This window comes from Ensifer sp. NM-2, from assembly GCF_003024455.1.
In the GTDB taxonomy this organism is placed as follows: domain Bacteria; phylum Pseudomonadota; class Alphaproteobacteria; order Rhizobiales; family Rhizobiaceae; genus Ensifer; species Ensifer canadensis.
Genome location: NZ_PVZR01000006.1, coordinates 172,812 through 288,154 on the forward strand (window position 1 = coordinate 172,812; position 115,343 = coordinate 288,154).

Here is a 115,343-nt window from a genome sequence, read left to right on the forward strand (position 1 = left end):
ACCGGCGAGGCGCTGTTGGAGATCGAGACCCTGGTCAACAATGTCAGCGGCCACGTCAATACGATCGCGACCGCCGCACGCGAACAGGCAACCGCACTGCAGCAGATCAATACCTCGGTCAACCACATGGACCAGATGACCCAGCAGAATGCGGCAATGGTTGAAGAAACGACGGCTGCGAGCGGAACGCTCGCCGAAGAAAGCCGCCAGCTCCGCAAGATGCTGGCGAAGTTCAAGCTGGAAGGTGTTGCAACGCGCGAAAGCTGGAGCCGCGCCGCCTGACGAAACGGCCCCGAGCAAGAGAGAAGGGTCGGCGTCGCCGGCCCTTCTGTCATTTCATTCGCTCGACTGCCCTACGCCTCCGGGGCATAGCCGAAGACGACGGCAGGATTTTCCGCGGTTTCGACCCAGACGCTCTTTGTCTGGGTGTAGGCGAGCAGCGCGTCGCGGCCGCTGGAGCGGCCGTATCCGGAGCGGCCGAAGCCGCCGAAGGGCGACATCACGCTGATCGTCTTGTAGCCATTGATCCAGAACGTGCCGGCGCGCACGCGCGCGGCCATGCGGTGGGCTCGCCCGACGTCCCGTGTCCACACAGCGCCCGCGAGACCGTAAGGGTTGTTGTTGGCAAGCGCCACCGCTTCTTCCTCGTCGTCAAAGACCGTGACGCCGACGACCGGGCCGAAGACTTCCTCGCGCGCGATGGTCATGTCGGGCTTGACGTTGTCGAGGATGGTCGGGGCAAAGAAGAAGCCGCCGGAGGACGAAAGCGCTGCGGGCTTGGCGCCGCCGGTTGCAAGCGTTGCGCCTTCGGCAACACCCTGGCGCACCATCTCGTCGATCTTTGCCCATTGGCGGGCATTGTTGATCGGGCCAATCTGGGTGGCGTCGAGATAGGGATCGCCGACCGGGATGCGTTCGGCGGCGCGGGCATAACGCTCGACGAATTGCTGATGCACCGAGCGGTGGATCAACAGACGGGAACCGGCAACGCAGCTCTGGCCGGCGCCCGAGAAGATGGCCGACTGCGCGCCGACGATCGCCCGGCCGACATCCGCATCGGCAAAGACGATGTTGCCGGACTTGCCGCCGAGTTCGAGAATGCAGGGCACGACGTTCTTCGCAGCTGCTGCCGCAATCGCAGATCCGGCCTGGGCCGAGCCGACGAAGACGACGAGCGCTGTCTGCTGATGGGCAACCATCGCGGCGCCTGCGGTCACGCCCTGGCCGGCGATGACGTTGACGAGTCCGCGCGGTGCGCCGCCCGCCTCGCAAAGTGCTCCGAGGACAAGCGTGCTGAGCGGCGTCAGCTCCGACGGTTTGATCACGACGCCGTTGCCGGCGCAGATCGCCGGTGCGATCTGCCAGCCGCCGGTAAAGAGCGGCGCGTTCCAGGGCGTGATCTGGGCAACGACGCCGACCGGTTCGTGCCTGATGTAGTTCAGGTGTGAGGTCGGGACCGGAATGACCTCGCCGTGCAGCTTGTCGCACCAGCCGGCATAATATTCGAACATCTCGGCGACCCGCAGCGCTTCGCCGCGGATATCGCGGATCGGCCGGCCAGCGGAACGGCTTTCGAGCTCGGCCAGTTCCGGTGCGCGCTCACGGATCTTGCGGGCGATCTCGTTCATCACCCGGCCGCGGGCGGATGCCGTCATGGCCATCCACTCGCGCTGCGCCCGCGTCGCCGCTTCCATGCCCGCATCGATGACGTCGTTGCCGGCGTCCTTGAACGTGGCGAAAACCTCGCCGGTCGCCGGGTCGGTCAGGTTCTGCTCAGGCCCGGAGCCTGCCACCAGCACGCCGTCGACATAGCTTCCGATCTCGCTGCCGGGCAGGAAGCCATGAAACAGCGCGCGGATGCGCTCGGCCTTGGCGGCCGGCATGGTCATGTCGTTCATTGTCTTCCCCTTGTCGTCTCAGTTGTCGTTGGCCGTGGCGCGAAAGGCGCCCATGCGGGTGAAGTCGTCGGCATTGTCGAGCGGGCTTTCGGCCCAGAGCCGAGCGACTGCCGCCGAAAGCGGCAGTGCGGCGCCGGTGCGGGCGGCAAGCTCACTTGCAAGCCGCACGTCCTTGCGCATCAGGCCCATGGTGAAGCCGCTGTCGAAGCGGTCGTTCATCACCCAGGTCGGGAAATGCACTTCGCTGATCATCGATTTGCCCGAGGCGGCGTTCAGCACCTTGAGCGCCTGTTCGGGCTCTAGCCCTGCCGAAAGCGCCAGCTTCAGGCCCTCGCCCGTCGTCACCATATGGGCGGCTGCAAGCAAGTTGTTGACGAGCTTGGCGACATTGCCGGCACCGCTTGGGCCCACATGCAGGGCCTTGGCCGCCATCGCATCGATCACCATTTTCGCGCGGGTAACATCGGCGTCACTGCCGCCGATCATCATCGTCAGCATGCCGCTTGCAGCACCCGCCGGCCCGCCCGAGACGGGCGCATCGAGGAAACCGTGGCCAAGTGCGTTGAGACCGGCGGCGAGATCGCGCGAAACGTCGGGTTCCGACGTGGACGTGTCGATGATGACGACACGGTCGTCGGCAGCCTTCAGGGCGTCAAGATTGGCCTCGACGACGGCTGCGACGTCCTTGGCGGTCGGCAGCGAGAAAACGATGAAATCGGTATCGACGAAGACGTCGGCAAGCGTTTCGCAAGGCGCCACACCGCCTTCGTCCGCCAGCTTGCGTCTGCCGTCGGAAAGGTCGAAGCCCTTCACCGCAAAGCCGTTGCTGGCGAGCGTGGTCGCCATGCCGAGCCCCATGGCTCCAAGCCCGACCACGCCTATCGCTCTCTCTTTCGTCGTCATATCCGGTGTCACCCTCAGCGTTTGTTTTGGTGCTGAGAAGGTGGCACGGGGTATTCGGGGCGGGTAGACGGCGGGGCCGGTACACTGCGTTGCTGGCGCCGCAACGTCGGTGGTTCAGCGGATGCCGGCCCGAGGCATCGAGCGTTTCCGGTTTTGGCGGAGTGGCAGAAACGCCCGATCCGTTTGCTTTAGGCATTCCCGACGGAAAACCGCTTGGCTCTTTTCCTGGAAATGCTCCAATCGTCAGATTGTCACGACGATCTTGCCGAACTGTTCGTTCGTCTCGAGATAGCGATGCGCCTCGACGATCTGCTCGAACGGAAAGGTCCTGGCGATGACCGGTTGCAACGAACCTGAGGTCAGCCCGTCGAGGATGAAGGCCTTGGCCGCCTCCAGCCGCTGGGGATTACCGATGATCTCGTGGACGAGGTAACCACGCAACGTCAGCGTCTTGCTGAGGACGGCAAACAGCGGAAAAGGCGTGGGCTCAGGGCTGAGGCCGCCATATTCGATCAGGATGCCGCCATGTGACATCGCCGCCGTCAGCGGTTCGAATATCGGCCCGCCGATCGGGTCGAATACCACGTGGATGCCCTGCGGACCGGCAATCTCCTTCAGTCGGGCTTCCAGGTCTTCCTCCGCTAAGGCGATCACATGGGCTGCGCCGAAATCGAACAAGGCCTGCTTCTTGGCAGAGGTTCGCGTGACGGCAATTGCGGTTGCGCCGACCAGGTTGGCGATCTGGATGGCCGCCAATCCGACACTGCTCGAGGCGGCGGTGATCACGACCAAATCTTGCCTGCCGAGCTTGGCGATGTCGATCAGGGCGCCATAGGCCGTGAGATATTGCATCCAGACGGCTGCTGCCGCTTCCCAGTTGAGCGACGGCGGATGCTTGACCACCTGCGCGGCAGGGACGGTGACCAGCTCACCATAGGCGGGCCAGCGGACCATCGATATCGGCGGAATGATGCTGACGGCGTCGCCTGGCGCGAAACCGTCGACCCCGCCGCCAATCGTTTCGATCACCCCCGCAGCCTCGAGGCCAAGACCGGACGGCAATGTCGGCGTCTCGATGTACCGGCCCGAGCGCAGCAGCGCCTCGGCGCGATTGAGGCCAAGGGCCTTGACGCGAATCTGGACCTCGCCGGTACCGGGTCCGGCAACATCGTGATCCTCAATGCGCAGAACCTCCGGACCACCATGCTCATGAAAACGAACGACGCGTGCCATCAGCCATAAACTCCGTAATGATTGAACTGAATAAGCTATGCGCGTCGGCTGGAATTCGATAAATGTCGGATTTGGCAGAGCAGTAGAAACCAGGAGTTTCGAATATGGATCGCCTTACGAGCATGGCGGTGTTCGTCAAAGCCGTGGATCTCGGCTCGTTTGCGGCCGCCTCGGAAGCGCTCGACCTTTCCGGGCCGATGGTCGGCAAGCATGTTCGGTTTCTCGAAGAGCGGCTCGGCGTGCGTCTGATCAACCGCACGACGCGTCGACAGAGCCTGACCGAATTCGGTCGCGCCTATTATGACCGCTGCCGTGTCATCCTTGCGGAGGCCGAAGCGGCAGACGCACTTGCGGCCGATCAGCTTTCCGAGCCGCGCGGTCGGTTGCGCGTCACCATGCCGGCGCTGCTCGGCCGGCGGTGCGTCGCGCCCATTCTGATGGAGTTTGCCCGGAAATACCCAAGGCTCGAGCTTGAGCTCTCCTTCGGCGATCGCATCGTCGATCTCGCCGAGGATGGTTACGACCTTGCCATCCGCACCGGCACTCTGGAGGACAGGTCCGGGCTGATCGCCCGTCGGCTTGCCAGCCACAGCATGGTTGTGTGCGCATCGCCGTCCTATGTCGAGCGCCATGGCACCCCGAGACAGATCGACGATCTGGGCGGCCATCATGCGGTGACATATAATAGACCTGGATGGGTGCATCCCTGGCTTTTCCCGCGCGACGGGCGGCAGGTTTTGGAAGTGACGCCCGCCAATCGCTTGCGGCTGGACGATCTCGAGGCCATCGCCGATGCTGCGGCTGCCGGAATGGGCTGGCCTGGTTGCCGTCGTGGCTCGTTCGCCACCGCATCAAGTCCGGCGTCCTTGTCGAAGTGTTGCAAGGCGAGCCGGGATATGTGTTCGACAACTATGCCCTTTGGTTGCGCACGCCGCACTTGCCGCTGAAAGTCCGTCTTGCGGTCGATGCGCTGGTGGCCGCTTTGCCCACGGCGATGATCTAAGCCGTGAACCCATAAACCGGACGACTGAGATGGGCGTGGATTCCGGCCCGTCCGTTTGGTCAAAGACGGGAACCTGACGTCGGTGGCGGAACGCGCCATGACCATGAGCAGACGACGTATCGAAGGCAACCGCCCGCCGCCATCAGCTTTACGTCAGGTTCAGTCCTTCTTGAACTCGAATAGCTCGATGACGTTGCCCGACGGATCTTCGAGTAGGATGGCGCGGCCGGCACCGCCGTCGCTGATTTCACCACGGAATCTTGCATCAGCGCGGCGCAACCGCTCAATGAGGACATCGACCTCGTTTGTAATGATCATAAATCGGTTCCACCCGCCCGGCTTCGGATCACCGCCGGCCTGACCACCGCTCCCGGCACCTGGGGCGCTGAGATACAGCGTCAGGTCGTCGCGCAGCAGCGCGGCGAACTTGCCCGGGTTGTGCTTGTCGATCTTGAAATCGAGATTGTCTCGATAAAACGCGACCGCCTCGTCGACGTCCGCGACGATGTATCGGACGGATGCCATTCAACCTTCTCCTCTGTCCTGGAGCTACAACGGTCAACTCGCGTAAAGGTTTCCTGTCGGTGGAACTGAGTGCAGAACGGGCCGTCCGGATGCCGGTTCGGTAAGCCTCAGGCTTTGAAGGACTGCATTTCCTGCGCGAGATGCTGGCCGAGTTTTTCTACCGAGAGCGGCAGGCGGCGATGCGCACGCACCATCAGGTGAGCGCTCGCCTCGCGCAGCAGCGGATCTTCAAGGTCGACCGCCTGCATGACGCCGCGGTCGATTTCGCCGGAGACGGCGGTCCTCGGCAGGAAGGTGACGCCGAGACCGGAGGCGACGAAACGGCGCAACACTTCGATCGAATGAGTTTCGAGCAACGGCGCCAGTGCCATGCCGGCGTCGGCGGCGACGCGGGCAACGATCTGGGTGACGCCGTTGCCTTTGCCGAGCATGGCGCAGGGCGAGGTCAGACAGTCCGCCAGTTTCAGACCGGTGCGGCTGGCGAGGGCATGCCCGATCGGAGCAATGACGCAAAGCGGCTGGCGGGCGATTGCCAGCGCCCGGATGCGCGGGTCCGTCAGCGGTGTGTAGGCGATGCCGATATCCGCGTCGCTGTTGGCGATGGCATCGACCACGTCCTCGGTGCTGCCGAGTTCGACGATATAGCGGACATATGAATGCGCCCTCGAGAATGACGACAGCCCGTGTTCGACAAGGTCCGCCATGAAACCTTCGCCGCAACGAATGCGGATGCGCGTCTGCTGGACGCCGCGGATCTGGTCGAGCTGTTCGGCGAGCAGGCCGTTGTCTTCAAGAACACGCTTGCCGTGTTCGAGAACGAGTTCGCCGGCATCCGTCAGCACTGTGCCGCGTGCTGTTCGTTCGAACAGCGCAAGGCCGATCTCGCGTTCGGTGTCGGCGATCTGGCGGCTGACGACCGACGGCGCCAGCCCCATGTGTTCGGCCGCACCCCGGATCGATCCGATGCGGGCAACGGCCATAAAAATCTTGAGCGCTTTCGCGTCGAGCACGTCCATGGTGGTCATGTGCGACGGAAACGGTTTGAGGTCAACGACCAAGAGATGTGGCGATCAGCCTTGTCCAGAGGTCGACGCCCTGCGGAACGATCGCATCGTTGAAATCGTAGTGCGGTGAATGCAGGCCGGGGTTGGCGCCTTCGCGGCGTGCGCCGAGCCAGAGGTAACAGCCGGGGCGTTCCTCCAGCATGAAGGCGAAATCTTCCGCAGCCATGCTGGGGGCGGCATCGACGACCGAAAGGGCACTGTCCTTTGCTGCGACCGAGCGCACGAAGGCGGCCGATGCAGCATCGTTGATCGTGGCGGGATAGCGGTACTGATAGTCGAGATCGGCGCTGCAGCCGAGGCCCTCGGCGATGGCCGCCGTCAGCGTCCGCATGCGCTTTTCGAGGATTTCTCCGACTTCTTTCGCAAACCAGCGTGTCGTGCCGCGGATGACAGCTTCCTGCGGGATGACATTCCAGGCATCGCCGCCGTGGATCTGGGTCACGGAGACGACGGCTGCGTCGAGCGGCGAGACGTTGCGGCTGGCAATCGTCTGCAGCGCGGAGACGATCTGGGCTGCGGCAACCAGCGGGTCGGCGCCCTCATGCGGCATCGCCCCGTGGGCGCCTCTGCCGGTGATGCGGATTTCGAACACGCCGAAGGCGGCCATCATCGCGTCGTCGCGGGCAACGCAGGTGCCGACGTTAAGCGCCGGCCAATTGTGCAGGGCATAGACTGCGTCAGCCGGAAAATCACGGAAGAGGCCGTCGGCGACCATGGCGCGGGCGCCACCTTCCGCTTCTTCCGCCGGCTGGAAAATGAAGTGTACGGTACCGTCGAAATCCATCTCGGAGGCTTGTCGCGCCGCGGCGAGCAGCATCGAGACGTGACCGTCATGGCCGCAGGCATGCATCTTGCCGGATGTTTTCGACGCGTAGGCAACGCCGCTGGCCTCGACGATCGGCAGCGCGTCCATGTCGGCGCGGATGGCGATGGCGCGGGTCGAAGTACCGCGTGACAGCGTGCCGACAAGGCCGGTGCCGGCATAGCCGGTTTTGGTCGCGATGCCCCATTCGGCAAGCTTGCCGGCAATGAAGGCGGAGGTTTCCCGTTCCTCGAAGGCGAGTTCCGGGTGGGCGTGCAGGTGATGGCGCCAGGCGATCGTTTCCGCGATACGGTCGGGGCTGATGTCGTGGCGGCTCATCTCGTTCATCCTGTCTCTGCACATTGGAAACCGGCCGCAAACGCGGCCGGCCTGCTGTTCTATCCTACTGGCCCAATCTCAGGAACAGGTCGGCAACGACGACGGAGCCCATATAGGTTCCGATCATCACGCAGATCGCCACGATGACGATCTTCCAGCCCGAACGACGGGCGATGGCGAATTCGCTCGCTGTCAGCGCCAGGCCGCCATAGGCAAGCGCCGGCGTGGCGAGCGCCAGGAAGTTCAGGTGCTCGACCTGTTCGCTGACCCAGGCAGCCCCCGGGACGCCGGGAATGGTGATCAGGATCGCGATCAGCGATACCCAGGCGACACCAGGCAGGTAAAAGGGTACGAAGCGGGCAAAGCCGAGGCCGATGATGCAGGCGACATAGAGCACCGCCATGCCCGGCAGGGCGATGAGCGGCGACGTGCCCGTTCCGACCCAGTTGGCGATCAGGCCGATGGCGCAGGCGATCAGCAGCAGCCCGGAGTGTTTGACGACATCGATTTTGCGCTCATCTTCCGCATTCAGCGGCAGGTCATCAGCAAGATTGGTGGTGGTGTTGGTTTGATTGGCCATTGTTCCTGTCTCCCCGATCAGGCTGTTTTGCGGTCGGACGGGCGGGCTTTGTTGTAAAGCCATTCCGTCAGCGGCAGGGCGACGAACATGCCGACATAAAGGCCGGTCGCGTAGGTCAGGATGTTGCTGGCCGCTGCCAGCGCCAGGATGATGTCCTTCTGGTCCGGAACGACGGCGACGAGACCGCCGGTGCAGGCCGCAAGCATCGAGCCGGAGCCGACGCCGCAGGACATGGCAAGAGCGCGCACGTCGAAGATGCCGAGGCCGTGGACGAGCGGCGGCATGATCGCGAAGACGAATGTGCCGATGAGTGTGCCGGTGGCATAGACTCCCATGGCGCCGGCGCCTTCCGGCGAGTTGAGGCCGTATTTGTCGGCGATCAGCGCGATGTTGGGCTCGCGATCGATCGAATAGGTGGCGCCGACGGCTTCGCGGCCCATCTTCAATAGGAACACGGCGACCGGGAAGGCGATGAGGATCGTGCCGAGATTGCCGAGTTCCTGGAGCACGAGTGCCGGTCCGGCCTCGATGATCTTGGAGATCTGTGGTCCGACTGTTGTGCCGAACTTGGCAATGAAAGGCATGATCGCAACGGTGATCATGGCGCCGGACAGCTTGACCGCATCCTTGGAAATGAACTTGGCGCTCGCCTTGAAAATGGCGGGATTGAGCATGATGCCGAGTGCGAAGGCATAAAGGATCGGCAGGAAGATCACGGTGCCGAGGCTGATCGACAGGCGTTGAATGCCGATCAGCTCGGAGACGATGACGATCGCGAGCACAAGGATGTGCAGATAGAGCCCGCCTGCGGCGGCTCCGGGTTTTCCGGTCATGATGTTCTCCTCTGGTTGGGGACCAGTTGTTGTTCTTTGCCCAAACTTAACACTATTGGCTGAGGGCAAATGCCGGCTAGCCGGTCGGCGAGCAACGAAGTGTTGCAGTTCCAGCAACAGGTCGCTGGGTTGAAGGCGGCTTCTGCAAAACCGCTCATCGCTTCTGTCATTTCATGGTCGCGGTCCTGCTTTGGCCGAGTGCGGATGCGAATCGAGCTTTCGCCTTGCCTTGCTTTTGCATGTGCCGCCTCGATGGCCAAGGACACATACGGCCAAGTGGGGACGAGCGGCACGGAAAGCGCCAACTTTCCCCAGCAATCCGGGCGATTGGCCCGGCCAGATCACACCTTGCGCAGGTTCACGACAGAAATTCGAAAAACCCATCAAAAATCGCTGAAAACCCCCATTGAAATCGATTACATTTTCTGGCTTCATGGTTCTCGCAAGATTTTGGGAGGATCTTATGAAGAAGCTTATCGCCGTAGCACTCGGCACCGTCGCATCCATTGCCATCTCCGCCTCGCTCGCCAATGCCGAGACCTTCAAGATTGGTCTGTCCAATGGTTGGGTCGGCAGCGAGTGGCGCACGCAGATGATCGACGAGGCCAAGGCGGCCGCGGAAAAATGGAAGGAAAAGGGCGTCGACGTCGAAGTCAGCGTCCAGAGCGCCAATGTCGACGTGCCCGGGCAGATCGCCCATGTGCGCAATTTCATTGCCGAGGGCGTCAACGCCATCATCATCAACCCCAACAGCCCGACGGCCTTCGACCCGATCTTCGCGCAGGCGAAGGAAGCGGGCATTCTGGTGATCGCCACTGATGCCGAAGTCTCTTCGCCGGATGCCACCTATGTCGGCATCGACCAGACGGCATGGGGTGCGGCCGGTGCCAAGTGGCTTGCCGAAACGCTCGGTGGTAAGGGCAAGGTCGTGGCGATCAACGGCGTCGCAGGCCACCCGGCAAACGAGATGCGGGTCGCCGGCTATAAGAGCGTCTTCAAGGACTATCCGGATATCCAAGTCGTCAACGAGGTCAACGCCAACTGGGATCAGGCGCAGGGCCAACAGGCCATGCAGAACATCCTGGCGACCTATCCTGACGTCAACGGCGTCGTCGTGCAGGACGGCATGGCTGCCGGCGCCTGGAAGTCGATCATGGATGCCGGCAAGGCCAGCCAGATCGCAGCAACCGGCGAGATCCGCAAGGACTTCATCGATCTCTGGAGCAAGGATAAGCTGAACTCCGGCGCGACCGTCAATCCGCCCGGCGTCATGGCAAGCGCGCTCAATGTCGCCGTCCTCATGCTGCAGGGCAAGGAACTGAAGGAACCGGCAACGGCTGGCCAGTACAAGAACGCCATGTACCTGCCGATCCCGTTCATCGACTCCAAGAACCTGGCGGATGCCGCCAAGCAGGTCGACGGCAAGCCGGGCTACTACTCCTACACCAGCGCCCTTTCAATCGAAGACGCTGAAGCGCTCTTCAAGTAAGCGCTCAAGACCGGGCGGATCTCGTGGTCCGCCCGGCGCTTCTGACCCGATCATACGGACGATCCTCATGTCGAAACTTAAGATGAACGGCGTAAGCAAGGCTTACGGCGCCACCCTGGCTTTGCGCCGCGGCGACCTTGAGATCGCCGCCGGCGAAGTCCATGTGCTCATGGGCTCGAACGGCTCGGGCAAGAGCACATTGTGCAAGATCATTGCCGGCAGCGTGCGCCCCGATGGCGGAGAGATCCTCATCGACGGTCGGCCGGTCACGATATCAGGGCCGCAATCGGCCAGGGCGCAGGGCATCGGCATCTTCTACCAGGAGCTCAGCCTTGCCGGAAACCGCTCGGTCGAGGAGAATATCTGCCTTGCCATGCTGCCGGTCAAAGCCGGAATCTTTATCGACCGTGCCGCCCTGAAGGCGCGCGCGGCGCGCTACATCGATCTTTTCTCCGGCGTTTCCGGTGATGGTTTTGCGGCCGAGACGCTCGTCGGCAATCTGCGCGCCGATCAGCGACAGCTTGTCGAGATCATGAAGGCACTGGCAAGTGAAGCCCCGATCCTGATCTTCGACGAGCCAACCTCGGCACTCGACAGGGCACAGGTCGACCGCTTCTTCGATATCCTGCGCGGGCTAAAGCGCGACGGCCGCGGCATCATCTTCATTTCGCACCGCATGGACGAGATCACCGCGATCGGTGATCGGGTGACGATCATTCGCGACGGTGAGACGATCAAGACGCTCAATCTGAACGAGACCGATCCTGCCGCGGTCATCCGGCTGATGGTCGGCGGCGCCGGCGACATGCCGGCCTCGCAGTCCTCAGTGCCTGCCGTGGCAAGCTTTTCGGCCGGCGACGCCATGACCGTCGACAAGCTGTCGGGTGCCGGTTTCCGCAATGTCAGCTTCGAGGTCGCCAAGGGTGAGATCCTCGGTCTCGGCGGGCTTCACGGCCAGGGGCAATCGGCGGTGTTGCGGGCGATTTTCGGCGCCGGCTCCACAACTGCGGGCGAAATCCGCATCGGCGGCGATCGTCTCGATGCGAGAAGCCCGCGCGACGCCATCCGGCGCGGTTGCGCCTATGTCTCGGGTGACCGCGGTCGCGACGGCGTCATTGCCGGCAGACCGATCATCGAGAATGTGACGCCCATCCATTACCTGCGTGATCGGCTGATGATTGCACGTCCGTCAACGCTCAAGGAAAAGGCGATGCCGGCGCTTGAGGCGATGCATACGAAGTTCGCGAGTCTCCTGCATCCGATCAACTCGCTTTCCGGCGGCAACCAGCAAAAGGTGATCATCGCCCGCTGGCTGATCGATCGGCCGGATGTGCTGCTGCTGGACGACCCCACCAAGGGCATCGACCTCTCGGCCAAGGCCGATCTCTTTGCCCTCATTCGCCAACTGGCAGGCGAGGGGCTCGGCATCCTGCTCTATTCCTCGGAGGACGCCGAATTGCTCGGGAATGCCAACCGCATCCTCGTCTTCAACGGCGGGTCGGTCACTCGCGAGCTCACCGGCGAGGATCGCACCCGCTACAATCTTTACCAGGCTGCATACGAGGCCGCGTGATGACACCGACCACGACAGAAATTCGACCTTCCCGCGCCGGTGGGCTAAAACTCTGGCTCGAGCGCTATCCGTTCCTGCCGGCGCTGGTCATTGTCGTCGCGCTTCTGGCGTTGAACGGCGTGTTCTCGCCCAACAGCTTGAGCTACCGCTCGCTGACGGGGCTGCTCAGCACCTATATGGCGCTGATCATGCTGGCGATCGCCCAGACCTATGTCGTTTCCGCAGGGGATATTGACCTGTCGGCCGGTGCGACGCTGTCACTCGTCAATGTCGCCATTGTCGTTTTGATGGAAAAATGGGGTGGTGGCGCCGGCGCCGTCATCGGTGCCTTGATCTGTGGCATTCTGCTCGGGCTCGTCTGTGGGGTTATCAACGGCATCGTCGTTGCAGCGCTCAGGCTGCAGGCGATCGTCGCTACCTTTGCGACCAGTATCTTCTTCACCGGCGTTGCGCTCTATGTCATGCCAGTGGCCGGCACGCCGGCGCCGGCGCTGTTCTGGCGGACCTATGGCGGGCGGTTGCTCGGTCTTCCCTTCGTCTTCTATGTGCTTGCAGCACTCGCTGTTCTGCTCTTCCTTTTGTCGCGCACCCGCCTCGTCACCCAGCTTCTGGCCGTCGGTGACGACCAGCAGGCGGCCTACCAGACCGGTCTTCCCGTGGTCCTGGTCCGCATCAAGGGTTATGCGCTCTGCGGCCTGTTTTCGGCGCTCGCAGCGTTCTGCCTGACCGGCGACACCGCCAGCGGCGATCCGCTCGTCGGTGGCAAGATGACGCTCTATAGCGTCGCGGCCGTCGTGCTCGGGGGCAGCGCGCTTGCCGGCGGCTGGACGACCGTGGTCGGTTCTCTGCTCGGCGCGCTGACGATCGGTCTCGTCAACTCGCTCGTCTTCTTCATGGGCACGCCGTCGGAGTGGCAGAACTTCGTTCAAGGTCTCGCCATCCTCCTCGTCTTGATGGCAGGCGTGCTTGCCGGCCGGAGGGCACGCGCATGAACGCCGTTATTTCCTTCCTCAAGAAGCCGCTGGTCATCGCGCTGCTTTTGATCGTGGCACTTCTCTATCTTGGCGAAAGCCTGTCACCGGGCTTTGCCTCGGCCGACCAGATCCTGCGCTTGCTGATTGTCGCCTCGCTGCTCGGCATTGTTGCGGCCGGCCAGAACGTCGTCATTCTCGGCGGCCGCGAAGGCATCGATCTCTCGGTCGGCGGCGTCGTTTCGCTTTCGGCGATCATTGCCGGCAATGTCATGAACGGCGCCGACGGCGGCATCCTGCCGGCGATCCTTGCCTGCGTGGCGACCGGGGCTTTCTTCGGCCTCCTGAACGGGCTGGGTGTCACGCTGCTGCGTATCCCGCCGCTGGTCATGACGCTCGGCATGCTCGGCGTGCTCCAGGGCCTGCTGGTCGTCATCCGCAACGGCATTCCCTCCGGCCGCGCGGCACCCGGTCTTTCCGCCTTCGTCACCCAGCCGCTGGTGTTCGGCATTCCCGGCATCATCTGGCTCTGGATCGCCGTCGGCCTGTTTATGGCCTTCATGCTCAACCGCACCGTCTTCGGGCATCGCATTTATGCGATCGGTTCCAACGAACATGCGGCCTATATGGCCGGCGTGCCGGTCCGCCGCATGCGCATCGGCCTGTTCATGATCTCCGGCATGTTCGCGGCGATCGCAGGCCTCTGCCTGCTTGGCTATTCCGGCTCGTCCTTCGCCAATGTCGGCGAGCAATACATGCTGTCCTCGATCATCGCGGTCGTCTTTGGCGGTACGTCGCTTGCCGGCGGCAAGGGCGGATACACCGGCACCATGGCAGGCGCGCTGTTGCTGGTGATCCTCCAGGGCATCCTGACTACCGTCAACATCGATGAATCCGGCCGTCAGATGGTGTTCGGCGCGACATTGCTGCTCTTGATGCTGTTTTACGGCCGCGGAAAGGCGATGCGGACATGAGCGATCACAGGCCGAAGATCAAGGATATTGCCGAGCGTGCCGGCGTTTCCGTTGCCACCGTGTCGCGGGCGCTCAGCGATTCCGGCCTGGTGACGGCGGAAACGCGCCAGCGCATCCATGCGCTTGCCCGCGAACTCAACTACCGGCCGAACGTCAGCGCCCGCAACCTGCGCACCCGCAAGTCGATGTCGGTGCTCTTGGTCGTGCGCGACGTCGGCAACCCGTTCTATCTCGACATTCTGAAAGGCGTCGAGGCGACGGCGCGCGAGGCCGGCTACTCCGTGCTCATGGGCAACACCGAGAACGATCCGGATCGCGAGACGGAGTATTTCAACATGCTGCGCGATGGCCATGCCGACGGCATGATCCTGATGACCGGCAAGCTGCCGCCGGCAGGGCATGATGCTGGTCTCGACCTGGCGCATCTGCCCGTCGTCGTCGCGCTGGAAATGATCGACGACTCGGGGCTGCCGCATGTGCAGGTCGACAACCTTGCCGCCGCCAGGGCTGCGGTCGAGCATCTGATCTCGCTTGGTCACCGCAAGATCGCCCACATCGCCGGGCCGCTGCCCGAAGTGATGGCCATTCACCGCCGAGACGGTTATCGCGCCGCGATGCACGAGGCCGGCCTTGCGATCCCTGACGGCTACGAGGCTCGGGGCGATTACCTGCTTGAAACCGGCCAGCTCTGCTGCGGCCAATTGTTTGCCTTGGCCGAGCCGCCGACGGCGATATTCGCCGCCAACGACGAAATGGCCTATGGCGCCATTCACGAGTTGCGTCGCCTCGGCCGTGATGTGCCTGGTGATGTTTCCGTCGTCGGCTTCGACGACCTCTATCTGAGCAAGGCTTTCTATCCGCCGCTGACCACGGTCAACCAGCCGCGCGCCGACATCGGCAGAACGGCGATGTCGCTGCTGCTTCGTATGCTTTCCGGCGAGGAGGTGGCGCATGCGCCGCCCATAGTGCTGCCGACGACCCTGAGCATTCGGGCCAGCACCACCGCGCCACGTCACTCATAAGGCGAGCATGATGTCGACCGAAACCGCTTACACTTTCGGCATCATGCTCCGGCCGAAAAATCTGGGAGAAGAAAATGACACAGCTACCGAAGCACACGCTGCGCGTGGGTTTCGTCGGAACGGGCTTCATCGCCCATTTCCACCTGAAATCGATGATCGGCGTGCGCAATGTCGAAGTGACGGGCGTCTTCAGCCGCAAGGCGGAAAACCGCGAAAAATTTGCGAAGGAAGTCGAAACGCTCGGGCTCGGCTCCTGCCGCACGCATGAGAGCCTGGAAGCGCTGCTGTCAGCCGACGACGTCGACGCGATCTGGATCCTGTCGCCGAACTATACGCGCCTCGACGTGATGCGCGCCCTGCACGGGGCGATCAAGTCAGGCCGCAGCAAGGTCTTTGCGGTCGCCTGTGAGAAGCCCTTGGCGCGCACGGTGGCGGAAGCCCGCGAGATGCTGACGCTGGCCGAAGATGCCGGCCTCAATCATGGCTATCTCGAAAATCAGGTGTTCTGCACGCCGGTGTTGCGCGGCAAGGAAATCATCTGGCGTCGCGCCGCCTCCACCACCGGCAGACCCTATCTTGCGCGGGCGGCAGAGGAACATTCCGGTCCGCACGAGCCCTGGTTCTGGCAGGGCGACAAGCAGGGCGGCGGTGTTCTCTCCGACATGATGTGCCACAGCGTCGAGGTGGCGCGCTATCTCTTGACCGCGCCCGGTGCGCCGCGCAATTCACTGAAGATCAAGTCGGTCAACGGCACCGTCGCCAACCTGAAATGGACACGTCCCAACTATGCCGAACAGCTGCGCAAGCGCTTCGGCAACGATGTGGACTATCGCAACCGCCCTTCGGAGGATTTTGCGCGCGCGACGGTGACACTCGAGGATCAGGACGGCAACGAACTGATGATCGAAGCGACGACCTCCTGGGCCTATGTCGGCGCCGGCCTGCGCATCCAGCTCGAATTGCTCGGACCGGAATATGCGCTCGAATACAATTCGCTGAGCACGGGCTTGAAGATCTTCATGTCTCGCGAAGTCACGGGGTCGGAAGGCGAGGATCTGGTCGAAAAGCAGAATGCCGAGCAGGGGCTGATGCCGGTGCTCGAGGACGAGGCTGGCGTCTACGGGTATACCGACGAAAACCGCCACATGGTCGAATGCTTCCGCAAGGGCCAGAAGCCGCTCGAAACTTTCGAGGACGGTCTGGCCGTGGTCGAGATGCTGATGGGGCTTTATCGCTCCGCAGAGATCAACGCCACCTTGCAGTTCCCCGCGCCGGAACTCGAACATTACGTGCCCGTGGTCGCGCGCAAGGGCGCTTGATACGGATCGGCTGAGGCTGGCTGGCGGGGAGCACCCCCCGTCGTCTCGATGAGCCAGGCCTCCCAGCTTGGGCGTCTTCTCGTTAATGCGAGGAGATGTCCACCGGATCTTCGTCCATGGCGCGCCCGGTCATCTCGTCGATCTCGATGACAAAGAACAGATGTGGAGACGTTCCGACGACACCCTGCTCCGCCGGCTTCAAACCGCCCGGTTCCCACCAGTTGGTGCGCTTCTCCAGCAGCGACCATGCCTGCAGGCGCTCTTGATGCCCTTGCTCCGTATCCGGCAACTCCCGATACCTGCCGTAGATGACCGCGCTTTTCCAACTTCCCCTGTCAGAGAACTCGTCGATCTGGACACAGACACGAGGATTTGAGCGCATCCAGTCGACTTTCTGTCCGGGCATGGAGAAGCCGTATAGCCGGTTCGCGGCAGAGGCGTACTGGATGGGGACGATGTAGGGCTGGTCATCCCTGGCACAGGCCAGCCGACCGATATGGTGCGAGGAGATGAGGGCGATACATTCCTCACGCGACAATTCCCTGACGAACATAATTCGCTTCCTCCAACGGTGAACCGTAGCCCAAGACTGCCGGCATTTCGCGGTCCACTACATTGATATGGCGCACGGCGTGAACATTGACAGGCGCGCTGGCCGAAGTGCGCGCAACTACCTCGTCCGATCAACAAATTGAAACGGGCCGTGCTTCGGGCGGGAATAAACCGCGTGCAGCACCGTTAGGCCCTCATCGAGACATCATGACGGTCGGTTGTCGCGCGGGAGTTTTCACCGCGAGCCGGTCAGATGCCGCTGCGCCAAGTGCGGCTGTTGACCGGGTCGCTGCTGATCTTCGCGACGATCCTGATCTTTGTTGCCGCTGATGGGCTGACCATGCCGATGCGTCTGGCGCTGATGGTGTTTGCGACAACGCTTGTCTGCTGGACGATCTTCGACCTGCCTGAAACGCCGGTGGCGCTTGCCGGAGCGCTGGCTTTGGGCGCCACCGGTACCGTCAGCGAAGAGGCGATGTTTGCAGCGCTCGGCAACGATATCGTCTGGTTGATGATCGCCGCCTTCGTCATTGCCTCGGTGCTTCAGGCATCCGGGCTGGTGGAGCGTCTCACCTTCCGGCTGCTGGCACCGTTCCAGCGCGTCAGCAGCCTTTTCTGGGCTGTAACTCTGACGATCTTTGCGACCGCCTTCATCATCCCATCCACGTCAGCACGGGCGGTAATCTTCATGCCGGTCTTTCTGGGGCTGACGGCCGCCATTGGCCGGCCCGGCGTGACACGGGCGCTTGCCTTGCTTTTCCCGTCGGTGATCCTGCTTTCGGCCGCCGCCTCGCTGACCGGTGCCGGCGCCCATCTGGTGGCGGTCGATTTCATCCGTCGCAGCGGCGGCAAAGCGCCCGATTTCCTCGATTGGGCCTTGCTGGCTGCCCCGTTCGGATTGGTCACGAGCCTGATTGCCTGTGGCCTCATCCTGCGGTTCTTCCTCGGCGCCGAGGATCGTAACGCTGCTTTCGAGCCATGCACGCCGGCTGAAAGGCAGCCGCTCAATGCGCAGGAGCGGACGCTGCTGGCGGTGACGGCGCTCATCGTTCTGGCGCTTGCGACATCGGGCCTTCATGGCGTTGCCTTGCCCTTCGTTGCCTTGATCGGCGCCCTCGTCATGGCCTCGGAAAAGGTCTCGGGGTTGTCCTTTCGCAAGGCACTGAAAACAGTCGAGTGGAACCTGCTCCTGTTTCTCGCCGGCACGCTCGTCATCGGCGAGGCACTGATGAGCACCGGCACGGCGGCCTTGCGACGTTCCAGGTCGGCGGCGAGCAGATTTGCCGCGAATATGAGATGAAGCGGCCGGATCAGCCGGATTTCGTGTCGGTTGCCTGCCGAAACGCCGGACGCTGGCAGACGCAACTGGCGATCGTCACACCCGAAAGCGGTGAAGGATTTGCGCCGGCTTCGTCGCTCGAAACCGTCGATGCCTATCTGACCTCGATCGGTGCCGGCGCACCTCTGGAGGCGGAGGCGGAGAAGAAGGCGCTCGCCGGACGAAAGTAGCCTTCAGCGCGGCTTTTCCACCGGCACTGACAGACCGACCTTGACGCGGTCCATAGTCACGAAGGTTCGGAAGCGCCGGATGTTGGGATTGCCGAAGAACATGCGGCGGGTGAAGGCTTCGTAATCGCCCATCGTCGGCACGATCACGACAAGCATGAAATCCACGTCGCCCGTGACGTAATAGCATTGCTGGACTTCCGGAGCGGCCGAGAAGGCGGCCTTGGCCGCATCGAGCAGGTCGATCTGCTCGCTTTCCACCTCCACTTCGACAAGGATCGTCAGGGCCTGGTTGACCCGCGCCGGCTCGATCACCGCGACATTGCTGCGGATGACCCCAGTTTCTTCCATGCGCTTGATCCGCCGTTGCACGGCCGGCGCAGACAGGTTGACGGCCTCGCCGATCTGTCGCTGTGGCGTCGTGTTGTCCTTCTGCAGGATTGAGAGGATTGCCAGGTCGAAGCGGTCGAGCTCCGCCGATGTGCTCTTTGAAACGGCCATCATTTCCTCATTGTCATTTACAAACTTGCGTAAGGGCTCTCCATTTAGAGCGCATTTCTCTCGTTCGGTGAAATATAACTTCATCGAACGAGGAGATTGCCCACATGCTCATTCGCAACCACCATGCCGATTTCGGATCGCCGCTGCTGCCTGACGATGCCGAAATGCTCTCGATTGCTGCGGCTGCAGAGGTTGAGCGGCAGCTATCGCGCCGTGACGATCATCGGCCGACGCCGCTTCATTCCTTGCCGGCGCTTGCGGCCGAACTCGGGGTCGGAGCAATCTTCGTCAAGGACGAGGGCCATCGGCTCGGGCTCGGCAGTTTCAAGGCGCTTGGCGGATCCTACGCGGTGATCCGGCTGGTGCTTGACGAGGTCCGGAAGCAGACAGGCCTGGACGTCGACATAGACGATCTCACGCGCCCTGACGTTCGCGCGGTCGCGCGCCAAATGACGTTCGGCTGCGCCACGGATGGCAACCATGGTCGCTCAGTGGCGATGGGCGCTGAGCTTGTCGGTGCGAAATCGGTGATCTTCGTGCATTCCGGTGTCAGCCAGAAACGCATAGAGGCGATTGCGCATTACGGCGCCGAGATCGTCCGGGTCGAAGGAACCTATGACGACTCGGTGGAGTTTGCGGCGAAGGTCTGCAACGAGCGTGGCTGGACCGTCGTATCGGACACCTCCTGGCCGGGATACGAATATATTCCCGGTCTGGTCATGCAGGGATATACGGCGCTTTTGTGCGAAGCCTTGCGGACGATCGACGCACCACCGACGCATGTCTTCGTGCAAGCCGGCGTCGGCGGAATCGCTGCTGCAACGGCCGGGCAACTGGCGCTGCGTTACGGTCATGACCGGCCGCGCTTCGTCGTAGTCGAGCCGGCCCGAGCTGCCTGCCTGCTGGCAACGGCAAGGGCCGGCCATCCGGTGAAAGTGCCACATGGCGAGCCAACTGTCATGGCGATGCTCGAATGTTACGAGCCTTCTCTTGTCGCCTGGCGCATTCTTTCGCGTGTTGCCGACGCCTTCATGATGATCGACGAGGAGGATGCCGTTTCGATCATGAACCGCCTCGCTCGCCCGAAAGGGGGCGATCCGGCAATCGTTGCTGGTGAAAGCGGCGGTGTCGGGCTGGCTGGCCTCATCACGGTCGCCGGAGACCCGAACATGCGCGCCGCCCTCGGCCTTGATGCCAATTCGCGGATCCTGGTGATCAATACCGAAGGTGCCACGGATCCTGAACGCTACGAAGAGCTGGTTGGCCTCGCGCCGGCTGATGTCGCCGGGGCTGAGAAATTGGAAAGGGTATGACGCGGATGGCAAACACGGATATCGACAAGCTTGTGGCGGAGATGACGGCGTGGCGTCATGACCTGCACGCCCATCCGGAATTCGGTTTCGAGGAAAAGCGGACAGCGGCCTTCGTTGCCGCCAAGCTGCGGGAGTTCGGCCTGGACGAGGTCGCCGAAGGTATCGGTGGCACCGGGGTGATCGGCACGCTGCGGCATGGAACGGGAAATCGCGCCATAGCGCTGCGTGCCGATATGGATGCGCTGCGTATCGCGGAACAGGGGACAATTGCCTATTGCTCTACCCGGCCCGGCACGATGCACGCCTGCGGCCACGACGGCCATACGGCGATGCTGCTCGGCGCAGCGAAGCTGCTGACCGAGGAGGGCGGCTTTGACGGGACCGTGCGCTTCGTTTTCCAGCCAGCTGAAGAATGGGGGAAGGGTGCACTTGCCATGCTCGCCGATGGCATGCTGGAACGCTTTCCCTTCGACGAGATCTATGGGCTGCACAACATGCCGGGCCTGCCGGTCGGAAAGTTCGAGACCCGTGCCGGCGCCATCATGTCGGCCGAAGACAATTTCGAGGTCACGCTCAAGGGCGTCGGCGGCCATGCCGCGCGACCTCACGCGGGCAACGAGACGCTGGTCGCTGCCTGCGCGACAGTGGTCAATCTCCAGACCATCGTTTCGCGAAGGCTCTCTCCGGCCGATATCGCCGTCGTCTCCGTGACCGAATTGATCACCGACGGCACGCGCAATGCCTTGCCAGGCCTGGCCCGCATTCTCGGTGATGCGCGCAGCTTCCGACCTGAGGTGAGCGCCAGGATCGAACAGCAGATGCGCACGATCGCCAAGGGGACGGCGGATGCCTATGGCTGCGAGGTCGAGGTGACCTATACGCGTGAGTTCGTGCCGCTGCTCAACGATCCGGCTCTCGTCGATCATGCCTTCGCAGCGGCCGGTGCGGTGTTCGGGACGGACAATGTCGCCGTCGCCGCCGAGCCGATGACCGGATCGGAGGATTTTGCCCGGTTCCTCGCGCATGTGCCGGGTTGCTTCGTCTTTATCGGCAACGGCCAGGAATCCGCGCCGCTGCACAATCCGCATTACGACTTCAATGACGATGCCTTGATCTTCGGTGCCCGGTTCCACGCCGAAATCGTCCGGCAACGGCTGGCCGCACCGGATGTGGGGCAGTGACAGTCGCGATGCTCAATACAAACACGATTGAAGGCGGCGCCGTCATGTCTCATCAGTCCATTAATGCCGAACGTCTGCTTACCCGCATCCGCGAACTCGGCGCGATCGGGCGCAACGATCAGGGGCAACTGACACGGCTTGCTGCGTCTGACACCGACAAGCTCGGGCGGGACCGCCTAGTCGCTTGGCTGCGGGCCGCGGGGCTGGAGATCGCCGTCGACCGCATCGGCAATATCTTCGGCGTCTGGCAAAGCCAGGATAACGCCGGGCAATCGCCGTTAATGCTCGGCTCCCATATCGACACGGTCATCAATGCCGGCATCTACGATGGCAGCTACGGCGTGCTGGCCGCCCTCGAAGTCATCGAGACACTGAAGGAGCAGGGATTCGCGCCTGTCCGCCCGATCGTCGTCGCGGCCTTTACCAACGAGGAGGGGGTGCGCTACGCGCCCGATATGCTGGGGTCGCTTGTTCATGGGGGCGGCCTTGCGGTCGAAGCCGCGCTTGCGACGGTCGGAACCGATGGCACGACGCTCGGATCGGAACTCGCGTGCATAGGTTACGCCGGCACCGCGGAGCCCGGCTTTCTGAAACCTCATGCCTATGTTGAATTGCACATCGAGCAGGGGCCGGTGCTTGAGCGCGAAGCGACCACGATCGGCGCCGTCGAAAATCTGCAAGGGATTTCCTGGCAGCGCGTGACCATCGACGGCGTTGCCAATCATGCCGGCACGACGCCGATGGCGATGCGCTGCGATGCGGGCCTTGCTGCCGCGCGCGTCGGCCTGTTCCTGCGCGAGCACATCGCGCGATCAAACGCGCCGAGCGTTGCGACGATCGGAACCATGCGCTTCGAGCCGGACGCGATCAACGTGATCCCCTCGCGCGCGGTCTTTACCATCGACCTGCGCGACCCGGACGAGGATCGCCTGAGGGCACTTGAAAGCGCGCTTTCCGGCTTTCTCGACCGGCTTGAGCAGGAAGAGCATGTGATCGTCTCTGTCGAGCGTCTCGCCCGGTTCGAGCCCGTCAGTTTCGACGGTGCGATCGTCGCGGCGATTGAAGTTTCCGCGAAGGCCCGTGGGCTGAAGAGCCGGCGGATGACCTCCGGCGCCGGCCACGACGCCCAGATGATCGCGCGCATCGCGCCGGCGGCGATGATCTTCGTGCCGAGCCGCGACGGGATCAGCCACAATCCGCGCGAACACACGGATCCGGCAGATCTCGTCGCCGGTGCCAATGTCCTGCTCGACGTCGCCGTCCGGCTTGCAGGTAGCCCTTAGGGCGCCGGAAGGGGCCGGGTGCGACCTCCTTGGAGCGATCAAGATGCTGATGCGGCAGCAATTCCTCTCACACCGTCATGCTCGGGCTTGACCCGAGCATCCAGCCGGCACCTCTGTGTCAGCCTCGTATCGACAAGCCGGCTGCCTCCAATGTGGATGCTCGGGTCGAGCCCGAGCATGACGAAGAGATGGGCCATTGCGTAAAGAGTGCCGGAGCCCGCCGGGCGCCAGAAGGGGCGGGGTCGCCGCCCCTTCTGGCGTGGTCGTTATCCCCGAACGTCTGCCTCGCTGTCGACCGGCATATAGAGGTCGCCACCCTCACGATACTTGGCCGCCATCGCTTGAAAACCTTCCTTCTGCGCCTCGGCGCGGATGTCGTGCGAGATCCGCATCGAGCAGAATTTCGGCCCGCACATGGAGCAAAAATGCGCGACCTTGTGCGCCTCCTTCGGCAAGGTTTCGTCGTGGAAGGAGCGGGCGGTTTCCGGATCGAGCGACAGGTTGAACTGGTCCTCCCAGCGGAACTCGAAGCGGGCGCGCGACAGGGCGTCGTCGCGGGTGCGGGCCGCCGGGTGCCCCTTGGCGAGATCGGCGGCATGGGCCGCGATCTTGTAGGTGATGACGCCCACCTTGACGTCGTTGCGGTCGGGAAGCCCCAGATGTTCCTTCGGTGTCACATAGCAGAGCATGGCCGTGCCGAACCAGCCGATCATCGCGGCACCGATGCCCGAGGTGATGTGGTCGTAGCCCGGGGCGATGTCGGTCGTCAGGGGCCCAAGCGTATAGAACGGCGCCTCGCCACAGACAGCGAGCTGCTTGTCCATGTTTTCCTTGATCTTGTGCATCGGCACGTGGCCGGGGCCCTCGATCATCACCTGGCAGTCTTTCGCCCAGGCGATCTTCGTCAGCTCGCCCAGCGTTTCCAGTTCGGCAAATTGCGCCGCGTCATTGGCATCGGCGATCGAGCCCGGACGCAGGCCGTCGCCGAGCGAAAACGAGACGTCATAGGCGCGGCAGATGTCGCAGATCTCTTCGAAGTGCTCGTAGAGAAAGCTCTCCTTGTGGTGGTGCAGGCACCATTTCGCCATGATCGAGCCGCCGCGCGAGACGATGCCGGTGACGCGGTCGACGGTCAGCGGGATATAGTGCAGCCGGACACCGGCATGGATGGTGAAGTAATCGACCCCCTGTTCCGCCTGCTCGATCAGCGTATCGCGATAGACTTCCCATGTGAGATCCTCGGCGATGCCGTTGACCTTTTCCAGCGCCTGGTAGAGCGGCACGGTGCCGATCGGCACGGGCGAGTTGCGGATGATCCATTCGCGGATGTTGTGGATGTTGCGGCCGGTCGAAAGGTCCATCACCGTATCGGCGCCCCAGCGGGTGGCCCAGACCATCTTCTCCACTTCCTCGGCCATCGACGAAGTGACGGCGGAGTTGCCGATATTGGCATTGATCTTCACCAGGAAATTCCGGCCGATGATCATCGGTTCGGATTCTGGGTGGTTGATGTTGGCCGGCAGCACGGCGCGGCCGCTGGCAATCTCCTGGCGGACGAATTCGGGCGTGACGTGATCGGGGAGATGGGCGCCAAAGCTTTCGCCGTCGCGTAGCGCGGCGCGTGCAGCGTCGCGGCCAAGGTTCTCGCGGATGGCGACGAACTCCATCTCGGGCGTGATGATGCCGGCCCGCGCATAGGCAAGCTGCGTCACCGCGCGCCGGCCGGTTGCGCGCAGCGGCGCGTGACGGAGGGGAAAGGTCGGCGTCAGCCGGTCGCCGGAGGCAAAGCCGTTGTCTTCCGGCCGCACGTCGCGCCCGTCATAGGCTTCGACATCGCCGCGAGCGATGATCCAGTCGCGGCGCGGTCTTGGCAATCCATCCTCGATGCGGATGTTGGCATCTTCTACGGTGTAGGGACCGGAGGCGTCGTAGACGGTGACCGGCGGCTCGCCCGACGTCGGGTGCAGGGTGATTTCGCGCATGGGAACGCGGATGTCGGGATGGATCGTGCCTGGCTTGTAGACCTTTTTCGAGGCGGGAAGCGGGCCTTTTGTGACCGAGAGTTCTGCGGGTTTGGTGGCAATATTCATGATGAGGCTCCAAGTTTGCGGTTGGAGACCCAGTTCTGAAGCCGGAAGGAAAAGACATGTTTGCCTGAAATTCCGCGCGAATGACGGAATCGTGGCGTCAATGTCTGCACCGTCCCTACGCCAGTATGAACTGGATCAGGTTCAACGGGTCACTGCGCCTCGGTCGGCAAAGCCGATCCGCCCAGCAGTATCTCAGCCCCTTGACGGGACCCCCCTGGTGAATGCCTAGAGATAGCCATCGATCCGGATGCGCCGTCAAGCGTTAATCCGAAGGTTGCGTGTCAGGCCTGTTGATTGCCCGGTAGAGCGTTTCCGGATGAGACGAAGCCGCGGGCACGCTCGTTCTTTTCGTTTTTACGCATTTCCTGACGGAAAACCGCTCCGCACTTTTCCTGGAAATGCGCTAGCGGCCGGACTTCTCTGATCCCCGGCGATCGGCATAATCCGCACGGTTGATGCCGTGCCGCTGCAGCTTGTCATAGAAGGTCTTGCGCGGAATGCCGAGCGCTTCGATCGTCGCCTTGACGTCGCCGTGCTGCGCCCGCAGCGCTTCTTTCAGAATTTCCGCCTCGTAGCGCTCGATCCGCTCGGGCAGGCCGGCACTGGTCGGCGCCGCGGCAATCGGTTGGCCGAGCGAACCTTCGACGCCAAGGGCGACGCGCTCGGCGAAGTGCGAGAGCTCGCGCACATTGCCCGGCCAAGAATGAGACCTCAGATAGTGGCTGACGGCCGGCGAAAGCGTCGGCACGTCGCGCTTGAAACGCTCGGCTGCCCGCGTCAGGAAATGCGAGAAGAGAAGGGGGATATCGTCCCGGCGTTCGCGCAGCGGCGGGATCGACAGGGTGACGACGTTCAGCCGGAAATAGAGATCCTCGCGAAAATCGCCCCGCTGGGCCGGGTCGCCGAGGTCGATCTTGGCCGCGGCGATGACCCGAATATCGACGGGGCGCACGATATTGGTGCCAAGCGGCGTGATCTCACGGGCTTCAAGCACTCGCAGCATCTTGACCTGCGTTGCCGGCGGCATCGCCTCGATCTCATCGAGGAAAAGCGTGCCGCCGCTCGCATGCTCGATACGGCCGACGCGCTTCTTCAGGGCACCGGTGAAGGCGCCGGGCTCGTGGCCGAAAAGCTCGCTCTCGATTACCGTTTCCGGCAGTGCGCCGCAGTTCAGCGCCACGAAGTTGCCGTTGCGGCGCCGGCTCCAATTGTGCAGCAGCGTCGCCACCACCTCCTTGCCGCTGCCGGTTTCGCCGGCAACAAGCACATCCACGTCGGTGTCGGCGATATGCCGCAAGGTCTGGCGCAGCCGTTCCATGACCGGTGTCTGGCCAATCAGCGGCAGGCTCTCACCGGCGACTTCGGCTGCGCGTTTCAGCGCGCGGTTTTCCATCACCAGCCGGCGTTTTTCCAAGGCGCGGCGTGCGCTCTGCACCAGACGGTCGGCGGCAAAGGGTTTCGGGATGAAATCATAGACGCCGTCCTTAATGGCCTGAACGGCCATCGGGATATCGCCGTGGCCGGTGACCAGAATGACGGGCAGGTCGGGGTCGAAATCGGCGATCCGGCGAAACAGCGTGAGGCCGTCGATCCCGGGCATGCGGATATCGCTGATGACGATCCCGCTAAAATCCGGGTTGAGGATTGCGAGCGCTTCCGCCGCGCCGGGAAAGGCGGAGACCGCGAGGCCGGCAAGCTCCAGCGTCTGCTTCATCGCCCGCCTGAGTTCGCTGTCGTCGTCGACGAGGCATACGGATTGCTGCATCGCTCAGGCCCTCTTCAAACGCACGGTGAAGACGGTGCCCTCAGGGCTGGTCTTGACCTCGATGTCGCCGCCATAGTCGGCGACAATCTCCTTGGAGATGGCAAGGCCGAGACCGAGACCTTCATCCTTGGAGGTGTTGAACGGCGTGAAAAGGTCTTCGAGGATATCGGGCCGAATGCCCGGACCATTGTCGGCGACAACAAGCGAAACTGTTTCGGAGGGGCCTAACTCGCACCGCACACGGATCTCAGCGTCTGCCCGATCACCGAGGGCTTCCAGGGCATTCTGCAACAGGTTGATCAGCACCTGTTCCAAGCGGATGCGATTGCCGAGCACGCTGAGGCCGTTATCAGGCAGGTCGATGACGATCGCGTCCATGCGGCCGGCAAAGCGGCTGCGCAGCAGCATTCGAGCGCCTTCGATCACCTCCCGCATCGCCGTCGGTTCGGCGACGAAACGGCCCTTGCGCGCAAAGCTGCGCAGTTCGTCGGTGATGGTGCCGACCCGCTCGGTCAGCGCAGCGATGCTTTCGAGATTTTCGACGGCGGTTTCTTTTTGGCCGCGGTCGAGGAAGGTGCGCGCATTGTCGGCATAGGCGCGGATGGTTGCGACCGGCTGATTGATCTCGTGGGCAACGCCCGCCGCCACCTGTCCGAGGATTGCCAGGCGGTTGGCCTGGACCAGTTCCTGCTGCACCGCCTGCAGCCTCTCGCCCGTGCGCCTGTGGTCGGCGATCTCGGTTTCGAGGTGATCGCGGGCGAGGCTTAGGTCCTGTGTGCGCTCGGCCACTCGGCGTTCCAACTCATCGCGCGCGGCGCGTTCGTTGGCCGCGACCTGCGTCAAAGCCTGGCGCCGGCGAAGAAGGAATGCGGCAAGCGCCAGCAGCGGCACGATAACGGCAAGGGCCAGCAGCCTTGCCTCGCGGCTCGCGGCGCCAAGGGCTGCGTCTAGCGGTGCCAATTGCTCCAGCCGCCAGCTGGTCGAGGGCACCATGGTCTCGACCCTGAGGTATTGCCGCTCGCTGCTGCCGGGCAGAAGCGCTGTCAGCACGCTCGATCCATTGCTCGTTGGCTCGATCCGGCGGAACGGTAGCGGCAGCAGGGAGGCATCGCCGAACTGCAGGCTGTCGCGGATGGCGGCGAGGCGATCCCCGGGGATGGTACGGGTCGTCATGAAGCGCCAGGACGGGAAGCTGGTGATCAGCACGATGCCGCGCCGGTCGGTGACATAGACCGGCTTGCCGGAGGCGAGCCAATCGGCCTCGACCCCGCCGAATTCGAGCTTGGCGACCACGACGCCAATCGGGCCGTCAGGCCCGTCGACACGTCTTGATATGTAGAGGCCTGGCCGCTTGCTGACGGTGCCCATGGCGAAATGCTCGGCCTTGCCATCGCGCATCGCCAGCCGGAAATATTCGCGGAAAGCGTAGTCATTGCCGACGAAGCTGGTTGGCTCGCGCCAGTTGCTGGCAGCCACCGCCACGCCGTCGAGGCCAATCGCGTAGATCACCGCCGCATCCGTATTGGCGGCCAGCGCCTCGAGCTTTTGATTGAGCCGCTGCAACGGCTGGTCGCCACCCTTCTCAAGCGCCGTCTTCACCTCTACATCGTCTGCCAGTACCAGAGGCAGCGCGCGCTGCCGCTCCAGCACTGCCCTCAGCAGCGAGGCCTTGAGATTGGCATCGATGCGGCTCTGGATGTCGACGGTTTCAAGCGCCTTGTTTCGCCCATATTCGCCGGCGAAAAAAAGCCCCGCTGCCAGCAACACCAACGCTAGCGCGGCAAAAATCAGCCAGGCGCGGCGCATGTGCCGGTCGAGATCCTCTGGATTGATAGGGCTGGGCGCGGGCATGGACATGGCGGAATTGTGCATTATTCCGCGCAAGTTTCCAGATGATCTGTGCGGATATCCGCTCAAATATTCGTGTGCGTGATCCAAGATTCTCGAAAAAGTGGCGATATTTCAATGGCCTGATCAGCTGTGCTGCGATCTGGCACGCCCATTGCAGATGACATCCTCATGACAGCCCGAGCTGTCGCGCTTCGGAAATAGGGCCTGGGAGGCCCGGCATGACGCCGGACTGGGCCTAAGTGGAGGATATCATGATTATCGACCAATCCGCGGAACCGCGCGGCAAGACACCTTTCTATCGTCATCTCTATGTCCAGGTTCTGGCGGCCATCGCCGCAGGCATCCTGCTCGGCCATTTCTACCCGGAGGTCGGCACGCAGCTTAAGCCGCTAGGCGATGCCTTCATCCGCCTGGTGAAGATGATTATTGCCCCGGTCATCTTCCTGACCGTCGCCACCGGCATTGCCGGCATGACCGATCTCGCCAAGGTCGGGCGGGTCGCCGGCAAGGCGATGATCTACTTCCTGACCTTCTCGACGCTCGCGCTCATCATCGGCCTGATCGTGGCCAATGTGGTGCAGCCCGGCGCCGGCATGCACATCGACCCCGCGTCGCTCGACGTCAAGGCGGTCACCTCCTACGCCGAGAAGGCGCATGAGCAGTCGATCACCGGCTTCCTGATGAACATCATTCCGACCACGCTCGTCGGCGCATTTGCCGAGGGCGATATCCTGCAGGTGCTGTTCATCTCCGTTCTGTTCGGCCTGGCGCTCGCCATGGTCGGCAAGAAGGCGGAGCCTGTCGTCGATTTCCTGCACGCGCTGACGCTGCCGATCTTCAAGCTGGTCGCGATCCTGATGAAGGCGGCGCCGATCGGTGCGTTCGGCGCCATGGCCTTCACCATCGGCAAATATGGCGTCGGTTCGATCGCCAATCTCGCCATGCTGATCGGCACATTCTATTTGACCTCGCTGCTCTTCGTCTTCGTCGTGCTCGGCGCGGTTGCCCGCTACAACGGCTTCTCGATCGTCGCCCTCATCCGCTACATCAAGGAAGAACTGCTGCTCGTTCTCGGTACATCCTCTTCGGAAGCGGCGCTGCCGGGACTGATGAGCAAGATGGAAAAGGCCGGTTGCAAGCGCTCGGTTGTCGGGCTGGTCATTCCGACCGGCTATTCCTTCAACCTCGACGGCACCAACATCTACATGACGCTCGCCGCACTCTTTATTGCCCAGGCGACCGACATTCCGCTGTCGCTCGGCGACCAGGTGCTGCTGCTGCTCGTGGCGATGCTGAGCTCCAAGGGTGCAGCCGGCATTACCGGCGCCGGCTTCATCACGCTTGCCGCCACGCTTTCGGTCGTGCCGGCGGTGCCGGTTGCCGGCATGGCGCTGATCCTCGGCATCGACCGCTTCATGTCGGAGTGCCGGGCACTGACCAACTTTGTCGGCAACGCGGTTGCGACCATCGTGGTCGCCAAGTGGGAAGGCGAACTGGATGAGACCCAGCTTGCCGCAACCCTTGGCGGCCGGGCGCTGCCGGAAAGCCCGGTTCCGGGTCTTCAGCCAGCCGAATAAAGCTGCCTCCTAGGGCAAGACCGCATCTCGGTGCGGCAAGGCGTGGTCCACTTTCTGGTGGGCCACGCCTTTTTTCTTTTGCGGGATAGCCTCGTGGCGTTGCCGCCCTAGGTCATAGGCTGGCGGTTTGCTGCCGGGCCGCCAACGTTCCTGTGAAATTCTCGTTCTCCCCACTTTACTGTACCGTCTGGACGGTATAGTAATTTGTCATCACTGATCGAGGCAAAGCGTTTTCTGGGGAGGAGACGAGAATGCATTGGACGAAGTGTGTGAAAGCGGCCGCCTTGGCCACCGCGGCGTTTGCCGCATTTCCAGCGGCTGCGGCCGAAGTATCGATTTTCTGCAGCTCGGCCGGCGCGGAGCTCGAGCTCTGCCAGTCGGCCTCCGAGGCCTGGGCCAAGGAAACCGGCAATACTGTCAAGATCAACAAGATGCCGGCCAATTGGGGCGAGGCGCTGCCGCTCTACCAGCAGCTGCTCGCCGGAAAGTCCGGCGACGTTGATGTCTTGACCCTCGACAATATCTGGGTCGGCACGCTCGCGTCGCACCTCGTCGATCTCCGGCAGAAGGTGCCTGCCGACGAAGTTTCCAGCCATTTTGAATCGTCTCTTGCCGACGCGACCATCAATGGCCAGCTGCTGGCAATGCCGTGGTTCGTCGACGCCGGCCTGATGTTCTATCGCAAGGACCTTCTGGAGAAGTACGGCAAGGCCGAGCCGAAGACCTGGCGGGAGCTCACCGAGACGGCGAAGCTCATCCAGGACAAGGAGCGGGCATCAGGCAGTCCCGACATGTGGGGCTATGTCTGGCAGGGGCGAGCCTATGAAGGGCTGACCTGCGACGCGCTCGAATGGGTGGCATCCTACGGCGGCGGAACCTTCATTTCGCCCGAGGGCGAGATCACAGCCAACAATCCGAAGGCGGCCGAAGCGCTCGATATTGCCCGATCCTGGATCGGCGGGATCAGCCCGGAAGGCGTGTTGAACTACGACGAAGAAGGCTCGCGCGGCGTGTTCGAAGCCGGGAACTCGGTTTTCCATCGCAATTGGAGCTATGTCTGGGGCACGACGCAGGCCGACGGATCGTCGCTGCGCGGTAAGGTCGGCGTCATGGCGCTTCCGGTTGGGGCTGAAGGCGGCAAGTCGAGCGGATGTTACGGGGCGGGTCTTCTCGGTGTGTCGAAATACGCCGACGATGTAGACGCCGCCGTCAGCCTGGTGCGCTATCTCACCGGCGCCAAGGAACAGAAGCGCCGCGCGCTCCAGGCCTATAGCCCGACGCTGAAGGCGCTCTACGAAGACAAGGACGTTCTGGCGGCCAATCCTTCGCTGCAGTTTGCCGAGAAGGCATATGCCGAAAGCGCCTCGCGTCCGTCGCAGGTCACGGGCGCGTCCTACAACCGGGTGTCCCAGCGGATCTTCAATGGCGTGCACAATGTGCTGAGCGGCAAGGAAAGCGCGGACGATGCCCTGGCGAAGGTTGCGAGCGACCTGGAACGTCTAAAGGCGCGGGGCTGGTAAGCCCCCGCCTATTTCCCACCGATCGAGGACATCACCCGTGAACATTGCGATAGCACCGTGCTGCTGGGGCGTTTACTGGCCCGAAGGCAACGAAATCAACTGGACCGACTATCTCGACCGCATCAAGGCGGCCGGTTACCGGCACACCGAACTTGGACCCTACGGCTTCTTTGCCACGGATCCAGAGGTGCTTTCATCCGAGCTTGGCAGCCGCGGCCTTTCGGTCGTCGCGGCGGCCCATGTCCACACACTCGCCGATCCCGCCTCCTGGCCGGTCCTTAAGGAAAAGACGCAAGCGATCTGTCGGCTGCTGTCTGAGGTCGGCGCGACGCATTTCATCCTGATGGACGAGTCGGAGTTCTATCCGAAGGACAGGATGGGCGTGGTCGATGAAGCAGGCTGGCGCTCCGTCGTCGAGCAAACCACGGGCGCTGCACGCATCGCCCGCTCGCATGGGCTGGAGTTCAGCTTTCACCCGCATGTGGGCACCTGCGTCGAGCTTGAGCCGCAGATCGAGCGCCTGCTTGCCGAGACGGAGCCAGGCCTTGTCGGGCTCTGCCTCGATACCGGTCACCACGCCTATTGGAAGGCCGATCCGACTGATTTCCTTGTCCGTCACCGGGATCGGATCAACGCCATCCACCTGAAGAACGTCGATGGCGCCTATCGCGAACGGGTTCTGGCCGAAGGCATCCACAGCGACCGCGCCTTCGAAGAGGTCATCATGACCGACCTCGATCGCGGCGTCGTCGACATTGCCGCTTTCGTCGATGCGCTGCGGCAGACGGGCTACGATGGCCCGCTCGTGGTCGAGCAGGATCTTGCGCGCGGCCATCCCGACACGCCGGAAACCATCGCCGAACGGAATTTCCGCTTCGTTTCCGAGCTTTTGGCTGAGCGGGCAAAGGCATGAAGGTCGAGGTCCACGATACGCCGCTATCGATCGGAGAGCATCTGGCGGAGCGGATCGTCGATGGCATCCGGGCGCGAGGTTCCGAAGGCCGTGCTTATGTGCTCGGCTGTCCGGGTGGGCGCAGCCCCATGCCGGTCTACGAGGCGATCGGCCGGCGGCTGAAGGTTGAGCCGATCAATTGCTCGCGGCTGGTCATCGTCATGATGGACGAATACTTGCAGGCCAGCGGCGGCGACCGTCTGACGCCACCGCCTTCATCGGTGCATTTCTCCTGCCGCGGGTTCGGCGAGCGTGAGATCGTCGGGCGGATCAACGCGGCGCTACCTGCCGAGTTTCGCATTCCACGGGCAAACTTCTGGATGCCGGACCCAAGCAATCCCGACGACTATGATGCCCGCATCGCCGCTGTCGGCGGCATCGATCTTTTTCTGCTCGCTTCCGGCGCCGGCGACGGTCACATCGCGTTCAACCCGCCAGGCTCGGCGCGCGATAGCCGGACGCGGGTGGTCGCTCTAGCCGAGCAGACGCGGCGCGACAATCTCGCGACCTTCCCCGACTTTCGCGGCATCGACGAAGTACCGTCGCATGGCGTGACCATCGGTATCGCCTCGATTGCGGAGCTGTCGAAATCCGTAGCGATGATCGCCTGGGGCGAGGGCAAACGCCACGCCTGCGAACGCATGAGCGGCGCCACGGCCTATGACGCCACTTGGCCGGCGACGATTGCCGCCGAATGCCGGGCCGCCGAATTGCACATCGATGCCGCGGCGGCCGGTCGATTGGGAGCGCGCCCGTGAGCCAGCACGCGATCGGCATCGATGTCGGCGGGACGAAGACCAAGGCTTGCCTCGTGCGTCTGGCCGACGGTGCCGTTATCACTGAGCGCACGGCCGCGACGCCCTGCCAGCAAGGCGGCCGTGCAGTCCTCGAACTGGTCGGGGTGCTCGCCGAGGCCATGGAGGCCGAAAGCAGCGCACGCAAGCTCGATACCGCAGGCCTCGGCCTTTGCCTGCCGGAACTCGTGACCGGCGCCGGCGAACCGGCATCGGCCTGGAATTTCGATTGGCGCGATCTCGACTACCGCCAGCATCTCAGCCGCTTCGGTGTTGTTCATATCGACAGCGATGTACGGGCCGCGGCCTACGCCGAAGGCTGGATCGGAGCTGGCGTCGATGCGGATCCCTTCGTTTATGTGACGATTTCGACCGGCCTGTCGCATTCGCTGGTGATCGGCGGCACCCCCTATGCCGGCGCCCGCGGCTTTGCCATCCATTTTTCCGGTAGCGACCTCGTGGCGTTTGGCGGCGAAGATCAGGACCTTCAGGTACGCCACAATCTTGAGCTATTCGCCAGCGGCAAGGCGCTCGGCGAGCGCTACGGCAAACTCATCGACCGTCCGGGGACGACCGCGCTGCAGCTCTTCGAAGCGGAAGCACACGATCCGAGGGCGGCCACGATGGTCGGTGACGCGCTTTTGTCGCTTGCCTCCTATCTCGGGCAGCTCGTCAACACACTCGACCCTGAAATCCTGATCCTTGGCGGCGGTATCGGCGGCGACCCTTCGGTCAACGAGCGCCTTGCTAGCCTGACGCGCCCATTCATCTGGGCCGATGGCGCCCGGGATCTTCCCATTATCAGAAGCGTCCTTGGCGACACGGCCTGCGCGGTCGGCGTGGCGGCGCTTGCAAACAAAGCTCGCAAACAGGCGGTGCGCATATGAGTGGAATTGACCTAACCGATGTCGTCAAGCGCTTCGGCGCGCTGACCGTGATCGACAAAGTCAACCTGAAGGTTGGCGAAGGAGAGTTCGTGGTGTTCGTCGGCCCGTCGGGCTGCGGCAAGTCGACCTTGCTGCGGATGATTGCCGGGCTCGAGGAGATTTCCGACGGCGAACTGCAGATCGGCGGCAGGCGCATGAACGAAACGCCGCCGGCCGAGCGCGGCATCGCCATGGTGTTCCAGTCCTACGCGCTCTATCCGCACATGAGCGTCGAGCGCAACCTCGGCTTCGCGCTGGAGACAGCGCGACTGGGCGCCGGCGAAATCAAGGAGCGGGTCAGCAAGGTCGCGCGCTTTCTCAAGATCGAACATCTGCTGCACCGTCGACCCGCCCAGCTCTCCGGCGGGCAGCAGCAGCGGGTCGCCATCGGCCGTGCGCTGGTGCGTTCGCAAAAGCTCTTTCTCTTCGACGAGCCGCTCTCCAACCTAGATGCCGATCTGCGCATGGAAATGCGCGTCGAAATCGCGCGTATTCACCGCGAGCTCAAGGCCACCACCGTCTATGTCACCCACGACCAGCTCGAGGCAATGACGCTTGCCGATCGCATCGTCGTCCTGAAGGACGGCCGGATTGCCCAGGTCGGCACGCCGATGGAACTTTATGAGCGGCCGGCGAGCAAATTCGTCGCCAGCTTCATCGGCGCGCCGCGGATGAATTTTCTGCCGGGCACCCTGCGCCGCGAGACAAGCGCGAGCCGTCTGGAGGTCATGGGGGTCACCCATGCGCTCGGCCGTATCGACTATGACGGCGAGATCAGCATCGGCCTGCGGCCCGAGGATCTGATCCTTGGCGATGGCGAGGTGCAGATCCCGGCGCAGGTGCTGCTTGTCGAACCACTCGGTGGCGAGGCGTTGGTGCACGCGCGTGTCGGCGATGGCCAGATGCTGGTGATGAAGGTGCAGGGCAAGCCGGATCTCCGGCCGAATGCCGACATCACCATCGGCTGGATGCAGTCGAAGGCGCATCTGTTCGGGGTCGACGAAAGCGCGCTTCGTGCCGCGGAGGCTTGAGACGATGACGTCAGGGGCAGTAATAAGATCTCTCGGATTGCGGCAGGCCCGCGCCCGCACCGCCTGGTGGTTTCTGGCGCCGAGCCTGCTGGTGCTGACCGCCGTCGCCCTCTGGCCGCTCGGGCGCACCTTTGTCTTTTCCTTCACCGACGCGCTGCTGACGGAGCCGGACTTCTACAGTTACATCGGCTTCGACAACTATCGGGCGCTGTTCGAAGATCCGCTGTGGTGGCAATCCGTCCGCAATACGCTGTATTTCACCGTCATTTCGGTGTCGATCGAGACCGTTCTCGGGCTGACGATCGCGCTCCTTCTCAACTCCCACATCGCCGGGCGCGGCGCCATGCGGGCGATCATCCTGATCCCCTGGTCGATCCCGGTCGTGGTCAGCGCCCGCATGTGGCAGTGGATGCTGCACGACCAGTTCGGCATCGTGAACCACGTGCTGAAGATGGCCGGTTTCATCGAAAGCGGCATCGCCTGGACCGCCAATGCCTCGCTGGTCATGCCGGTGATCATCGCCGTCGATGTCTGGATCACCACGCCCTTCATGGTGCTTTTGATCCTGGCAGGCCTGCAGATGCTGCCGCGCGGCATCTACGAGGTGGCGGCGATCGACGGCGTGCCGGCATGGAAGCAGTTCACCTCGCTGACGCTGCCGCTGCTGGCGCCAAGCATTGCAGTTGCCGTGCTCTTTCGCCTGCTCGATGCGCTGCGCATGTTCGACCTGAGCTTCGTGCTTTCCTCCAACAGCGACGACACCAAGACGGTGTCGATCTATGCCCGCGAGGTCCTCGTCAATTTCCAGGACATGGGGGTGGGCTCGGCTGCTAGTACCGCCGTCTTCCTGATGATCGCCGTCGTGACAGCGATCTACGTCACCGTCTTCCGTCTCAACCGCCGTCTGCTGGGAGTTTGACATGGTCAGAAGCAACGCCCGCAAACGCCTGCACAGGATCGCGATATACAGCCTCTTCGGCGTCGTCGCGCTCTATACGCTGTTTCCGTTCTACTGGATGATCGCCTCATCGCTGAAATCAGGTCAGGCGATCTTCGACGTGACGTTCTTCCCGGACCTGAAATTCAACAACTATGCTGCGATCCTGTCGGACGGCGTATTCCTGCGCAGCCTCTTGAATTCGCTGGTCGTCGCTTTCTCGGTCGTCGCACTCTCGCTGATGCTGGCGATTGCGGCCGCCTATGCGCTCGGCCGGATCGACTTTCGCGGTCGTTCGCCGATCATGCTGCTGGTGCTCGCGGTCTCGATGTTCCCGCAGATCGCGCTTCTGTCCGGCCTGTTCGAGATGATCCGCTGGCTCGGGCTCTACAACACGGTCGGTTCGCTGATCTTCTCCTACATGATCTTCACGCTGCCGTTCAACATCTGGGTGCTGACCACGTTCATGCGCGATCTGCCGAAACAGATCGAGGAGGCGGCGATCATGGACGGCTGCTCGCCCTTGCGGATCGTGCGCTGCATCTTCCTGCCGATGATGGGGCCGGCACTGATCTCGACTGGACTGCTGGCCTTCATCGCCTCGTGGAACGAGTTCATGTTCGCGCTGACCTTCATCCTGACGGACGATAACCGCACCGTGCCGGTGGCGATCGCCTTGATCTCGGGTTCCAGCCGGTACGAATTCCCCTATGGCGCGATCATGGCGGCATCGACGATCGTCACCGTGCCATTGGTCATCCTCGCTCTCATCTTCCAGAAACATATCGTCTCCGGCCTGACGGCCGGTGCGGTCAAAGGTTGAATTGTTGCCTCGTTCGTGAGGCGGAAAGGTTGCTTTCATGCGTGTCGTTCGCGTTGGTTTGATCGGGCTTGGCGAAGTCAGCCAGCTCATGCATCTGCCGATCCTTTCGGATCACCGGAACCTGTTTGAAATTGCTGGCGTCTACGACGTCTCGCCGAGCCTGACGGCCTATTGTTCGGCGCGCTACCCCGGTGCAAAGCCGTTCGAGACGGCAGAGGCGCTCGCCTCTTCCCCCGACATCGATGCCGTTTTCATTTTGACGCCGGACCAGACGCACAGCTTCTATCTCGAACTGGCGCTCAAAGCCGGCAAGCATGTCTTCCTGGAAAAGCCGGCCTGCCTCACGCTCGGTGAGATCGACGCGGTCGCGCCGCTCGCCAAGGCCACCGACAAGCTGCTGTTCGTCGCCTACATGCGCCGCTATTCGCCGAGCTTCCTTCGCGCCAAGGCAATGATGCCGAAGCCGGAAGAGCTCCGTTACGTCCGCGTGCGCGATATCATCTGCGAGGGCCCGTTCTTCATCAAACAGACCCGCAATATCTTCTACCCCAACGATCTAGACGCCGCGTTCCTCGCCGAATCCCGCGCGCAGACGTCGGCGCTCCTGAAGCAGGTCGTCGGGGAGGATGCGCCCGCCGACCTCATGCGCGCCTATCAGGTCCTGACCGGGCTGTCGTCCCACAGCCTTTCGGCGATGCGCGAACTGATCGGGCTGCCGAAGCGGGTGATCGCGGCCCATCACAAGGCCAATGGGGAATCCATCGTCGCGCTTTTCGACTATGGCCATTTCACCGCGATCTACGAGGCGATGATCGACAACGTTGCCCGCTTCGACGCGCGCATCGAGGTGCTGTCCGACCGGCGGCAACTGCGTGTCAGCTACGACACGCCCTATATCCGCAACCTGCCGACCTCGCTGGAGGTGATCGATTCGACCGACACCGAGACGGAGACAAGGGTCTTCGGTCCTGATTATACCGACCCCTTCGCGCTCGAATTGCGCGCCTTCCACGATCATCTGGTCAAGGGCACGCAGCCGAAAACCACGCTCGACGATTCACGCAACGATCTGGCGCTGATGGCCGAGATCGTCGATAGCCTGCGCGAGAGTTCAGGGATATAGCGTGCGCAGATTTTTCAACACTGGATTGTACCGACATGGCAAAACGTGAAAGCGCACGGGACCGTATTTTGACTGCCGCCGAGGCGATCGTCGTGGGCAAGGGCGTTTCCTCGCTCACCTTCGACGAGGTCGCGGAGCAGACGGGCCTGAGCAAGGGCGGCATCCTCTATCATTTCGCCAGCAAGGACGCCCTTGTGCGCGCCATGGTCGAACGGTTCGTCTACCGCTTCGAGACCGGTCTTGCCGGCATCGAGCATGAGGACGAGGATCCGCACGGCCGCTACACACGAGCCTATGTCGGCGCGACGCTTGGGGAAGCCGCAAGTACCGGCGAGCAATACGACCGCCTCGGCGCCAGCATCACGGCGGCGCTCTCCAACTTTCCCGACCTGCTTGAGATCGTGCGCCAGCAGAACATTCGTTGCCAGGCGGCGGTCGAAGAAGACGGTCTGGATCCGGTCGACGCCACGATCATCCGCCTTGCCGTCGAGGGCCTGTGGATGGCGGAGGTTTTCAACGTCATGCATCTCGACCCGGAAATGAAGCGCAAGGTCACCGCCCGCCTGATCGAGCGGACGCGTGCGCCCTCAAACTGAAAATAGCGCGCATCGACGCGCTCGCAGCCAAGGAGTTACCGATGGGCTACAAGCCTTCACCGCGTCCCGTATTCGACCGCGCCAGCCATATCCCCTATGCCGGCGTCACCCGGCACCTCTGGGGCGAGGAGAATGCCGGCCTCGTCGACGACTGGATCTATGCTTCTACCGACAGCATCCATCAGATCGTCTTCGGCATGCAGCCCGGTGGCTGCTTCAAGCATACCGACGCTTTCAGGACGATCTTCGGTGCCGATGAAGTGCTTTATGTGCTGAGCGGCAAGCTCGGCCTTGCCAATCCTGAAACAGGCGAATTCTGCATTGCGCAAAAGGGCGAGGCGCTGTTCTTCCGCAAGGACACCTGGCATCACGGCTTCAACCTCGGCAATGACCAGGTCCGGGTGCTGGAGTTCTTTGCGCCACCGCCGGCAAAGGGCACGTCCGGTCCCTATGCCCGCACCAAGCCCTATCTCGAGCTTGCTCAGTCGCGTTACAGCCAGAGCGAGTTTTTCGGCCGCTGGCCGATGGAGGCGCAAGCCCACCGCGACGCGCGCACCATCCATCCGATGCGCGATGCCGATCTGCTGTGGAGCCTGGACCAGGCGACGCAAGGCGCCTTTACCGGCCTTTATTGCGCCACCGATCAGCTGACTGTCGGAAAGACGACGCTGCTGGCCGGCAAGCGCACCGGCGTCGAACGCCACAAGGGCGATGAATGCCTCTACGTCGTTTCGGGAACGCTCAACATTCACGTGCCCGACGCGGAAGGCCAGGCCTGGTTCGAGCTCAATCCGCGCGACGGGTTCTATATTCCGGCCGGTACCGATCACCAATATTACAACATGTCGGGCGAGCAGGTGGAGTTCGTCTTCGGCGTAGCGCCGGACTTCTGATCCGCGCTCAAGCAGCATTGAACTGAACGGTTTGCGGCGTCGGCCTATCCCATGAGGTGGGCCGGCGCCGTGTCCGTTGCGCCGGCATTCATGCGGGCAATGAACTCGCGCAGCATTGGCACGCGCCGCGGCCGGAAATTTTCGTCCGTCGGCCTTATCTCGGCGATGCGATCGATACGAAACTTGCGGAAGTCCTCACGCAGGCAGCACCAGCCGAGCAGCACCAGCACATTTTCGAGATAGACGATGCCGAGCGGCAGCACGCGCCTTTCGCTGTGCTGGCCCCCGGCGTCGATATAGTCGATGACGATTGCCCGCTCCTGCCAGCAGGCCTCGCGAAGCAGCCCGACGTTGATATCCGGCGCCTGCCTGTGCTCGAAACGGTGAACCTGCGAGACGGCATGGATCGTCTGCTGCTGCAGTCGGTCGGGCAGGGTGGCCGTTATCTTCGAAAGTACGGCTTCGGCAGCCCGCGCAAGCTCGGGTTCGCCCATGTGGCGAACTTCGGCCAGACCCAGCACGAGGGCTTCGATTTCAAGGCGGGTGAACGTCTGGGGCGGGAGGGCGATATCTTCGGTGAGGCGATAACCAAAACCGCGCTCGCCGTCGATGACGGCACCGGCGGCGCGCAGGCTGTCGATATCGCGGTAGAGCGAGCGCTGCGACACGCCGGTTTCCTCGGCCAGCCGGGCGGCCGTCACCGGCGGCGGCAGGCTGCGAAGCGCCTGGAGAAGACGAAACAAACGATCGCTGCGCGCCATGAGCCTACTGACGAAAATTGGCAGTTGGGTTGTTTTATAAAGAGCCCAGACAGAAACCGCAATCCGAGGACTTTCCATGTTGACGCTCTATCACGCCCCGCGCTCCCGCTCCTCGCGCATCATCACATTGCTTCGCGAACTGGATGCGCTTGACAAGGTGAACATCGAAATCGTCGGCATCACCCGCGGCGACGGCAGCGGGGCCAAGGACCCGAAAAATCCGCACCCGGAGGGCAAGGTGCCGCTGCTGGTGCATGATGGCGTCGTCATCTGGGAAAGCATCGCCATCATTCAGTACCTGACCGATCTTTTCCCCGCCAAGAAACTGGCGCCGCTTCCCGGCGATGCCAAGCGCGGCCGTTATCTGAGCTGGCTTGCCTGGTACGCGGGCGTGGTCGAGCCGGTGCTGATCGTCGAGGCGGCGGGGCTCTCGCATCCCTATCTGCAGTTCACGTTCCGCAGTTCCGTCGAGATGGCGCGTCAACTCGAGACGGCGCTCACGGCAAGCCCCTATCTGATGGGCGAGCAGTTCTCGGCTGCCGACTTGCTGCTCTATTCGCCGTTTGCATGGTTCCCGGAAGCAACGCCGAATGTGCCCGCCGTCAAAGCCTGGATCGAGCGCTGCGCCGCGCGGCCGGCCGTGCAATGGGCCGCAGATTTCGACGCGTCGTCGCTCGCGGCGGCATAGGCTCGAAATCGGTTCGAGAGATGAAACGATGACGTGCGGTGCTTCATCGTTTGAAACTACGGTTCAGCTTTGCCCGCAACCTGTTCCTATTCAAGGTCTTTTAGGGATGAGATCGGGCGCGGGGAGAAGGTCAGCATACCGGTCAGGCTTTGCCCGTGTTCGACGATTGTCAGACCGCCGAGACCGGCAAGGTGATGGCCGTTCGGCAGGTGCGTCATCGGTTCGAAGCAAAAGAAGTCTGCGTCTGCAGGCGAATAGAGCATGAAATGACCGAAGACCGGCTGAGCGTCGATTTCAAGGTAGAGGTCGTGTTCCGGCCACTCGATCACGGCCTTGCCGTCCCATCCCTCATAGGCGTTGTTCAGCCATCGGCGTGGCAAGAGATTGCCCCGCTCGAACTCAAGAGTGTGCGGTATCGGCCCGGGCCGGTCGGGCAGGTGACCTTCTCTTTCCGTCCAGAACCGTTCGGCCTTCGCGATCAGCCGTGTGCCGGCGGTTCTCGGGAAGAAGGGATGGTGGCCGAGGCCGATGGGCAGAGCGAAGCCCGACCTGTTGGTGACGGAAAGCGTGACGGTCAGGCGGTCATCTTCAACAGTGAAACGCTGAACGGCTTCATAGGCATAGGGATTGGGGGCAACTGCCTCGTGCACATAGCGCAGGCATGCTTCGGTTTCGCTGTGCGAGACGACCTGCCATGCCGCCAGCCAACCGTCGCCATGCAGGTAACAGGGGTCGATGGCGTTGGGAGCTAGGACGAAGCGATTGCCTGAGAAGGTGAAGCTGTTCCCCTCCAACCGGTTGCCGAAGGGAACGAGCGGAAAGCTCGCCTCCTGACCGTGGTGCTGCGAGGCAAGCCCGCCGGTTGGCGTGGATCGGAAGATCGGCACGCCGCAATAGGAACCGGACAGGATCGAGCCGCCGAAGCGGCTCAATTCGATCAAAAGCTCTCCATTGCTAAGCGGCAGGACGTCCGAGGACATGCGGCTGCTAGACGCGTCGGCCAACGGCGGACGAGCGCAGGTTGTCGAGCAGAACGGCCAGCAGCAGGATGAAGCCGCGCACGACATACTGGTAGAAGGCCTGGATGTTGAGCAGGTTCATGACGTTTTCCGCAATGCCCATGATCAGCACGCCGACGATGACGCCGGTCATCGCCGCCCGTCCGCCGGCAAGCGAGACGCCGCCGAGCACGCAGGCGGAGATAACCGAAAGTTCGAGGCCGGTCGCCGCATTCGGCTGGCCCGAGGTGATGCGCGACGCCAGCAACACGCCGGCGACGGCGCAGACGAGACCCTGCAGCGCGAAGATCCAGATGCGCATGCGCGCAACGTCGACGCCGGCTAGGCGCGACGCTTCGGGATTGCCGCCGATTGCCAGCGTGTTCTTGCCGAAGACGGTGCGGTTCAGCAAAAAGCCGAAGGCGACGAAGAACAGCGCCATGACCCAGATCGGCGTCGGGATGCCAAGGAAGCGCGAAAGGGCCAGTTGGTAGAAGCTCGGATCGTTGATGCCGACGGCGCGGCCGTCCGATGCGATGAGCGCCAGGCCACGCACGATCTGCATGGTGGCAAGCGTCGTGATCAGCGCGTTGATGCGGAAACGGGCGATGACGACGCCGTTGACCGTTCCGACGAGACCGCCGCACACCAGGGCCGCGACCAGGCCGAGCAGGATCGATCCGGTCGCATTTGAGGCCATGACCGCGACCATGCCGGAGAAGGCAACGGTCGAGCCGACCGAAAGGTCGAAGTCGCGCGAGGCAAGGCAGAACATCATGGTGCAGGCGACAATGCCAATGGTGACGACCGACTGCAGCAGGCCGAGCATGTTTCGCTCGGTCAGGAAGTTGGGGACCGTCAGCGACACGACGGCGAAGGCGAGTGCGAAAATGACGACGAGGCCCTGTTCGCCAAGAAGGAGTTTTTTCAAGGAGGTCATCGTCACCGTACCTGTGCGTGAGAAGGAGTGTTTAAGTTTTGAACGTCCGGCAGGGCGGCGGCGAGAATGCGCCGCTCGTCGAACTCGGCTCTGGGAATGTCGGCGGCGACGCGGCCCTCGCACATGACCATGATGCGGTCGGCGATGCCCATGACCTCAGGCAGTTCGCTGGAGATCACCACGATCGCCATGCCCTCGGCGGCGAGCTCGTAGAGAATTTCGTAGATTTCCGACTTTGCACCGACATCGATGCCGCGTGTCGGCTCGTCGATAACAAGCACCTTGACGCCCTCTTCGGACAGCCAGCGGCCGAGGATGACCTTTTGCTGATTGCCGCCCGACAGATTGATGATGTCCTGGCGGCGCGACGGTGTACGCACGCGAAGCTTGGCGATGAACTTGTCGGCAAGCGCGCCTTCTTTCGCAGGGTTGATAAGGCCGAAGGGCGAGAAATGGCGACGTGAGGAGATCGTCATGTTCTCTTCGATCGATCGTCCCTGGACGATGCCATCGAACTTGCGGTCTTCCGGGCAGAGCACGATGCCCGACCGGATGGAATGGGGTGGGCTGTCAGCCTGGATCGTGACGCCATCAACCGACACCGAACCGCCGTTGCGGGCATCGGCGCCATAGACGAGGCGGGCCATTTCGCTGCGGCCGGCGCCGATCAGGCCGAAGAAGCCGAGGATCTCGCCTCGCCTGACGGAGAAGCTCAAGGGTTGGCGAAGTTTCGCTCCCGAAATGCTCTCGACGCGCAGCCGCTCTTCACCGAGGCTGCGCTCGCGCCAGCCCCAGATATTGGCGATCTCGCGGCCGACCATTTCCGAAATGATCTGGTCGCGCGTCACCTTCGAGATTTCGGGATGATGGGCGGCGAGTTTCCCGTCGCGCAGCACCGTCAGGCTGTCGCAGAGGCGGAAGATCTCATCGAGGCGGTGGGAAACGTAGAGAATGACCGTGCCGTTGGCGCGCAGGCGATCGATGAGGGTAAAGAGGATCTCGCTTTCTCGCGAGGACAGCGACGAGGTCGGCTCATCAAGCGCGATGACGCGCGCGTCGAGCATCACCGCCTTGGCGATTTCGACCATCTGCCGCTCGCCGATCGAAAGCGAGGCGACCTTGATGGCCGGATCGACATCGATGCCGATCTCGGCAAGCTTCTTTGAAACGACCCCGGTCAGCTGCTGGCGATCGATGACGCCGGCCTTGCTCGGAAAGCGCCCGAGCCAGAGGTTTTCGGCGACCGTCAGTTCCGGGACGAGCTGCAATTCCTGGTGGATGACGATGACGCCTGCATGAAAGGCGTCGCGCACCGAGCGGTAGTGCTGCGGCTCGCCGTCGATCAGGATTTCGCCGGTGTCGGCGGACTGGTCGCCGGAGAGAACGCGGATGAGCGTCGACTTGCCGGCGCCGTTTTCGCCCATCAGGCCGTGAACCGCGCCCTTTTTCACCGAGAAAGAGACGTTCGACAGCGCTTGAACGCCAGGGTAGCCCTTGGAGATGGATCGGAATTCGAGGAAGTCTTGCATCTGCGACGCTCCGGGAATGGGGCGCCCGGCGGTGTCGAACCGCCGGGCTCAAAGTCATCGAAGACGACGATTATTCGATGCCGAGGTCCTTGCGAACAGCTTCATAGTTATCGCGCAGCGCGATCTGGCCGGCCGTCAGCGTCAGCTTTTCCGGCTCCTTGCCGTTGGCGACCCACTCGTACATGTTGAGTGCGGTCTCATAGCCGTGGCGCTTCGGCGAGATGATCACGGTGCCGTAGAAGCCGGTTGCTGCGGGCTTCTTGAACTCGTTGATGGCCGAGTCCGCGCCGCCGATGCCGACGCCGATCATGCTATCGGGTGCAATGCCGACGGTTTCGGTGGCGCGCACGGCGCCGAGAACCGCTTCGTCATTGAGGCCGACGGCGACCCACTTCTTGATGCCGGCATTCTTGTTGAGAACGACGGTTGAGGCGTTGAGTGCGGCTTCGGTATCGGTCTTGGCCTGCGGAGCGTCGAAGATGTTTGCTTCCGGGAAGCCGTTTGCCTTCAGCACTGACAGTGCGCCTTCGACACGGTCGACGGCCGTCGGCAACTGGTCGTAGGATACGCGGATCGCGCCGACGTCCTTCATGTCCCAGCCGCGCTTCTTGATCTCGTCGACGATCGACTGGCCGACGGCTTCGCCGATCTTGGTGGCCGAGATGCCCATATGCGGCACGTCTTCGATCGGGCTGCCGTCGGCGTTGACCAGGCGGTCGTCGACCGTGATCATTTTGAGATCGTTGGCGGCCGCCTTGGCGATGATGCCCGGGCCGAGTTTGACGTCAGGCGTGCAGATGATGAAACCCTGCGCGCCTTGTGCGCCGAGATTGTCGATCGCGGACTGAACCTTTTCGCCATCTTCCGCGCCGATCTTGACCAGCGTGAAGCCCTTTTCCTTGGCAGCGACGTCGGCGAACTTCCATTCGTCCTGGAACCACGGTTCCTCGGGCTGCTTGACGATGAAGCCGATCTTGACGTCGGCGGCGAAGGCCGAGGTTGCGGCGAATACGGCGACGGTGCCGGCCAAAATGGCGGCCTTGAAGAAGCGCATGATTTCTCTCCCTGGTGAACTGCCTCCTGCAGTTGCCATTTGTGTATGATGAATCATCATATCCGTCAATTGCCTTTGTATGATGAATGAGGTAGTGATGTATAATAATTGTCGATACGCTCCTTGGATCCCTGTCGCGAGGGAAGGTGATCTGGGATAAAAGCGTCGGCAGATACGAAGGCATGGGTGGAGATGCAGATGGAAGGTCAGGAGCCGCAGGGCGCAGCGGAGATGCAGGTGCAGCGCCGGCCGCGCGTCCAGAAGAACGTGACGCGCACCATCGCTTCCGACATCTGCGCCGATATCTTTCCTGTCGGCTCCTATCTGCCGCGCGAAAACGATCTGTGCGAGCGTTATGGCGTCAGCCGGACCGTTATCCGGGAATCGCTGAAGATCCTCGAATCAAAGGGCATGGTGCGTGGCCGTTCGCGGGTCGGCACCGTCGTTTGCGGCAAGGACGAGTGGAACATTCTCGATGCCCAGGTGCTCGAATGGATCGGCGAACGCATCTTCGAATTCGACCTGTTGAATTGCATCCTGGAAGCGCGCCGGGCGATCGAGCCGGTTGCCGCCGAATTCGCCGCCGAGCGTGCGACGGTCCAGGAAATCGCCGATCTCGAGCGAGCCTGGCAGGCGATGCGTGACGGCGAGAGCGATATTGCCGGCTTCACCGACGCTGACGTGGCGTTCCACACCTGCCTGCTAAGGGCCAGCCATAATCAGGTCTTCCTGCAGCTTGTGGGCATCATCCAGGCGGCGCTCAAGTTTTCGCTGCATGCATCGAACGAAGCCGCCGAGCGGCGCGACGAAGCGATCGACGTCCATCGCGAACTGGTCGAAGCGCTGCGCATGCGCGACAAGTCAGCGGCCCGCGACTGCTCGATCCGCATGCTCGATCTTGCCGCGCGCGATCTGGCAACCGCGGTCAAGCAACACAGCCCTGCGAAACCCACCCTCTGAAATCCCGGTCGCGGTGAGCTCGCTTTGGGCTCGGTCGTGACAAGCCATCCCCACCGAACTGGACCTCAGCTCATGAAGATCACCAAGCTCACCACCTATATCGTTCCACCGCGCTGGCTGTTTCTCAAGGTGGAGACCGACGAAGGTATCGTCGGCTGGGGGGAGCCTGTCGTCGAGGGACGGGCGCTGACGGTCGAGGCTGCGGTGCACGAGCTTGCCGACTATCTCGTCGGCAAGGACCCGTTCCTGATCGAGGATCATTGGAACGTAATGTATCGCGGCGGCTTCTACCGCGGTGGCGCCATTCACATGAGCGCGCTTGCCGGCATCGACCAGGCGCTTTGGGACATCAAGGGCAAGGCGCTGGGCCAGCCGGTGCACTCGCTGCTCGGCGGGCAGTGCCGCGACAAGATCAAGGTGTATTCCTGGATCGGCGGCGACCGCCCGAGCGATGTCGCCCGCAACGCCAAGGATGTGGTGGCGCGCGGTTTCAAGGCGATCAAGCTTAACGGTTGCGAGGAACTGCAGATCGTCGACACCAACGAGAAGATTGACAAGGCGGTGGAGACGATCGGCATCATCCGCGATGCGATCGGCCCGAATATCGGCATCGGCGTCGACTTTCACGGCCGGGTGCACCGGCCGATGGCCAAGGTGCTCGCCAAGGAACTCGAGCAGTTCAAGCTGATGTTCATCGAGGAGCCGGTGCTTTCGGAAAACCGCGAGGCGCTGAAGGAAATCGCCAACCATTGCTCTACGCCGATCGCGCTCGGTGAGCGGCTCTATTCGCGCTGGGACTTCAAGTCGGTGCTTGCGGACGGCTATGTCGACATCATCCAGCCCGATCTCTCCCATGCCGGCGGCATCACCGAATGCCGCAAGATCGCCGCCATGGCCGAGGCCTATGACGTGGCGCTGGCGCCGCATTGCCCGCTCGGGCCGATCGCGCTTGCCGCCTGCCTGCAGATCGATGCCGTCAGCTACAACGCCTTCATCCAGGAGCAGAGCCTCGGCATTCATTACAACGAGGCCAACGATATTCTCGACTATGTCTCGAACAAGGACGTCTTCCACTATGAGGACGGTTTTGTCTCGATCCCGCAGGGTCCGGGCCTCGGCGTCGAGGTCGACGAGGCCTATGTCATCGAGCGCGCCAAGGAGGGCCATCGCTGGCGCAATCCGATCTGGCGCCATGAGGACGGCAGCGTCGCCGAGTGGTGACGGTTGCGCGGGATCATCAGTCGAGGGAGGCAGAAAATATGAGCAAGCGGCTCGCTGGAAAACGCATTGTCATTACAGGGGCAGCCCAGGGCATTGGTCTTGCCATGGCCGAAGCGTTCCTGAAGGAAGGCGCCAGCCTCTTTCTGATCGATCGCGACGGGCCGCTGCTCGAAAAGGAGACGGCCCGGCTTGCGGCGGAAGGCGGCACGCTTGCCTCGACGACGGCAGATATCACCGATGCCGATGCGATTGCCGAGGCCATCCGCCAGGCCGAAAAGACGATCGGTAGGCCGAATGCGCTGGTCAACAATGCCGGCATCAATGTCTTTTCAGAGCCGCTAGCAACGACCGATGCCGACTGGCAGCGCTGCTTTGATGTCAATCTCAAGGGCGCCTGGAACTGTAGCCGCGCCGTTCTGCCCGGTATGATCGAGGCGGGCGGTGGGGTCATTCTCAACATCGCCTCGACACATGCCTTCACGATCATACCGCATACGTTTCCCTATCCCGTGGCGAAACATGCGCTTCTCGGCATGACCAAGTCGCTCGGCATCGAATATGCCTCCAGAGGCATCCGGGTGAATGCCCTTGCGCCTGGATACGTGCTGACCCAGAAGGCGGTCGAATACTGGAACAGCTTCCCGGACCCGGTCGCCGCCGAGGCGGAAACGATGAAGCTGCACCCCGGCGGCCGCATCGCCACGGCGGATGAAATCGCTCGCGCCGCACTCTTCCTGGTGTCGGACGAGTGCACCTTCATCAACGCCACCTGCCTGACCGTCGACGGTGGACTGAGCGTTTTGCATCATCCTTAAGCCAAGTCACGCCGCCATGCCCCGATAGCTGTCCGCCGTGCATCGCCGCGGTGGTGCGGCGCCTGCCGTTCGTGCGGCCAGGGGGCGGCACGCTTTGCCCCCCGTGACCGGTTTCGCCCGCGATCTCGAGACGTCATTTCATCTTCTGCGATGTGCCCGCCCACTCCCGCATAGGCTGGTGGGCACGGGCAATTGTGCGTGGTAGATGCTTGACCGCGAATAACTCCGATTATATGAGAAATAAAAATGCCCGTCGGCCAACACATGGCAGGGTACGTAGGGAGAGCTGAACGTGTCGAGAAAACTGAGATCGCAGCATTGGTTCGGGGGGCTCGATAAGGATGCCTTCATTCATCGCAGCTGGATGAAGAACAACGGCCTGCCGGATGACGCCTTTGACGGTCGCCCGGTGATCGGCATCTGCAATACCTTTTCCGAACTCACGCCGTGCAACGCTCATTTTCGCGGCCTGATCGAACATATCAAGGCGGGCGTGCTGGAGGCGGGCGGCCTGCCGCTGGAGTTTCCGGTCTTTTCCTGCGGCGAGTCCAACCTGCGTCCGACCGCCATGCTCTTTCGCAACCTTGCGTCCATGGATGTGGAGGAGGCAATCCGCGGCAACCCGATCGACGGTGTCGTGCTGATGGCCGGCTGCGACAAGACCACGCCATCCCTCGTCATGGGAGCGGCATCCTGCGATCTGCCGGCGATCGTCGTCTCAGGCGGACCTATGCTGAACGGGCGGCTCAAGGGCAGGACCATCGGCTCGGGCACCGATGTCTGGAAATTCTCCGAGGATGTGCGCGCCGGTGTCATGACGCCGGCCGAATTCATGGCAGCCGAAAGCGCCATGTCGCGTTCGCCTGGCCATTGCATGACCATGGGCACCGCTTCGACCATGGCGTCGATGGCAGAAGCATTGGGCTTGGCTCTGCCCGGCAACGCCGCCTATCCTGCCGTCGATGCGCACCGCGCGCGCCTGGCGCGGCTTTCCGGCAGGCGGATCGTCGCGATGGTGGTCGAGGACTTGCGCCCGTCGCACATCCTGACGCGCGAAGCTTTTGCCAATGCCATCCGCGTCAACGGCGCTATCGGTGGTTCGACCAATGCCGTCGTTCATCTGCTGGCGATTGCCGGACGGGTGGGAACCGAACTGACGCTCGAAGATTGGGACCGATTTGGCCGGGATGTCCCGACGATCCTCAACCTCATGCCTTCAGGCACGTTCCTGATGGAGGATTTCTGTTACGCCGGCGGTCTTCCCGCCGTCATGAAGGAAATCGCCGATCTGCTCGATCTCGACAACCCGACGGTTACCGGCCAAAGCGTCGGCGCAAACATTGCGGATGCGGAGAATTACAATCCCAATGTCATCCTGCCGCGCGACGTGGCGTTGACGCAGCAGGGCGGGATTGCCGTCTTGAAGGGCAATCTGGCGCCGCAGGGGGCGATCCTAAAGCCCTCCGCCGCGACCCCGGCCCTGATGCAGCATCGCGGCCGCGCGGTCGTCTTCGAAACGATCGATCACTACAAGCAGCGTATCGACGATCCCGACCTCGCTATCGACGAGACATCGATCATGGTTCTGAAGAATTGCGGCCCCAAGGGCTATCCCGGGATGGCCGAGGTGGGCAACATGGCGCTGCCGCAAAAGCTGCTGAAGAAGGGCGTGCGCGACATGGTGCGCATCTCCGACGCTCGCATGTCGGGCACCGCCTTCGGTACTGTCGTTCTGCACGTCGCGCCGGAGGCTGCGGTCGGTGGTGCCTTGGCGCTGGTCAAGGACGGCGACTGGATTGAACTCGACGTGGCCGGGCGCCGGCTGCACCTCGATGTCGACGAGGCGGAGCTAGCGCGCCGGCGGGAGGAATGGACACCACCGGAAATCGCCATGCCCGGTGGCTACCAGGGCCTTTATGTCGAGCGCGTGATGCAGGCCGATCGCGGCGCCGATCTTGATTTCCTTGTCGGTTGTCGCGGGCACGCCGTGCCGCGCGAGAGCCATTGAGGAGGAGCGACGATGTCTCGGTTCGATCCTGCCGACCTGCATGGCATCCACGCCATCCTCTACGCGCTGTTTGATGACGACGAAAAGCTCGATCGCGAGGCGATGCGTCGGCAGACGGAAGTCTGTCTCGTTGCCGGCGTGCACGGCATGGCAGCGCTTGGCCTTGCGACCGAAGCCTCGAAGTTGAGCGAGGCCGAACGCATGGCCGTGATGGAATGGCTGGTCGAGGACACGGCCGGCCGCGTGCCCGTGGCTCTGACCATCTTCGGCCCGTCGGTCGAAGAGCAGGTGCGCCAGGCGCGCCATGCCGTTGGCGCCGGTGCTGACTGGTTGATCCTGCAGCCGCCGATCGTCGGCCAGTTCTCGGCCCAGGAATATATCCGTTTCTTTGGTCGCGTCGCCGATGCGATCGACGTGCCCGTCGCAATCCAGAATGCGCCAGCCTTCATGGGCAGAGGGCTGACGGCGACCGACATCGCCGAGCTGGTCCGCCAGCATCCAAACATTACCCTCATCAAGGGCGAGGGGCCGGTGGTTGATATCGCCACACTGATCGAGGTCACAGAGGGCCGCCTGCCCGTTTTCAACGGTCGCGCCGGTCTTGAACTCATCGATAACCTGCGTGCCGGATGCCGCGGCTTCATCCTTGCGCCCGATTGCATCGACCATGCGGTGAGGGCCTATGAATTCTATCGTGACGGCTGGGACGAGGAGGCGGAAGCCGCCTATCGCGATATCTTGCCGGCGGTGGTGTTCACCATGCAGGGGATCGAGAACCTGATGTGCTACGGCAAGCGTCTCTTCGGCGAACGTGCCGGCCTGCCCGTCTTCGATCGCGCGCCTGCGCTGCGCCCGACCGAGACAGGATTGGCAATGGTTCGGCGTTTTGCGGGCGAGCTTGGTCGTCTCGGCGAAGTGTAACCGCCTTCGCCCAGGCTCAACCTGGCTTGGCCGTGTTGGGGCGTGGCAACGGCTATGGTAGCAAGGGGTCGAATCGCGCCAGAATGCGCGCCGGGATTTCGGAAACGGACGGCTGATGACGACATTTACGATCGGTGACCGCGGGCTGCCCGCGCAGATCGCGGCGGAGATCGGCCGGCGCATCGCGCTTGGCGAACTTAAACCCGGCGACATCCTGCCCAAGGAATCCGAGATGCTGGGCAATCTGCGCGTTAGCCGGACGACTTTGCGCGAAGCGCTGAAGATCCTCTCGACCAAGGGGTTCATCGAGGCCAAGCCGCGCCTGGGCACCCGTGTCCGCGCACCGGAGCATTGGAACACGCTCGATCCGGTGGTGCTCTCCTGGCATGAGGGGGCGGAGGATCAGCAGCAACTGGCTGAAGAACTGTTTGAAATCCGCCTGGCGATAGAGCCGATGGCAGCGGGCCTTGCTGCCCGCCGAGGATCGGCGGACGAACTCGTGCGCATCCGCGCGGCCTATTCCCGGATGACCGAAGACCACGCGACAGTTTCCGCCGCCATCGAAGCCGACATCGAATTCCATCTGGAAATCATCCAGGCGGCGCGCAATCGCTTTCTCTTGCCTGTCTCGTCGGTGATCCGCACCGCACTGACGATCAGCATTCCCCGGACACTCAGGACGTTTGGCGGATTGCAGCACTCGTTGAAGATGCACGAAGCGATCGTCGACGCCATTGAAGCGCGCGATCCGATGGCGGCGTCCACCGCGGCGGAATCACTGTTGAGCGCTACATACCAGCGCAATTTTCAGGCCGGAAAACGATAGGCGCGCGCTGAAAAGGCGTCACTTGCGGCGCAGGTTGATCTCGCTGGTGACGACCTTGTCGCCGGATGCGGGGTCGACGTCGACGGTGGTCAGCCGCATGCCGTTGGCGCCGATCTTCTGTAGCGTCAGGTTGGCGCTGCGGTCGCCGTTGACTTCCTTTGCCCAGCGAATGGTGAGATTGATGGCGTCGCCGCGACGGCTGCCGCTCAGGCCCGCCCGTCCGCCGCGCGGACCCAGGTAGGATCCGCTGTATTTCGTGCCACTGAACTTCAGTTGGGCATCAATCGATTTTGAAATCAGGATCAATCCGCGACAGACGCCTTCCATTGAGAGTGCCAACCCTTGGGATTGGGAATCGAAGTTGCAGGAAACATTGACGGGCGACATATAGGTGCGGATTCTGACCGTCCCTCCGCCCGTCCAACTGCCCTGCAGCGACTTCAGGAACGCACCTTCATCCGCTTGCGCAACACCGGCCAGGGACGTGGTCGCGGCGGCAAGTACAAGCCATCGCAGCATGTCGCAACCCTCCGTTCAGAAACCACCATGGTACACCAGCAAAGGCCAAGGTCACCAGCGGCAACGTGTGCGGCGGCCGGATGTTCCGCACGCGACGCTCGGTCAGGCGTGGCCGGCTGCACTGTGCCAATACCTATGCCGGAGCGTTGCTTGTGCAAGAGTGGGTGGAGGCTTTAGGCCGATATTGTGTTTATAGCGGCGGAATTTGTCCTACTTCGATTGATCTATACGCCCGAAAAGCGCGCTGGCGGCAGATCGCTCTGGCGATCATAGGCGCGCTACGTGTTCGCGCGCGGCGTGCGTTTGCTGAACAGGTTCTTCAGCCTAGCTAGAGCACTCGGCGGCAACGCCGGAAGCAAGGCGATCCCCATCACTCTTTCGCTCTCCGGATTCTCGGACGCCCTTCTCGGGCCCAGGGAAATGCGAAGAAGGCTAGCAGCGATTGAGTGAGGTACGGTGCGGCCGGAACGCTGTTGCTTATATCCCGTGCAGGACCTGTGTCGCCTTGACCGCCGCCGAGGCACGGTTTTCGACGCCGAGCTTCACATAGATCTGTTCGAGATGCTTGGTGACGGTGCGTGAACTCAGTCCGAGAATCTCGCCGATATCGCGGTTCGATTTCCCCTTCGCGATCCAGAGCAGCACTTCGGATTCGCGCTGGGTCAGCGAGAAGTGCTGCCGCAGCATCTCGTCGTCGCTGCGTCGGCTCTCGGCCGTCAGGCGGAAGAGATATTCGTTGGCGCCGATCGCGCCGAGGAAAGAGATCTGCAGTCCCGCTTGACCGGGCTCTTCGAGGGTAAAGCTGTTCTCCCGCTTGCCGCCTGTCTCGGTTTTTTCCATCCAGGCGGCGATGCGCCGAGCGATCGTCGCAAGGCCCTCGTCGCTGCCGGTTGCGGCGTTGACGAGGCGGTTGGCCTGCGGTGTCGACCAGCGAACACTGCCGTCAGAGCGAACGGCAAGCAGATGGCGCCCGGCGGCGTCTAGCGCAACGCGGGCGCTTTGCGCCGAGCGGGCATTGGAGAGATGAACACGGATGCGGGCCCTGAGCTCATCGATGTTGATCGGTTTCGTCAGGTAGTCGACGCCACCGGCTTCGAGGGCGTGCACCACATGCTCGGTTTCCGTCAGCCCGGTCATGAATAGCACCGGTGTCTGGCCGACGGAGGCGTTGGCCTTCAGTCTCAGGCAGGTTTCAAACCCGTCCATACCGGGCATGACAGCGTCCAGCAGAATGACATCGGGCGTAATCCGGTCGGCAATCGAAAGTGCGGCACTGCCCGAGGTGGCGATCAGTACAGAAAAGCCCGACTGCTCCAGCGCCTCGGTCAGAAAGCCGAGGGCCTCCGGGGAATCGTCCACCAGCAGTACGATGTCGCGACGATCGTAAGTCTCAACCACGGGTGACAGCTCCATTCGCCGCTTTTTTCTTCAGGAAGGCGTCATAGCCCGTGAGGTCGAAGGCCTGGACATAGGCGCGAGCAGCATCGACGAAGAGCTGATGTTCGGGCTCCAGCGCGATCTCCGTCAGCTTGGCCTCGATGCCTCTGACGTAGCCGATCTCGCCAAGCCGGATCAACTCCTCGACATGGTGCTCGTCGGGCAACGTCATCGCATCGGCATTTGCCGCTCTCGGCTCCTCGGACGCTTCGCCCTCGTGGATCCAGGTGAGGCCAAGTTGAACGGCAAGCTTGTCCGCGAGCTGGCCGACGCCGAAGGGCTTGGCGAGTGTGTCGTTGTGGCCGACAAGGGCGCCTGTCGTCGAGCCGTCGCCGATATTGGCCGACAGCATGATGATCGGCGCCGTCTGGCCGTTGCGGCGCAATTTGTCGACGAGTTCCCAACCGTTCATACCAGGCATGGAGATATCGACGAGGAAGATGTCCGGCGCCAGCGCCTCGACCATCGCGAGGCATTGCCCGCCACTTTCGGCGGCAAGCACCGTAAAGTCCATCGGCTGCAGGATTTCGCGCATCAGTTCGCGGTGATCGGCGTTGTCGTCGACAATCATGATTGTGCGCCGCGGGCCGAGATAGGAAGTGATCCGGCGCACCGCTATCAGCGGCGCCGGCCGATCGACGGCGGAGAGCATCAGCCGGACCCTGAAGGTCGTGCCACTGTTCGGTTCGCTGGTGACGGCTATCTCGCCGCCCAGCGTCTGCGTCAGCAATCGGGTTATGGTCAAGCCGAGACCGAGACCCGGCATGCTGCCGAGATGTTCCGCCTCGCCGCGCTGGAATGGGTCGAAAATGCGCGGCAGATCCTTCTCGGCAATACCACGGCCGCTGTCGGCAATCGTAAACGTCGCAACCTGACTGCGATAATCGATATCGAAGCGGATCTCGCCGCGCTCGGTGAACTTCAGGGCGTTGGAGAGCAGGTTGACGAGGATCTGGCGCAGCCGCTTTTCATCTGTCTTGACGTAGCGCGGCAAGGCGGGCGCGCGTCGATGTTCGAAGGCGATCCCCTTCGCCTGTGCTTGCGGGCGGAACATCTCGACGACCTGATCGAGGAAATCATGGATGTTGGTCTCGTTGGAATAGACCTGCAGCTTGCCGGCCTCGATCTTCGAGATGTCGAGAAGTCCGTCGATGAGGCCGGAGAGATGATCGGCGCTGCGCTTGATCACCTTGATCGCGCCCTGTCGGGCCGGTGGGATCGTTTCATCGCGCTCAAGCACCTGTGCGTAGCCGAGTACGGCGTTGAGCGGTGTGCGCAGCTCATGGCTGAGGCCGACAACGTAGCGGCTCTTGGCGCGGTTGGCCGCCTCGGCGGTCTCCTTTGCCTGCTGCAGGGCGGCATCGGTCTTCTTGTGTGCGGCGATTTCCTTCAGCAGCAGCGTGTTCTGCCGTGACGATTCTTCTTCGGCGACGACGCGGCTGTCGTGGGCGAGCACATAGAACCAGCAGACGATGCCGGCGAGCACGGCAAAGACGAAGAAGACGACGGCAATGGTGCGCTCGACCACTGTTGCCGTCTCGGGCGAAGCGTTGCCGGTCTGGTGCGCGATCATCGCCAGGATCAGGCCGATGCCTGCGATCGAGAGCACCGCCGAAATGGCGTAGCGCCCGAGCCGCGTCGTGAGCTTCGCCGTTACCTCTTCGGGTAGAAGCGCGTTCGCGACCGTTGCCACCTGCGCATTGAAGCGTGCCTTCGGCTTGCACATGTCATGGCAGCGGCTGTCGAGAGAACAGCAGAGCGAACAGATGGGCGCAGCGTAGGCCGGGCACCAAGCCATATCCTCCGGCTCGAAGGGATGTTCGCAGATCGAGCAGGTGATCTCGCTCTCGCTTGCCCAGCTTTTACGCGGCTTGCGGGCGAGGTAATATCTGCCGCCGGTCGCCCAGGCGATCAGAGGCGAGGCGATGAAGGCGATAACAAGGGCAATATAGGGCGCGAGCGATGCGGCGATGGCGCCAAAGGCGCCGAAATGTGCCGTCAGTGCGATCGTCGCCGAAAGCGCCATGGCGCCGAGGCCGACCGGGTTGATGTCGTAGAGATGCGCGCGCTTGAACTCGATGCCAGGCGGCGAGAGGCCGAGTGGCTTGTTGACGAAGAGATCGGCCGAAATGGTGCAAAGCCAGGCCATGGCGACGATCGAGAAGACGCCGAGCGTTTCCTCAAGGAGCTTGTAGATGCCGAGTTCCATCAGAAGCAGCGCGATCGCCACGTTGAACACCAGCCAGACGACGCGGCCGGGATGGCTGTGGGTGAGGCGCGAGAAGAAGTTGGACCAGGCAAGTGACCCGGCATAGGCGTTCATGACGTTGATCTTCAACTGCGAAACGACCACGAAGGCGACCATCAAGAGGAGGGCGGCGGTCTCAGACGGGATCATGTAGCCGAAGGCGGTGTAGTACATCTGCGCCGGGTCCGCCGCCCGCGTCGACGGAACGCCGGAGGAAAGCGCCAGCACGACAAGGAACGAACCGGCCAGAAGCTTCGGTGCCCCGACGAGCACCCAGCCGGAGCCGGCCAGGAAGATGGCGACGCGGTGATGCAGCTTGCGCTGGCCGTCGGGCGGCAGGAAGCGCAGGAAGTCGACTTGCTCGCCGATCTGCGCCATCAGCGCAAAGATCACCGCCGAGGCGGCGCCGAACTCGATGAGGTCGAAGGGCGCGAGCGTGCCCGGTGGACCGGATGCATGATGCATGCCGGCATAGGCAAGCCAGGTGGCGACCTTCTCCCAGTCCGCAAAGGCGATGAAGATAAAGGGCAGGATATTGAGCACGATCCAGAAAGGCTGGGTGATCAGCTGGAACTTGCTGATGAGCCGCACCCCATGGGTGACGAGCGGAATGACGACGACCGCGCTGACGATGTAGCCGACCCAAAGCGGTATGCCGAGCGCCAGCTCGAGCGCACCCGACATGATCGAGGCCTCGATCGCAAAGAGGATGAAGGTGAAGCTCGCATAAATCAGCGAGGTGAGGGTCGAGCCGATGTAGCCGAAGCTGGCGCCGCGGGTCAGAAGGTCGATGTCGACGCCGTGGCGGATCGCGTAACGGCTGATCGGCAGGCCGACCGTCAGGATCATCAGGCTGGCGATCAGGATGGCGACGATGGCGTTGGTCGTGCCGTAGGACATGGTGATCGCGCCACCGATCGCCTCCAGCGCCAGGAACGAGATCGCCCCGATCGCCGTCTGAGAGATGCGCTCGGAGGAAAAGCGCCGCGCGCTCTTGGCGGTGAAGCGCAGCGCATAGTCTTCAAGCGTCTGGTCGGCGACCCAGCGATTGTATTCGCGTCGAACGGGAATGATGCGCTGGCGTGCCGCCATGTTGCCTCGTCATCTCTCGCATTGCCGACACATATGTGCCTATTTTCACGGCACGCACATTCCGTGCGTGAAATTTATGCAATGCGGAGATGGCGAAAGCAAGTGTGAAAGGATCATCCGCTCACTGCTGATGTGTCGACGACGACAAAATCATGGGTAATCCTCGCGGACTTGGCGAGCATGGCTGACGCCGAGCAGTATTTTTCAAGCGAGAGGGCGACCGCGCGCTCGACCTTCTTTTCCGAGAGGCCACGCCCCTTCACCACGAAGTGCATATGGATGCGGGTAAAGACGCGCGGGTCTTCTTCTGCGCGGTCGGCGTCGAGCTCCACGGAGCAATCTTCGACCGGCTCGCGACCCTTTTCGAGGATATGAACGACGTCGTAGGCCGAGCAGCCACCGGCGCCGATCAACATCAGCTCCATCGGGCTTGGTCCAGGCGTCCGCCCTTCCGGACCGGATGCCGTCCCGAGGACGATCTTGTGACCGCTTCCGGACTCGCCGACGAATGTCCGCTCTTCAACCCACTTGATACGTGCTTTCATGATCTCTCACCTGTGTTGAGCTGCTGTTGATGGCCAGTCGGCCTTCGATGTTTCAATAGCCGGAAAAGCCATCCTGCGGCCAGACTGGCACGTTGATTTCAACGTCATGGCCTTTGCACAATTCCTGCACGGCGGCGTGAACTCCGGATCGCCCATATCGCGGCAGCTTCCTCTTTGCCCCCTCGACCTACGTAGAATGACGTATGTGCAGTGCAGCACGACTGGCGGATGATCCCTCAAGCAACGGTCAAAAGGTACGAAGCCTCGTTGCGGCGATCAGAACGAGAGGGGTTCAATCAGATGAATATCAAGGCACGCGTCACCGGCGCTTTCCTGGCAACGATCTTGTCGACGACGGCATTCAACGGCGCCTTTGCGGCCGACGACACGATCAAGGTCGGCATTCTGCATTCGCTGTCGGGAACGATGGCGATCTCCGAGACGACGCTGAAGGACGCCATGCTCATGCTCATCGACGAGCAGAACAAGAAGGGCGGCCTGCTCGGCAAGAAGTTGGAAGCGGTTGTCGTCGATCCCGCGTCCGACTGGCCGCTCTTTGCCGAAAAGGCGCGCGAGCTCGTTTCCGTCGACAAGGTTTCGGCGGTCTTCGGCTGCTGGACGTCAGTCTCGCGCAAATCCGTCCTGCCGGTTTTCGAGGAGCTTAATTCGATCCTCTTCTACCCGGTGCAGTACGAGGGTGAGGAAAGCCAGCGCAACGTCTTTTACACCGGCGCCGCGCCGAACCAGCAGGCCGTTCCGGCGGTCGACTATCTGATGGAAAACGAAAGCGTCGAGCGCTGGGTTCTAGCGGGCACCGACTACGTCTATCCGCGCACGACCAACAAGATCCTCGAGGCCTATCTCATCTCCAAGGGCGTGAAGCCCGAGGACATCATGATCAACTACACGCCGTTCGGTCATTCCGACTGGCAGACGATCGTGTCCGATATCAAGAAATTCGGTTCTGCCGGCAAGAAGACGGCGGTCGTCTCGACGATCAACGGCGACGCAAACGTGCCGTTCTACAAGGAACTGGCGAACCAGGGCGTCAAGGCCGAGGATATCCCGGTTGTCGCCTTCTCCGTTGGCGAAGAGGAACTCGCCGGTCTCGATACGGCCCCGCTCGTCGGCCATCTCGCCGCCTGGAACTACTTCCAGTCGGTCGATACGCCTGCCAATGCCGAGTTCATCAAGACCTGGAAGGGCTACACCAAGAACGACAAGCGCGTCACCAACGACCCGATGGAAGCCCACTACATCGGCTTCAACATGTGGTTGAAGGCGGTCGAAAAGGCCGGAACGACCGACACCGACGCAGTGCTTGACGCCATGATCGGCGTATCCGTGCCCAATCTCTCCGGCGGCTATTCGACGATGATGCCGAACCACCACATCACCAAGCCGGTGCTGATCGGTGAGATCCAGAGCGACGGCCAGTTCGAGACGGTCTGGGAAACGCCCGGTCTCGTGGTTGGTGACGAATGGTCCGATTACCTGCCTGACTCCAAGGACCTGATCGCCGATTGGCGCGCGCCGATGTCCTGCGGCAACTTCAACGTCGCCACGGGCAAATGCGGCGGCAAGGGCTCCTGATTTCATCACCAAACGATAGTTTCCGGGTCGTGGCCAACGCCTCAATCCCCTTTGAATGACGAAATCATAGGCAGGCATACCCTTCGCCCAATGCTCCCGTTGGGCGAAGGGATCTCGAAATTCCATGCCGCGGTGGCCGCGCCTGCCTGGCGCTGCCACAGACGAGCGAGACCCAAGCGAGAGGGCGATGTATCGCATTCTGCAAACCCTGTTGATCACCCTTTGCCTGCTGGTTTCAGCCCATGTCACGGGCTCGCGCGCCGCGGACGATCTCGGCGCGCTCGTCAGTGCGCTCGGAACGGCCAAGCTGGCCGAGCTCGATGATCGCATTGCCGCGCTTGCCAAGAGCGGCGATCCACGTGTCATCCCGGTTCTCGAGGCGCTTGGGGAGGGCAATCTCTATGCGCGAAAGACCGACGGCGGGGTCTTCCTCACGACGGAGAAGGGCGCGAGTCTTGTTCTAGTCAATCCGCTTGATGGCTCTGATGTCGGCGAAGTGCCGAAGGGCGAGCTGCAGAAAATCAAGGTCAACAACGCCGTCCGGCGCGCCGTTCGAGGCGCGCTCGGTGGACTGACGCTTTTCAGCGCCGATACGGGCGCAAGGTTGAAGGCGGCGCAATCCATGCGGCAGACGCCGAATGCCGACGCGCTCGAGGCGATCGAGACGGCACTCGCCGCGGAAAAGGACGCAACGGTGCGCAAGGCGCTCGACGAGGCGCGCGCGGTGACGCTTCTGGTTTCCGACCGTTCCGACGACGACAAGCGTGCGGCGATCAAGACGCTGGCAGAAGGCGGTGGCCGCGAGGCACTTGGCGCGCTGACCTCAGCGCGCTCATCGGCGGATGCCAGCCTGAAACCGGATATCGAGGCCGCGCTGCAGCGCATCGAACAGGCGCAAGCATTCTGGAACGCCGGCCAGAACGTCTGGTACGGGTTGTCGCTCGGTTCGGTGCTGCTGCTCGCGGCAATCGGTCTTGCCATTACCTTCGGCGTGATGGGCATCATCAACATGGCGCATGGCGAGATGGTCATGCTCGGCGCCTATACGACATTCCTGGTCCAGGACGTCATTCGCACCTCCTATCCCGCTCTCTTCGACTGGTCGCTGGCGATCGCCCTGCCGCTCGCCTTTCTCGTCACCGGGATCATCGGCCTTGCCATCGAGCGCAGCGTCATCCGCTTTCTCTATGGTCGGCCGCTCGAAACGCTGCTGGCCACCTGGGGCATCTCGCTGATCCTGCAGCAAGCGGTTCGCTCGATCTTCGGGCCGACCAACCGCGAAGTCGGCAATCCCTCCTGGATGGCCGGCGCCTTTGATCTCGGCGGCTTGACGATCACCTGGAACCGGCTCTGGATCATCGTCTTTGCGCTCGCCGTCTTTGCAGCCCTTCTGTTCCTGCTGAAGCGAACGTCGATGGGGCTGAGGATGCGGGCCGTGACGCAGAACCGCCGCATGGCGTCGTCCATGGGCATCCGCACGCCCCTGGTCGACGCTCTGACCTTTGCTCTCGGGTCCGGCATCGCCGGCATGGCCGGCGTGGCGCTGTCACAGATCGACAATGTCTCGCCCAATCTCGGCCAGGGCTACATCATCGACAGCTTCATGGTCGTCGTCTTCGGCGGTGTCGGCAATCTCTGGGGAACGCTCGTCGGCGCCTTCTCGCTCGGCATCCTCAACAAGTTCCTCGAGCCCTATGCGGGCGCCGTTCTCGGTAAGATCCTCGTTCTGGTGCTCATCATCCTCTTCATCCAGAAGAAGCCGCGTGGCCTCTTCGCACTCAAGGGAAGGGCGGTGGAGGCATGATCACCTCGTTTCTGCTCAAGTCGCTCGATCGCAGCATCGTCACGGTTGTGGCGCTACTGCTGGCTCTTGCCATCGCCATTCCCGCCCTCAACCTGCTGACGGCGCCGGATCACCCGCTGCACGTGCCGACCTATCTGGTCTCGCTGTTCGGCAAATATCTGACCTACGCGCTTCTGGCGCTGGCGCTCGATCTCGTATGGGGTTTCTGCGGCATCCTCTCGCTCGGTCACGCCGCGTTCTTCGCGCTCGGCGGCTATGCCATGGGCATGTACCTGATGCGCCAGATCGGCGCGCGCGGCTCCTATGGCAATCCTTTGCTGCCGGATTTCATGGTGTTTCTCAACTGGAAGGAGCTGCCCTGGTTCTGGCAGGGCTTCGACATGTTCTGGTTCGCGGCACTGATGGTGGTGGTGGTGCCCGGACTGCTTGCCTTCGTCTTCGGCTGGTTCGCCTTCCGCTCGCGGGTCAACGGCGTCTATCTGTCGATCATCACCCAGGCGATGACCTATGCGCTGCTGCTTGCCTTCTTCCGCAACGACATGGGTTTCGGCGGCAACAACGGCCTCACCGACTTCAAGGATATCCTCGGCTTCAACATCCAGGCTGACGGTACACGCGCCGCACTTTTTGCCGCATCCGCCCTGATGCTTGCCCTATGCCTGGTGCTGACGGCGGCGATCGTCCGCTCGAAATACGGCAAGGTGCTGGTCGCCGTGCGCGACGCCGAAAGCCGTACGCGGTTTCTCGGTTATCGGGTGGAGCATATCAAGCTCTTCGCCTTCACGGTCTCGGCGATGATGGCCGGCATTGCCGGCGCGCTTTACGTGCCGCAGGTCGGCATCATCAATCCCGGCGAGTTCGAGCCCGGCAACTCCATCGAGGTGGTCATCTGGACCGCAGTCGGCGGGCGCGGGACGCTGATCGGGCCGATCGTCGGCGCGATCCTCGTCAATGGCGGCAAGAGCATCTTCACGGCGGCCTTTCCGGAGTTCTGGCTGTTTGCGCTCGGCGGGCTGTTCGTTCTCGTCACCCTGTTCCTGCCGAAGGGCGTGGTCGGGACCGCGAGCGCCTATCTTGCCCGCCGCAAAGCCCACCGCCGGGCGGCAGATGCCCAACGCGCTCGGGACACCCTTGTCGCTGAACCAATGGCTGCGGAGTGATGGGCATGAATCAGACGATCAGCCAGACCAAGCCGAAAAGCCTTCTCTACCTCGACGGCGTCTCTGTCTCCTTCGACGGGTTCAAGGCGCTCAATTCGCTGTCCTTCGTGATCGAGCCGGGCGAGCTTCGCGCCATCATCGGCCCGAACGGCGCTGGCAAGACGACGATGATGGACATCATCACCGGCAAGACGCGTCCGGACGAGGGACAGGTGTTCTTCAAGGGCGACATCGACCTCACCCAACGGGATGAAGCTGAGATCGCCAATCTCGGCATTGGCCGCAAGTTCCAGAAGCCGACGGTGTTCGAAAGCCATACCATCTGGGACAATCTGGAACTGGCGCTCAACAGAAGCCGTGGGGTCTTACCGACGCTGTTCTACAGGCTGACGGCGGACGACAAGGCGCGGATCGAAGAGATCCTGTCGATAGTGCGGCTCAACGCGCGCCGCGATGATCTTGCCGCCAACCTGTCGCATGGCCAGAAACAGTGGCTGGAGATCGGCATGCTGCTGGCGCAGGAGCCGGAGCTGCTGCTGGTCGACGAGCCGGTTGCCGGAATGACCGATGCGGAGACGGCCGAAACGGCGATCCTGCTCAAGGAGATCGCAAGGACGCGCTCGGTCGTCGTCGTCGAGCACGACATGGGCTTCATCCGCGAGCTTGGGGTCAAGGTCACGTGCCTTGCCGAAGGCTCGGTGCTGGCTGAAGGCTCGATCGATTTCGTCAGCAGCGATCCGAAGGTGATCGAAAACTATCTCGGCCGCTGATAGCGGCCACTCACCAACGGCCCAAGGGAAAGGACGCCTCCATGCTGAGCGTCGAAAACGTCAATCTCCACTATGGTGCCGCACAGGCGCTGCGCAACGTTTCGATCGAAGCACAAATGGGCAAGATCACCTGCGTGCTTGGCCGCAATGGCGTTGGCAAGTCGAGCCTGCTCAGGGCGATCACCGGGCAGCATCCGGTCAGCGCCGGTTCGATCGCCTTCAATGGGGTGACGCTCGGAGGCATGGCGCCCTATCGCCGCGCCAAGGAGGGCATCGGCTACGTGCCGCAGGGGCGCGAGATCTTTCCGCTGCTGACCGTCAAGGAGAACCTCGAAACCGGCTACGCGCCGGTCAAGCGCGCCGATCGTTCGGTACCGGAGGATGTCTTCAACCTCTTCCCCGTGCTTCGCTCGATGCTGGGGCGGCGCGGCGGGGATCTCTCCGGCGGGCAGCAGCAGCAACTGGCGATCGGCCGGGCGCTCGTCACCCGTCCGCGCATTCTCGTGCTCGACGAGCCGACCGAGGGGATCCAGCCGTCGATCATCAAGGATATCGGCCGGGCGATCCGCTATCTGCGCGATTCCACCGGCATGGCGATCCTGCTGGTCGAGCAATATCTCGATTTCTGCCGCGAACTCGCCGACCATGTTTACATCATGGACCGCGGCGCCGTAGTGCATGAGGGGCCGCCGGAGACGCTCGACACCGTCGAGGCGCGGCGTCATCTCACGGTCTGAAGCGGAGACGCTTTTTACGCATTTCCTGACGGAAAACCGCTTCACACTTTTCCTGGAAATGCTCTAGCCGCCATATTCGATGATGGCGAGGCCGGCATTGTAGTCGGTGGCATAGATGATCCCGGCGGCATCGACGAAGACGTCGGCCGACTGGATGACGCGGGGGCGGCCCGCGCGCCGGTCGGTCATTTCGGTCGGTGCGGCTGGAACCAGCGCGCCGGTTTCGCGCGGACGGTAAGGGTCGCTGATATCGAAGGCGCGGATGCCGGCATTCTGCCAGGTGGCGAAGATCAGCGTTTCCGAAACGAAGGAGCCCGGCCGGTTTTCGTGCAGGTTGTGCGGCCCAAAATGCCCGCCCTTGGCGACGTAGTCGGCTTCCGAGGGGATAGGGAAGGTCGAGATGCTGACCGGGTTGGTGGGCTCGCGGATATCGAAGATCCAGGTATGCTTGCGGCCGTCTTCCTCGTGGTCGAGCACAGCCTCGTCGGCGACCACGAGCAGATCGCGACCGGGCAGCGGCAAGGGCGAGTGCGTTCCGCCGCCAAACGGCGGCGACCAGTTGCGGTGGGCGATCAGCTTCGGGTTGGCATGATCCTTGATGTCGAGGAGCGTCAGGCCGCCGTCACGCCAGCACGCATAGGCGGTGTCGCCAGAGACCAGCGCATGGTGCAGCGCGTAGCGCTTGCCTTCAGGTGCAGTCGGCGCTTCTCCCGCGGCCTTGTTCATGCCCGGCAGCCACCAGCGACCGACGATTTCGGGCCGGGTCGGATCCGCCATGTCGATGGTGACGAAGATATAGTCGGTAAAGCCGTCGAACAGCGCCGAGGCATAGGCGTAGCGGCCGCCGACATACCAGAGGCGGTGGAAGCCGACGCCGTCTATATTCAACTCGCCGATCTTGCGCGGACGGTCGGGAACGGAAATGTCGAAGACCGACATGCCGGCGCTCCAGGCGCGTTTGCGGCCGCTGCCGGAGACGGTGTCGCCGACCGATTTGGTGTAGTAGGTTTTCTCGTCGGCGAAGGTCTCGACGTCGGCGAACAGGTCGAGCGCATTGATGACCAGAAGCAGGTCGTCATGGGTCTGCAGATGAATGTTCCAGGTGTTGGCCGGTGCCGGCGCATAGGTGACCGCGCCCGGCTTCTTCGGATCGCGCACGTCGACGATGGAAAACCCTTGGGACCAGGGATGAGCGACATAGGCGAAACCGCGATGCACCATCAGTTGCAGACCATCGCCGCGCCCGCCGATCGGCGAATGGCCGATCAGTTTCATGTTGTTTGTGAAATCGGGCGTGGGAAGGTCGATGCCGCTCATGGTCTTTCCTGTCTTTGTCATTGAAAAAGCGCCGCGCCGATCAGCGCGGCGCTCTTCCTTCAAATGGAATTAATTGGTGGCCGTGGGGATCCACTCGGCAGTCGCCGCATCGCTCTTGCGGAAGGCCGGAAATTTCTCCTGCAAGTCCTCGATCGTCTTGATCTCGCCCTTGGCGAGATCGTCACGCGTGACGAGCGTCGGCTGCAGCAGCACCGACTGGCCGGGGAACTGACCGGCGATTGCGAGCGAGACCGCGCGCACCGAGACTTCGCCGACGACCGCGGCGTTGGTCGCGGCTGTCGCCTGCCAGGCACTATCCGGCTCGTTCATCAGTTGGATATCCGATGTCGAGATATCGACGCCGTAGATCTTCACCTTGTTCGCAACGCCCAGTTCGTCGATCGCCAGCTTCACACCCTTGGCGAACTCATCCCAGGGGGTGAAGATGACGGAAATGTCCGGATTGGCGGTCAGGACGGCCTTGGTCTGGTCGGCAACGGAGGCCGGCACCGTGTCGTTGACGACGCCCCAGGTAGCCTTCTCCGTCAGGTTGTGCTTGGCGGCGAAATCCTTCCAGACGGCGTAACGACGGTCGAGCGGTGCGAAGCCGGCGACATAGACGGCGCCGCCGACGAAGCCATCGCCCTTGTCCTTGACCGCCTGCTCCAGCACCAGGCGGGCCATGTCCTTGTCGCTCTGCTCGATCTGAGGGATTTTGGGATTGTCGAGGTTGACGTCATAGGCGACGACCTTGATGCCGGCGTCGAGCGCCTTCTGCGCCACATCCTTCAGGACTTCCGGACGGCCATTGTTGATGATGATGCCATCGACGCCGAGATTGATCGCCTGCTCGATGAGGCTGCGCTGGGTGTCGTTGTCGTTGCGCGCCTGCGAGACGGTGAGGTTGACATGAAGCGCATCCGCCTGGCGCTTGACGCCCGCCTCGAAGGCCTGCAGCCAGTCGCCGCCGCCGAGGAAGCTGACCACGGCGATGTCGACGTCGCCCTTGTCGAACGGGGCAGGAGCGCCATCGATGCCGGCGGAAAAAGCAGGAGTCGCCGTCAGCGAAGCGGCGATGAGGCCGCCGAGAAGGCTGCGCGTCAAATGTCTCATGGTCAGTATCCTCACTGTGTTTGAAGGGTTGGCTAGCGCGTCTGGCTGCGGCCAAGGCCGTAGGTGAGCGCAAGCGCGCCGACGAGCACGGCGCCCTTGACGAAGTCCTGGGTGTAATAGGGGGCGTTCAGCATCGTCAGGCCGTTGAGAAGCAGGCCGACGAAGACTGCGCCGACGATAGTGCCGAAGACGTTGGGACGGCGCAGGCCGAGAACGGCAAAGCCGATGAGCGCGGCGGCGACGGAATCCATCAGCAGCGAGGCGCCGGACGAGACGTCACCGCGACCGACGCGGGCAGCGACGATGATGCCGCCGAGCGAGGCGAGCGTGCCGGAAAGCACATAGGCCAGCGTCTTCAGGCGGGGAACCGAAGCGCCGGCAAGCCGGGTTGCCAGTTCGTTGCCGCCGGTGGCAAACAGCAGGCGTCCCAGCCGGGTACGCTCCGTCAGTACGAACAGGACGATGGCGACAAGCACCATGATGACGACAGGCGCGGGGACGATGCCGAAGAAGCTCGACCGCCCGATCAGGAGGAACGACGGATCGTAAGCGCCCTTCGCCGTCGAGCCGTCGGGCAGGATCAGGCCGGCCGAGATCGAGCGCCCGGCCGTCGGAATCAGTTGCAGGCCAGTCAGAAGAAACATCATCGCCAGTGTGGCGAGGAGATCGGGCACGCGCAGGCGCACGATCAGAAAGGCGTTGACGAGGCCGACGAGTGCACCGAACAGGAGGACGAGCGGCACGGTCTCGTAGACGCCGAGGCCCCAGACGATCATCGAATAGCTCGCCGCCATGACGCTCGAGGCGGCGACCGCCCCGATCGACAGATCGAAGCCGCCGACGGCGAGCGTGATCGTGACGCCGGCGCCCAGGATGGCGACGACGGAAACGGCCTGCAGAATGCTCATCAGGTTGCTGACGTTGATATAGGCGGGCTGGGCGATCGCAAAGCCTGCGACCATGACGATGAGCAGGATGAAGACGGCGCTGGCGCGGATGGCGGCGCTGACGCGTTCGCTGACCGGGCTTTGGTTCTCGCTGTTGGTAGTCGTCATCCGGTCAAGCCTCGATTGCTTCCGCCGTTTGCAACGCGTGCGGGGCCGGCGTCAATGTGTGGTGGTCGATGATCAGAATCCGGTCGGCGACTTCTAGCGCCTCTTCCGGGTCCGACGTGGCGATCAGGGTGGCGCGCTCGGTGTTGGCGCGGATCGCGGTGATGATGTCGTGCCGGGCGCCGACATCGACACCCTGGAACGGTTCGTCGAGCAAAAGCACGCGGCTCGGCTCGGCATTCCATCGACCGAGGATCACCTTTTGCTGGTTGCCGCCGGAAAGCGAGTTCATCGGCGCATCTGGCCCGCTTGCCTTGATGCCAAGCGTAACGATGGCGCGCTGCGCCTCCTGCTTCTCGCGGGTGCCGAGGAGGAAACCGAGCGGATACCACTTTGCCAGATGTGGCAGGCTGATCGTTGCCGCAAGATTGCTGCCCGGCCAATCGGATGGCATCAGCGAAGAGCGGTGGCGGTCTTCGCCGGCCATGAAGATACCGGCGTTGATCGCATCGGCGGGTGTTGCCGGTCGGTAGGCCTCACCGTCGAGCCGCATCGTGCCAGCGGCAAGTGTTCGCGTACCGAAGATCGCCTGAAGCAAGCGGCTCTTGCCCGCACCCAGCACGCCTGTGACCGCCACAACCTCGCCCGGATGAAGATTGAGGTCGAACGGGGTACCGCCGGAAACGAGCTGGATACCGGCCATCTCCAGCACCGGTGCGCCGCGCACGGCGCGGGCGTCCGGTCGGGCGGCGCGCAAGGGGCGGCCGATCATCGTTTCGACAGCACGATCGAAGTCGATCGGTCGTGCGAATTCTCCCACGACAGCGCCGCCGCGCATGACGACAGCGCGGTCAGCAAGCGCATTGAGGTCGGCGATCCGGTGGGAAATGAACAGGATCGCCAGGCCCTCATCACGAAGGCGGCGCAGGATTGCATAGAGCCGCTCGGATTCCCGTCCGGAAATGCTCGCGGTCGGCTCGTCGAGGATCAGCAGAGACGCCTGGCGCGACAGGGCGCGGGCAATGGCGACGAGCTGACGATCGGCGGCCGTCAGTTCTGCAAAATCCCGGTCGAGCGGCAGCGCGAACCCGGCGTTCTCAAGCATGGCCGCCGCCTTGCGACGAACAGCGGAGCGGCTGAGGAAGAAGGGGGCCGAGCCATCGGCATAGGCATGCAGCAGCAGCGCGTCGGCGACGGATAGCCCCGGCGCGCCGACGCGCTCTGTCGACTGATGGACGGTGACCACGCCGGCATCCGTTGCCTCGGCCGGTGAACGGGGGGCGTAGGCGCGACCCGCGAGCGTCATCGTTCCGTGGTCGGGTGCCAGCGTTCCCGCAAGCGCATTGACGAGGGTTGATTTTCCGGCGCCGTTTGCGCCCATGAGAGCGACGATTTCGCCGGAGCTAATCTCAAGGGAGGCTCCGGCAAGCGCCTTCGTTGGCCCGAAAGCATGGGCAAGTCCGTCGATGCGGAGGAGGGGCATTGCTAAACCAATTTGTCACTGCGCGGCAATCAAGGTCGAAAAATATGCATTTTCGGTAGAGAAAGACAGCGCAACAAACGAAAGCCGGTGCCAAACATCCGCTAATATGTCGCAAAAGTATCCCTAGATTTCCCAATAATCGGAATATTCATCCGAGGGCGTTCCTCAGCCATTTCGTCTTCGGTGGCCCGCCGCGCAACTTCTGCCGCCAGACCGGCCGTTGTGAGCAAGGCGTTCCTCTGGCGGCTTAGGGATTGGAATGTCTTTATTGTACATAGAAATTGTAGATTATACCATGACGTCGACGGCTGATGGTCAGCTGCAAGGGTTGAGATCAACAGGAGATCGACAATGCGGTACGGTTTGAAACGCGCGACGACCGCGCTCGTGGCTTTTGGGTTTGCAGGTGGTGCTTCGGCCGCAGGGCTGGAGGGCGCGCCGGCGCCGTTCGACAAGGGCGGGGTGAAAGTGGCGCTCATTTCCTATATTTCATCAGGTGATTTCTTCCAGGCCTATCAGGCCGGAGCAGAGGCGCAGGCCAAGGCGCTCGGCATCGATCTGCGCGTCTTTCCCGGTAAGCAAAATGCTGCGGAACAGCGCGAGCAGGTCCAGCAGGCGATCAATCTCGGCGTCCAAGGCATCGTCGTCGACCACGGCCTGCCGGAATCGCTCGGCGATGTCGTGCAGCAGGCGGTCGATGCGGGTGTGAAGGTAGTGGCCTTCGACGTCAATCTGAACAATCCTGCCGTGCCGCAGGTGGAGCAGAGCGACCATGAACTGGCGCGGCTGGCGCTGGAGCAGGCCGTCAAGGATAACGGCACGAGCTTCAAGGCCGGTTACGTCTATGTCGCCGGCTTCGCGCCGCTCGACCGCCGCAACGAAGTCTGGGACAAGTTCAAGACGGACAATCCTTATGTGGTCGAGAAAGCCCGCTTCGGCAATGTCAGCGACACCACGGCAACCAGTACGGCCGACCAGGCGAAGGCCGCCTTTGCCGCCAACCCGGACATATCGGTCGTCTTCGCGCCCTATGACGAGTTCGCCCGCGGTGTGAAGCTCGCAGCCGCGGATCTCGGCATCGCCGAAAAGTTGAAGATCTACTCCGCCGATGTTTCGACCGCCGATATCCAGGAGATCGTCGAGGAGGGTAGTCCCTGGGTGGCGACCGTTGCCACCAACCCGGCGGTTGTCGGCGCGGTCTCTGTCCGTGCCGTCGCGCTCAAGATCGCGGGTCAGGATGTGCCGAAACAGATCCTGGTCAAGCCGGCCTTGCTAACCCAGGAGGCGTTGCGTCAGGCCGGCGTGAAGACGATCGAGGAGCTGGCGGTGAAAGTCCCGGCTTTCAGCGCCAGTGACGCCGTCACCGCCGATTGGATCCCTGCGAAGCTTTTTTGACGGCTTTGCATCTGCGGGTTTTGAAGAAGCAGCTGGCCTTGGAGCAAATCTTTGCTGCGTTGCCTTGAATTCGACAATAAAATTCACAAAATCTATGCAGAAACTTACGTAATTTCTTGAGAGTGACCCGGTTTGGGTGTATGGCATCTTAAGTGAAACAGTGCGGCCGTCACAACCTGTTGGCTCCGGTGATACCAACGTCGGTGCGGAACGGACTCGTGGCGGCCTTTGTGTTCAGGAAAGCGAAGTGCAATGTTGACCAAGAAGGGTAAATACGGGCTGAAGGCTCTTGTCGACCTGGCTCAACTGGAGCCCGGCGAGACCGCCTTCATCACCGAAATCGCCACCCGCAACAATATTCCGAAGAAGTTCCTCGACGCGATCCTGCTTGAGCTTCGCAACGCCGGAATCCTGCGCTCGAAAAAGGGCCCTGGCGGCGGCTATTCGCTTTCGAGGCCAGCATCCGATATCCGCATCGGCCAGGTCATCCGCACGCTGGACGGGCCGCTGGCCCCGATCCGCTGCGCCAGCCGCACCGCGTTCGAAGCCTGCGATGACTGTTCCGATCCGGTCAACTGTCACGTGCGCAAATCGATGAGTGACGTCCGCGATGCGGTGGCGTCTATCCTCGACAACATGACACTCGAACAGTTTGCCGCCAACGACAACGGCACCGAGATCGTCGCGCTCAGAGACGCCGAAGTCGGCTGATCCTTGCCGAGGTCAGCTGCCGTCGTAAAGGTTTTCAGGGGTAGGACTTTCCCGTTCGCCGGCCTGAGTTGAAAATCATTTGCTGTTATTGTCTATAGAATGAATGCACTATTCCGCCTTAATCAATGGAGTGAGGCGAATGAGCAACGTGCATTTCCTCCGGGAACCCGAACCGGCCAATACCGAACAGGAAGAAAAGCGCCAGCATCTGTTTGCGCAGGCGACCGAGCTTTCGAGCCAGTTTGCGCAACGCGGCGCCGAGCTTGATCGCTTGGGCTTGCCGCCACGCGACGAAATCGAAGCGCTGCGCCAGGCGGGTCTGCTGACGGCGCTGCACGCCCAGGAAATCGGCGGAGCGGGCTTGAGCTGGCTTGATGGGTTGCGTCTCGTCCGGATCATCTCGCGTGGCGAAAGCTCTATCGGCCAGCTGCTCGGCTATCACTATGTCAACAGCCAGTATGTCTACTGGGCGACTGCCGATGGGAGGCAGGCCTGGGTGCTCGGTGCCGAGACCGTCGAACGCCAGCTCTACTGGGGTGCTGCCGTCAACCCGCGGGATCCGGGGCTCGTGCTCGAACGGCGCGGCGGCCACTATGTGCTCAACGGCCGCAAGACGTTCTCGACCGGCGCGCATGTTTCCGATCGCATCAACGTCAACGCGACGCTTGAGGGCAAGATCGCCAATTTCGTCGTTCCGACGGATCGTCCGGGTTATGTCGCCCATGACGATTGGGACAATATCGGCCAGCGCCTGTCCGATAGCGGCAGCGTCGAGTTTCGCGATTTTCCTGTCTACGAGCGCGATTTCATTCTGCCGCTTGCCGAACCGTTCGATCCGCCTCAGGTGCAGGCGACGTTCAACACGCCGCTGATCCAGCTGGTGTTTGTCAATTTCTATCTCGGAACGGCGGAAGGCGCACTCGCCGCCGCAATCGACTATGTCAGAACCACCACGCGACCCTGGATCACATCAGGCGTGGCTCGTGCCAGCGACGACCCCTACATTCTCGAACGCGTCGGCGAGTTGCAGGCTGCCTTGAAAGCATCCGTCGCTTTGGCCGACGTTGCGGCGGGCGTTGTCGAGGCCGCGTTGTCGAAAGGGCGGTCGGTGACGGAGCGCGAGCGCGGGGAAGCAGCACTTGAAGCCTATGCTGCCAAGATCAACGCCACCCACGTGGCGCTCGATGTGACGACGAAGGTGTTTGAACTGATGGGAGCGCGTGCCACGGCAGCGCATCATGGCTTCGATCGCTACTGGCGCAACGTCCGGACCCACACGCTGCACGACCCGGTCTTCTACAAGGCCCGCGAGGTCGGCGACTTTGCTTTGAATGGCCGAATCCCGCCTGTGAGCCTATACAGCTGACCTCGAGAGGTCAGGGCCCGGTGGACGAACCATCGGGCACTGGCACCGATGGAACGCGCTCGGATCCTTCCGGGCGCTTGGGCTGCTGACAGGGGCCGGCCGGCTGACGAGCGAGGCGCTGGCTTTGATCGGCGTCTGTTCTGTTCTTTCCGCCATGCTCGGGCTTGACCCGAGCATCCCCGCGTTTCTCGCGATGGACGCATCGCGCCTGGATTCTCGGGTGAAGCCCGTGGATCGCGACGCGGCATACGACTGCCACGTATGCATAGTCATACTCTTGCGCGGCCCGAGGATCCGAGCGCCCCCAGCCATCGAGCAATTAATGCCGAGTGTGCTCCTATGCGGAAGCCGCGATCGCCTGCGCGTTTCCGGCGAGTTCCCGATAGCCTGCGCCGGGATGGGGTGCTGCGAGCCGTGGGCCGGCGCCGAACAGCTTTTCGCGGAGCGTGCCTTCGCGATAGCTGGTCTTGTAGACGCCGCGCTTCTGCAACTCCGGGACCAGCAGATCGACCGCATCCTCGAAGGTTTCGGGCGTGACGGCATAGGCAAGGTTGAAGCCATCGACATCCGTGTCTTCGACCCACTCCTGCAGCAGATCTGCGACCGTTTGCGGTGAGCCGACGAAGACGGGGCCGAAGCCGCCGATACCGACCCAGTCGGCCATTTCGCGTACGGTCCAGACCTTATCGGGATCGATCGTCGTAAAGGTCTCGACCGCAGATTGGACCGCATTGGTATAGCGGTGGCGCAGCGGTTCGTCCGGCGCGAACTGGCCGAAATCGATGCCGGTCCAACCGGAGATCAGCGCCAGCGCGCCTTCATAGGAAACATGGCTGCGATACTCATCGAACTTCCTCTTCGCGTCCGCATCGGTTTCGCCGAGGATCACGGTTTGGAGATTGAATGTGAGGAGGTCGCGCGGATTGCGCCCCGCACGCTCGGCCGCCTCGCGCACATTCGCGACGTATCGCTTCAGAACGGTTTTCGAGGGGGCTGCGACGAAGACGCACTCGGCATGGGTGCCGGCAAAATCCTTGCCGCGGCTGGAGGCGCCTGCCTGGTAGAGGACAGGTGTGCGTTGCGGCGACGGTTCGCTGAGATGGATGCCCGGCACGGTGAAATGCCGCCCTTGGTGGTTGATCGCATGCACCTTGTCCGGATCGGTGAAGATGCCCCCTATCCGGTCGCGCACGACCGCGTCGTCTTCCCAACTGCCTTCCCAGAGCTTGTAGCAGACCTCGAGATATTCTTCCGCGATGTCGTAGCGATCATCGTGCCGTGTCTGCTGCGCCTGGCCGATATTGAGCGCACCGCTGTTAAGATAGGAGGTGACGATGTTCCAGCCGACGCGGCCCATCGTCAGATGGTCGAGCGTCGAGATTCGCCGCGCGAAAGTGTAGGGGTGCTCGAACGAAAGCGAGGCCGTCAGCCCGAAACCCAGATGTTGCGTCGCGTGCGCCATGGTCGGCACCAGCTGCAGCGGGTCGTTGACGGGAACCTGGGCGGAATGCCGGAGCGCCGCCTCTACATTGCCGTTCAGCACGTCATAGACGCCGAGCACATCGGCAATGAACAACCCGTCGAACTTGCCGCGTTCAAGCGTCGTTGCCAGATGCACCCAGTAGTCGAGATCCTTGTAACGCGACGACTGGTCGCGCGGATGCGTCCAAAGCCCTGGCGATTGATGGCCGACACAGTTCATGTCGAAGGCATTCAGCCGGATTTCGCGGCTCATATCCGTCTCCTCGTAGAAAGCTGCATACGTCCCCGGCAGATCGGTGCCGATTTTCCAGGGTAAGGCGGCGTCAGGGCAGGGTCAGAGCGCGCCGTTCTTCGGTGGCGCGACGCCGTTCAGGTGGTAGTTGCCGACGACGTGATACTTCCAGCGCACCGGATCATGCAGCGTGTGGGTGCGGGCGTTGCGCCAGTGGCGGTCGAGGTTGAGGCCGATGCGGGTGGACGACGTGCCGGCGAGTTCGAAGAGCGTGTTGGTGGCTTCGAGCGCGATTTCTGTTGTCAGTACCTTGGCGGCGGCGACCGCCAGCGTCGCCTCGATGACGCTTTCCTCGGTGCCGTTGATCTGGGCGATGTCGACCTTCTTGCCGGCACGCTCGACGATGGCGGTCGCCGCCTCAAGGCGGATCGCGAGTTGTCCGATGCGGGCGATTGTCAGTGGATCGTCCGCTGCCCGTTCGACGCCGCTATCCATCCAGGGCCGTGCCCGGTTGCGCACGAAGTCGAGCGTCTCGGCGAAGGCGGCGCGCGCGATGCCGAGATCGATGCCGGCGTGGATGATCTGGCCGACCGAGCCGATCGTCGTCGGACGTTCGAAGCCGCGATGATGGCGCACCACCGCGTCGGCCGTGACGTATACATTCTGCAGCACCGTCGTGCCGCTGCCGGTGGTGCGCTGCCCGAAGCCGTCCCAGTCGTCGATGACCTGCAGGCCATCGGCACCGCGCGGCAAGAAAGACATGGTGAGTTTTTCGTCCGGATCGAGCGCGAACACGACAATCCATTCGGCAAAGAGCACGCCGGTCGAATAAAACTTGCGGCCGTTGAGGCGGTAGCCAAGACCATCAGGCGTCAGGCGCGTTGCGTAGTCGCCGACGGTTTTTGTGTCCTTTTCGGAAAGCGCATTGCCGAAGCGGTCGCCAGCGAGCGCGCGTGCGAAGAAGAATTTCTTCTGTTCCTCCGTGCCGTCGGTGCGCAGCGCTTCGAGAATATAGAAATGGTTCTGGGGGATCTGGCCGATCGAACTGTCGGCTTCGGACAGGATGGCGGTGATTTCCGCCAGCACCGCGTTGGAAACGTCGATGCCGTCATAGTCGGAGGGCACGGTGATTGCGAGGAGACCGGATTGGGCAAGGGTGTCGAGCTCATCGAATGGCAGGATCCGGTCGGTATCCCGCTCGTTTGATCGATTGGCAAAATCGCCCGCGAGTTCGCGCGCAATTTCCAGCGCCTCCTCCTCGCTTCCGATCCGGTGTGCCGGGAGCTTCGTCTTCTCGGAAAGCTGCGAGATCGTTCCCATATGATCGCTCCATTTCGATAGTGGCGCATATCTGTGAATTATCTGGCGTCTTCAGGTAAGATCGTATATTCTATGGAATATATGGATATTAGTTTTTCGTTCCTGATGTTCTGACGAATGGTCGGCCCTTTCAAGCCGATACAGCGATATGGAGCACGAATTGGCTGTCGACCGGGCGTGGCGGGTGCAGTTCCAAAACCGCCGTCCTCAAAAAATTTCAAAAAAAGTTGCCGGTCGCTTGGAACCATTGTCGCGCTTCTGCATTTCGCCATGGCCTGCAGTCTACCGATTGTGTGGTCGTCAAAGTACCGGCCACACGGCACGATGACAAATACATGCTGACAGTATTGGCCATTCGCGTTTCCCGGCCTTAACCACTGAAGGAGACACAAATGACGAATTTGCTGCCCGCTCTTCATGAAGGGCATGCCTCCATCATCCTGCAAAATCTCTTTCGAGATGCCCTTGAGGCCTATGATGATTGGGGCGAGGGGATGCCTGAACCCGTGGTTTCGTTTGAAGGCAAATTGCTGCCGATCAGGGTTGTCTTCGACTGGATGAAACCTTGCACGGATATCATGCCTGCAAACATGATCGGCATCGTCACCGATCGATTAAGCAAACCCTGGATTGGCGACGGTCCGCTCGATAAAATGACGTTTTCGACGGCGGCGCGCGTCATGTCCGTTCTGACCAAACGTCAGTTGCGTCGTTATGGCAGCGGCTCGATCGAGGTCTTTGCCGAGCGCTTCAAACCATCGCTACGCGTCGACGTCTGATCGACGACGAGACAGCCTGAACAAGCCGGAGAGCGCACGCGTGCTCTTCGGCACCCACCATCTCCATATCCTAACGGTCCATCCTGGCCTTGCGCATCAGTTGTTCTGCCCACGCGGAGTAATCGCACGCCTGACGCTGCCGTCGAATACGGCTTCCTAGATTGTCCGCCTTTTCGTAAACACGGAGAAGATGGCAATGGGATGGATGCGGAGCCGGCATGAATTTTCGACAATTGGAAGTGCTGCGCACCCTGCTTGCCACCGGCTCGACGATCGCGGCGGCGAAAACCATGGGGCTCAGCCAGTCCGGTGTCAGCCGTCTGCTGCAGCAACTGGAAGAGGACCTGTCGCTGACGCTGTTTGCGCGCGACAAGGGCCGGCTGATCCCGACGCCCGAGGCGCTGAAGCTGTCCGAGGATGCCGAGCATATTCTGCTCGGGATCGATCGCTTCACCAATCTCGCCCAGGATCTTCGCAGCGGCGCCGTCGGCCCGGAAGTCGTGCGCATCGGCCTGCCGAACAGCATGTCCGAAAGCTTCGCCCCGGCGATGCTGGCGGATTATGCCAAGGATTTCCCCGGTGTGCGGGTCGAAACCTTCTTCGATACGACCGTGGCGATTGCCCGCCTTGTCGAACAGCGCATCATCGATTTCGGCTTCCTGCGCTACGAGGGGCAACTGAGCGCCAGCCTCGAAATGCAGCCGGTGGCGGGCGGCGTCAGCGTCTGCGTCATGGCGAAGAGCCATCCGCTGACGGCGCTCGACCACGTCACCCCGAAGGAACTCAGGGGCATACCGCTGATCCTGATCGGTCGCCGGCGCCCGACCCGGGTCATGCTGGACGAGATCTTTCGAAAGGCGGGCGTGCCGCAAAAGGTCAAGATCGAGACGCACAGCAACAGCTCGGCCTGCGCCTATGCCGCCCATGATCTTGGCGTTGCAATCATCAGCAGTTTTTTCGCCAACCTGCATCGGCATCTCCCGATTGAAATCAGGAGCTTTACGCCGCACCTGACGCAGGATTTCGGCGTCGCAACCGCCGCCGGCGTGCCGCTGTCGATTGCGGCTCAGGCGATGATCGATTGCCTGAAGCGACAGGTCGCCACTTCACAAGAGCCGTGAGGGTCTGAATCCGGACATCGGCGTCGGGTCGCGTTTGTCGAACCGTTTTCCGCCAGCGCTCCGTTTCGCTGCCGGCGCGGACGCGCTGCAATTGGCAAATGTCGGGCGCGGCACTACATTGCCAGTCCGTATGATGAGAGAGTGAAAGAGATCATGTTCCAGGCGGCGGTAATCGACACAGGCGACAAGACCGAATTCTATCGGGAGTTGGCGCAGCAACTCGAAGCGCTGCTGCATGGCGAGCCCAATATGATCGCGAACGCCGCAAACACCTCGGCGCTGATGTACCAGACGATGCCCGACCTGAATTGGGCCGGCTTCTACTTTCTCGATTCTGATGACGAAATGGTGCTCGGGCCATTTCAGGGCAAGCCCGCCTGCGTGCGCATTCCTGTCGGCCGTGGCGTCTGCGGCACGGCCGTAAAGGAAGGGCAGTCGATCCTGGTCGAAGACGTGCACGCCTTTCCCGGTCATATCGCCTGCGATGCGGCGTCCCGCTCCGAACTCGTGGTTCCCGTCCGACGCCAAGGCCGGGTGATCGGTGTCATCGACCTCGATAGTCCTAAACCGGCACGTTTCGACCGGGACGATCAGGCCGGCATCGAAAAACTGGCCGCGATCTTTGCCGCGGCGATTGGCTGAAAGTCGCCGCCGTGGATGATCTGATGAGCAGTGATCAGCCTTCGGTCTTGGCTGCGTGATGATGGACATCCAGAACGCCTTTGCCCCCGCCAGCGAGGCCGAGACGCATGCGCGCGTCGCCCGCAAGATCGACATCGTCGTCATCGGTGCCGGACAGGCGGGTCTGTCTTCGGCTTATCATCTAAGCCGGTTCGGGCTATCGCCTCAGATGCAATATGTCGTTGTCGACCGATCGCCACAGCCGGGCGGCGCCTGGCAGTTTCGCTGGCCGTCGCTGACGCTGAGCACCGTCAATGGCATTCACGATCTTCCCGGCATGAAATTCGCCGACGCCGTCGATACCAGCATGGGCGAAGTCCACGCTTCCGTCGCCGTCCCGCAGTATTACGGCGCCTATGAGAAGGCATTCGACCTTCCCGTGCACCGACCGGTTGCCGTCAAGGTCGTTTGCGAGCGGGGCGAGCGTTTCAGGGTCGAGACCGACGCCGGCGTCTATGCCGCCCGCGGCATCATCAACGCCACCGGCACCTGGGAGTCTCCCTACATTCCACCCTATCCGGGATCGGATCTCTTCAGGGGGCGTCAGCTGCACACCAAGGACTACCAGACCGCCGGGCAGTTTGCCGGGCAGCACGTGCTGGTCGTCGGCGGCGGCATCTCCGCGATCCAGCTGCTCGATGAAATATCCAAGGTGACATCGACCACATGGGTCACGCGCGAGGAGCCGGCCTTCCGTGAAGAGCCGTTTACCCCCGAGGTCGGACGCGCTGCCGTTGCCATGGTCGAGGAACGCGTACGCCGCGGTCTGCCGCCGGGCTCGGTCGTCTCCGTGACCGGTATTCCGGTGACGCCGGCGATCCTTGCCGCACGCGCACGCGGCGCACTCGAGCGCCAGCCAATGTTTGCCGAAATCACCGAGCATGGCGTGCGCTGGCCGGATGGTCGCGAGCAGCAAGTCGACGTCATTCTCTGGAGTACCGGCTTTCGAAGCGCGCTCGATCACCTGGCGCCGCTGCAACTGCGCAATGCCGATGGCGGCATCCTGATGACCGGCCGGCTTGCGACACAGGTGGCAAAAGACCCGAGGATCCATCTCGTCGGTTACGGCCCGTCGGCTTCCACCATCGGTGCGAACCGGGCAGGCGGTGCCGCGGCCCGCGAGCTCGCCGATCACCTTCAGCTGCTCTAATCGCCGGCCGACGCGATCTCTTCGGCGTTGACGTCGGTGTCCCGCAGAGATTGTGCCCGGCACATCCATCGGCCCGTCACGGCACCGACCCTCGGGCAATGCGTCCAAAGGATGCGACCCTCGATATCAGCCCAAAACTCCGCTTGAGCCGGACGTTGCGTCATACCTTAAACGTGATTCCCGAAGGCGCTTTGAAGAGCCAAGCGTCGAGCCAAAGCGACCCCAGCTTGCGGGAATTACTCCCGTAAATGCCGGCCGATGCGCGTGGCGTTTCACGTCATCGGGCAATGACACCAGTGATTTCGTCTGGTCGTGCTCGAAAGTGATGCAAGGATACGGTCGCGGATGATGTTGCAGGCAACGCAGAAGAACGCCAACCGGCCGCCATGACAGTTCGGTTTGTGTTTGCCGGCATCGTCTTCGGCGTGCTCATGGTCGGCATCGCCTCAGCCATCAGCGCCACGGGCAAGCGCGGCGGCCACCTGTTTCCCGATCTCAAGATCGGTTTCAACATCCGTTGGTGATTTAAAGTCCATCGCTGACTGTCTTTTTGCGTCGGCATCGCAGGGCAATGCTCCCCGACTGCAAGCGCGACTTCCGCCCAGCGCATGATGCCGCACGTTATCGGCCCCTTTGGCAGCTCCCATGTCATCCCTTCGTCATAGAGCTATGACGATTCCTCATAATATTGCGCGGTTTTTTCCATTCGATCATAGTCGTGTCAAGAAAAGCCGGCAGGAGGGCCGAATCGCGATGTCGCGCCAGGCTGTTCTCAGTACGGGGAACCCATGATCAAGTTCATACTCAATCGTCTCGTGATGGCGATACCGACGATCGTCATTGTCTCGGTTGCCGTCTTCACGCTCATCCGTCTCATTCCCGGCGATCCGGCCGCGCTGATGCTCGGCGATATGGCCGAGCCGCAGCAGATTGCCGAAATGCGCAGCGTGCTCGGCCTTGACCGAAGCATTCCCGAGCAGTTCGTCATCTGGGCCGGCAACATCCTGTCCGGCGACTTCGGCCGCTCGATCGTCACCGACGAGCCGGTGCTTCATCTGGTGCTGAGCCGCTTCATGGTGAGCGCCGAGATCGTCGTCATCGCCGTGTTCCTCGCGAGCCTGATCGCCGTTCCCGCCGGCGTCATCGCCGCCTGGCGGCAGAACAGCCTGACGGACCTGGCGCTGGTCGGCACGGCCACCGTGCTTCTGTCCATCCCGACCTTCTGGCTCGGCCTGCTATTGCTGCTTGCCTTCGGCCTGAAGCTCGGCTGGCTGCCGGTGCTCGGTTACGTGCCGATCAAGGAAAACTGGACGGCGGGCCTTCTCTACCTCGTCCTGCCCGTCATGACGCTGGTCATCCACGAAATGGGCGTGATCATCCGCATGGCGCGCGCCTCGACGCTCGAGGTTCTCCGGCTTGATTACATCACCCATGCACGGGCCAAGGGACTGTCGGAAAGCGCCGTCCTCTGGAAGCATGCGTTCAAGAATGCGTTCGGCCCAACCTGGACGATGATCGGCCTGATCCTCGGCAATCTGCTCGGCGGTATCGCGGTCATCGAGACGGTCTTTACCATCCCCGGCCTCGGCCGTCTGATGGTCGATAGCATCTTCCAGCGCGACTACCCGGTGATCCAGGGCTGCCTGCTGCTCGTCGCCTTCTCCTATGTCGTCGTCAACCTCGTGGTCGACCTCCTCTATCCTCTCTTCGATCCGCGGGTGGTGGCAGAATGAGAAAGCTCACTTTCAACGGCGTCATCGGCGGCGGACTGATCGCCGCTCTGGTCATCACCGCGCTGATCGGCGTGTTCTGGACGCCCTACGATCCCAGCGCGCTGGGCTTCACTTCGCGTCTGGCCGCCCCCGGTGCCGCCCATTGGCTCGGCACCGACGAGTTCGGACGCGACGTTGCCAGCCGGTTGATGATCGGTGCCCGCGCCAGCGTCTGGATCGGATGTCTGACGGTCGCCTTCGCGGTCGTCTGCGGCACCCTGATCGGCCTCATCAGCGGCTATGCCCGCGGCTGGGTCGATGGCGTCATCATGGCCGTCAACAACGCACTGCTCGCCTTTCCGGGCATCCTGCTGGCGCTCGGGCTGCTCGCGGTCTTCGGGGCTAACCAGTACGGCATCATTTTCGCGCTTGGCATCGCCTACACGCCGTCGATGGCGCGTGTGGTGCGCGGCGCCGTCTTGTCGCTGCGCGAACGCGAATTCATCGAAGCCTCGCGTGTCATGGGCAATGGCGAAATCTACACCATGCTGCGCCACATCCTGCCGAACTGCCTGGCACCGATTACCGTGCTGGCGACCTCGATGTTCGGCTGGGCAATCCTGTCGGAAAGCGCGTTGTCGTTTCTCGGCCTTGGCGTGCCGCCACCGGCGCCGACCTGGGGCAACATGCTGGCTGCGGGCCGCCCGTTCATCGAACAGGCCGTCTGGCTCGGTTTCTTCCCCGGCCTTTGCATCGCGCTGACGCTACTCGGCATCAACCTTCTCGGCGACGCGCTCCGCGACAAGCTCGACCCCCGCATGCGAGGCCTGAAATGATCGGCAGTTCCCTACTCAGCGTTCGCGACCTGTCGCTGGCCGTTACCCATAATGGCAACCAGGTGGTCAAGGATGTCAGCTTCGACGTCGGCCCTGGCGAAATCGTCGGCATCGTCGGCGAATCCGGTTCCGGCAAGACACTCGCGACCCGCGCCATCATCGGGTTGATCCCGCCTGCCGTGCGCCATGCCGGCGGCACGATCAGTTACCGCGGACGGGATGTCCTGTCGATGAAAGATCGCGACCTCCGGCAGTTGCGCGGCGGCGAGATCGGCGTCGTGTTCCAGGAGCCGATGACCTCGCTCAACCCGTCGATGACCATCGGCAGGCAGCTTGAAGAAGGCCTGATCCTGCATACGAAGAAGAGTGCCGACGAGCGTCGGGCTGCGATACTCGACATGCTGAAGCGCGTCGGTCTGCGCGAGCCGGAGCGGGCGCTTGCCGCCTATCCGCACGAGTTTTCCGGCGGCATGCGCCAGCGCATCATGCTTGCCTCGGTGATGCTGCTGAAGCCGGCCCTGCTGATTGCCGACGAGCCGACGACCGCGCTCGACGCCGTGGTGCAACGTGACGTCATGGAGCTGATGGTCGAACTGACCAAGGCGGAAGGCACGGCCGTTCTCCTGATCAGCCACGACCTGCCGATGGTGGCGCGCTACACCAATCGCTTCGTCGTCATGGAAAAAGGCGTGATCGTCGAACAGGGCACGACCGAGGACATTCTGAGCGCACCGGAGCATCCCTATACCCGCAAGCTCCTGTCTTCGCTGCCGTTTCGGGCGGCACCGCGCGAGCTCGACATGTCCCGCACGCCGATGGTGTCGGCCCGCAACATCGTGGTGGAATATCCCGGCCGCAAAGGGCTCTTCCGCAAGCAGGCGCCGAAGCGCGCGCTTCACGGCGTCAGCGTCGACATCCATGTCGGCGAAGTCGTCGCCCTTGTCGGCGGCTCCGGCTCGGGCAAGACGACGCTTGGCCGCACGATCGCCGGTCTCGTCCAGCAGACCGAAGGCGAGATCCTCTTCCAGGGGCGCGAGCGCAGCGCTGACTGGCGTGATTATCGGCTGAACTGCCAGATGGTCTTCCAGGATCCCTACTCTTCGCTCGACCCGCGCATGACCATCCAGGCGCTGGTCGAAGAAGCGCTCCGGCTGGTGCCCGATCTCGACGGTGCGGCCAAGCGCAAGCGCGCGCTCGAAACGCTCGAAGAAGTTGGTCTTAGCGGCGATTTCGCCAGCCGCTATCCGCATGAGCTTTCCGGTGGTCAGCGCCAGCGCGTCGCCATTGCCCGGGCGATTGCCCGGCGGCCGAAGTTCCTCATCGCCGACGAACCGGTCTCGGCGCTCGACGTGACGGTGCGTGCGCAGGTGCTCGAACTCTTCTCCGATCTGCAGAAGCGCTACGGGTTTTCCTGCCTGTTCATCAGCCATGACCTCGGCGTCGTCGAGCAGGTCGCCGACCGGGTGATCGTCATGCAGGACGGCCGCATCGTCGAGCAGGGCGATCGCGACCGGATCTTCGACCAGCCACAGGAAGCCTATACGCGCAAACTGCTTTCGGCGATCCCCGCGCTCGATCTCAATCACACGGGTGGCGTCACCCTCAAATGGCGCCTGGAGGCCTGACATGACCGTAGCGATCAAAACCGCCACGACAGCCGAACGGCTTAATGCCATCGCCGACGCCCAGCCATTCATCACCCGCTTCCTCGTTCGCAACCTTCAGACCGGCGAGACGATCGGACGGGGCGAAAACGAGGAGACGCCTTCGGCCAGCACCCGCAAGACGTCGATCATGATGGCGGCGCTGAAGGCAGCGCACGAGGGCCGGCTCGATCTCGACACGCCCATCACCTACGAGGAGAGGCTGAAGCATGAGGTTGCGAGCGGCATGTTCCGCTACATGACGCCTGGCATCGTCATCCCGCTGCGCGACGCCATCGTCGGGATGATGGTCTTGAGCGACAATGTCTGCACCAAGATGGTGCTGGAGCGGCTGACGCTGGAAGAGGTCGACAGCTACTGCAAGGCGATCGGCATGGCCGGCACTCACCACCGTTTTCTGATCCCGCCGCTTGGCCTGAAGCCGGACCATTCGCTCGGCGAGGTGACGACGACGACGGCTGGTGACCAGATATTGCTGCTCGAACTGATCCTGGCGGCACAGGACGATGGGGCCGCGGCTGCGCGTCTCGGCACATCGGTCGAGCTCTGCCGCTTTGCGCTGCAGACGCTGAAGAACCAGGTGCTGCGCTACGGCATCCGCTCGCGCCTGCCTTTCGAGACCGTCGTCGCCAGCAAATCCGGGCGCGGTAAGCGCGGTCGCATGGACGCAGGTCTCGTCTATCGCAACAGTCGGCCGCTCTACGGCATCGCCGTCTTCACCGACGCCGTGCCGCAAGTGATGGCCGATGGCACGCCTGGCTACACAATTGCGCTCGAAACCATCGGCCAGCTGTCGCAGGCCTGCTGGGACGCGTTTTGAGCCGAAATCAACCGCAACAAACCAACAAGAAACAACTGGAGAAGAGTGGAACCATGAAAAAAATCTTCCTTGCCGGCACCATCCTGATGAGCGCCGTCGGCTTTGCCGAAGCGCGTGACCTTGTGGTCGCGCAGAGCTCCGATATCCGCAGCAACGTCCCGGGCGTCAACCGCGACGGCAACACCGATTCCGTAATCTTTCACATCGTCGAAGGTCTCGTCGGGTACGCCGAGAACGGCGAGGTAAAGCCGCTCGTCGCCAAGAGCTTCGAAGTGTCTCCCGATGGCTTGACCTATACGTTCAAGCTGCGCGACGACGTGAAATTCCACAATGGCAACGCGGTCACGGCCGACGACGTCGTGTGGAACTGGAACCGCTACATGGCCGCGGACACCAAGTGGACCTGCGCCGGCGATTTCGACGGCAGCAAAACGATCAAGGTGTCGGCCGTCACGGCTGTCGATCCGACCACGGTAACGATGACGATCGAAAAGCCTTCGGCGGTCTTTCTCGGCCTGATGGCGCGTCCAGAATGCGGCTATACCGGCATCATCGCCAAGGAGTCTGTCGGCGCCGACGGCGCCTTCGTTGCTCCCATCGGTACCGGGCCGTTCAAGTGGGCCGAGTGGAAGAAGGGCGAGTATGTCCGTCTCGAAAAGAACGAAGCCTACGTCTCGCCTGCCAATGACGGCAAGCCGGATGGTATGGTCGGCTCCAAACGGCCGCTAGTCGACGGCATCAAGTTCATGGTCATCCCCGATGCATCGACGGTGAAAACCGGTCTGCTGTCGGGCGCACTGGATACGGCCGAAGTCTCCGCCGACCTGATTTCGGAGTTCAAGGACAGCGAGACGATGCAGCTGATCGTCAAGCGCAACAACGGCAAGAACCTGCTTTACTTCCAGACCCGCGACAAGGTTCTGAGCAACGTTGCCGTGCGTCGCGCCATGGCCGAAGCGCTCGATCTCGACCAACTGGTTGCTGCGGTCTCGAACGGTACGGGCGAAACCAATGCCTCGATGGTGTCGGCAGACTCGATCTTCTATTCGGACGCGCAGAAGACGAAGTTTCCGATGGACCTGGAAAAGGCCAAGAAGGACCTGGCGGACGCCGGCTACAACGGCGAGCCGATCACCATCATCGCCAACAAGCGCGGCAATGTGCCGAGCTTCCCGGCCGCCGTCGTCGCCCAGGCGATGATGCAACAGGTCGGTCTCAATGTGCAGATCGAAGTGCTCGACTATGCGACCCAGGTCGATCGCCGCCGCTCGGGCAACTACCAGGTGATCTCGCAGTCGGTGGCACCGCGCCTCGATCCGGCACTGATGTACAGCTTCTACGTCGGCAACAAGGACAAGAACGCCTCGCTGATGTGGGATAATCCCAAAGCGATCGAGTTGATGAAGTCCGCCTATGTCGAGGCCGACCAGGCAAAGCGTCAGGCGATCTTCGACGAATTCCACAAGCTGATGCTTGAGGAAGTTCCCGGCATCTTCATGTACGACATGGTCGACATCTGGGGTGCGACGAAGAAGCTGCACGGCGAGCCCGTCTGGCAGTCGAACACCCGGCTCTGGGAAGTCACGCTCGACGACTAAGTCGCGGCCCGACCGCGTATCGTATCCGGTGGCGGCATCCGTGCCGCCACCTTCCATCTGAAGACAGAAATGCCAATGCGGCCGGCCCACATGTCGCCCGCAAGAGGAATACCCATGCCCCAGCCATCCGTCGTCGCCGCTCTTGCAGATATAGTCGAAGAGTTGAAGCCTGAATTCGCAGCGATGAGCGACGCGATCTGGGACTATGCCGAACTGAGCTTTCGCGAGCACCAGTCGGCGGCGACGCAAATAGCGATGCTGGAAAAGCACGGGTTTCGCATCACGCGGGGAACGGCCGATATCGAAACCGCCTTTACCGGTGAAGCCGGCGCGGGTGGCCCGGTCATTGCCCTTCTCGGTGAATTCGACGCGCTTGCGGGCTTGAGCCAGATCGCCGGCGTCGTCGAGGCAAAGGCGCTTGAAGACGGCGGCACCGGACACGGCTGCGGGCATAATCTGCTCGGCACCGGCTCGCTGCTGGCTGCAGTCGCCCTTGCCCGTTATCTCCGCGAGAACGATCTGCCAGGCACCGTTCGTTACTATGGTTGCCCCGGCGAAGAGGGCGGCTCGGGCAAGACTTTCATGGCGCGCGCCTGCGCCTTTGCCGATGTCGATACCGCACTCACCTGGCACCCAGCACCCTTCAATGGCGTGCGCTCGACCAACAATCTCGCCGTCCTCGAAATCTACTATCGTTTCAAGGGGGTCGCCGCCCATGCCTCGAACGGCGCCCATCTTGGACGGAGCGCCCTCGATGCGCTGGAGCTGATGAATATAGGTGTCAACTTCCTGCGCGAGCACATGCCGCAGGATTGCCGCGTGCACTATGCGATCACCGACGCCGGCGGCAAGGCGGCCAACGTCGTCCAGGCCCGCGCCGAAGCGCTCTACCTTGTGCGTGCACCGCAAATGCCTGAGGCGCTTGCGCTGGCTGCCCGCATCGACAAGGTCGCCAGGGGCGCTGCGATGATGACCGAGACGGAGGTCGAGATCGTCTTCGATCGCGCCGCCACCAATCTTTTGCCGAACATCACGCTCGAGACGGCGATCCACCAGAACATGGTCGCGCTCGGACCGGTTCCCTTCGACGAGGCAGACCTCGAATTTGCCCGTGAGATCCAGAAGACGATGACGCCGGAGGCGATCGCCAGCAGCATCCGGCTTTACCAGATCAAGGGCGACGTCTTCTCCAACAGCCGCATGGACGGATCGAGTGGTCTCCACCTCGGCCTTCGCGATTTCGAGGGCCAATCGCATTTCCGCGCCGGCTCGACCGATGTCGGCGATGTCAGCTGGGTGACGCCGACGGCGCAATGCTGGGCGCCCGCCTGGGCGATAGGCACCGCGCCGCACACCTGGCAGGTGGTAGCGCAAGGCAAGAGCCCCGCGGCACACAAGGCTTTCGCCCACGCGGCCAAGTCGTTGGCGACGACCGGTCTCGATCTCATCCTCGATCCGGAACTGCTGGCGCAGGCAAAGGCCGAGTGGCGGGAAAAGACCGAAGGCAAGCCCTACCAGTGCCCGATCCCCGATCATATCGGTCCCAAGCTCTGATCCTTCGACGGCAATCGCGTTCACGCGACGTCACGACGAGCCGCCGCCCTTGGGCCGGCGGCCTTTTTGTCTCTTCCGTCTCGCAAGCGTGCAGGATCTTGCCGGCCGGGATGTTCGAATTCGGCTCGATGCCTTGACGCGAATCATTGTCTGCGGCATCTCTGTTACGGAATTTTGTGAATATGTGCCGTTTAGGCGTATCTGAATTAAATCTCTGTTAGTGCATCCCGGTGTCAATGGTGCGGGAAAGCGCGCAAGGAGCATGGCGGGAATGGACATGACGGTAACACAGACGCGATCCGGGACGGACCCTTCCCACGCCCGCCAGCCAGCCGACGAAGCGATCGCGGCCGATGCGCGCGCCCTTTCCGAACAGCTGAAGGCGATGCGCGAGCGGCTGTTTCCGCCAACGGCGATGAAGACGCTTCGCAGCTTCACCTCAGGCGAGGCGGCCAAGCTGATCGGCGTTTCCGACGGTTACCTGCGCCAGCTGTCGCTTGCGGGCGAGGGGCCTCAACCCGATACTGGCACCGGCGGTCGCCGCTCCTATTCGCTGTCCGACATCAACGCGCTTCGCCGCCACCTTGCCGAGCAGGCACTTGCCAAGGGCAATGCCGCCAAGGCGCGCAGCTACCTGAAGTGGCGCGACCGCGAGCGCGGCGAGCACCTGCAGGTCATTTCCGTCACCAACTTCAAGGGCGGTTCCGGCAAGACCACATCGTCGGTCCATATCGCGCAATATCTCGCCATGACCGGCCACCGGGTTCTCGCCGTCGACCTTGACCCGCAGGCGTCGCTTTCGGCGCTCTTCGGCTACCAGCCAGAGCTGGACCTCACCGGCAACGACACGCTCTACGGCGCCATCCGCTACGACGCCGAAGCGCGGCCGCTGAAAGACATCATCCGTCCGACATATTTTGACGGGCTCGACCTGGTGCCCGGCAATCTGGAACTGCAGGAATTCGAGCATACGACGCCGCAGGCACTCAGCGCCCGCCACAGCGGCTCCGATGCCGGCCCGCTGTTCTTCGCACGGGTGCAGTCGGCACTGGCAAGCGTTGCCGACGATTACGATGTCGTCGTCATCGACTGCCCGCCGCAGCTCGGTTATCTCACGCTGTCGGCGCTTTGCGCCTCGACGTCGGTTCTCGTCACCGTGCATCCGCAGATGCTCGACGTCGCGTCGATGAACCAGTTTCTCTACATGACCTCGGACCTCCTGAGCGTCGTGCGCGAGGCGGGCGGCGAACTCAACTTCGACTTCCTGCGCTATCTCGTCACCCGCTTCGAGCCGAACGACGGGCCGCAGGCGCAGATCGTCGGTTTCATGCGCTCGCTGTTCGGAGACCGTGTCCTGACCTCTGCGATGGTCAAGTCGACCGCCGTTTCCGATGCCGGTCTGACGAAGCAGACGCTCTACGAAGTGGGTCGCGAGAATTTCACCCGCGCGACCTACGACCGCGCGATCGAATCCTTGAATTCCGTCAACGGCGAGATCGAAGCTCTCATTCATGCGGCCTGGGGGCGCTAAAATACATGGCTGGCAACCGCAAGAACGAACTGCGCGCACTCTTTTCCGGAAACGTAGCGCCTGCGCCTGGCGCCGAACACAATGCGACGAGCTCCGCTGAAATAACGACGCTGACGCCTGCCGCACCTGCTGCCGATACGCCGCGTGCGGCCTCGGGCGCCATCAAGGCCATGGGCCTTTCGCTTGGCAGCATCACCCGCGAGGCAGAAGAGGCGCGATCGCTGCGCGAGGCGCTGCATCAGGGCGAGCGCGTTGTCGAACTTGATCCGGATCTGGTCGACGCCTCGTTCGTCGGCGACCGCCTGACCGATGGTGAGCTCGACGATCCGGACTTCCTGGCGCTTGGCGACAGCATCCGCGAAAACGGCCAGCAGTCGCCGATCCTCGTGCGCCCGCACCCGGAAAAGCAGGGCCGCTATCAAACTGCCTATGGCCACCGCCGGCTGAACGCCGTCCGCAGCCTCGGCATCAAGGTCAAGGCCATCGTCCGGTCCCTGACCGACGACGAACTTGTATTGGCGCAGGGCAAGGAAAACGCCGAACGCCGCAACCTGTCTTTTATCGAGCGGGCGCTGTTTGCCTCGGCCCTGGCCGAGCGCGGCTTTGATCGAAAGGTGATCGGCGATGCGCTCGCCGTCCAGAAGAGCGAGTTGTCGCGGCTGATCCAGGTCGCCGAAAGCGTTCCAATGGCAATCGCACGGGCAATCGGTCCGGCGCCCAAGGTCGGTCGCGAACGCTGGATGGCGATCGGCGGCCTGCTTGAGGGCGAGCAGGCGCTGCAGAAGGCGCAGGAAGAGATTGGTCTGAGGCGTTTCCTCGAGGCTGACAGCGACCAGCGCTTCCAGTTCGTCTTTGCGCGTCTGTCGCGTACCGAAAGGCAGGATCCGGCCAAACCCGAGGTTCTCACCGACGAGAACGGCCAGGCCTTTGCCAAGCTGAGACGAGACGGAAAGAGTGCACGGATCGAGTTTTCGGCCAATGTCAGCCCGGCGTTTGTCGATGAAGCGATCGAGCTTCTGGCCAGGCATCACGCGGCTTTCGTCGCTGCGCGCCGGAGCTGATCGCTCGGGAATTTGCCGAGCCTATGGCGGTCATTCTCGGTCCGGCGTGACAAGGTCACGCCGGACCGATTCGTTATGGTCCGTATCTCCGACCGAAGCGGTTGCCCCTGCTGCGCCGCGACGTGCCAAAATGACAATCCGGAAGAAATATTTTCGGCCAGGTTCTGCCAGCGACAGAATGGCGCGATGCCCTTGAGCGGGATGGGGATTGCGGCCGTTTCACCGACTGTTTTGCTGGATTGAACGGCGCGCCTGTTGTCTTTCAAGCGGCCTTTGGAAGGGACTTGTTAACCTTCATTTTCTATCGCTTAGCAGGCCCCTCGGCGATGTCTCTAGCTCTTCCAGGACCCATGCGTATTCCCAGGACAAACTTCTCTCAGGCAGCTTTGCATGATGCAAACCAGGCGGATTACTATGACGATCCGCAGGACGGTGCGTTGAGCGATATGCCCACCCATGACGTGGATCCAGTCGATCCCTACCAGTTGTACGAGGCGCCTGCCGCGCCTCGCAAACCAGCCAACCAGCAATCGGACGCGACGGCGCATGTCGGCCGCGCTGCCCGGCTCTATGGCCAGGGCACGGCCTATGCGCCGGCCCAGGTGACGACGTCGACCGACGAGCCGCTGCCGACCCTGTCGGAGATTGCTGGCCACTACGGCGATTCAACGTGGGAGAGCCACTTCTTCCTGGCGCCGAACGTGCGGTTCACCCGCACGCCGGAACGGGAGTTTACCAAGCGCCGCGCGCCTTCGGACAGCGACAGCGATGTCGCATCTGAGGAACAGATTGCCTCAAGCGAAAATGTCGTCGCCGCGGCAGAGCCCGTGGAAGCAGCGTCTGCGGCCATCGAAGCCGTCGCCCCCGTCGAATCGCCGGACATGGTCGATGTCGTTCCCGTGCGTATGCCCGCACCCGTGCCTGAGCAGGCCCTGCCTTCCTACAGCCCCTCCGAGCTGCTGCGCGTTCTCACGAGCCAGCTGCCGCATTGGTCGTCGGCGCCAAAGGCAGGCGCGGCCAACCTGGCGCCCAACGCTACCGTTGCTGGCTCTGCAATCGGCCCGAGCCTGCCGGCCCAGTCCGCGAACGAGGCGCCTGTGGCGATCGCAATGCTGGCTGCACCCGTTGAACCGACGCAGATAGTCGAGCCAGCGGCGGCAGTAGAAGCCCCGGCCGACACGCGTCTGTCGTTTCTGTCGGACTTCGCCTTCTTCGAGTTTGGCCCCTCCACCCTGGATGACGGCCCGGCAGAGGCAGCCATTGTGCAGCCGAAGCCATTCGTCGACACAGCGGTGCCCGCTTCCTTCACGCCCGCAGCTGTCGTGTCGATGCCGGCACCGGCCACGGCCCCAATTCCCGTCAAGGCAGTCGAAATCAAGCGCATGCCGCCGACGGCGATCACGTCGCTGTTCCGCGTTGTCGAATGCCGCCCGGCAGCTGAGGTGCCATCGGTGCCTGCCGCCGTTGTGCCCGCACTGGCAGAACCCGTATCGATCGACCCCGCGCGCGATGCGCCGGAGCCGATGATCGTGCCGTCGGAAATCGCATCCGTTCCACCTGTTGCGGTCGAACCGGCCGAGATCACATCACTTATGGCCGAGGAAGAGCCTGTTCGCACCGTTGCGACAGTCTCAAAGGCGGCTATCACCATGCCCGCCCAGGTCTCGCGCGCACCTTCGCTTCTGCCGCCGATCGGCGCGACCGAGCGTTTCGCGCACGCCGACGGCTATGAATTTCCGGCCGAAGACCTGTTGCAGGAACCGCCGGAAGGCCGCGGCTTCTTCATGTCGCAGGAGCAGCTCGAACAGAATGCCGGGCTGCTCGAAAGCGTGCTCGAAGATTTCGGCGTGCGTGGCGAGATCATCCATGTCCGGCCAGGGCCGGTTGTCACGCTTTACGAATTTGAACCGGCGCCCGGCGTCAAATCCTCGCGGGTGATCAACCTGGCCGACGACATCGCCCGCTCGATGTCGGCACTATCAGCCCGTGTCGCTGTTGTGCCCGGCCGCAACGTCATCGGCATCGAACTGCCGAATGCGACGCGCGAGACGGTCTATTTCCGCGAGCTGATCGAATCCGTCGATTTCCGCAAGACGAACTGCAAGCTGGCGCTTTGCCTCGGCAAGACGATCGGTGGCGAGCCCGTCATCGCCGAACTGGCCAAGATGCCGCATCTGCTCGTTGCCGGCACCACCGGTTCGGGCAAGTCGGTGGCGATCAATACCATGATCCTGTCGCTGCTCTATCGGTTGAAGCCGGAAGAGTGCCGCCTGATCATGGTCGATCCGAAGATGCTCGAACTCTCCGTCTATGACGGCATCCCGCATCTGCTGACCCCCGTCGTCACCGATCCGAAGAAGGCCGTCATGGCGCTGAAATGGGCGGTGCGCGAGATGGAGGACCGCTATCGCAAGATGTCGCGCCTCGGCGTTCGCAATATCGACGGCTATAACCAGCGTGCTGCCGCTGCCCGCGAAAAGGGCGAGCCGGTGATGTGCACGGTCCAGGCCGGCTTCGAGAAGGGCACCGGCGAGGCGCTGTTCGAGCAGCAGGAAATGGATCTGGCGCCGATGCCCTATATCGTCGTCATCGTCGACGAGATGGCCGACCTGATGATGGTCGCCGGCAAGGAGATCGAAGGTGCTATCCAGCGGCTTGCGCAGATGGCGCGTGCTGCCGGTATCCACCTGATCATGGCGACGCAGCGCCCCTCGGTCGACGTCATCACCGGCACGATCAAGGCCAACTTCCCGACCCGTATCTCCTTCCAGGTGACGTCGAAGATCGACAGCCGCACCATCCTTGGCGAACAGGGGGCCGAACAGCTGCTCGGCCAGGGCGACATGCTGCACATGCAGGGCGGCGGGCGGATCGCCCGTGTCCACGGACCGTTCGTTTCGGACCAGGAAGTGGAGCACGTCGTCGCCCACCTGAAGACGCAAGGCAGGCCCGAATACCTCGAGACCGTTACCGCGGACGAAGAGGAAGAGGAGCCCGCGGAAGAGCAGGGCGCTGTCTTCGACAAGACGGCGATGGCCTCGGAGGACGGCAACGAACTCTACGACCAGGCCGTCAAGGTGGTGCTGCGCGACAAGAAGTGCTCGACCTCCTACATCCAGCGCCGGCTGGGTATCGGCTATAATCGTGCGGCTTCGCTCGTCGAGCGCATGGAGAAGGAGGGCCTTGTCGGCGCTGCCAACCATGTCGGCAAGCGTGAGATCATCCATGGCAATCGTGACCATGCGATTGCGCCTGATAACGACGACATGGATTGAGAAGGCGCCCGCACGGAGCAGTGTGATGTGCCGTGCGTCTCTACTCTGAATATCGATGAAGAAGGCCGCGAAGGGAATGCTTCGCGGCCATTTTTCATTCGTGGGATTTTACCTGGCTGCAAAGGTCTACTGCCGGTTCCCTTAAATCCTATTCGATTTAAGGACAAAACATGCAGCCATTCAAAGTGCTACAGCGACCTTTGCGCGTCCAATGAGACGCGCGGCGCTGTAGTCTTCGGCGGGTGTTGATCCGCAAGTCCTTTGGGTTCCGCTCCGGCGCAAAGCACACCTTCCTGGCCCATTAGGCAGTCTTGGTAGTAATTTCTTTGACGTCGAACTTCTCCCCATATGATAATAAAAACGTTTTTATTTTTCTTGAAAACGTTTTTATTGACTGTTACGCATATGTTCAGAGTGAGCCAACGGCCTGGGAGGGTGCATGGCGGCGCATATGCACAGAACCCGGCGTACACCGGTGCCGACGATCAAGACACTGGCCGAGATCACCGGCTATTCCATCGCGACGATCTCGAAAGCGCTCAGGGATTCGCCCGTCGTTGCGCCTGTTACCCGCGATCTCATCTTCAAGGCGGCGCGCGAAGTCGGCTATCAGGCCAATGCGCGCGGCATGGCGCTTCGCACCGGAAAGAGCTTTCAGGCGGCAGTGCTGATGCCGGTTACCGCGGCACGCGATTACGAGTGGGACGGCGTCGAATATACCCAGATTTTGAGCGGCGTCAGCCAGGCGCTGGATGGTACGGACTACCGCATGTCCGTGCATGTCATCCGCGATGCTGCCGACGGCGCGGAAACGGCGCGCCGCATCGTCGATCAGGGTCTGGCCGACGGCTTGATCTTTTCCGGCATTCTTGCCGACGACCCGCGCATCGATCTGCTGGTCGACCACCATTTCCCATTTGTCTCGATGGGGCGTTGCCGCAAGGATCTGGATTACGCCCATGTCGATATCGACAACGAGTGGGCAGCCCACGCTGCCACCGCCCGCTTGCTTGCCGGCGGCCATCGCCGCATCGCGCTCGTCAACCCGGAGCGTCGGCTCTCCTATGCGTTGGACAGGCTGGACGGGTTTGCCCGCGCCTTCCGCGAAGCCGGCGTTACCGCCTCTGCCGATCTCGTTGTCGAAGGCGATCTTTCGACCCATTTTGGCCGGCAGAGCGTGATCGACCTTTTGCAGGTGGCGGAGCCGCCGACTGCCTTCGTCTGCATCAACGAATCGACGACGCTCGGCGTCCTTTCCGGTCTCGGCAGTCTCGGGCGGCAGGTTGGCGTCGATGTCGACGTGATCGCCTATGACGACATCAACGTCAGCGCCTATTTCACGCCGCCGATCACCACCTTCTATCAACCGATCGAGGTCCTCGGACGGACGCTCGGGCAGTTCCTGCTGAAGCGCATGGAGGGTGAGGACCCGAAGGCGCTCCGGCAGGTCTTCAGGCCAACCCTGATCGAAAGGCAGCCGGACAATCTCGGCGGCAGGCTGGCATGAACATTCATCATCCAAGGAGGAGAACCATGAAAAAACTGATTATTGCCCTGACATTTGCGGCTCTTTCCGCAAGTGTGTCCCACGCTGCCGATCTCGGCGGAAAATTGCTCAAGGTTGGATCCGACACCACCTCGCCGCCGATGGAAAGCGTCGATCCGGCCAGCGGCCAGATCGTTGGCTTCGACGTCGATGTGGTCAATGCGGTCTGTGCCAAGATCAACTGCCAGGCCGAGTTCATCACCACCGGTTGGGACGGCATCTTTGCCGCACTCGATCAGGGCAATTTCGATCTCGTCGCCTCCGGCGTCTCGATCACCGATGAACGCAAGAAGGCGATGGACTTCTCCGACCCCTATATCGTCAACAGCCAGGCGGTGCTGATGCGCGTTGAAGACCAGGACATCACGCTCGATCGCTTCAAGGAGGCCGGCAGAAAGCTCTCCGCCCAGGCCAATACCACCGACGCTCAGGTTGCCGAAGGTGTGGTCGGTAAGGAGAACGTTGCCGCCTATGACACCTTCAGCGCCGCCATCATCGCGCTCAAGAACAAGGACGTCGACGGCGTCGTCATCAATGGCGCGAATGCGGCGGCTTACGAGCGCGAATTTGCCGGCGAACTGGTGGTGGCGATCAAGGATCTGGAATCCGATCCGCTCGGCCTCGTCTTCCGCAAGGGCGACGAGAATGTCGCGGCCTTCAACGAGGGCCTGAACATGATCAAGGACGATGGCACGCTCGACCAGCTGGTCAACAAATACTGGGGCCTGAAATAAGCCTTCCGCAATTTCCCCGGAGCGCCGAGGCGGCCGCTCCGGGGGCTAGCCTTTTCAACAGCAATACCCCGGAGGAATGAATGTCGTTCCTGAGAAGCGTGCGTCCGAGCAATCTCATCATCCTGACCGCGCTGCCCTTCATCATCTATCTTTTCGTATCCTCCGGAGACTACCAGCGGTCGCTTCGCGCCATTCTCGGCGTCGAGAACGGCTCGTCTGCCTTCGTGCCCGGCTTTCTCGCGCTGGCGATCGCTTTTTCGGCGGGCCTTTGCGTGCTCCTGTTCTCGCGGGCCAAGGCGAGCCGTCCGAAGTGGGCGGTGGCCGCGGCCATACTGAACCTCGGCGCCGCCGTCGTCCTGCTGCTCGGGCATAACATTCACCCCTTCATCGCCTCGGTCGTGGCAAACGGCGTCGATGCGTTCAAATCGGACCTGATCGTCAAGGGCGTGACGCCGCGCCAATTGACAGAGGCCGCCGATCTCTGGCTTCGTGGTGTCGAGTCCTGGCTGTTCCCGGGATATCTGGTGTCGAGCACCCTCGGTCTCGGGCTGTTTTTTGCAGGCGCACGTGGCGGCGAGCCTCTGGACAGTCCGTTCAGACGTGTCGGGCGCTGGATCCTCGGCGTCGTCAACGGCGCCGGGCTGGTTTTCGTTCTCTTCTTCGCGCACATCGCCTTTGCGGCGGGGGTGGCGACCACCATTCGCGCCGCGATTGCCGCCTACATCCTGGCGGCAGTGCTTGGTCTCGTCTGGGTCGGCCTCCTGCAATTGCGCTCGACGGTGCGCACCAGCCTCTATTTTGCGGTCGCGACCCTGGTTCTGGCGCTCGTCGCCGCCTGGTTCCTGCTGCAGCCGCGTGACACCTACGTGCTTGCCGGTTCGCTCGAGGGCAAGGTCGGCATCGTCACCAACACGCCGGCGGGTCTGATCGGTGCGGTGCGGTTCGGCCAGTATGACGGCGCGCCGCAGACGGAAACGCCGGTTCGCACCTTTGTCGGCCCGACCGAAGCACTCGCTTCCATGGCCAAGAACGAAGGGGTCAGCGCCGCCCTGCTGCCGGCCGCCTCGGCGCCTGCCGATCTGCCGGTGCTCTGGAAGACCGAAGCGCTCAACGACCGCGATCGCGCAACCGGCATTACGGTTGCGGTGCTGGCGATTATCCTCGGGCTTCTGACCTTCGGCGGCTACCTGCACCAGCGCCACCCGCTGGCGGTCGGCTCCGAATTCATCGTCGATACCATTCGCGGCATTCCGATGCTGGTCATCGTGCTCTATGTCGGGTTGCCGCTCAGCGGCGCGTTGAAGGACGCGACGCAAGGCGTGCTCGACCCACCCAATCTGGTGCGCGGCATCGTCGCCATGGCGCTTGCCTATTCGGCCTACCTCGCGGAAATCTTCCGTTCCGGCATCAACGCCATACCGGTCGGCCAGGTCGAGGCGGCGCGCAGCATCGGCCTCAATCGCTGGCAGACAGCGCGCCTCGTCATCCTGCCGCAGGCCTTCAGGATCATCATTCCGCCGCTCGGCAACGAACTGATCGCGATCCTCAAAGACACCTCGCTGCTGTCGATCCTGTCGATCCGCGACATCACCCAGCGCATGCGCGAGTTCCAGTCGGCAAGCTTCCTGCCTTTCGCGCCCTATAACTCCGCCGCGATCTTCTACATCTTCCTGACGCTTGCTGCAGCCAGCCTCGTGAACATGGTCGAGAGAAAATATGACATCAAGCATCGATAAAACGGAGGTACGACGCACCGTGCTGATCACCGGTGCCTCGCGAGGTCTCGGGCGCGAGCTCGCGGCACTCTATGCGGCCGACGGCTGGCGGGTCATTGCCTGCGTCCGAGGGGAAGCGTCTTTCGAAGGTGCCATTGAAGCGCAATCGCTTGATGTCTCCGACCCCGCTTCGATCATGGCCCTTGGCAGAGCGCTCGAAGGTGTGGCCATCGACGTTCTGATCAACAATGCCGGCATCCGCGGCGACACGGGTGGGCTTGCGACGCTGGACAGCGATGATTTCCTCGAGGTGATGCGCGTCAACGCGCTCGCACCTTTGCTCCTGGCACGTGCGCTGCATGCGAACCTTCTGGCCGGTGAACGCTGTGTTATCGCCAACATCAGCAGTCGTGCCGGCTCGCTTGCCGAAGGCACGCTGGACGATGATGACGGCGACTATGCCTATCGCTGCTCGAAGGCGGCGTTGAACATGGCGACGGTGAAGTTGGCACAGGATTTTCGCAAGGACGGCATCACCGTCCTGTCGCTGCATCCCGGCTGGGTCAGGACCGACATGGGTGGCGGCGAGGCAAATGTTCCGGTGGCAACAAGTGCCGCTGGGCTGAAAGCGATTATCGACGAAGCGGACATGGCCGACAGCGGCAGCTTCTGCAGCTACGACGGACGACGGATTTCATGGTGACGGGACAAGCAGCAGGCATGGCACAGGAAGACTTGAAGGGTGAGCAGGAACTGGCGGCAATCCGGGCGCTGCTCATCGAGACCTATGGCATCGAAGGGGATATCTCGCCGCTGCCGGGCGAGCACGACCTCAACTATCGCGTTCGCGCGCAAGACGGCGAGCAATATCTCCTGAAGCTGCACGCGCCAGGCGATGCCGATGAACTCGACATGCAAGTCGCGGTGCTCGACCACCTCGCAAAAACGGCAGTCGATCTGCCGGTCTCGCGGCCAGTGCCCGGTCGCGCCGGCGCGTCAACCGTGAAAGCGATGGTGCGCGGCGAGCGCACCGCGCGGCTCCTGACCTGGCTACCCGGCGATATCTGGGTGAAATCCGCGTCCCGCGGTCTGACGAGCGCGGAAACGCTCGGGCACCTGCTCGGCCAGCTCGACCAAAGCCTCAAGGGCTTTGCCCATGCCGGCACGAAACGCGTCTATGCCTGGGATATCGGCCGTGCCGATATGCATCTGAACCACGTGGGTCTGATCGACGGCGACGACAAGCGGGAAGCGGTTCGCGCCATCCTCGAACGGTTCGCGTCGTCCGTCCGGCCAAGCCTCGAAAGCTGCCTGCGACAGGTCATCCATAACGACGCCAACGACTACAATGTGCTTTTGGACCACGAGGGACGCGTCAGCGGATTGCTGGATTTCGGCGATATGGTCGAAACGTGGCGCGTCGTCGAGATCGCTGTCGCTGCCGCCTATGCGCTGATCGGCACGGCGGATGCGGTCGGCACCATCGCAGCGCTCGCGGGCGCCTATCACCGAGCGAACCCGATCAGCGAGGCCGAGACGGCTTTGATCTTCGATCTCGTTCGCACCCGCTATGCCGTCAGCATGTGCATGGCGGCCAAGCAGATCCGCGACAACCCTGAAAACACCTACCTGCTTGTCAGCCAGGAAGACGTCTGGCGTGAGCTTCAACGGCTCGAACGCGAGAACCGCGCGATTGCGATCGCCCGCATCCGCGACGCCTGCGGCTTTGCGCCGATCGCGCATGCGGCGTCCGTCGTGCGCTGGCTGGAGCAGAACGCCCATGACTTTTCCGCCATCGTCAAGCCGTCCGTCGCCAAGCCCAAGGTCGCCGTCTTCGATTTCTCCGCCTCCAGTCCCGAAGCGGCACAGTGGGCGGCACTGGATGCCACGGCGGCAGAGGCGCTGATCGCCGCGCGTATTCGCGAGCAGAATGCCGACTATGGCATCGGCCTTTACGGCGAGGATCGCGCGATCTATCAGGGCGACGCCTACGAAACGGCAACCGCCGGTGAGCGCCGTTCAGTCCATCTTGGCGTCGATATCTTCGCGCCGGCATTGGAACCGGTGCATGCACCGTTCGCTGGCAAGGTCGCTTTCCTTCATGACGATGCCGTCGCCTTCGGCTTCGGCCCGACCGTCCTGCTGGAACATGTCACCGATGCCGGGGATATCTTCTGGACGCTTTATGGCCATCTGTCGCGCGAGACGATGGCGAAGTTGACGGTCGGCCAACCGATCGCCACGGGCGAAAGCTTTGCGAGCCTTGGTGCCACCCAAGAAAACGGCAACTGGGCGCCGCATCTGCATTTCCAGCTGGTGACCGACCATCTGGGGCTGGAGGGCCGCATGTTCGGCGTCGGCGTGCGTGATCAATGGCAGGTCTGGCGCGAGGTCAGCCCCGATCCGAGCGTTGTGCTTGGGCTGCCTGTGCCGGCTTCGGTGATCGTCGCCCGCGACAAGGATTTTCTGGTGCGTGAACGTCACCGGCGCATCGGGCGTTCGCTCAGTATCGCCTATAGCACAGCGCCGCTGAAGATCGTCGGCGGCGAGGGCGCTCATCTGATCGACGAGGACGGCACGCGCTGGCTCGATATGGTCAACAATGTCTGCCACGTCGGCCATTGCCATCCGCGCGTCGTCAAGGCGGCGCAGATGCAGATGGAGAAGCTCAACACCAATTCGCGCTATCTGCACGATTCGCTGGTCGAATATTCGCGGCGGCTGGCCGCGCAGTTCCCCGACCCACTCAACGTCTGCTTCTTCGTCAATTCCGGCAGCGAGGCCAACGACCTGGCGCTCAGGCTGGCGCGTGCCTACACCGGAAACCGCGACGTCATCACCGTCGATCATGCCTATCACGGCCATCTGTCGAGCATGATCGACGTCAGCCCCTACAAGTTTGCCGGCAAGGGCGGAGAGGGCCGCCCCGCCCATGTCCAGGTCGCGGAAATGCCCGATCTCTATCGCGGCCGCTATCGCTATGGCGACGTCGATGCCGGCCGCAAATATGCCGAGGATGTGCGCAACCAGGTGCTGGCGCTTGCCGCAAACGGCCGCCGCCCGGCGCTGTTCTTCAGCGAGGGTATTCTCGGAACGGGCGGGCAGCTGACATTGCCGGAAGGCTATCTGCATGAGGCCTATGCCCATGTGCGTGCCGCCGGCGGCCTGTGCCTGGCCGACGAAGTGCAGGTCGGCTTCGGCCGCGTTGGCAGCCATATGTGGGCGCACCAGACGCAAGGTGTGATCCCGGATATCGCCACGATGGGCAAGCCGATCGGCAACGGACACCCGATGGCCGCCGTCGTCACCACCGAGGCGATCGCCGCCTCCTTTGCCAACGGCATGGAGTACTTCAACACCTTCGGCGGCAATCCGGTTTCGGCCGAGATCGGCCTTGCGGTGCTGGACGTCATCCGCGACGAACGGTTGATGCACCACTGCCGTGTTGTCGGCGACCGGTTGATGGACGGCGCCCGTGCGCTGGCCAAGCGCCATGCCATCATCGGTGACGTGCGCGGCTACGGTCTCTTCAACGGCATCGAATTGGTGCGCAGCCGCGAGACCCAGGAACCGGCCGCAAGCGAGCTCGACTTCGTCATCGCTGAAATGAAACGCAAGCATCGGATATTGCTCAGCAGCGAGGGGCCGCACCACAACGTGCTGAAGGTGAAGCCGCCGGCGCCGTTCAGCGCCGAGGATTGCGACCATTTCCTCAATGCGCTCGACGAGACGCTCGGACGCCTAAACCATTGATCAAGAAACGATACGGCCGGTCATGAACCGGCCGTATCGGTTTTGTGCCCTTTATCGCCCACAGCAATTTCTTAAGCACCGATTTTTTCGCTTTACAACAAAGTTAAACGTTTTTATCGTGCATATAAACGTTTAACACGAACATGTGGTAAGGTAAGCGTTAAGCCGGCTGCCACAATGTTCGCCATCAGGGGAGGGCCCGTTGGCAGCTATCCGTATTGAAAATCTGCGCAAAGGCTTTGGTTCGCTCGAAGTCTTGAAGGGCATCAATCTCGATATCGCCGATGGCGAGTTCGTGTGCTTTCTCGGGCCGTCCGGTTGCGGTAAGAGCACGCTCCTGCGTTCGATCGCCGGTCTTGAGGAGCTCGATTCCGGTTCGATCCGCCTCGGCGATCGCGATATCACCGATCTGCGCTCGGCCAAGCGCGATATCGCCATGGTCTTCCAGAATTACGCGCTCTATCCACATATGAACGTGCGCAAGAACCTGTCCTTCGGCCTGGCGCTGAACGGCATGAAGCGCGACGAGATCGATCGCCGCGTCAACAACGCTGCCGACATCCTGCGCATCTCCGAACTGTTGCACCGCAAGCCCCGCCAACTCTCCGGCGGCCAGCGCCAGCGTGTTGCCATCGGCCGCGCGATTGTTCGCGAGCCGAAGCTGTTCCTGCTCGATGAGCCGCTGTCGAACCTTGATGCCGGCCTGCGTGTGACCATGCGCGTCGAGCTTGCAGCACTCCACGAGCGCCTTGGCGTCACGATGATCTATGTCACCCATGATCAGGTCGAGGCGATGACGCTTTCCGATCGCGTCGTCGTGCTCGACAAAGGCAAGGTCAGCCAGTTCGGCACGCCGCTCGAACTCTTCTATCAGCCGGCGAACCTCTTCGTTGCCGGCTTTATCGGCTCGCCGCGGATGAATTTCGTCACCGCGAACCTGGTCCGCCAGGACCGTTCCGAATTGACGCTTTCCGGCGGTGGTCTGGTTCGGGACCTGACGCTCGGAACGTTGTCATCCACCGTCGTCGCCAAGGACAAGCCGGTGACGATCGGCATCCGCCCGGACAAGCTTGAGCTGGTTTCGCCTGAGGAAGCGCACCTGATCGGCGACGTCCGCCTGGTCGAGCGGCTCGGCACCGAAAGCCATGTTCACATCGGCCTTGAGAATGGCTCCGACATGACCGCCGTCGTGCGCGGCACGCATCCGGTTGCCAACCGCGAGCGCATCCATCTGCGCATCCCCGCTGAGCATTGCCATCTGTTCGATGCCGACGGCAAGGCGATCGCGCGGGCGCTCGATCCCGAGACGCAGATGCTGATCAATCAGGAAAAAAGCAAAAGGGTCGCGTGACCCGAATGAGGAGGAGAAGCATGCAGAACAGGACGAAATCGCTCATCGGCTCGCTCATGGTCTTGGCCATGGCTGGAGTTGCCACGGCCCGCGCGGAAGAAACCTTGCGCTTTGCCACCTGGGACACGGATGAGAGCCTGGCGATCCAGCAGGCGATTGCCAAGAAGTTCGAGGAAAAGCACCCGGGCGTGAAGGTGCAAGTCGAGCCCTATGCCGATGGTTACGACCAGAAGCTGATCGCCGCCTTCGGCGCCGGCAGCCCACCCGACGTCATGTATATGTGGAATTTCCCGCAGTACTACACCTCGCTGATGCCGCTCGACGATCTGATCGCGCGCGACGCAGCCGAAGTGAAGCCGGACGATTTCCCTAAGGGCCTGATGAACACCACGCGCGTCGAAGGCAAGACCTACGGCATGCCGTCGGGCTTCACGACCCAGGTCGTCTTCTACAACAAGGACATGTTCGCCAAGGCCGGCGTCGAAGAGCCGAAGGATGGCTGGACCTGGGACGATCTGCGCGCCAAGGCCGCCAAGTTCCGTGACGAGAAGAACAAGGTCTACGGCTTTGCCGTCGACGCCAAGCCCGACCCTTACGACTTCGAGCAGTTCCTCTGGTCGAACGGCACCAAGTACATCTCCGACGATGGCAAGCAGATCGACGGCTACATGAACAGCGATGCGGCGGCCCAGGTGCTCGACATGTTCGGCGATATGGCCAAGACGCAGGAAGCGATCACGCTCAACCTCGGCGACGACACCTCGGGCAGCACGCTGTTCAAGGGCGGCAAGATCGCCATGTTCCAGAGCGCAATGTGGTCGAAGGCAGGCATCGACTCCTCGGGCATCAAGTATGGCGTGGCGCCGTTGCCGAAGTTCGGCGACAAGACCGCCCATTCGGCGCTCGGCGTCTCGGCGATCTCGATCGCCAAGGACGCAGCACACGCTGACCTCGCCTGGGAGTTCGTCAAGTTCTTCTCCTCGCCGGAAGCCGTTGCCATGCGGATCAACGACCTGCCGGTCCGCACCAGCGTTGCCGAAGAAAAGGGCATGACCACCGATCCGATCTACAAGCCGTTCTTCGACATTCTCGCGACCTCGAACACCGAAACCCACGCGTTCCTGAAGAACGCCAACTGGGGCAAGGTGCAGGACAATCTCGCGCGCGCCATCGAAGCAACCATGATCGACCAGGGCAACGCCAAGCAGCATCTGGACGATGCCGTCAGCCGTTCCAAGCGGTTGATCAAGTAAGCAAAGGGAGTACGGGGGATGGATATGACCTATGCCGGGGCAGAGCCCAAGGTGGCAAGGCGCAAGCGCTCAGCCATCGCGCGCTACGCAGCGCCCTATCTGTTCATCTCCCCGTGGATCCTCGGGTTCCTGTTCTTCACGCTCGGGCCGCTCGTCTTCTCCCTGACGATGAGCTTCTATGACTGGCCGGTGGTCGGTGAGCGGGCCTTTGTCGGTCTCGACAACTATAAATCGATGCTGTTCGACGATCCGCAGTTCTGGGAGAGCCTCTGGATCACGGTGAAGTTCGCGGCGATCTACGTGCCGTTCAACATCGTCATGTCGTTCCTCTTGGCGATGATGCTGCACAACATCACCTTTGCCAGCGGCTTCTTCCGCACCGCCTTCTATCTGCCGAGCGTCATTTCCGGCGTCGCGCTGGTGACGATCTGGAGCTGGATCTACAGCAAGGAATACGGCCTTTTGAACTTCATGCTGTCGCTCGTCGGCATCCACGGGCCGAACTGGCTCGGCGATCCGAATCTCGCGATCGTCGCGATTATCATCGCCAGCCTCTGGGGTCTCGGCGGCACCATGCTGATCCTTCTGACCGGCCTCAAAGCCATTCCGAAGGAGCTTTACGAGGCGGCCACCGTCTCGGGCGTTCCCGGCTGGGCACAGATGCTGTTCATCACCCTGCCGATGCTCGGGCCGATGCTGCTTTTTACCTTCATCACCTCGATCATCTCGGCCTTCCAACAGTTGACCATCGCGCTCCTCCTGACCAAGGGCGGCCCGCTCGGCTCCACCTATTTCTTTGCTATGTATATCTACGACAACGCCTTCAAATATTTCGACATGGGTTATGCCGCCGCCGGCTCCTGGGTGATGTTCATCATCGTTCTGGCGCTCAGCCTCGGCGTGATGCGCTGGTCGGCCGCCTGGGTCTACTACGAAGGCGAAGTCCGCCAGAACGATGGAGAAGGCCATGCGTAAGACGCTGCTCTATTCCGCGCTGATCCTGCTCTCGGCCCTGTTTATCGCGCCGTTCTACTGGACCTTCATGACGGCGATCAAAAGCACCGCCGATCTCTACCAGTTCCCGCCGGTCTTCTGGCCGTCGGAATGGCACTGGGAGAATTTTGCCGCCGCCTGGAACAAGCAGCCCTTCGGCACCTACCTGACCAACTCGGTCATCGTCGTCGTGTTTTCGACCATCGGGCAGCTGATCTCGAGCTCGCTGGTTGCCTATGGCTTTGCCCGCTTCCGCTTCCCTGGCCGCGACCCGCTGTTCATCGTGCTGCTCGCCACCATGATGATCCCGTGGGACGTGAAGATGATTCCGCTCTACATGGAATTCAACATGCTGGGCTGGATCAACACGCTGAAGCCGCTGATCGTGCCGGCCTATTTCGCCGACGCCTTCTTCGTCTTCCTGCTTCGCCAGTACATCATGACCGTGCCGATGGAGATCGACGAAGCGGCGCGCATGGATGGCGCCAACGCCTTCGACATCTATTGGCGCATCCATCTGCCGCTGATGATGCCGGCCCTGGTGCTGGTCGGTACCTTCCACTTCATGAACGCGTGGAACGACTATCTTGGTCCGCTGATTTTCTTGAACGACCAGTCGAAATACACGCTGACGCTCGGCCTTTCGATGTTCAAGGGCCTGCATGAAGTCGACGTGACCTCGATTGCCGCGATCACGGTGATCCTCTGCCTGCCGCCGCTGGCACTGTTCTTCGTCGCCCAGCGCTACATCATGGATGGTGCGGTCGGCTCGTCGGTGAAGGGGTAAACGATGCTGTTCGATATCGATCATATCCCCTTCAGCCGAAAAGGACGGTTTCTGACGCTGTCGATGATGAAGGTGCCGGGTGGCGACGGCGCGCGTGCTCTCTATCTGCGCTTTGTTGCCGGCGGTGACGAACGGCCCTCGCTCGGTCGCCTTTGCCGCGTCGAGTTCCTCGATGCAATGGGCAAGCCGGCGCAGGCAACCTTTGAGTTGACGCCGGAGCGGCTGGTTGCCCGCATCAATGCCGGATCGCTGACTTTTGTTATCGGCGAGGGCGAGCGGCTACATGTCCGCGGCCAGAATGCCGGCGTGCGCTTTCACCTGGAAGGATCGCGCTACGATTACGTCTATCGCACGCCCACCGGCGTCGATTGCCTCGTGGCAGCCGTCGAGAACGTGAAATTCATCCCGCGGGCTGTGTCTGGCACCCTTGACGTGTCGGGCGCCTGGCAGCGCGACCACTCGGCCGACGTTTCCTTCGCATTCACGGGCACAGGCATTTTCGAGGGCAATGTCGACTTCTTCCGCACCGTGCCGCCGACAGCGCCGCTTGAGAGCTTCGCGGACGCCCTTTCCGACGTCACTGTCGAGTTCGAAAAGTGGTACGGCAAGGTGCCGAGGGGCGCGCACGGTCAGGACGCGGCGCATCGGCTGGCAAGCTATCTGCTGTGGGCAAACGGCGTGCCGGTTGGCGGCCAGCTGACACGGCCGGCGATCTACATGTCCAAGAACCACATGATCAACATCTGGAGTTGGGACAACGCCTTTTCGGCACTGGGTGTGGCGGCCGTCGATGCGGACCTCGCCTTTGACCAGCTCGCAGCGATCTTCGACCATCAGGACGGCTCCGGTCTCCTGCCCGATTACATCAATGATCGTGACGTGCTCTTCGCCTTCACCAAGCCGCCGGTCCATGGCTGGGCGGTGTCGCTTATCGCGGCTAGGCACCCGGATTTCCTGACGGCGGAGCGCAAGAACTATCTGCGCGACGCAATCGGCCGGCAGGTCGACTACTGGCTGACCTATGCGCGCACGGACGCAACGTCGCTGCCGAGCTATTTCCATGGCAACGATAGTGGCTGGGACAATGCGACCTTCTTTGCCGAAGGTGGCCCGGTCATCTCGCCTGATCTGCCGGTATTCCTCATTCTCGCTTGCGAGACGCTTGCGACTTTGCTCGAGAGCGATCCTGCGCGTGCTGCGGAATGGAACGCCAAGGCGGATGTCTTGCAGGCGTTGCTGTTCGCGCGCCTCTGGACCGGCGCAACGTTTGGCGCCCGGCTTGCGGGCGCACCGGACCGCATCTTGCCGGGCGAAAACCTGATCCAGTTCATGCCGCTGTTGCTCGGCACGCGTCTGCCCGCGGAAATGCGCGAAAAGCTTGTTGCCCGTCTCGTCGCTGGCGGCTTCATCACCGCCTGGGGGCCGGCAACCGAAAGCCCCAAAAGTTCGTTCTATGAGGATGACGGCTACTGGCGCGGCCCGATCTGGGCACCGACGACGTTGCTCCTCTGGGATGGCCTTCGTCGGCAAGGGGAGATTGAGCTAACGCGCGAAATCGCGGAAAAGTTCTGTTCACTTGCCAGCAAAAGCGGTATGGCCGAAAACTTCGATGCGCGGTCGGGGAGGGGCCTTCGCGATCGGGCATTCGCCTGGACATCCGCAGTCTATCTCCTGCTGGCGGCATCGCTCAGCGACGACAATCCATGACGAGCCGAGACGCCATGCAAAGACCAACGATCAAGACCATTGCGCAGGAAACGGGGCTGTCGATTGCCACCGTTTCGAAGGCCCTGAAGCATTCGCCTCAGGTTCGCCCGGAGACGCGCGCGATCGTGATCGAAGCGGCCGAGCGCGTCGGCTACGAACTGAACATGCACGGCGTGCAGTTGCGCACTGGCAAGACCTATCAGGTCGCGGCGATCATGACGGCGCCCGGCCCGAAGCAGAACGAGTGGGAAGGCGTGGAATACGCCCAGCTCTTGAGCGGCATTTCCTGGGCGCTGGAAGACAGCCCGTACCGGGTCTCGCTCTATGCGGTCAGGAATTTCGAGGAAAGCCAGGCCGTCATCCAGCAGATCGTGTCGCTGAAGAAGGCCGACGGCATCATCATCTCGGGCACGCGCGCCGACGATCCGCGCATCCGCACGATGCAGGCGGCCGACTTTCCCTTCGTCACCTATGGCACCAGCGTGCACAACGCGCCGCATGCCTATGTCGATGCCGACAACGAGCAGATGATCCGGGTTTCGATGGCGAGACTGGTCGACCGCGGCCATCGCCGCATCGCGCTGCTCAACCCACTGTCGGATCTGAGCTACGGCATAACCCGGTTTGAAAGCTACAGGCGCGCGCTCGAGGTTGCCGGCTTGCCCTTCGACCCGGCTCTGGTCGCACATGGGCGGTTGACGCCGGCCTTCGGGCGGGAAAACGTGCTGACGATGGCGGATCTCTCCAATCCGCCGACCGCCTATATCTGCGCCAACGAGGCCTCGGCGCTCGGCGCCTTCTCCGGTTTCCATGAGCGCGGCCTCGTGCATGGCCGCGACGCCGTCATCAATGCCACTGACGACCTGAACGTCAGTCAGTATTTCGCGCCACCGATCACCACCTATTACCTGCCGATCAGCGAGCCGAGCAGCCTGCTCGGCGCCTACATCCTTCGCCGGATGGAGGGCGAGCCGCCGGAGGCGCTGCAGACGCTTTTGATGCCGAAGCTGATCGAGCGCTGCGACGACCGTTTGACCCCAAACCGCTGAAGACGAACAACGACCCGACGACCACACGACTGCGCCTGATGATATAAACGTTTATATCCCGGAGAGCGCTCGCATCGAAGACGAAGTGCCGGGTGAAGCCGGCCGAGAGCATGACGAAGGACCCGATCTTGCATATGCCCCTGACGAGACCGAACCGTTTCAACGCCGACCAGCAGGAGACCGACATGCTCGAACTCGGCGTCTGCTACTATCCGGAGCAATGGCCGCGCGAGAAATGGGAAGAGGACGCCCGCCGCATGGTCGAACTCGGGCTTGCCTGGGTGCGCATCGGCGAATTCGCCTGGGCCAAGATCGAACCCAGATCGGGTGAATTTCATTGGGAGTGGCTTGATGACGCGATCGACGTGCTCGGCCGCGCCGGTCTCAAGGTCATCTTGGGCACGCCGACCGCCGCACCGCCGAAGTGGCTGATCGATCGTCACCCGGACATCCTGCCAGTCGACGTCAAGGGTGTCGTGCGCAAGTTCGGTGCCCGGCGCCATTATTGCTTCTCCAGTCGCAGCTACCGCATCGAGGCCGCACGCATCTCGGAGGCCATGGCCGAACGTTACGGCAAGAACGCCTTCGTCCATGCCTGGCAGACGGACAACGAATATGGCGACCATGACACGATCTACAGCTATTCCGGCGAGGCCGAGCGGGCGTTTCGGCTTTGGCTCGCCGAGCGCTACGGCACGACCGACGAACTGAACCGCGCCTGGGGCACGGCGTTCTGGGCGATGAACTACAACAGCTTCGACGAAGTCGAACTGCCGAACAACCTCGTCGAAGAGCCGAGCCCGACCCATATCGTCGACTTCATCCGCTTCTCGTCCGACCAGGTGAAGAGCTTCAACAAGGCGCAGGTCGACATTATCCGCAAGCACTCGCCGGGTCGTCCGGTGACGCACAATTTCATGTCGCAGAACACCGACTTCGACCACTACAAGGTCGGCGAAGACATCGATATCGCGTCCTGGGACGTTTACCCGATGGGTGGGCTGTTGAACGGTCGTCTTTCACCGGAGGACAAGGGACGCTACCTGCGTGTCGGCGACCCGGACCAGCCGGCCTTCAACCACGACCTCTATCGCGCTGTCGGCCGTGGACGCGTTTGGGTGATGGAACAGCAGCCCGGTCCGGTCAATTGGGCAGCGCACAACCAGTCGCCGGCCGATGGCATGGTGCGGCTCTGGACCTGGCTTGCCTATGCGCATGGCGTCGACATGGTCTCCTATTTCCGCTGGCGGCAGGTGCCGTTTGCACAAGAGCAGTTCCATGCCGGCCTCTTGCTTCCCAACAGCGAGCCCGACCAGGGTTATCTCGAGGTGGCTCAGGTCGCAGAAGAGATGAAGCGGCTGCCGAAAGGCGAGGCACGTGGCAAGGCCAAGGTCGCGATCCTGCTCGACTACAATTCGCGCTGGGCGACGCGCGCCCTGCCGCAGGGCCGGACCTACTCAGCCTCGGCGACGGCGCTCGACTGGTATTCGACCGTCTCTCGCCTTGGCGTCGACGTCGATTTCATCGGCCAGCATTCCGATCTCGACGGCTACCAGCTGGTGCTGGCGCCGGATCTTGTCATCGCCAACCAGGCCTTTGTCGAGAAGCTGGTCGCGTCGCAAGCCAAAGTCTTGTTCGGACCGCGCAGCGGCAGCAAGACCGAGGACATGCACATTCCTGAAGGGCTGCCGCCAGGCCCGCTTGCGGCACTTGTCGACGTCAGTGTCGCTCGCGTTGAATCCCTGCCGGAATTTCATGGCGAGACGGTGCTTTACGGCAACGAGACCTATCCGGCCGGCATCTGGCGCGAGACCGTACGCACAAGCGAGACGGTACTGGCGACCTTCGAAGGGGAATACCGCAATGGCGCGCCGGCACTCGTCGGCAACGACAAGGCGCGTTACATGGCGGCGGCCGCCCGTGGCGACCTGCTGAAAAAGGCGATCAATGACGCCCTTGGCTGGGCTTCCGTCGAAGCGCTCGCCGATCTCGGCGATCTGCGCATCACCCGCCGCGGCAAGCTCAACTTCGCCTTCAACTACGGCAAGGAGCCGGTGGACGTGCCGGCTGGCGCTGGCGCTACCTTCCATGTCGGTGCCCGCAAGCTCGGTCCCGTCGACGTCGCCATCTGGACGGAATGAGAATTGGACCGTGGGCGGATCGCTCCGCCCACGGTCATTCCATGACTATTTGGCCGGTTCGGAGGCCAGGATTCCTTCGAGGCGGTCATAGCCGATGGCAATGCCGCTCTCCATCGGCGACTTGAGGACGGCATCGCGGGTCGCCGTCGAGGAGTAGATAACAGCCGTCGTCACCGTGGTGCGCCCACCCTCCTCGACGAAGTGGGTCGTCACTTGGGTTTGGCCGCCGGTCCAGTCCTCGTCAAAGAGTTCCTCGTGCACGATCCGGTCCGGTGCATCGATCTCGCGATAGGTTCCGCCCATGCCCATCTCGACACCTTCGGCGCTTTTCCAGACGTAACGGAAGGTCCCGCCAGGTCTCAAATCAATCTCGCAAACGGGCAGCGACCAGCCGTCCGGGCCGGTCAGCCAGCGCTTGACGAGCGCCGGTTTGGTGAAGGCGTCGAAGACCAGCCGGCGCGGCGCGTCAAAGCTGCGGACGATGCGAATTTCCCGGTCGCCATGGGCCGTGACGGCGAGTTTGTTGGATGCAGTCTTCATGTCATTCCTCCTTCGTGAAATTGGTGGGGTTTGCGGTGGGTGCCTGTGACGTGGCCTCGGCTTTCAGCTCCTCAAGCAGGGTATCGAGGCGGGCAAAATTCGCTTCCCAAAGCTTGCGATATTCCTCCAGCCAGTCGGTTGCCTCGGTGAGCGGATCGATCTCGATGCGGCAGGGGCGGCGCTGCGCATCGCGGCTGCGCGAAACCAATCCGGCGCGCTCCAGCACCTTCAGGTGCTTCGACACGGCCGGCTGGCTCATGGCGAAGGGCTCTGCAAGTTCGAGAACAGATGCTTCGCCCAGGGCCAGACGAGCAAGGATCGCCCGCCGTGTCGGGTCAGCAAGGGCGGCAAAGGTGGCGTCGAGGCGTTCGGATGGGGTCATTTATATAACCAAGTAGTTTTAGAACTATTCGGTTATGTTGCAGCTTGCGGCGAGAGTCAAGACTGCCCATGGGCAGGGAGAGCGCGACGCGTTTGCAGGCACCTTTTGCGAAGTGCATATTCGTCACTGTGCAAGTTGTGGAAGAGACGCCTCGCGGCTGCGCTCAACTTTGCCGGTGGGCTATGGCTGGCCTGATGCCGGTAGGATTCGACCCGGATTTGGGTGTGCCGGCAGCCGACAGGAGTACCAGACCATGAAAATCATTCGGATTGCCAAAACTGCAGCCGTTGCTGCAATCGCCTTGTTTTCAACGCTCGTCGCCTTCGGCAACATCACCGACTACGCAACGAACTTCGCCTTCGTTCAGCATGTGATGATGATGGATACGATCTTTCCCGACGCGGCGATCAAATATCGCGCCATCACCAGTCCGGTGCTTCACAACCTGTTCTATGTCGTGATCATCGCGGCGGAAACGTTGACGGCGCTGCTTTGCTGGCTCGGTGCCTACAGGCTCGCCACTAACCTCAACGGTGGCGCCCGCGAATTCAACCGGGCGAAGACGGTGGCGATCGCCGGCCTGACGCTCGGCTTCCTCGTCTGGCAGGTCGGCTTCATGTCGGTCGGCGGTGAATGGTTCGGCATGTGGATGTCGAAACAATGGAACGGCGTTCCCGACGCCTTCCGCTTCTTCATCACCATCCTGCTGGTGCTGATCTTCGTGGCGCAGCGCGACGAAGAAACCGTGTGAATAAAAAAGGGGAGCCGTCAATGAACGGCTCCCTATCTGGCTTTCAGATGCGCTTACCGAGCATGCGTTACCGCAAAACCGCGGAGTGCTTTAGACGCGCTCGAGCGCCACGGCGATGCCCTGGCCGACGCCGATGCACATGGTCGACAGTGCATAACGTCCGCCGGTTTCCGCGAGCTCAAGCGCGGCCGTCCCTGTAATGCGGGCGCCGGACATGCCGAGCGGATGGCCAAGGGCAATGGCGCCGCCATTGCGGTTGACGCGGCCGTCGTCGTCGGCAATGCCGAGATCGCGCAGCGTCGCTAGTCCCTGCGAGGCAAAGGCTTCGTTGAGCTCGATGACATCGAACTGTTCCTGCGCCAGGCGAAGACGCGCCATCAATTTCTTCGAGGCCGGGGCCGGGCCGAAACCCATGATGCGCGGTTCAACGCCGGCGGTGGCCCCGCCCAGGATACGGGCGATAGGTCTGAGGCCGTATCTCCTGACCGCCGCCTCGGAGGCAATAATCAACGCCGCCGCGCCATCATTGACGCCCGACGCATTGCCGGCGGTGACCGTGCCTCCTTCTCGTCTGAAGGGTGTGCCGAGCTTGGCAAGCGCCTCCATCGTCGTGGCGCGGGGATGTTCGTCTCTTTCGACGACAGTCGGGTCGCCCTTGCGCTGCGGGATGGTGACGGCGACGATTTCCTTCGCCAGGCGACCGTTGGCTTGCGCGGCTGCCGCCTTCGCCTGGCTGCGCAGCGCAAAGGCGTCCTGGTCTTCTCGACTTACCTTGAAATCTTCGGCGACGTTTTCGCCGGTCTCCGGCATGGAATCGACGCCATATTGCTTCTTCATCAGCGGGTTGACGAACCGCCAGCCGATGGTGGTGTCATAGATCTCGGCATTGCGCGAGAATGCGCTCTCCGCTTTCGGCATCACGAAGGGCGCCCGCGACATGCTCTCGACGCCGCCGGCAATCATCAATTCGGCTTCGCCCGCTTTGATGGCACGTGCGGCAGCGATGACGGCATCCATGCCCGAACCGCAGAGGCGGTTGATCGTGGTGCCGGTCACGCTCGCCGGCAACCCGGCCAGAAGCAGCGACATGCGCGCGACGTTGCGGTTGTCTTCGCCTGCCTGATTGGCGCAGCCGAAGATGACGTCATCGACCGCTTCCCAATCGAGCGAAGGGTTGCGTTCGATCAGCGCCTTCAGCGGTATGGCGCCGAGGTCGTCTGTCCTGACTGACGAGAGCGCGCCGCCGAAGCGGCCGATCGGCGTGCGGATATAATCGCAGATATAAGCATCGGCCATTTACGCGACCTCCTTGTTGCCCTGGTGGGCCTTCTTCGTGCGCGCGTTGATGTCGCGAAGCGTCGCCAGTTCGATTTCAGTCGGCACCGGCGTCTCGATGACCTCTCCGGCGAATTTGATCGGCCAGCCGCAATTGTCGACGATCTGGTCACGCGTGACGCCGTGATGGATCGAAACGACAGTCAGTTCCTTGGTCACCGGATCGGGCTCCAGAATGCAGAGATCGGTGATGATGCGAGTGGGTCCCTTGGTCTTCATGCCGAGCCGTTCGCGATGATCGCCGCCTTCGCCATGACCCATCGAGGTGATGAAGGGCAGCTTTTCGACGAATCCACGCTTGGAGAGCGCCATGGTGATGAAGATGCGGCCGCAATTCGACGCAATCTCCGGAGCGCCGCCGCCGCCCGGCAGCCGGACCTTCGGATGGTCATAGGGACCGACGACCGTGGTGTTAAGGTTGGCGAACTTGTCGATCTGCGCGCCGCCGAGAAACCCGGTGGTAATGCGGCCGCCCTGCAGCCAGTAGCGAAACATCTCCGGCACCGAGACGGTGAAGAGGGCGGTATCGCAAAGCTCGCCGTCGCCGATCGACAAGGGGAGAACATCCGGCTTGGTGCCGACGGTTCCGCTTTCGTAGATGAGCGTAATGTCGGGGGCGTGGGTCATCCGCGCCACGTTGCAGGCCGCCGATGGCGCACCGATGCCGACGAAGCAGACGTCGTCGTTGGAAAGTTCGCGCGAGGCTGCGATGGTCATCATCTCGTTGGGGGTGAAATCCGTCATCGTCGCCTCCTCAAGCGGCCTTCGCCGGCTTCCTGCCGGCGTGTCGTGCAAAATCTTCAGGCCCTGCGTCGAGCACGTTCTCCTTGATCCATGCGGTAAAACTCACGCGGTCGCGGGCGATCTCGTCCCAGCCGATGTAGAAGGCGTTCGAGCGCGGATAGTAGCCGTGGGCGTAGGAGGGGAAGGCGCCGCCCGGCACATGGCTGACCGCCGTTACTGCCCAGGTGGGCAACACGACCGAGTTGGGCGACGGTGGCGCAAGCTCGTCGACGATTTCCTCGACCGTGATGATCGAGCGCTTGGCTGCAAGCACCGCCTCTTTCTGCACGCCGACGATGCCTTCGATGAGCACGTTGCCCTTCCTATCGGCGCGTTGGGCGTGGATGATCGTCACGTCCGGCCGGATCGCCGGAACGGCGGCCAGGACTTCGGACGTGAAGGGGCAGGTGATCTGCTTGATACTCGCGTTCACCTTCGGAAGGTCGGCGCCGATGTAGCCACGCAGCATCGCAAACGGCAGGTTCGCCGCACCCGCCTCATAAGCGTTGGCCATGGCCGCATGGGAATGTTCTTCGATTTCGAGCGGCCGCGGCCACTGGTTTTCGACCGCATCGCGGAAGCGGTGCAGCGAGCCGACGCCCGGATTGCCACCCCAGGAGAATTTCATGCCGCGGGCGGCACCCACGCCGATCAGCTGATCATAGAGGATATCCGGCGTCATGCGCACGAGAAACAGGTCCTTGCGACCCTGGCGGATCACTTCATGTCCGGCAGCATAGGGGATCAGATGGGTGAAACCCTCCATGGCAACGGTGTCGCCATCCCTGACATTGTCGCCGATGGCCTCGGCGAGCGAAACGATCTTCGCCATGTTTCCTCTCTTCTGATTTGAGCGTTGCCGCCAATCGGCGGGCGCATGGTTGTCTGCAGGCGGTGGGAAG

The 115,343-nt window shown here is 62.5% G+C and carries 98 protein-coding genes, 1 pseudogene and 1 riboswitch (1 of these 100 only partly in view); of the genes and pseudogenes, 66 read left to right on the plus strand and 33 right to left on the minus strand.

Annotation, left to right across the window (positions count from 1 at the left end):
- Positions 1-282: the final stretch of a methyl-accepting chemotaxis protein gene (locus C6558_RS14530; protein WP_107027452.1), read on the plus strand. 1,620 nt of this gene lie to the left of the window's left edge; the window shows 282 of its 1,902 coding nt (coding positions 1,621-1,902); its start codon lies off the left edge, out of view; its stop codon occupies positions 280-282.
- A gap of 71 nt (positions 283-353) precedes the next feature.
- On the opposite strand, the gene C6558_RS14535 is transcribed toward C6558_RS14530, so the two are convergent.
- The 3 genes from C6558_RS14535 to C6558_RS14545 all read right to left on the minus strand — a co-directional run bounded on the left by C6558_RS14535 (position 354) and on the right by C6558_RS14545 (position 4,034).
- Positions 354-1,898, minus strand: coding sequence for an aldehyde dehydrogenase family protein (locus C6558_RS14535; protein ID WP_057209853.1), 1,545 nt, complete (start codon positions 1,896-1,898; stop codon positions 354-356).
- An 18-nt stretch (positions 1,899-1,916) separates the two neighbouring features.
- Positions 1,917-2,801, minus strand: coding sequence for an NAD(P)-dependent oxidoreductase (locus C6558_RS14540; RefSeq protein WP_057209852.1), 885 nt, complete (start codon positions 2,799-2,801; stop codon positions 1,917-1,919).
- A 243-nt stretch (positions 2,802-3,044) separates the two neighbouring features.
- Positions 3,045-4,034 carry a zinc-dependent alcohol dehydrogenase family protein gene (locus C6558_RS14545; protein ID WP_107027453.1) on the minus strand — a complete coding sequence of 330 codons (990 nt, stop codon included), beginning with the start codon at positions 4,032-4,034 and terminating at the stop codon, positions 3,045-3,047.
- 104 nt (positions 4,035-4,138) lie between these two features.
- Between C6558_RS14545 and C6558_RS14550 the strand changes: the two are divergent.
- A pseudogene (locus C6558_RS14550) lies at positions 4,139-5,037 on the plus strand (LysR family transcriptional regulator).
- 159 nt (positions 5,038-5,196) lie between these two features.
- On the opposite strand, the gene C6558_RS14555 reads toward C6558_RS14550, so the two are convergent.
- The 5 genes from C6558_RS14555 to C6558_RS14575 form a co-directional block, all read right to left on the minus strand.
- Complete coding sequence (locus C6558_RS14555; protein WP_025429279.1) at positions 5,197-5,562, minus strand: VOC family protein; 366 nt, start codon at positions 5,560-5,562, stop codon at positions 5,197-5,199.
- 107 nt (positions 5,563-5,669) lie between these two features.
- Positions 5,670-6,587, minus strand: coding sequence for a LysR family transcriptional regulator (locus tag C6558_RS14560; RefSeq protein ID WP_225906260.1), 918 nt, complete (start codon positions 6,585-6,587; stop codon positions 5,670-5,672).
- Between the two features lie 22 nt (positions 6,588-6,609).
- Complete coding sequence (locus C6558_RS14565) at positions 6,610-7,767, minus strand: M20 aminoacylase family protein (protein ID WP_107027547.1); 1,158 nt, start codon at positions 7,765-7,767, stop codon at positions 6,610-6,612.
- Positions 7,768-7,831: 64 nt separating this feature from the next.
- Positions 7,832-8,347 carry a hypothetical protein gene (locus C6558_RS14570; RefSeq protein ID WP_057222838.1) on the minus strand — a complete coding sequence of 172 codons (516 nt, stop codon included), beginning with the start codon at positions 8,345-8,347 and terminating at the stop codon, positions 7,832-7,834.
- A gap of 17 nt (positions 8,348-8,364) precedes the next feature.
- Positions 8,365-9,180, minus strand: coding sequence for a DUF3100 domain-containing protein (locus C6558_RS14575; protein WP_107027454.1), 816 nt, complete (start codon positions 9,178-9,180; stop codon positions 8,365-8,367).
- 463 nt (positions 9,181-9,643) lie between these two features.
- Here C6558_RS14575 and C6558_RS14580 point away from each other — a divergent pair, with 463 nt between their 5' ends.
- The 6 genes from C6558_RS14580 (at position 9,644) to C6558_RS14605 (ending at position 16,528) form a co-directional block, all read left to right on the plus strand.
- Positions 9,644-10,669, plus strand: coding sequence for an ABC transporter substrate-binding protein (locus C6558_RS14580; protein ID WP_025429274.1), 1,026 nt, complete (start codon positions 9,644-9,646; stop codon positions 10,667-10,669).
- A 67-nt stretch (positions 10,670-10,736) separates the two neighbouring features.
- Positions 10,737-12,242 (plus strand): sugar ABC transporter ATP-binding protein, encoded by a 1,506-nt coding sequence (locus C6558_RS14585; RefSeq protein WP_025429273.1) that lies wholly within the window; start codon positions 10,737-10,739, stop codon positions 12,240-12,242.
- The gene (locus C6558_RS14590; protein ID WP_025429272.1) at positions 12,242-13,234 is read left to right on the plus strand and encodes an ABC transporter permease; all 993 of its coding nucleotides are present in this window, start codon (positions 12,242-12,244) and stop codon (positions 13,232-13,234) included. The genes C6558_RS14585 and C6558_RS14590 overlap by 1 nt, the downstream gene beginning before the upstream one ends.
- The gene (locus tag C6558_RS14595; protein WP_025429271.1) at positions 13,231-14,187 is read left to right on the plus strand and encodes an ABC transporter permease; all 957 of its coding nucleotides are present in this window, start codon (positions 13,231-13,233) and stop codon (positions 14,185-14,187) included. Before C6558_RS14590 ends, C6558_RS14595 begins: the two co-directional genes overlap by 4 nt.
- Complete coding sequence (locus tag C6558_RS14600; protein WP_025429270.1) at positions 14,184-15,209, plus strand: LacI family DNA-binding transcriptional regulator; 1,026 nt, start codon at positions 14,184-14,186, stop codon at positions 15,207-15,209. Before C6558_RS14595 ends, C6558_RS14600 begins: the two co-directional genes overlap by 4 nt.
- 74 nt (positions 15,210-15,283) lie before the next feature.
- Entirely contained in the window at positions 15,284-16,528 is a 1,245-nt protein-coding gene (locus C6558_RS14605; RefSeq protein ID WP_057209846.1) for a Gfo/Idh/MocA family protein, read from the plus strand.
- A gap of 82 nt (positions 16,529-16,610) precedes the next feature.
- Here C6558_RS14605 and C6558_RS14610 read toward each other — a convergent pair whose 3' ends face one another.
- Entirely contained in the window at positions 16,611-17,081 is a 471-nt protein-coding gene (locus C6558_RS14610) for a pyridoxamine 5'-phosphate oxidase family protein (RefSeq protein WP_057209844.1), read from the minus strand.
- Positions 17,082-17,333: 252 nt separating this feature from the next.
- On the opposite strand from C6558_RS14610, the gene C6558_RS14615 reads away from it, so the two are divergent.
- Complete coding sequence (locus C6558_RS14615; protein ID WP_057222841.1) at positions 17,334-18,380, plus strand: SLC13 family permease; 1,047 nt, start codon at positions 17,334-17,336, stop codon at positions 18,378-18,380.
- Positions 18,377-18,589: a hypothetical protein gene (locus C6558_RS14620; protein WP_057209838.1), complete on the plus strand. Its 213-nt coding sequence runs from the start codon at positions 18,377-18,379 to the stop codon at positions 18,587-18,589. Before C6558_RS14615 ends, C6558_RS14620 begins: the two co-directional genes overlap by 4 nt.
- Positions 18,590-18,592: 3 nt before the next feature.
- Here C6558_RS14620 and C6558_RS14625 read toward each other — a convergent pair whose 3' ends face one another.
- Positions 18,593-19,087, minus strand: a complete 495-nt coding sequence (locus C6558_RS14625) for an Lrp/AsnC family transcriptional regulator (RefSeq protein WP_057210102.1) — start codon at positions 19,085-19,087, stop codon at positions 18,593-18,595.
- Positions 19,088-19,191: 104 nt separating this feature from the next.
- On the opposite strand from C6558_RS14625, the gene C6558_RS14630 reads away from it, so the two are divergent.
- From C6558_RS14630 to C6558_RS14640, 3 genes are read left to right on the plus strand one after another with little or no spacing between them, the layout of a single operon-like run.
- Positions 19,192-20,400: a diaminopropionate ammonia-lyase gene (locus C6558_RS14630; protein ID WP_107027455.1), complete on the plus strand. Its 1,209-nt coding sequence runs from the start codon at positions 19,192-19,194 to the stop codon at positions 20,398-20,400.
- A 5-nt stretch (positions 20,401-20,405) separates the two neighbouring features.
- Positions 20,406-21,581: a M20 aminoacylase family protein gene (locus tag C6558_RS14635; protein ID WP_107027548.1), complete on the plus strand. Its 1,176-nt coding sequence runs from the start codon at positions 20,406-20,408 to the stop codon at positions 21,579-21,581.
- A gap of 44 nt (positions 21,582-21,625) precedes the next feature.
- Positions 21,626-22,864 carry a Zn-dependent hydrolase gene (locus C6558_RS14640; RefSeq protein ID WP_107027549.1) on the plus strand — a complete coding sequence of 413 codons (1,239 nt, stop codon included), beginning with the start codon at positions 21,626-21,628 and terminating at the stop codon, positions 22,862-22,864.
- Positions 22,865-23,130: 266 nt separating this feature from the next.
- Here the strand turns inward: C6558_RS14640 and thiC are convergent, their stop codons facing one another.
- The 3 genes from thiC to C6558_RS14655 all read right to left on the minus strand — a co-directional run bounded on the left by thiC (position 23,131) and on the right by C6558_RS14655 (position 28,591).
- Positions 23,131-24,954: a phosphomethylpyrimidine synthase ThiC gene (gene thiC / locus C6558_RS14645; protein ID WP_107027456.1), complete on the minus strand. Its 1,824-nt coding sequence runs from the start codon at positions 24,952-24,954 to the stop codon at positions 23,131-23,133.
- 94 nt (positions 24,955-25,048) lie between these two features.
- Positions 25,049-25,180: riboswitch (TPP riboswitch) on the minus strand.
- 177 nt (positions 25,181-25,357) lie between these two features.
- On the minus strand, positions 25,358-26,719 hold the full coding sequence (locus C6558_RS14650; protein ID WP_057209831.1) for a sigma-54 dependent transcriptional regulator: 1,362 nt from the start codon (positions 26,717-26,719) through the stop codon (positions 25,358-25,360).
- A 3-nt stretch (positions 26,720-26,722) separates the two neighbouring features.
- Complete coding sequence (locus C6558_RS14655) at positions 26,723-28,591, minus strand: sensor histidine kinase (RefSeq protein WP_057209829.1); 1,869 nt, start codon at positions 28,589-28,591, stop codon at positions 26,723-26,725.
- 230 nt (positions 28,592-28,821) lie between these two features.
- Between C6558_RS14655 and C6558_RS14660 the strand changes: the two genes are divergently transcribed.
- From C6558_RS14660 to C6558_RS14710, 11 genes are all read left to right on the plus strand, one after another.
- Positions 28,822-30,147 carry a dicarboxylate/amino acid:cation symporter gene (locus tag C6558_RS14660; RefSeq protein ID WP_057209827.1) on the plus strand — a complete coding sequence of 442 codons (1,326 nt, stop codon included), beginning with the start codon at positions 28,822-28,824 and terminating at the stop codon, positions 30,145-30,147.
- A gap of 251 nt (positions 30,148-30,398) precedes the next feature.
- Positions 30,399-31,667, plus strand: a complete 1,269-nt coding sequence (locus tag C6558_RS14665; RefSeq protein ID WP_057209825.1) for an ABC transporter substrate-binding protein — start codon at positions 30,399-30,401, stop codon at positions 31,665-31,667.
- A 37-nt stretch (positions 31,668-31,704) separates the two neighbouring features.
- Positions 31,705-32,580, plus strand: a complete 876-nt coding sequence (locus C6558_RS14670) for a sugar phosphate isomerase/epimerase (protein ID WP_158268938.1) — start codon at positions 31,705-31,707, stop codon at positions 32,578-32,580.
- Positions 32,577-33,377 (plus strand): hypothetical protein, encoded by an 801-nt coding sequence (locus C6558_RS14675; RefSeq protein ID WP_107027458.1) that lies wholly within the window; start codon positions 32,577-32,579, stop codon positions 33,375-33,377. Before C6558_RS14670 ends, C6558_RS14675 begins: the two co-directional genes overlap by 4 nt.
- A complete protein-coding gene (locus C6558_RS14680) occupies positions 33,374-34,300 on the plus strand; it encodes an ROK family protein (RefSeq protein ID WP_025429251.1) in 927 nt (308 codons plus the stop codon). Before C6558_RS14675 ends, C6558_RS14680 begins: the two co-directional genes overlap by 4 nt.
- Positions 34,297-35,370 carry an ABC transporter ATP-binding protein gene (locus C6558_RS14685; protein ID WP_107027459.1) on the plus strand — a complete coding sequence of 358 codons (1,074 nt, stop codon included), beginning with the start codon at positions 34,297-34,299 and terminating at the stop codon, positions 35,368-35,370. The genes C6558_RS14680 and C6558_RS14685 overlap by 4 nt, the downstream gene beginning before the upstream one ends.
- A gap of 4 nt (positions 35,371-35,374) precedes the next feature.
- Positions 35,375-36,289, plus strand: coding sequence for a carbohydrate ABC transporter permease (locus C6558_RS14690; protein WP_107027460.1), 915 nt, complete (start codon positions 35,375-35,377; stop codon positions 36,287-36,289).
- Between the two features lies 1 nt (position 36,290).
- Positions 36,291-37,130, plus strand: coding sequence for a carbohydrate ABC transporter permease (locus C6558_RS14695; protein WP_107027461.1), 840 nt, complete (start codon positions 36,291-36,293; stop codon positions 37,128-37,130).
- 37 nt (positions 37,131-37,167) lie between these two features.
- Complete coding sequence (locus tag C6558_RS14700) at positions 37,168-38,253, plus strand: Gfo/Idh/MocA family protein (RefSeq protein ID WP_107027462.1); 1,086 nt, start codon at positions 37,168-37,170, stop codon at positions 38,251-38,253.
- A gap of 35 nt (positions 38,254-38,288) precedes the next feature.
- Positions 38,289-38,849 (plus strand): TetR/AcrR family transcriptional regulator, encoded by a 561-nt coding sequence (locus tag C6558_RS14705; RefSeq protein WP_063963348.1) that lies wholly within the window; start codon positions 38,289-38,291, stop codon positions 38,847-38,849.
- A 41-nt stretch (positions 38,850-38,890) separates the two neighbouring features.
- Positions 38,891-39,742: a cupin domain-containing protein gene (locus tag C6558_RS14710; protein WP_107027463.1), complete on the plus strand. Its 852-nt coding sequence runs from the start codon at positions 38,891-38,893 to the stop codon at positions 39,740-39,742.
- A 44-nt stretch (positions 39,743-39,786) separates the two neighbouring features.
- On the opposite strand, the gene C6558_RS14715 is transcribed toward C6558_RS14710, so the two are convergent.
- Positions 39,787-40,503, minus strand: coding sequence for a YafY family protein (locus C6558_RS14715; protein ID WP_107027464.1), 717 nt, complete (start codon positions 40,501-40,503; stop codon positions 39,787-39,789).
- A 76-nt stretch (positions 40,504-40,579) separates the two neighbouring features.
- Between C6558_RS14715 and C6558_RS14720 the strand changes: the two genes are divergently transcribed.
- On the plus strand, positions 40,580-41,191 hold the full coding sequence (locus C6558_RS14720) for a glutathione S-transferase family protein (protein WP_057209809.1): 612 nt from the start codon (positions 40,580-40,582) through the stop codon (positions 41,189-41,191).
- Between the two features lie 86 nt (positions 41,192-41,277).
- Here the strand turns inward: C6558_RS14720 and C6558_RS14725 are convergent, their stop codons facing one another.
- From C6558_RS14725 to C6558_RS14740, 4 genes are all read right to left on the minus strand, one after another.
- A complete protein-coding gene (locus tag C6558_RS14725) occupies positions 41,278-42,258 on the minus strand; it encodes an aldose 1-epimerase (RefSeq protein WP_107027465.1) in 981 nt (326 codons plus the stop codon).
- Positions 42,179-43,129, minus strand: coding sequence for an L-arabinose ABC transporter permease AraH (gene araH, locus C6558_RS14730; protein WP_025429241.1), 951 nt, complete (start codon positions 43,127-43,129; stop codon positions 42,179-42,181). Before araH ends, C6558_RS14725 begins: the two co-directional genes overlap by 80 nt.
- Before the next feature lie 2 nt (positions 43,130-43,131).
- A complete protein-coding gene (araG, locus tag C6558_RS14735; protein ID WP_057209804.1) occupies positions 43,132-44,658 on the minus strand; it encodes an L-arabinose ABC transporter ATP-binding protein AraG in 1,527 nt (508 codons plus the stop codon).
- Between the two features lie 70 nt (positions 44,659-44,728).
- On the minus strand, positions 44,729-45,712 hold the full coding sequence (locus C6558_RS14740) for an arabinose ABC transporter substrate-binding protein (protein ID WP_025429239.1): 984 nt from the start codon (positions 45,710-45,712) through the stop codon (positions 44,729-44,731).
- Between the two features lie 198 nt (positions 45,713-45,910).
- On the opposite strand from C6558_RS14740, the gene C6558_RS14745 reads away from it, so the two are divergent.
- The 6 genes from C6558_RS14745 to C6558_RS14770 all read left to right on the plus strand — a co-directional run bounded on the left by C6558_RS14745 (position 45,911) and on the right by C6558_RS14770 (position 52,463).
- Positions 45,911-46,672, plus strand: a complete 762-nt coding sequence (locus C6558_RS14745; protein WP_025429238.1) for a FadR/GntR family transcriptional regulator — start codon at positions 45,911-45,913, stop codon at positions 46,670-46,672.
- Positions 46,673-46,744: 72 nt separating this feature from the next.
- A complete protein-coding gene (gene dgoD, locus C6558_RS14750) occupies positions 46,745-47,893 on the plus strand; it encodes a galactonate dehydratase (RefSeq protein ID WP_025429237.1) in 1,149 nt (382 codons plus the stop codon).
- Positions 47,894-47,931: 38 nt separating this feature from the next.
- Positions 47,932-48,708, plus strand: coding sequence for an SDR family oxidoreductase (locus C6558_RS14755; protein ID WP_025429236.1), 777 nt, complete (start codon positions 47,932-47,934; stop codon positions 48,706-48,708).
- Between the two features lie 292 nt (positions 48,709-49,000).
- Positions 49,001-50,716 carry an IlvD/Edd family dehydratase gene (locus C6558_RS14760; protein WP_199197031.1) on the plus strand — a complete coding sequence of 572 codons (1,716 nt, stop codon included), beginning with the start codon at positions 49,001-49,003 and terminating at the stop codon, positions 50,714-50,716.
- A gap of 12 nt (positions 50,717-50,728) precedes the next feature.
- On the plus strand, positions 50,729-51,637 hold the full coding sequence (locus C6558_RS14765) for a dihydrodipicolinate synthase family protein (RefSeq protein ID WP_025429234.1): 909 nt from the start codon (positions 50,729-50,731) through the stop codon (positions 51,635-51,637).
- A 115-nt stretch (positions 51,638-51,752) separates the two neighbouring features.
- Positions 51,753-52,463: a FadR/GntR family transcriptional regulator gene (locus C6558_RS14770; RefSeq protein WP_057209797.1), complete on the plus strand. Its 711-nt coding sequence runs from the start codon at positions 51,753-51,755 to the stop codon at positions 52,461-52,463.
- An 18-nt stretch (positions 52,464-52,481) separates the two neighbouring features.
- Here the strand turns inward: C6558_RS14770 and C6558_RS14775 are convergent, their stop codons facing one another.
- The 4 genes from C6558_RS14775 to C6558_RS14790 all read right to left on the minus strand — a co-directional run bounded on the left by C6558_RS14775 (position 52,482) and on the right by C6558_RS14790 (position 58,304).
- Complete coding sequence (locus C6558_RS14775) at positions 52,482-52,982, minus strand: hypothetical protein (RefSeq protein WP_057209795.1); 501 nt, start codon at positions 52,980-52,982, stop codon at positions 52,482-52,484.
- A gap of 477 nt (positions 52,983-53,459) precedes the next feature.
- Complete coding sequence (locus C6558_RS14780) at positions 53,460-54,380, minus strand: response regulator (protein WP_025429231.1); 921 nt, start codon at positions 54,378-54,380, stop codon at positions 53,460-53,462.
- Positions 54,373-57,759, minus strand: a complete 3,387-nt coding sequence (locus tag C6558_RS14785; protein ID WP_107027466.1) for an ATP-binding protein — start codon at positions 57,757-57,759, stop codon at positions 54,373-54,375. Before C6558_RS14785 ends, C6558_RS14780 begins: the two co-directional genes overlap by 8 nt.
- A gap of 113 nt (positions 57,760-57,872) precedes the next feature.
- A complete protein-coding gene (locus C6558_RS14790; protein ID WP_025429229.1) occupies positions 57,873-58,304 on the minus strand; it encodes an OsmC family protein in 432 nt (143 codons plus the stop codon).
- Positions 58,305-58,604: 300 nt separating this feature from the next.
- Here C6558_RS14790 and urtA point away from each other — a divergent pair, with 300 nt between their 5' ends.
- The 5 genes from urtA to urtE all read left to right on the plus strand — a co-directional run bounded on the left by urtA (position 58,605) and on the right by urtE (position 64,368).
- Entirely contained in the window at positions 58,605-59,897 is a 1,293-nt protein-coding gene (urtA, locus tag C6558_RS14795) for an urea ABC transporter substrate-binding protein (RefSeq protein ID WP_025429228.1), read from the plus strand.
- A 187-nt stretch (positions 59,898-60,084) separates the two neighbouring features.
- Positions 60,085-61,701: an urea ABC transporter permease subunit UrtB gene (gene urtB, locus C6558_RS14800; RefSeq protein WP_025429227.1), complete on the plus strand. Its 1,617-nt coding sequence runs from the start codon at positions 60,085-60,087 to the stop codon at positions 61,699-61,701.
- Positions 61,698-62,861 (plus strand): urea ABC transporter permease subunit UrtC, encoded by a 1,164-nt coding sequence (urtC, locus tag C6558_RS14805; RefSeq protein ID WP_107027467.1) that lies wholly within the window; start codon positions 61,698-61,700, stop codon positions 62,859-62,861. The genes urtB and urtC overlap by 4 nt, the downstream gene beginning before the upstream one ends.
- 5 nt (positions 62,862-62,866) lie before the next feature.
- Positions 62,867-63,631, plus strand: a complete 765-nt coding sequence (gene urtD, locus C6558_RS14810) for an urea ABC transporter ATP-binding protein UrtD (protein WP_162771166.1) — start codon at positions 62,867-62,869, stop codon at positions 63,629-63,631.
- 41 nt (positions 63,632-63,672) lie between these two features.
- Positions 63,673-64,368 (plus strand): urea ABC transporter ATP-binding subunit UrtE, encoded by a 696-nt coding sequence (urtE, locus tag C6558_RS14815; protein ID WP_107027468.1) that lies wholly within the window; start codon positions 63,673-63,675, stop codon positions 64,366-64,368.
- A 63-nt stretch (positions 64,369-64,431) separates the two neighbouring features.
- Here the strand turns inward: urtE and C6558_RS14820 are convergent, their stop codons facing one another.
- The 4 genes from C6558_RS14820 to C6558_RS14835 all read right to left on the minus strand — a co-directional run bounded on the left by C6558_RS14820 (position 64,432) and on the right by C6558_RS14835 (position 69,333).
- The gene (locus tag C6558_RS14820; RefSeq protein WP_107027469.1) at positions 64,432-65,685 is read right to left on the minus strand and encodes an LVIVD repeat-containing protein; all 1,254 of its coding nucleotides are present in this window, start codon (positions 65,683-65,685) and stop codon (positions 64,432-64,434) included.
- 69 nt (positions 65,686-65,754) lie between these two features.
- Positions 65,755-66,798: a substrate-binding domain-containing protein gene (locus tag C6558_RS14825; protein ID WP_107027470.1), complete on the minus strand. Its 1,044-nt coding sequence runs from the start codon at positions 66,796-66,798 to the stop codon at positions 65,755-65,757.
- Between the two features lie 32 nt (positions 66,799-66,830).
- Positions 66,831-67,853 carry an ABC transporter permease gene (locus tag C6558_RS14830; RefSeq protein WP_107027471.1) on the minus strand — a complete coding sequence of 341 codons (1,023 nt, stop codon included), beginning with the start codon at positions 67,851-67,853 and terminating at the stop codon, positions 66,831-66,833.
- Between the two features lie 4 nt (positions 67,854-67,857).
- Entirely contained in the window at positions 67,858-69,333 is a 1,476-nt protein-coding gene (locus C6558_RS14835) for a sugar ABC transporter ATP-binding protein (RefSeq protein WP_107027472.1), read from the minus strand.
- A gap of 351 nt (positions 69,334-69,684) precedes the next feature.
- On the opposite strand from C6558_RS14835, the gene C6558_RS14840 reads away from it, so the two are divergent.
- From C6558_RS14840 to C6558_RS14850, 3 genes are all read left to right on the plus strand, one after another.
- Positions 69,685-70,728, plus strand: a complete 1,044-nt coding sequence (locus tag C6558_RS14840) for a substrate-binding domain-containing protein (RefSeq protein ID WP_107027473.1) — start codon at positions 69,685-69,687, stop codon at positions 70,726-70,728.
- 252 nt (positions 70,729-70,980) lie between these two features.
- On the plus strand, positions 70,981-71,439 hold the full coding sequence (locus C6558_RS14845) for an Rrf2 family transcriptional regulator (protein WP_077505311.1): 459 nt from the start codon (positions 70,981-70,983) through the stop codon (positions 71,437-71,439).
- A gap of 139 nt (positions 71,440-71,578) precedes the next feature.
- Complete coding sequence (locus C6558_RS14850) at positions 71,579-72,805, plus strand: acyl-CoA dehydrogenase family protein (protein WP_057222856.1); 1,227 nt, start codon at positions 71,579-71,581, stop codon at positions 72,803-72,805.
- 337 nt (positions 72,806-73,142) lie between these two features.
- On the opposite strand, the gene C6558_RS14855 is transcribed toward C6558_RS14850, so the two are convergent.
- Positions 73,143-74,540: an LLM class flavin-dependent oxidoreductase gene (locus tag C6558_RS14855; protein ID WP_107027474.1), complete on the minus strand. Its 1,398-nt coding sequence runs from the start codon at positions 74,538-74,540 to the stop codon at positions 73,143-73,145.
- An 81-nt stretch (positions 74,541-74,621) separates the two neighbouring features.
- On the minus strand, positions 74,622-75,839 hold the full coding sequence (locus tag C6558_RS14860) for an SfnB family sulfur acquisition oxidoreductase (RefSeq protein WP_057222858.1): 1,218 nt from the start codon (positions 75,837-75,839) through the stop codon (positions 74,622-74,624).
- A gap of 392 nt (positions 75,840-76,231) precedes the next feature.
- Here C6558_RS14860 and C6558_RS14865 point away from each other — a divergent pair, with 392 nt between their 5' ends.
- The 26 genes from C6558_RS14865 to C6558_RS14990 all read left to right on the plus strand — a co-directional run bounded on the left by C6558_RS14865 (position 76,232) and on the right by C6558_RS14990 (position 110,650).
- Positions 76,232-76,618, plus strand: a complete 387-nt coding sequence (locus C6558_RS14865) for a hypothetical protein (RefSeq protein ID WP_025429219.1) — start codon at positions 76,232-76,234, stop codon at positions 76,616-76,618.
- 218 nt (positions 76,619-76,836) lie between these two features.
- Entirely contained in the window at positions 76,837-77,739 is a 903-nt protein-coding gene (locus C6558_RS14870) for a LysR family transcriptional regulator (RefSeq protein WP_025429218.1), read from the plus strand.
- Positions 77,740-77,892: 153 nt separating this feature from the next.
- Positions 77,893-78,381 carry a GAF domain-containing protein gene (locus tag C6558_RS14875; protein WP_107027475.1) on the plus strand — a complete coding sequence of 163 codons (489 nt, stop codon included), beginning with the start codon at positions 77,893-77,895 and terminating at the stop codon, positions 78,379-78,381.
- A gap of 58 nt (positions 78,382-78,439) precedes the next feature.
- On the plus strand, positions 78,440-79,570 hold the full coding sequence (locus C6558_RS14880; RefSeq protein ID WP_082523722.1) for an NAD(P)-binding domain-containing protein: 1,131 nt from the start codon (positions 78,440-78,442) through the stop codon (positions 79,568-79,570).
- 386 nt (positions 79,571-79,956) lie between these two features.
- Positions 79,957-80,094 (plus strand): hypothetical protein, encoded by a 138-nt coding sequence (locus C6558_RS39930; RefSeq protein WP_156585776.1) that lies wholly within the window; start codon positions 79,957-79,959, stop codon positions 80,092-80,094.
- Between the two features lie 264 nt (positions 80,095-80,358).
- Positions 80,359-81,303 (plus strand): ABC transporter permease, encoded by a 945-nt coding sequence (locus C6558_RS14885; protein WP_107027476.1) that lies wholly within the window; start codon positions 80,359-80,361, stop codon positions 81,301-81,303.
- Entirely contained in the window at positions 81,300-82,118 is an 819-nt protein-coding gene (locus C6558_RS14890) for an ABC transporter permease (protein WP_025429213.1), read from the plus strand. The genes C6558_RS14885 and C6558_RS14890 overlap by 4 nt, the downstream gene beginning before the upstream one ends.
- A complete protein-coding gene (locus tag C6558_RS14895) occupies positions 82,115-83,743 on the plus strand; it encodes an ABC transporter ATP-binding protein (RefSeq protein WP_084814532.1) in 1,629 nt (542 codons plus the stop codon). The genes C6558_RS14890 and C6558_RS14895 overlap by 4 nt, the downstream gene beginning before the upstream one ends.
- 1 nt (position 83,744) lies before the next feature.
- On the plus strand, positions 83,745-84,602 hold the full coding sequence (locus tag C6558_RS14900; RefSeq protein ID WP_025429211.1) for a serine hydrolase: 858 nt from the start codon (positions 83,745-83,747) through the stop codon (positions 84,600-84,602).
- A gap of 53 nt (positions 84,603-84,655) precedes the next feature.
- Positions 84,656-86,200 (plus strand): ABC transporter substrate-binding protein, encoded by a 1,545-nt coding sequence (locus tag C6558_RS14905; protein WP_057209773.1) that lies wholly within the window; start codon positions 84,656-84,658, stop codon positions 86,198-86,200.
- A gap of 114 nt (positions 86,201-86,314) precedes the next feature.
- Positions 86,315-87,754, plus strand: coding sequence for a M20 family metallopeptidase (locus tag C6558_RS14910; protein WP_025429209.1), 1,440 nt, complete (start codon positions 86,315-86,317; stop codon positions 87,752-87,754).
- 271 nt (positions 87,755-88,025) lie between these two features.
- Positions 88,026-89,285, plus strand: coding sequence for a plasmid partitioning protein RepA (gene repA, locus C6558_RS14915; RefSeq protein ID WP_025429208.1), 1,260 nt, complete (start codon positions 88,026-88,028; stop codon positions 89,283-89,285).
- A gap of 5 nt (positions 89,286-89,290) precedes the next feature.
- Positions 89,291-90,346, plus strand: a complete 1,056-nt coding sequence (gene repB / locus C6558_RS14920; RefSeq protein ID WP_025429207.1) for a plasmid partitioning protein RepB — start codon at positions 89,291-89,293, stop codon at positions 90,344-90,346.
- A gap of 350 nt (positions 90,347-90,696) precedes the next feature.
- Entirely contained in the window at positions 90,697-93,621 is a 2,925-nt protein-coding gene (locus tag C6558_RS14925) for a DNA translocase FtsK (protein ID WP_107027477.1), read from the plus strand.
- Positions 93,622-94,060: 439 nt separating this feature from the next.
- Complete coding sequence (locus C6558_RS14935; RefSeq protein WP_038577936.1) at positions 94,061-95,128, plus strand: LacI family transcriptional regulator; 1,068 nt, start codon at positions 94,061-94,063, stop codon at positions 95,126-95,128.
- A 26-nt stretch (positions 95,129-95,154) separates the two neighbouring features.
- Entirely contained in the window at positions 95,155-95,901 is a 747-nt protein-coding gene (locus C6558_RS14940; RefSeq protein WP_107027478.1) for a transporter substrate-binding domain-containing protein, read from the plus strand.
- An 80-nt stretch (positions 95,902-95,981) separates the two neighbouring features.
- On the plus strand, positions 95,982-97,637 hold the full coding sequence (locus C6558_RS14945; RefSeq protein ID WP_025429203.1) for an amino acid ABC transporter permease: 1,656 nt from the start codon (positions 95,982-95,984) through the stop codon (positions 97,635-97,637).
- Between the two features lie 19 nt (positions 97,638-97,656).
- Positions 97,657-98,319 (plus strand): SDR family oxidoreductase, encoded by a 663-nt coding sequence (locus C6558_RS14950; protein WP_025429202.1) that lies wholly within the window; start codon positions 97,657-97,659, stop codon positions 98,317-98,319.
- A 17-nt stretch (positions 98,320-98,336) separates the two neighbouring features.
- Positions 98,337-101,369: an aminotransferase class III-fold pyridoxal phosphate-dependent enzyme gene (locus C6558_RS14955; protein WP_107027480.1), complete on the plus strand. Its 3,033-nt coding sequence runs from the start codon at positions 98,337-98,339 to the stop codon at positions 101,367-101,369.
- A gap of 202 nt (positions 101,370-101,571) precedes the next feature.
- On the plus strand, positions 101,572-102,720 hold the full coding sequence (locus C6558_RS14960) for an ABC transporter ATP-binding protein (protein WP_025429200.1): 1,149 nt from the start codon (positions 101,572-101,574) through the stop codon (positions 102,718-102,720).
- Between the two features lie 20 nt (positions 102,721-102,740).
- Complete coding sequence (locus C6558_RS14965) at positions 102,741-103,973, plus strand: sugar ABC transporter substrate-binding protein (RefSeq protein WP_057209761.1); 1,233 nt, start codon at positions 102,741-102,743, stop codon at positions 103,971-103,973.
- An 18-nt stretch (positions 103,974-103,991) separates the two neighbouring features.
- Positions 103,992-104,948: a carbohydrate ABC transporter permease gene (locus tag C6558_RS14970; RefSeq protein WP_057209759.1), complete on the plus strand. Its 957-nt coding sequence runs from the start codon at positions 103,992-103,994 to the stop codon at positions 104,946-104,948.
- A complete protein-coding gene (locus tag C6558_RS14975) occupies positions 104,941-105,753 on the plus strand; it encodes a carbohydrate ABC transporter permease (protein ID WP_025429197.1) in 813 nt (270 codons plus the stop codon). Before C6558_RS14970 ends, C6558_RS14975 begins: the two co-directional genes overlap by 8 nt.
- A gap of 3 nt (positions 105,754-105,756) precedes the next feature.
- On the plus strand, positions 105,757-107,460 hold the full coding sequence (locus tag C6558_RS14980; protein WP_107027481.1) for an amylo-alpha-1,6-glucosidase: 1,704 nt from the start codon (positions 105,757-105,759) through the stop codon (positions 107,458-107,460).
- A 14-nt stretch (positions 107,461-107,474) separates the two neighbouring features.
- A complete protein-coding gene (locus C6558_RS14985) occupies positions 107,475-108,509 on the plus strand; it encodes a LacI family DNA-binding transcriptional regulator (RefSeq protein ID WP_057222873.1) in 1,035 nt (344 codons plus the stop codon).
- 128 nt (positions 108,510-108,637) lie between these two features.
- Complete coding sequence (locus C6558_RS14990; protein ID WP_199197033.1) at positions 108,638-110,650, plus strand: beta-galactosidase; 2,013 nt, start codon at positions 108,638-108,640, stop codon at positions 110,648-110,650.
- 45 nt (positions 110,651-110,695) lie between these two features.
- On the opposite strand, the gene C6558_RS14995 is transcribed toward C6558_RS14990, so the two are convergent.
- Entirely contained in the window at positions 110,696-111,190 is a 495-nt protein-coding gene (locus C6558_RS14995) for an SRPBCC family protein (RefSeq protein ID WP_107027482.1), read from the minus strand.
- 1 nt (position 111,191) lies between these two features.
- Positions 111,192-111,572 carry a helix-turn-helix transcriptional regulator gene (locus C6558_RS15000; RefSeq protein WP_107027483.1) on the minus strand — a complete coding sequence of 127 codons (381 nt, stop codon included), beginning with the start codon at positions 111,570-111,572 and terminating at the stop codon, positions 111,192-111,194.
- 253 nt (positions 111,573-111,825) lie between these two features.
- Here C6558_RS15000 and C6558_RS15005 point away from each other — a divergent pair, with 253 nt between their 5' ends.
- On the plus strand, positions 111,826-112,323 hold the full coding sequence (locus C6558_RS15005) for a DUF2165 family protein (RefSeq protein ID WP_025429191.1): 498 nt from the start codon (positions 111,826-111,828) through the stop codon (positions 112,321-112,323).
- Between the two features lie 90 nt (positions 112,324-112,413).
- On the opposite strand, the gene pcaF is transcribed toward C6558_RS15005, so the two are convergent.
- Genes pcaF through C6558_RS15020 form a run of 3 tightly spaced genes read right to left on the minus strand, consistent with a single transcriptional unit; the run spans position 112,414 to position 115,273 of the window.
- Complete coding sequence (gene pcaF, locus C6558_RS15010) at positions 112,414-113,619, minus strand: 3-oxoadipyl-CoA thiolase (protein ID WP_107027484.1); 1,206 nt, start codon at positions 113,617-113,619, stop codon at positions 112,414-112,416.
- A complete protein-coding gene (locus tag C6558_RS15015) occupies positions 113,620-114,402 on the minus strand; it encodes a CoA-transferase subunit beta (protein WP_107027485.1) in 783 nt (260 codons plus the stop codon). It abuts the gene before it with no gap.
- Positions 114,403-114,412: 10 nt separating this feature from the next.
- On the minus strand, positions 114,413-115,273 hold the full coding sequence (locus C6558_RS15020; RefSeq protein WP_107027486.1) for a CoA transferase subunit A: 861 nt from the start codon (positions 115,271-115,273) through the stop codon (positions 114,413-114,415).
- Positions 115,274-115,343: the final 70 nt, after the last annotated feature.

Bases quoted from the DNA above. Each gene is read 5' to 3' on its own strand.
- C6558_RS14765 (WP_025429234.1), top strand. From the start codon at position 50,729: ATGTCTCGGTTCGATCCTGCCGACCTGCATGGCATCCACGCCATCCTC.
- C6558_RS14655 (WP_057209829.1), bottom strand. From the start codon at position 28,591: ATGCACAATTCCGCCATGTCCATGCCCGCGCCCAGCCCTATCAATCCA.
- C6558_RS14595 (WP_025429271.1), top strand. From the start codon at position 13,231: ATGAACGCCGTTATTTCCTTCCTCAAGAAGCCGCTGGTCATCGCGCTG.
- C6558_RS14980 (WP_107027481.1), top strand. From the start codon at position 105,757: ATGCTGTTCGATATCGATCATATCCCCTTCAGCCGAAAAGGACGGTTT.
- C6558_RS14995 (WP_107027482.1), bottom strand. From the start codon at position 111,190: ATGAAGACTGCATCCAACAAACTCGCCGTCACGGCCCATGGCGACCGG.
- C6558_RS14850 (WP_057222856.1), top strand. From the start codon at position 71,579: ATGAGCAACGTGCATTTCCTCCGGGAACCCGAACCGGCCAATACCGAA.
- pcaF (WP_107027484.1), bottom strand. From the start codon at position 113,619: ATGGCCGATGCTTATATCTGCGATTATATCCGCACGCCGATCGGCCGC.
- C6558_RS14840 (WP_107027473.1), top strand. From the start codon at position 69,685: ATGCGGTACGGTTTGAAACGCGCGACGACCGCGCTCGTGGCTTTTGGG.
- C6558_RS14870 (WP_025429218.1), top strand. From the start codon at position 76,837: ATGAATTTTCGACAATTGGAAGTGCTGCGCACCCTGCTTGCCACCGGC.
- C6558_RS14675 (WP_107027458.1), top strand. From the start codon at position 32,577: ATGAAGGTCGAGGTCCACGATACGCCGCTATCGATCGGAGAGCATCTG.
- repA (WP_025429208.1), top strand. From the start codon at position 88,026: ATGGACATGACGGTAACACAGACGCGATCCGGGACGGACCCTTCCCAC.
- urtC (WP_107027467.1), top strand. From the start codon at position 61,698: ATGATCACCTCGTTTCTGCTCAAGTCGCTCGATCGCAGCATCGTCACG.
- C6558_RS14650 (WP_057209831.1), bottom strand. From the start codon at position 26,719: ATGCAGCAATCCGTATGCCTCGTCGACGACGACAGCGAACTCAGGCGG.
- C6558_RS14535 (WP_057209853.1), bottom strand. From the start codon at position 1,898: ATGAACGACATGACCATGCCGGCCGCCAAGGCCGAGCGCATCCGCGCG.
- C6558_RS14605 (WP_057209846.1), top strand. From the start codon at position 15,284: ATGACACAGCTACCGAAGCACACGCTGCGCGTGGGTTTCGTCGGAACG.
- C6558_RS14955 (WP_107027480.1), top strand. From the start codon at position 98,337: ATGGCACAGGAAGACTTGAAGGGTGAGCAGGAACTGGCGGCAATCCGG.
- C6558_RS14825 (WP_107027470.1), bottom strand. From the start codon at position 66,798: ATGAGACATTTGACGCGCAGCCTTCTCGGCGGCCTCATCGCCGCTTCG.
- C6558_RS14585 (WP_025429273.1), top strand. From the start codon at position 10,737: ATGTCGAAACTTAAGATGAACGGCGTAAGCAAGGCTTACGGCGCCACC.
- C6558_RS15015 (WP_107027485.1), bottom strand. From the start codon at position 114,402: ATGACGGATTTCACCCCCAACGAGATGATGACCATCGCAGCCTCGCGC.
- C6558_RS14830 (WP_107027471.1), bottom strand. From the start codon at position 67,853: ATGACGACTACCAACAGCGAGAACCAAAGCCCGGTCAGCGAACGCGTC.
- C6558_RS14690 (WP_107027460.1), top strand. From the start codon at position 35,375: ATGACGTCAGGGGCAGTAATAAGATCTCTCGGATTGCGGCAGGCCCGC.
- C6558_RS14740 (WP_025429239.1), bottom strand. From the start codon at position 45,712: ATGCGCTTCTTCAAGGCCGCCATTTTGGCCGGCACCGTCGCCGTATTC.
- thiC (WP_107027456.1), bottom strand. From the start codon at position 24,954: ATGAATATTGCCACCAAACCCGCAGAACTCTCGGTCACAAAAGGCCCG.
- C6558_RS14975 (WP_025429197.1), top strand. From the start codon at position 104,941: ATGCGTAAGACGCTGCTCTATTCCGCGCTGATCCTGCTCTCGGCCCTG.
- C6558_RS14860 (WP_057222858.1), bottom strand. From the start codon at position 75,839: ATGGGAACGATCTCGCAGCTTTCCGAGAAGACGAAGCTCCCGGCACAC.
- C6558_RS14770 (WP_057209797.1), top strand. From the start codon at position 51,753: ATGACGACATTTACGATCGGTGACCGCGGGCTGCCCGCGCAGATCGCG.
- C6558_RS14925 (WP_107027477.1), top strand. From the start codon at position 90,697: ATGCGTATTCCCAGGACAAACTTCTCTCAGGCAGCTTTGCATGATGCA.
- C6558_RS14905 (WP_057209773.1), top strand. From the start codon at position 84,656: ATGAAAAAAATCTTCCTTGCCGGCACCATCCTGATGAGCGCCGTCGGC.
- C6558_RS14575 (WP_107027454.1), bottom strand. From the start codon at position 9,180: ATGACCGGAAAACCCGGAGCCGCCGCAGGCGGGCTCTATCTGCACATC.
- C6558_RS14625 (WP_057210102.1), bottom strand. From the start codon at position 19,087: ATGGCCGTTTCAAAGAGCACATCGGCGGAGCTCGACCGCTTCGACCTG.
- C6558_RS14540 (WP_057209852.1), bottom strand. From the start codon at position 2,801: ATGACGACGAAAGAGAGAGCGATAGGCGTGGTCGGGCTTGGAGCCATG.
- dgoD (WP_025429237.1), top strand. From the start codon at position 46,745: ATGAAGATCACCAAGCTCACCACCTATATCGTTCCACCGCGCTGGCTG.
- C6558_RS14965 (WP_057209761.1), top strand. From the start codon at position 102,741: ATGCAGAACAGGACGAAATCGCTCATCGGCTCGCTCATGGTCTTGGCC.
- C6558_RS14570 (WP_057222838.1), bottom strand. From the start codon at position 8,347: ATGGCCAATCAAACCAACACCACCACCAATCTTGCTGATGACCTGCCG.
- C6558_RS14820 (WP_107027469.1), bottom strand. From the start codon at position 65,685: ATGAGCGGCATCGACCTTCCCACGCCCGATTTCACAAACAACATGAAA.
- C6558_RS14755 (WP_025429236.1), top strand. From the start codon at position 47,932: ATGAGCAAGCGGCTCGCTGGAAAACGCATTGTCATTACAGGGGCAGCC.
- repB (WP_025429207.1), top strand. From the start codon at position 89,291: ATGGCTGGCAACCGCAAGAACGAACTGCGCGCACTCTTTTCCGGAAAC.
- C6558_RS14560 (WP_225906260.1), bottom strand. From the start codon at position 6,587: ATGACCACCATGGACGTGCTCGACGCGAAAGCGCTCAAGATTTTTATG.
- C6558_RS14855 (WP_107027474.1), bottom strand. From the start codon at position 74,540: ATGAGCCGCGAAATCCGGCTGAATGCCTTCGACATGAACTGTGTCGGC.
- C6558_RS14895 (WP_084814532.1), top strand. From the start codon at position 82,115: ATGATCGGCAGTTCCCTACTCAGCGTTCGCGACCTGTCGCTGGCCGTT.
- C6558_RS14640 (WP_107027549.1), top strand. From the start codon at position 21,626: ATGTCTCATCAGTCCATTAATGCCGAACGTCTGCTTACCCGCATCCGC.
- C6558_RS14725 (WP_107027465.1), bottom strand. From the start codon at position 42,258: ATGTCGTGCGCGGCTTCATCCTGCTGCTGGCCGTTCTGCTCGACAACC.
- C6558_RS14845 (WP_077505311.1), top strand. From the start codon at position 70,981: ATGTTGACCAAGAAGGGTAAATACGGGCTGAAGGCTCTTGTCGACCTG.
- C6558_RS14910 (WP_025429209.1), top strand. From the start codon at position 86,315: ATGCCCCAGCCATCCGTCGTCGCCGCTCTTGCAGATATAGTCGAAGAG.
- C6558_RS14865 (WP_025429219.1), top strand. From the start codon at position 76,232: ATGACGAATTTGCTGCCCGCTCTTCATGAAGGGCATGCCTCCATCATC.
- C6558_RS14785 (WP_107027466.1), bottom strand. From the start codon at position 57,759: ATGGCGGCACGCCAGCGCATCATTCCCGTTCGACGCGAATACAATCGC.
- C6558_RS14945 (WP_025429203.1), top strand. From the start codon at position 95,982: ATGTCGTTCCTGAGAAGCGTGCGTCCGAGCAATCTCATCATCCTGACC.
- C6558_RS14940 (WP_107027478.1), top strand. From the start codon at position 95,155: ATGAAAAAACTGATTATTGCCCTGACATTTGCGGCTCTTTCCGCAAGT.
- C6558_RS14660 (WP_057209827.1), top strand. From the start codon at position 28,822: ATGATTATCGACCAATCCGCGGAACCGCGCGGCAAGACACCTTTCTAT.
- C6558_RS14545 (WP_107027453.1), bottom strand. From the start codon at position 4,034: ATGGCACGCGTCGTTCGTTTTCATGAGCATGGTGGTCCGGAGGTTCTG.
- C6558_RS14710 (WP_107027463.1), top strand. From the start codon at position 38,891: ATGGGCTACAAGCCTTCACCGCGTCCCGTATTCGACCGCGCCAGCCAT.
- C6558_RS14745 (WP_025429238.1), top strand. From the start codon at position 45,911: ATGGAAGGTCAGGAGCCGCAGGGCGCAGCGGAGATGCAGGTGCAGCGC.
- C6558_RS14615 (WP_057222841.1), top strand. From the start codon at position 17,334: ATGCCGCTGCGCCAAGTGCGGCTGTTGACCGGGTCGCTGCTGATCTTC.
- C6558_RS14665 (WP_057209825.1), top strand. From the start codon at position 30,399: ATGCATTGGACGAAGTGTGTGAAAGCGGCCGCCTTGGCCACCGCGGCG.
- C6558_RS14715 (WP_107027464.1), bottom strand. From the start codon at position 40,503: ATGGCGCGCAGCGATCGTTTGTTTCGTCTTCTCCAGGCGCTTCGCAGC.
- araG (WP_057209804.1), bottom strand. From the start codon at position 44,658: ATGCAAGACTTCCTCGAATTCCGATCCATCTCCAAGGGCTACCCTGGC.
- araH (WP_025429241.1), bottom strand. From the start codon at position 43,129: ATGACCTCCTTGAAAAAACTCCTTCTTGGCGAACAGGGCCTCGTCGTC.
- C6558_RS14970 (WP_057209759.1), top strand. From the start codon at position 103,992: ATGGATATGACCTATGCCGGGGCAGAGCCCAAGGTGGCAAGGCGCAAG.
- urtB (WP_025429227.1), top strand. From the start codon at position 60,085: ATGTATCGCATTCTGCAAACCCTGTTGATCACCCTTTGCCTGCTGGTT.
- C6558_RS14555 (WP_025429279.1), bottom strand. From the start codon at position 5,562: ATGGCATCCGTCCGATACATCGTCGCGGACGTCGACGAGGCGGTCGCG.
- C6558_RS15005 (WP_025429191.1), top strand. From the start codon at position 111,826: ATGAAAATCATTCGGATTGCCAAAACTGCAGCCGTTGCTGCAATCGCC.
- C6558_RS14685 (WP_107027459.1), top strand. From the start codon at position 34,297: ATGAGTGGAATTGACCTAACCGATGTCGTCAAGCGCTTCGGCGCGCTG.
- C6558_RS14985 (WP_057222873.1), top strand. From the start codon at position 107,475: ATGCAAAGACCAACGATCAAGACCATTGCGCAGGAAACGGGGCTGTCG.
- C6558_RS14580 (WP_025429274.1), top strand. From the start codon at position 9,644: ATGAAGAAGCTTATCGCCGTAGCACTCGGCACCGTCGCATCCATTGCC.
- C6558_RS14775 (WP_057209795.1), bottom strand. From the start codon at position 52,982: ATGCTGCGATGGCTTGTACTTGCCGCCGCGACCACGTCCCTGGCCGGT.
- C6558_RS14900 (WP_025429211.1), top strand. From the start codon at position 83,745: ATGACCGTAGCGATCAAAACCGCCACGACAGCCGAACGGCTTAATGCC.
- C6558_RS14880 (WP_082523722.1), top strand. From the start codon at position 78,440: ATGATGGACATCCAGAACGCCTTTGCCCCCGCCAGCGAGGCCGAGACG.
- urtD (WP_162771166.1), top strand. From the start codon at position 62,867: ATGAATCAGACGATCAGCCAGACCAAGCCGAAAAGCCTTCTCTACCTC.
- C6558_RS14875 (WP_107027475.1), top strand. From the start codon at position 77,893: ATGTTCCAGGCGGCGGTAATCGACACAGGCGACAAGACCGAATTCTAT.
- C6558_RS14635 (WP_107027548.1), top strand. From the start codon at position 20,406: ATGGCAAACACGGATATCGACAAGCTTGTGGCGGAGATGACGGCGTGG.
- C6558_RS14620 (WP_057209838.1), top strand. From the start codon at position 18,377: ATGAAGCGGCCGGATCAGCCGGATTTCGTGTCGGTTGCCTGCCGAAAC.
- C6558_RS14720 (WP_057209809.1), top strand. From the start codon at position 40,580: ATGTTGACGCTCTATCACGCCCCGCGCTCCCGCTCCTCGCGCATCATC.
- C6558_RS14700 (WP_107027462.1), top strand. From the start codon at position 37,168: ATGCGTGTCGTTCGCGTTGGTTTGATCGGGCTTGGCGAAGTCAGCCAG.
- C6558_RS14705 (WP_063963348.1), top strand. From the start codon at position 38,289: ATGGCAAAACGTGAAAGCGCACGGGACCGTATTTTGACTGCCGCCGAG.
- C6558_RS15000 (WP_107027483.1), bottom strand. From the start codon at position 111,572: ATGACCCCATCCGAACGCCTCGACGCCACCTTTGCCGCCCTTGCTGAC.
- C6558_RS14835 (WP_107027472.1), bottom strand. From the start codon at position 69,333: ATGCCCCTCCTCCGCATCGACGGACTTGCCCATGCTTTCGGGCCAACG.
- C6558_RS14610 (WP_057209844.1), bottom strand. From the start codon at position 17,081: ATGTTCGTCAGGGAATTGTCGCGTGAGGAATGTATCGCCCTCATCTCC.
- C6558_RS14890 (WP_025429213.1), top strand. From the start codon at position 81,300: ATGAGAAAGCTCACTTTCAACGGCGTCATCGGCGGCGGACTGATCGCC.
- C6558_RS39930 (WP_156585776.1), top strand. From the start codon at position 79,957: ATGACAGTTCGGTTTGTGTTTGCCGGCATCGTCTTCGGCGTGCTCATG.
- C6558_RS14600 (WP_025429270.1), top strand. From the start codon at position 14,184: ATGAGCGATCACAGGCCGAAGATCAAGGATATTGCCGAGCGTGCCGGC.
- C6558_RS14885 (WP_107027476.1), top strand. From the start codon at position 80,359: ATGATCAAGTTCATACTCAATCGTCTCGTGATGGCGATACCGACGATC.
- C6558_RS14590 (WP_025429272.1), top strand. From the start codon at position 12,242: ATGACACCGACCACGACAGAAATTCGACCTTCCCGCGCCGGTGGGCTA.
- urtA (WP_025429228.1), top strand. From the start codon at position 58,605: ATGAATATCAAGGCACGCGTCACCGGCGCTTTCCTGGCAACGATCTTG.
- C6558_RS14630 (WP_107027455.1), top strand. From the start codon at position 19,192: ATGCTCATTCGCAACCACCATGCCGATTTCGGATCGCCGCTGCTGCCT.
- C6558_RS15020 (WP_107027486.1), bottom strand. From the start codon at position 115,273: ATGGCGAAGATCGTTTCGCTCGCCGAGGCCATCGGCGACAATGTCAGG.
- C6558_RS14935 (WP_038577936.1), top strand. From the start codon at position 94,061: ATGGCGGCGCATATGCACAGAACCCGGCGTACACCGGTGCCGACGATC.
- C6558_RS14695 (WP_107027461.1), top strand. From the start codon at position 36,291: ATGGTCAGAAGCAACGCCCGCAAACGCCTGCACAGGATCGCGATATAC.
- C6558_RS14790 (WP_025429229.1), bottom strand. From the start codon at position 58,304: ATGAAAGCACGTATCAAGTGGGTTGAAGAGCGGACATTCGTCGGCGAG.
- C6558_RS14565 (WP_107027547.1), bottom strand. From the start codon at position 7,767: ATGAGCCGCCACGACATCAGCCCCGACCGTATCGCGGAAACGATCGCC.
- urtE (WP_107027468.1), top strand. From the start codon at position 63,673: ATGCTGAGCGTCGAAAACGTCAATCTCCACTATGGTGCCGCACAGGCG.